The sequence below is a fragment of the Streptomyces sp. NPDC096105 genome (assembly GCF_044763335.1).
Classification (GTDB): domain Bacteria; phylum Actinomycetota; class Actinomycetes; order Streptomycetales; family Streptomycetaceae; genus Streptomyces.
The window spans coordinates 163,681-268,203 of record NZ_JBIWGC010000010.1 but is presented as its reverse complement, the minus strand read 5'-3'; the positions used below and the strand labels follow the sequence as shown (position 1 = coordinate 268,203).

Genomic DNA, 104,523 nt, shown 5'->3' with positions numbered 1-104,523 from the left:
CCACCCGTCGTTCGTGATGTCCAACTCCTTCGCGGACCAGACCCTGGCCCAGATCGAGCTCTTCACCAAGCCCGACGAGTACCCCACCGGCGTCTGCGTGCTGCCCAAGCACCTCGACGAGAAGGTCGCCCGCCTCCACCTCGACGCCCTCGGCGTCAAGCTCACCACGCTCCGCCCGGACCAGGCCGAGTACATCGGCGTGAAGGTCGAGGGCCCGTTCAAGCCCGACCACTACCGCTACTGAACCGACCGGGAGGACGCGTGTACCAGGAGAAGGAACACGAACGGCACTACGGCAGCGCTCCGCAGCCACCCGTCCTCCTGCTCGCCGGCGTGGACGACGATCCCGCGGAGTCCCACATCGTCCGGGGCATCGACTGACGGCGGTGGGCGGCGCCCCGACGGCGCCGCCCACCCGCTCAGTCGCCGACCGCCCGGTCGAGCTGCTCCCGGTACCAGGGGGAGCAGGCCGTGAACCGTTCCTGGAAGCCCGGCCCCGGATCGATTCCGGTGTCCCGCCATATCGCGGCCGTGTCGTACCAGTGGTCCTGCGTCAGCAGGGCGTACTGGTGATCGGTGAAGCCCGGCAAGGACCGCCGGACCAGCTCACGATGGTCGGCGGCGGACACGCGGCGCGGCGCCGGCAGCCGGAGGACGGATCGAACCTCCGCGAGTAGTCGTTCCATGGGCAGCGGCCTGGGATCGGCGACGTGATAGGTCCTGCCACCGTCAGGCACCCAGGGGCTGTGGACCAGTGCGGCGACGACCCGCGCGAGGTCGCCCACCTCGATGACCGAGCTGCGCGCGCCTTCTCCGGCCGGCCAGGCCGGGACCAGGCGGAGCAGCCGCGCAACGACGGGCACCAGCCAGCGGTCCCCCTCGCCGTAGACCAGATGCGGCCGCAGGACCGTTCCGCCCTCTGCCCGTACTTCTTCCTCGGCGCACAGCCGCGAGGCACTGGCGGGTGAGGCGGGCGCCGGTCCCACCTGCCCCTCGCCCGGGCCGCGGTGCGGTCCCGTGCCGTAGACCGAGGCGGTGCTGACGTAGAGGAAACGCCGTACCCCGGCACGGCGTGCCTCGTCGAGCAGCGCCCGCGTTCCCTCACCGTTGACGGCCTCGCACCGCTGGGGATCACGGCCCACGTAACTGGCCGTGTGGACGACGGTGTCGATGCCGGAGCACACACCGCGCAGCGACCGTCGGTCGGTGAGATCACCCGTCACATGGCGCACTCCGGGGATTCCGGCCGCGGCGCACGCACGGCGAGACAGGGCGTGCAGCCGGGGCATGCGGTCCCGGTCGACGCCGTCCGTCCGGCTCAGCGCCCTCAGAACGGCGTTCCCGATGAATCCGGTGCCGCCGACGACGAGGATCGCGCGGGCGGCGGCCAGCTCACCGCTGGGCACCGTCATGTACCGCTACCCTGCAGGTCGCCGCGACGCTTCCGCCCTGGTGGAAGTCGACGACGAGTTCGCGGATACCGGGCGCGCGCAGCAGGGCCTCGCCCGAAGGCGACACCATGCAGGGCGAATCGAACTCCACGTACTTGCGGAACACGGCGTCGCATCCGACGAGCAGCCCGCCGGGAAGCCGCAGCGCGGCGAGTGCCGCCTGCCTTGCCGCCTCCATCAGCACCATGCCGGGCTGGTGATCGACGGGGTGGTCGAAGAGAACGGGGTGGTCGGCCTCGGCGCGCAGCCGACGCGCGCCGTTCACGCACTCGGCGCCCAGCACGACGTCGAAGTCGCGGGTCCGGCCCACCACTTCGGGGATGATTCCGTCCGGTACCACACGCGGCGCGGTCGCTCCCGCCCGATCGCCCCGCAGCTTGCGGTACACGGCTGGACTGACGCAGTTCGCCGTCAGCCGCCCGGACCCGATCCGTCTGCCGTCGCGATGGGCGACGACGTCGTACGCGTACGACGAGACGACGTTTCTCCGGCGTACCACGTCGTGGAGGGTCACCTCCAGGACCACGTCGGCGGGCCCGCGTCCCAGCCGGGCGCCCTCCTCAGTGATCTCGAAGGACATCGTCTCGGTGAGGAAGCTGAACCCCAGGGGTATCTTCAGCGCCTCGTGGGCGAGCAACAGCCCAGCCTGTCGAATGGTTTCGGCAAACAGCATGGGATCGTGCCAGCGGCCGGCGACCGCCCCGTAGTAGCTGTGTCCGCGCGACCACTGGGCACCGATGCGGTAGACGTCCTCACGACACTGGCTGACTCCGGTCAGCAGCACTTCAGAGATCGCGGCCCGGTGCACGAGCGCCCGGGGCACGGTGCGTTCGAAGAGTTCGGGCTCGGCCGTCACGATCTGAGAAAAATCCGATCGGTCGGCTTGGAGCAGCGCGGTCATCCTAACCTCCTGACATGTGCCTTCGGCGCAGCAACAAGGGGGTTGAGCAGGAAAACAGCAGAGAAGCAGACGACGAACGCCTGATCGGCGACCACAAGAATACTAGGCGACTGGTATTTTTTGGCAAGTGGGTGGAAGATTGACCCCAGTGGAAGCCGCGGTGATCACCGGAAGGATGGAAGACCACCATCCGTACCGCGGCAGTCAGGAGGCGGTTGTGGCGCGAGCACGGCAAGAACGAGCGGAAGTCACGCGGGAGGCGATCCTCGACGGCGCGGCGAGGGCCTTCGACGCGGCGGGCTTCGGCAACACCAGCCTGACGGACATCTCCCGGGAAGCCGGCGTGACCAAGGGCGCCCTGTACTTCCACTTCCAGTCCAAGGAAGCTCTGGCCCACGAGCTGATGACCAATCAGTTCGACGTCGCGACCGCACTGGAGAAGTCCGAGCGGCCGGGTGTGCAGACCGCCATCGACATCACCCACCAGATGGCCCACGAGCTGCGTACCAGTGTGCGTGTGCGGGCAGGGATCCGGCTGGTGATAGAGCTGGGGTCGTTCACGGATCCGAACCCCACGGTCTACAACAAGTGGATCGAGACGCTCCGGGACTGCCTCGCCCCTGCGCAAGGGCGGGGAGACGTGAGGCCGGAGGCCAACATCACCGGCATCGCCGTCTTCGTCGTCGGCGCCTTCGCCGGGGTGCAGATCATGTCCCAGGTCCGCAGCGGACGCGAGGATCTGCACGACCGCGTCGCCGACATGTGGTCGCTGCTGCTGCCGGGCATCGTCCCGCCTCGCAGGGTGGCGAGGTTCGAGCCCGCGGGTTCACCGGAGTTGCGCGCCTCACTCGCCCTGCCCGCCCTCGCGCAGGCCGCGGTCGCGGTGGGCTGACCCCTGGCAGCCAGGGCGGACCGAGCATCCCAGGGTGCTCGGCCCGCCCGTGCGACGCGTCAGAGACGTGATCCGCCGCTGGCGTCGATGCACTGCCCGGTGACCCAGCGCGAGGCGTCGGACGCCAGAAAGGCGACGATGTCCGCGACGTCTGCCGGCTGACCGAGGCGCCCGAAAGCGGACCAACCGGCCAGCTCGGCAGCCACCTCCGGGGACGACCGCTTGCCCGCGTTCATGTCCGTCTCCACGAACCCCGGATTCACGGCGTTCACCGTGATGCCGCGGTCACCCACCCCTTTGGCCAGGGCGAGGGTGAAGGTGTCCATCGCTCCCTTGGTCATGGAGTACACGATGGACTCGGGATATGCGATCCGGGTGGCGGCGGAGGAGATATTGATGATGCGCCCCCCGTCACGCAGGCGCTTGAGCGCTTTCTGCACAAGGAACACCAGTGCCTTGGAGTTGACGGCGAAGAGCCGGTCGAACAGTTCCGGCGTCACTTCTTCGATCGTCGCGGACCCGCTGACTCCGGCGTTGTTGACGAGTATGTCGAACTCGGGTCCTCGCCCCTCTCGTGCCAGCCTCGCTTCGAACCGGGCGTAGAGCGTCTCGACATCTCCGGATACGCCCAGTTCGGCGCGTACGGGAAAAGCCCGGCCGCCATCGCGGTGAACCAGGTCGAGGGTCTCTCTCGCCGCCTCCTCGTTGCTGCCGTAGTGGACGGCGACCAGTGCCCCCTCCGCCGCGAGCTTGCGGGCGACTTGCCTCCCGATACCCCTGCTGGCACCGGTGACCAGTGCAGTCTTGCCTGTGAGCGTACCCATGCCCCAACTCCCCCTTACCGCTGTGGCTACGGCCGATGAACAAGCGATCGACTTTCAACGTCCCGTTTCGAGCTGCGGGACAGCTTCGCACGGAGCCGCGGTGCGGACCGTCTGCTCGGCGCCCTCCACCCTAAGGAGAGGCAGGACCAGGGCCCACAAGTCGATCAGCCACTTCTCCGTCTCCGTCCGGGACACCTGCATCCAGGTCAGTGTCTCCACCCCGGACACGGCCGCCGTCACCATCGTGCGGGCCGAGGCGTCGGCCACGGACCGGCCGAGCTCTCCCTTGAGGCGTGCCTCGTCGAGCAGCTTCCACAACCGACCGAGCCAGAGCGAATAGAAGTCGAGCGGGGCGGGACGGCCGCTCATCCGCTCACGGGTGATGCGCACGCTGGCTCTGACGAACGCGTTGTCACGCAGGAGTCGGTTGAGGGCGTGTGTCACGTCCACCACGACTTGGAGCGATGCCGGCTCCGCGTCGCTCAACTCCTCCACCATCGTGTCGAGCACATCCTGGGCGCGGGTCAGCACGGCGTCGGCAAGCTCGTCCTTGGTCGAGAAGTGGAAGAAGAGAGCGCCCTTCGTCACGCCCGCCGAGCGGCTCACATCGGCCAGTGACGCTTTGACGAAGCCCTGAGCGGCGAACTGATCGGCAGCCGCCACCACAAGCCGCTCCATCGTGCGTTCGGACCGCTCCTGTCTCGCCATCGTCAGCCTCGCAAAAATTCCGGTCAGAAGGTTTTGAATAACCCCGAGCACCTTCTCAGGCAACTCTGGAGACGGCCCTCACCGGGCTCGCCGGAAACGGCGCATCACGGACGGCGAGGCGCCGCACCGGAAGCAGATAGGCCGCGTCGGCCAGGTCCGCGAGCACCTGCGTGACCCCTCCTCGGCGCAGCCTTGCAGCGACCCCCTGAAGCTCCCGCCACACCCCTCCCCGCACCCCACCCACGAAGACCGGGCGGGTGACGGCTCCGGCGGTCACCAGGTCCTCCAGCCCCGAAAGCTGCCGCACGACTGCTCGCGCACTGTCGCCACAGATCAGCAGCAATGCCTCGACTTCTCGACGACACGCCAGCTCCGCCGCCGCCCGGTCCAGGGTGACGCCCGCACCGAGGTTCACGACCCTCACGCCTCGGCAGCTCAGCCGCATGGACACCAGAAAGCTGTCGACCGGGGACGCCGACTCGCCGATCGCGCCGATGATGACCGTCCGCGCCCCAACACCGTGCTCCAGCTCCACCACCGTCTCCCCCACCAGCCACCTCGGCACGAGCGGCCCGTCGGCCGCCTCGGTTTCATCCGACACTCCCACTCTAAAAACCGGTCGAATGGTATGTCAACGAAAGTCGGTCGAACGGCTTGTTTCAGCGTGATGGGCGGCCAGAAGGGATTTTTTCTCCGACACATTCACCCTGCTCCTCTCGGTCCACCGGGCTGCCACGAACGGGGGCCGCGCCCACCGGGCGACGATGCCGCTCCGCAGCGTCGATCGCAGGGCCTGACGCTTGGCCGACAGCGCGGGGTCCCGATGCCGAGATGGGCCGCAGGAGCCGCAGGAAAGGTCAACACGTGGTGCGGAGCGCAACCGAACTGCGCGGATCAGTGTTCACCGCGCATCCGGCACGAACGGTGGTGATGGCGTTGGGGCTCGCCGTCCTCGGCGGGACCGTGCTGTTGATGCTGCCGGTCGCCGCCGCGGACGGGCACGGGACCGACCTCGTCAACGCGCTGTTCACGGCCACCTCTCACCGAGGAGTTACCTCCCGCACAAACGCTGCCTCTGCCGACCGAGTTCGGGAGGAGAGTCAGCGGTGACCGGGCATGATCGGATCGGTGGGCTCGACGGCCATGTATGTCTCGGCCGTCCTTGCCTCCAGCACCCCGCCTCTGGCTTCGGGCCCTTCCACCACGAGGGGAGCACCGCGCAAAAGTCCGGCCGGCACCTCTTGGGTCCTGTATGCGTTGGCCATCTCCCGCCTGACCGCCACCAGTCGCTCATCCTCGCGCTCGTAGAAGGTGCGCCGCGCTTTGCGGCTCATCTCCTCACGTTCCTCGTCCGCCCCGCGCCGCACGAGGAACGGAGCCGCAGGGAACAGGGGCTCCTCCGCTGGGATCTCCGTCTGCATCTGGTGCAGACGGGCGCAGGCCGCGTACAAGCCACGCGACAGGCCAAGGTGGAGGCCGATACCGGGGATACGCCCGACCACGAACTCCTTCACGGTGGAGTGCTGTTCCTGTCGAAACCGTTCGTAAGGCACCCCTTCGGCCGGCACACGCCCGCGTAGATCGCGGGTCCCGGCATCTAGTTCAAGCGGCCTCATGGCGCTCTCCCGCCTGGATGGTCCGCCAGGTCCCGGCCCCGTTTCCGCAAGCGGGACGACCCGCAGGTCCTGGACTGCCCCGAACGCCAAGGCTCTGAAGACGAGAAGTTGGTCCCGCGCGACACTGAGCAGATCGTCCGGAGTCTCGTCCAGTGAGGGTTCGCCTCCGTCACTCGGGGGGTCCGGTACGGAGTGGACGCCGCCGACCGGGGACGGGCCCACGAGAGTGGTGTGCACCATCATGACGAGGTGGTCGTCCTCCCAGCGGCCGGGCTCCGGCAGTACCGTTCCGCAGAGCACCTGCCGGTGCGCGACGGCGATCTCCGCCGTCGCCTGGTCCAGCTGCCACTGTCCGTCGCGCATGTCGCCGACTCCCAGTGACTTGCGCGCCTTGGCTTCGATCAGCCACGGCAGCGCCTCGACCGCGTGATCGCCGTAGAGATCTGGGAGCTTCTTCGTCGGATCCACCAGCTCGGGTATGCCGCAAGCCTCCAGGTGCACGGTGGCCGGCAGCCCCGCCATACCGACCGTCAGCCACTGGGCCATCGTCATGCCCAGGTGGTATCCAAAGGCGGCATGGGCGCTGCGTTCTGTGCCGTGGCGGTAGACGGCGTTCACGAACAGCCGCCGCTCCGCCGCTCCAGCAGGCGCCTTGAAATCCTTGAGTGTGAGATACGCCTGCAGTGGGGCAACGCGGGCGATGAGTTCGTTGACGGCGAATGCCGGCGTCTTCCGCAGCCAGGGTGCCAGGTCGCGGCCCGCGCTGGTCGCCGCCGTCACGAGGTGCCGCCAAGTGGTGGTGGCCAGGTACTCACCGTCTGCCGGGAGCGCGTCGGTCACCGGCCATGGCTGCGCGGCCTTCGGCGCCTGGCGGCGGTCCCACTTGGCCAGGTCTCCGTCGGAGCGCACGCGGACAGGTATGTCGAGAGCGTCGGCCAGCGTGAAGGTGAAGTCCGAAGCCTCGGGAGGAGGGGTGAACGCCATGAGGGGAGCCTGCCAGAGCGCGCGACTCCACCTCCATCAGTGACCGGAATGGACGGTCCGCGTTCAGCACCACATCGGCCAGTTCGAAGAGCGCGTCCGCACGTCTGGTCAGGAGAACTCGTCCCGAAGGAGTGACCTGGTCGGCGTGGTGGCTCTCGTAGAGGTGACTGCGGTGTTCGGCGGTCAGGCCGAGCCAGGCGGTGACCTCGGCGTCGGCGTCCCATCCACGCATGGCCTTCCCTACGGCCTCGCAGACCTCTTGCCCGTAAGTGTCCACCAGCGACACGGGCAGCTCGCACAGCGCCAGGTAAGCGACGTCGTGGGCGTCGAGTCGCCGTTCGGCTCGGGAGCAAGGCCGGACCGGCTCGGACGACGGACGTTGCCCGGCCGCGGGCGGGGCCGACCGTTCGTCCAGGTGCTTGGCCATCGCGCTGACCTGGGACTTCGACAGCTGAGTGACGCCCAGGGACTCGGCGAGCTTCTCGACCCGGCGGGTGGAGACACCGAGCAGGTAGGCGGTGGCGACCACCGAGATCAGGGCCTGCTCGGCCCGGCGGCGGTGCTCCAGGAGCCAGTGCGGGAAGTAGCTGCCCTGCCGCAGTTTGGGAACGGCGAGCTCGAGGGTGCCGGCGCGGGTGTCCCACTCGCGCGGGCGGTAGCCGTTGCGGTGGTTGACCCTCTCGTCGCTGACCTGCCCGTACTCGGCATTGCAGAGGGCATCGGCCTCCGCCGACATGAGGGCGTCGGCGAACGTCTTGACCATCGCGCGCAGCAGGTCCGGACTCGCCGAGTCGAGATTGTCCTCAGCGAGGACGTGCAGGGGCAGACTGTCGGGTGCGGTCATCGTGCTGATCTCCTTCGAAGACTTGGTCGTCTTGAAAGATCAGCCGGTGGCCGTTCTCATATCCGGACCCTCACTCCGACGCCGGGCCAGACGCCCGGATCAGGCGGGAACCCGTACACCACTTCCCAGGACGCAACCCCGCCAGCACACGAAGTACCTCCTGGGACCAACGTGCACAGCGCCCTTGCCGGTGCCGACGGCGGCTGAGCGGCAAGGCCGGACTCGGTCTCTCAGTCCGGTCACCTGCCGCGCAACGACTCCGAGTCGGTCGATCCCAGATGCCCGAGTTCAACGGAGCGTAGTCAGCACCAAACCAGCACGGGAGTCAGCACGGCACCGTCGAATCACCCTGAACCACGCGTCCCGGGTGGCACTCGTTTCGACCACCGCCGGTCCCCTGAACCGCCTTTCCCTGAGCCGGCATGGTGGCCGCGCGCATAGCCGACCCCCGAACTATGTCGCCCCGCCACATGTGCGCCTGACCTGCGGATTCCTACGGTGTGGCAACACGCAAACGTCCCCGTCACACCCCAGGAAGTGGTGCCGATGTCGTCGCCCGCAACCGCTCCACCAGCTCCGGACAACCTCAAGCGCATCGTCGCCGCGTCCCTCATCGGCACCACCATCGAGTGGTACGACTTCTTCCTCTACGGGTCGGCCGCCGCGCTGGTCTTCAACCAGCTGTTCTTCCCGGACTCCGACCCGCTGGTCGGCACGCTGCTGTCGTTCCTGACGTATGCCGTCGGGTTCGCCGCGCGGCCGCTCGGCGCGCTGGTGTTCGGGCACTACGGGGACCGGCTCGGGCGCAAGAAGCTGCTGGTGCTGAGCCTGTTGATGATGGGCGGGGCGACGTTCGCCATCGGTCTGCTGCCCACACACGCCGTCATCGGCAGTGCCGCACCGGTCCTGCTGACCGTGCTCCGGCTGGTGCAGGGCTTCGCGCTCGGCGGTGAGTGGGGCGGCGCCGTGCTGCTGGTGTCGGAGCACGGTGACGCGCGCCGGCGCGGGTTCTGGGCGTCGTGGCCGCAGACCGGCGCCCCGGCCGGGCAGTTGCTGGCGACCGGTGTGCTGGCGCTGCTGACCGCCGTATTGTCGGAGTCGGCGTTCGGCTCCTGGGGCTGGCGGATCCCCTTCCTGCTCTCCGGAGTTCTGGTGATCGTCGGTCTGTGGATCCGGCTCTCCGTCGACGAGTCGCCGGTGTTCCGGCAGGCGCTGGAGCGTGCCGAGACGCGCGAGGCGGACGCCGCCGCCGAGCGCATGCCGCTCGTGGCGGTGCTCAAGCACCACTGGCGGGACGTGCTGGTGGCGATGGGCGCGCGGATGGCGGAGAACATCAGCTACTACGTGATCACCGCGTTCATCCTGGTGTACGCCACCACCTCGGCCGGGGTGTCCAAGCAGACCGCGCTCAACGCCGTGCTCATCGCCTCCGCGCTGCACTTCGCCGTGATCCCCGCCTGGGGCGCCCTGTCGGACCGGCTGGGGCGGCGACCGGTGTACCTGATCGGTGCGGTCGGCGTGGGGCTGTGGATGTTCCCCTTCTTCGCGCTCATCGACACCGGGGGCTTCGGCGCCCTGCTGCTCGCGGTGACCGTGGGTCTCGTCATGCACGGGGCGATGTACGCACCGCAGGCCGCCTTCTTCTCCGAGATGTTCGCGACCCGGATGCGCTACTCCGGCGCCTCCATCGGCGCCCAGTTCGCCTCGGTCGCGGCCGGCGCCCCCGCCCCGCTGATCGCCACCGCGCTGCTGTCGGACCACGGCACCTCCACCCCGATCGCGCTCTACGTCATCGCCGCGAGTCTCGTCACGGTCGTCGCGATCCTGGCGGCCGAGGAGACCCGGCACCGGGATCTCGCGGACGTGTCCCCGGCGGATGAGCCGGACGTGCCCGTCAGGACCGAGGCCGCGCAGGACGCCCGCGCCCTCTGATCCCGTTCCTCGGCCCCGGCCCCCGTGTCCGCCCCCCGGCGGACACGGGGGTCAGGGCTGTGCGGGCGGCGGCTGTGTGATGCCGGACAGGCGGTGCAGGCGCAGGGCGAGCTGGATCTCCAGGGCGCGCTGCGGGCTCTGCCAGTCGTCGCCGAGGAGCCGGCCGACACGGTCCAGCCGCTGCGCGACCGTGTTGACGTGGACGTGCAGTTCGTCCTTGGTGCGGGCCGGACTCGTCCCGCACGCGAAGTACGCGTCGAGCGTGCGCAGCAGCTCGGTGCCGCGCCGCTCGTCGTACGCCACGACCCGGCCGATCGTGCGGTCGACGAAACCCGCGACGTCCCGCTCCCCCGCCAGCAGCAGGCCCAGGAACCCGAAGTCCTCGGCGGCGGAACCGTCGCCCGCGCGGCCGAGCAGCCGCAGGGTGTCGAGGCAGCGGCGGGCCTCCGCGTACGCCGTGGCCACCGTGTCCGGGCGGGCGAGGAGCTGTCCGACCGGGGCGGAGGCGCCGACCGTGACCGGTTCGTGGACGGCCGTGCCCAGGTCGCGGGCCGTGCGGCGGGCCAGGCCGGTGGCGGTGTCACCGGGAGCGAGCGGCAGCACCAGGACCGTGCCGCCGTCGCGGGCGGCGGCGAGGCCGTGGCGGGTCGCCGCGAGGTGGGAGGCCGCGGCCCACAGGCGTCTGCGGGCGTCGGCCTCCTGGTCGGCGTCCGCGGTGCCGCTCTCCAGCCGGGCGGCGAGCACGGCGTGCGTGGCGTCGAGGTCGGCGCGCAGCCGGGTCGCCCGCTCGCGCAGCAGGCGCGGGTCGCGGTCGCGGGCGTCGAGCAGGTCGTCGAGCAGTTCGCCGCGGACGCGCTGCTCGGCCTCGGCTGCGGAGCGGCGGGCCAGCAGCAGCAGCGAGGTGACCATGGCGGCACGCTCGAGGGTGCGCTGGTCGACGGGGTCGAGGCCCGGGTGGCCGCGCAGGACGAGCGCGCCGAGGAGTTCGTCGCCGGCGGCGACGGCGGCGATCCAGTCGTCCCCGTGCCGCACGGCGTGCCCCTCGGCGCGTGAGGACTCCAGGGCCGTCGCGGGCGCCGCCACGGCTTCGGTGAACTCGACGGCGCCGTCCAGGACCTGGGAGACGGCGGCGGCCACGTCGTGCACCCCGCCGCCGCGCAGGACCAGCTCGGCGAGGCGGTCGTGGACGTCGGAGGCGCGCTCGATGACGCCGCTGCGGTCCTGGATGATCTCGTTGGCCCGCTCCAGGCCGGCCAGCGCCTCACGGGTCTCGGCGAGCAGGTTGGCCGTGTCGATGGCGGCCGCGGCGAGCGCGGCGAACGAGCCCAGCAGGGCGATCTGCTCCCGCTCGAACACCCGGGAGCGGCGGTCCGCGGCGAACAGCACCCCGATGACGTGGTCCCCCAGCGTCAGGGGCACGCCGACGATGGCGACGAGTCCTTCGTCGCGCACCCCGCTGTCGATGGAGCGGGTGTGCTGGAAGCGGTCGTCGCGGAAGTAGTCGTCGGTGACGTAGGGGCGGGCGGTCTGGGCGACGAGGCCGCCGAGCCCCTCGCCCATGCCGAGACGCAGCTGCTGGAAGCGGGCCGCCACCGAGCCTTCGGTGACCCGCATGTAGGTGTCGCCCCGCTCCGGGTCGTTCAGGCTGAGGTAGGCGACGTCGGTGCCGAGCAGGGAACGGGCGCGCTGCACGATCGCGCGCAGCACGGCGTCCAGGTCGCGCAGTCCGGCGAGGTCGTGGGCGGTCTCGAACAGGGCGGACAGCTCGGCCTCACGGCGTCGGCGCCCCTCCATCTCGGAACGCACGCGCAGGGCGAGCAGCTTGGCCCGCTCCAGGGCCGCGACCCGCTCGGCGGGCAGGCCCTCGGCGCGGGCGAGCAGCACCGGCTGTTCGTAGGCCTCGGCGGGGGCGCCGCGGGCCAGCAGCTCCAGGAACGGCGCCTCGGCGCTGTCGGCGACGGGCCGGCCGGCGTCGGGGCGGGACCGGCCCGGCGGGCCGGTGGCGGAGGCGGACCGCTCGGCGGAGCGGAGGTGATCGCGGGGCATGGGTCTCAGGATTCCTCATCCGGCGGCCGCCCCGTCAGGCCTGTGGAAAACCTCGCGGGCCGACGGCCGGCCGCGGTCGGCGTCAGGGGCTCAGTGCGCGGTCCAGCCGCCGTCCAGGACCAGCGAGGCGCCGGTGACGAAGGAGGCCCGCGGGCCGCACAGGTAGGCCACCGCCTCGGCGACCTCCTCCGGTTCGATCAGGCGCTTGACCGCGCTGTCCTGCAGCAGCACCTCGGACACCACGCGCTCCTCGGGGATGCCGTGGGTGCGGGCCTGGTCGGCGATCTGCCTCTCGACCAGTGCGGTGCGCACATAGGCGGGGTTCACACAGTTCGAGGTGACACCGTGGGCGGCGCCTTCCAGGGCGGTGGTCTTGGACAGCCCTTCCAGGCCGTGCTTGGCGGCCACGTAGGCGGACTTGTAGGCCGAGGCGCGCAGGCCGTGCACGGAGGAGATGTTCACGACGCGCCCCCAGCCCTGTCCGTACATGTGCGGCAGGGCGCCCCGGATGAGACGGAAGGGGGCCTCCAGCATCACGGTGAGCACCGTGTGGAAGACGTCCGGCGGGAACTGCTCGATGGGGCGTACCAGCTGGAGTCCGGCGTTGTTGACCAGGACGTCCGTCCCGGCGGCGGCGGACTCGGCGGCGTCCAGGTCGGTGAGGTCCAGGACGTGCGGTTCGACGGCGCCGCCCAGGTCCGCGGCCGCGGCGGCGAGCGCCTCCAGCCCCTCGGCGTCCCGGTCGACGGCTCTGACCTTGGCGCCGGCGACCGCGAGCCGCAGCGCGCAGGCGCGGCCGATGCCGCCGGCGGCCCCGGTGACGAGCGCGGTGCGGCCGCCGAGGTCGAGGAGGGTGTCATGGGGGGCCGGGAGGGCACTGGGCGCGGTCATGGGGTTGACCCTAGGCAGCACGCCCCGGTCGACCCATGTGGGCGCGCACCACAGTTCAGCCGTTTCCAGTGGGGTCGAGCCATGTGGGTGCGGGCTCGAACCAGGTGGGTGCGTCGGCAAGGGCCTGCTTGATGCGGAAGCTCGCGAAGTCGTTCAGCTCGGGGAGCGCGTCCACGGCGAACCAGCCGACGTCCAGGGACTCGTCGTCGTTGACCCGCGCCTCGCCGCCGACGGCGCGGCAGCGGAAGGTGATGTCCATGTACTGGCAGATGTCGCCGTTGCCGTACGTCACCGGCTCCAGGGCCTGGACCAGCACGATCCGCTCGACCGCGCAGCGTACGGCGGTCTCCTCCTCGACCTCCCGCACCGCGCAGACGGCGGGCTGCTCCCCCGGGTCGGGGATGCCGCCGATGACCGACCACTTACGGGTGTCCGCCCGGCGGTTGAGCAGCACGCGGTCCTCGTCGTCGAAGACGAGGGCCGTGACGCCGGGCAGCCACAGCAGCTGGTGGCCGGCGGATGCGCGCAGGGTGCGGATGAAGTCAGGAGTAGCCATGCCCCCGACCTTAACGGGCACCCGGGAGCGCGCCCGGGCACGTCAGGCGGCGTGCGGTGTCCCCTCACCGGTCGCCGGTGCGCCGGGCGCGCACCCGCACGGCGACGCCCCGGCCGAGACCGCCCGCGGCGAGAAGGACGAGGGCCGCCTCCGGGAGGGCGCCGAGCCGGGTGGCGGGTGTCTGCGAGGTGCGCAGCGGCACCTCCTGCACCAGCGAGTCGGCGACGAACATGCCGGTCCTCTGAGTGATCCTTCCGTCCGGCATGATGACGGCGCTGACGCCGCTGGTCACCGGCACGGTGACGGCGCGGCTGTGCTCGACGGCGCGGACCCGGGACATGGCGAGCTGCTGGTAGGTCATCTCGCTGCGGCCGAAGGTGGCGTTGTTGCTGGGCACGGAGATCATCTTGGCGCCGTCGGTGACGGTGTCGCGCACGGCCCAGTCGAAGGCGGCCTCGTAGCAGGTGACCAGGCCGACGGCGGCGCCGTCCCGGTCGAACACGCCCGGCTCGGAGCCGCGGCTGAAGTCCTGGCGGACCATCGAGGTCCACTCCTCGTTGATCGCGCCGACCAGGGAGCGCAGCGGGAGGTACTCGCCGAACGGCTGGATCTGCCGCTTGTCGTAGGTGTCGACCGGGCCCTCCACCGGGTCCCAGAGGACCTGCTCGTTGAGCAGCTTCCCGTCCCGGGAGACCACCGCGCCGACCGAGACCGGCGCGCCGACGGCCTTCGCGGCGCGGTCGACGACCTGGCGGGCGTCCTCGTTGGCGAAGGGGTCGATGTCGGAGGAGTTCTCCGGCCACAGCACGATGTCCGGCCGCTCGGCACGGCCGGCGGCGACCTCGGCGGCCAGTCGCTCCGTCTCGCGCGCGTGGTAGTCGAGGACGGCCCGTCGCTGGGCGTTGAAGTCGAGCCCGAGACGGGGCACGTTGCCCTGGACGACGGCGACGGTGACCGTGCCGCTCTCGGCCCTGTCGCTGACCAGCGTGCGCGCCGCGAACGCCCCGGCCACCGGCACGGCGACGCTCAGCACGCCGACGACCGCGGCGGCCCGGTGCGGGACGCCGGCGCGCCGCGTCTTCACGGCGAGCCGCACCAGCTCGTACAGGCCGAATCCGCAGAGCACCACGGCGAAACCGAGGACCGGGGTGCCGCCGAGCGCGGCGAGCGGCAGGAACACGCCGTCGGCCTGGCCGAACGCGATCTTGCCCCAGGGGAAGCCGCTGAACGGCACGCGCGCGCGTGCCGCCTCGCCGGCGATCCACAGCGCCGCCGCCCACACCGGCCACCCGGGCAGACGCGACACCACGGTGATCCCCGCGCCGGCCAGCGCCACGTACACCGCCTCGATCACCACGAGCGCGAGCCACGGGCCGGGGCCGACCTCCACGCCGGTCCACACCAGCAGCGGCAGCAGGAACCCGAGGCCGAAGAGGTAGCCGAGGCCGAGGCCCGCCTTCCAGCTCCGGCCGCGCAGCACCCAGCCGAAGGCGGCGAAGGCGGGCAGGGCCAGCCACCACAGGGCGCGCGGCGGGAAGCTGACGTAGAGGAGGAGGCCCGCGAGCGCGGCGGCGACGGGCGGGAGGAGGCGCGCGCGCCACTTCTGCCAGGCCGAGGGCGTGGTCTGCGGCGGCATGGGGTCCGACGCGCCGACGGAGGTTGCGGTGACGGTCACTCGGGGAGTCTACGGCGCGTGACCTGGGGCGGGACAGCACGGTCGTACGGCGCCGGGACGGCCGGACGGTGCGCGGTCCCGGTGCCCGGCACCGTTTCCGCGCGGGTCGTCACTGGGCGTCCCCGAAGGGGCCACCAGCCGTTACCGTGTGCCGGTGCCTTGTCCGCGTGGCCCGTCGGGGCCCGCGGGCGGGGGCCGTCACAGCTCGGGGGCACGACGTGGGGCGGAGCGCGGGGTGGGTTCCACAGGTTCGGCGGACGGGACGTCCGCCGGTGCGGACGCGGACGGCGAGAGACGGGCCGGGCCGGACGCGGCGGGTGTGGTGGTGCTGGGCGCGTGCGCGGCCTGGCCGCTGATCACGGCGGCGGCCCGTGACGGCCGGCCGGAGGGGGTGCTGCTGGCGGTGCTGGCCGTGGCCGCGGGGTACGCGGCGGGCCGCATCGGCGGCGCGCCGCTGCCATCGGCCTGCCCCGTGACGGGCGCAGCCCACGACCGTCCGAGCGGCGCCGGCCCGGCGCCGGGCGGGGCCGCGGGGGTTCTCACGGAAGCACCGTGGCCGGGCACGACCCCTCCGACGACCGCCCCGTCCCGTCGCACCGGCGGACAGCACCACCGGGCGGTCACGCTTCTCCGTGACCGCGCCACGTCCGGGGAGAGCCGCACCGGCCGCCCCGCTTTGCGGCCGGCGCGGGCCACATGGTCCGGCGGCACGGCGCCCGGACCCGCGCATCACGTCGTCCACGAAGCGCCCACCGGTCGGGGGCGACGCGCGCCCGCCCCGCCGGCGAGGCGCCGTGCGCCGGGAGCCCGTCCCCTCACAGCTTCGTCCCCGGCCGCCTCAGCCGCAGCCGGTCGCGGATGACGCGGACCGCCGCCTCCGCGTCGTCCACCGTCACGGTGAACGTGTGGCCGTCCGCGAGCCGGAGGACCACGCCCTCGCCGCGGCGGACGACGACCGCCGTCCCCTTCTCGGGGCGCCAGCGATAGCCCCAGCCACCCCAGTGGCGGGGCGTGACGTGCGGGGCGAACTCGGCACCCGCGACATGGGACAGCGGGATGCGGCGGCGCGGCACGCCGATGTGGCCGCAGCGCACCTCGAGGTGGTCCTCGTCGACGCGCAGGGCCACGTGCACGAAGGCGAGGGTGCCGAACAGCACCAGGAGGCCGGCCGCGATGCAGCCGACGACGGCCATGGCGAGCGGCGCGCCACCGGACGTCCACGCGGAGTCGACGGCCAGGGCGATGCCGAGCGCCATGCACGCGACGCCGATCAGCGCCAGAAGCCACTGGAAGCGGGCGGTGGCGCGACCGGTCCAGACCTCGGAGTACAGGCCGTGCTCGCCGGAGCGGTGGTCCCTCATGCCTCGAGGCTACTCAGGATCCGCCCCGTCGGTACTTCGTCGCGGGCCGTTACTGAGCCGTCCGGGCGGGGACGGCCGCCTGGAGCAGCCCGCCCTCCGGATAGGTGAGGGCGGCCTCGGGCAGCGGGCCCGGGCGCCCGCTGAGCAGCACGGTCAGCGTGCCGGTGGCGGGGGCGTCGGGGACGGGCTGCTCGCCGAGCCGCCGCAGGGCCTGGGCGGCCACCGCGCCGGCGGAGCCGTGCAGGGCGAGCGGCCGCGGTCCGGGGCGCTGCACGGCGGCGCGGATGCGGTCGGCGACCAGCTCGTAGTGGGTGCAGCCGAGGACGACGGTGGTCACGTCGTCCGGGGTGAGTTCGGCGGCCGCGGCGACCGCGGCGTCGATCGCCGTGTCGTCGGCGCGCTCCACGGCCTCGGCCAGTCCCCAGCAGGGCACCTCGGTGACGGTCACGCCCGCGGCGAACCTCTTGATCAGGTCGCGCTGGTAGGGGCTGCCCGTGGTGGCGGGCGTGGCCCAGATGGCGAGCGGGCCGCCGCCGGCCGCGGCCGGCTTGATGGCGGGGACGGTGCCGACGACCGGCAGGTCGGGCTCGTGGCGGGCGCGCAGGGCGGTGAGGGCGTGCACGGTGGCCGTGTTGCAGCCGACGATCAGCGCGTCGGGCCGGTGCACGGCGGCCGCCTCGGCGACGGCCAGGGCGCGCTCGGTGAGGTCGGCGGGCGTCCTGGGTCCCCACGGCATGCCGTCGGGGTCGAGGGAGAGCACCAGATCGGCGTCGGGGCGCAGTCGCCGTACCGCGGCGGTGGCCGCCAGCAGTCCGATTCCGGAGTCCATGAGCGCGATCTTCACCCGGCCACGATAGACGATGAGCCGCTGCGGGGCCGTGCCGTGGGGCAGACTGCGCACGTGAGCGCCGTCGTGTGGAGTGCCGCCGTGTCCCTCGCCGCCTGGCTGTGGCTGCTGCTGTTCCAGGGGTGGTTCTGGCGCACGGACGTACGGCTTCCGGCGTCGCGCGACCCGGACGCGTGGCCGGACGTGGGCGTGGTGGTCCCCGCGCGGGACGAGGCGGCGGTGCTGCCCGCGAGCCTGCCGTCGCTGCTCGCCCAGGACTACCCCGGCCGGGCGGCGGTGTTCCTCGTCGACGACGGCAGCACGGACGGCACCGGGGACCTCGCCCGGGAGCTGGCCCGGCGGCAGGGCGGTCTGCCGCTCACCGTGGTCTCCCCCGGGGAGCCGCCGGCCGGGTGGACCGGCAAACTGTGGGCGGTGCGGCACGGCATGGAGCTGGCCCGCGCCGGGAACCCCGAGTACCTGCTGCTGACGGACGCCGACATCGCGCACGCCCCGGACAGCCTGCGGCGGCTGGTGGCGGCGGCCCGGACCGGCGGGTTCGACCTCCTGTCGCAGATGGCTCGGCTGCGGGTGGAGAGCCTGTGGGAGCGCCTGGTCGTGCCGGCGTTCGTGTACTTCTTCGCGCAGCTCTACCCGTTCCGCCGGATCGCCCGCCCGGGGTCGCGGACGGCCGCGGCGGCCGGGGGCTGCGTGCTGCTGCGCGCCGACGCCGCTGCCCGGGCGCGGATCCCGGACGCCGTGCGGCACGCCGTGATCGACGACGTGGCCGTGGCCCGTGCGGTCAAGCGGAGCGGCGGGCGCGTGTGGCTGGGCCTGGCGGACGCCGTGGACAGCGTGCGCCCCTATCCGCGGCTGCGTGACCTGTGGCGCATGGTGTCGAGGAGCGCGTACGCGCAGCTGCGGCACAGCCCGGTGCTGCTGGCGGGCACGGTGGCCGGTCTGGCGCTGGTGTACCTGGTGCCGCCGGTCGCGGTGGCCGTGGGCGCGGCGGCGGGGAGCCCGCCGTGCGCGCTGCTGGGTGCGGCGGCCTGGCTGGTGATGGCGGGGACGTACGTCCCGATGCTGCGGTACTGCCGGCAGCCGCTGTGGCTCGCCCCGCTGCTGCCGGTGACCGCGTTCCTCTACCTGCTGATGACGGTGGACTCGGCGGTGCAGCACCGCCGCGGGCGCGGTGCCGCCTGGAAGGGCCGCACCTACGCCCGCCCGGAGACCGCCGCCGAGGAGGTCTGACGGGGCGTCACTTGCGGCCGGGCGTCCAGTTCATGCCCCAGCCGTACGCGTGGTCGACGGTGCGCTGCGGGCTGACGCCGCGCTCGGGGACGAGGTAGCGGGCCTCGCGCTGGACGACCAGGTCGCCGCTGCCGTTGTTGCTGATGAGTGCGAGCGCGCACACCGTGGAGGGAACGGTGCACTCGTCGAGGGAGAAGTCGATGGGGGCGCCGTGCTGCGGGCGCAGGGTGACCGTCGCGTGCAGGTCGGCGAAGGAGCGGGCGCCCTCGTAGACTGTGACGAAGACGAGGATGCGCCGGATGAGGTGCCTGTGATCGAGGTTGACGGTGAGGTTCTCGCCGCTCGACGAGGCGCCGGTGCGGTCGTCGCCGTCGAGGTGGATGAAGGGCGGCTGGTGCAGCGAGCCGAAGGCGTTGCCGAGGGCCTGGACCACGCCCTTCCTGCCGTCGGTGAGCTCCCACAGGGCGCACAGGTCGAGGTCGGCGTGCATGGCGACCGGCCGGCCCAGTTTGGCGGCCCAGCCGGAGAACTGCTTGCGCACCTCCCAGTTGAGGTTGACGTGCAGGGAGCCCGAGGTGCCGCCCTGCTTGGACAGCGACACGGACGGCGCCGCCTTGGTGAGCGTCACCTTCGTCAGCCGGACCGGCGCCGGGGGCGCGGCCGGCGGAGGCGGGGGCTGCGGCACGGTGACCGTCGGGGTGACCGGCGGGGCCGGGGGCGCGACGGGTGCGGCGGGCGGGGCGGCGTGCTGCGGCTCGTCCACGGTGATGCCGTAGTCGGTGGCCAGTCCCTCGAGCCCGCTGCTGTAACCCTGGCCGACGGCGCGGAACTTCCAGACGCCCTGGCGCCGGTAGAACTCGCCGAGCACGAACGCCGTCTCGGTGGTGGCGCCGGCGCTGTCGAAGCGGGCGGCCACGGTGCCGTCCGCCGCGTCCTTCACCTCGATGGAGAGGTCCGGGACCTGCCCGAAGGCGCCGCCGTCGCTGGAGGCGGCCAGGACGACGGACTCGACGCCGGGTTCGACGCGGGCGAGGTCGACGAGCAGGGTGTCGGTCACCCGGCCCCCGGCCTGCCGCTTGCCCTCGTGGCGTACGGCGCCGGAGGCGTGGGCGGGCTGGTTGTAGAAGACGAAGTCGCCGTCGGAGCGGACCTTGCCGCCGGCCAGCAGCAGCGCCGAGGCGTCCGCGTCGGGGACGCCGGGGCCCGAGCTCCAGCCCACGTCCACCCGCAGTGCCGTGGCCGGCACCTGTGTGTTCGATCCCTTCGGCATTGACATGTCCCGCCCCCATCACAGGTCGCCGCGCCAGGCCGGTTCCCGGCATCCGTCGGTGTGCGTCCGTCCAACCTATTCCCCCGCGCGTCGGACGCCCACGGCGGCCGACGACATCGCGCTGATCGCGGCCCGCCCGCTCCCCCGCGCGGGGGCCGCCCACGCCCCACGGACGCGGACACTCCGTGCGACCGCCGGTAACACCCTGGGAGCTCGGCCTTTACACGAAAATCACGCGGCAGAAAGCCTGTTTTCCTCACATTCGCTCGCATTGGGGACCGGGAGTCACCCAGGGAGCGGAAAACAACCCTCTTATCGGTCTCCCCAACCGGCACATCGTGGGCTTAACTTATGTGCCATGACCTCCCCCCGCTCCATGTATGGCGGCGGCTACTCCTCCGCTGCCTTCCCGGACACCCCGATCTACGACTCGCTCGTGGCCGAGCGGGGCACCCCGCAGATCGCCCCGATCCGGGTCCCCGCCGCGTACGAGGCGCCGGGCAGTCACCTGCCCGCGCTTCCCTCGGCGTTGCCGGCCCTCCCGGCGGCACCGTCCCAGCCGTCCTACGGCTACGGCTACCCCCAGCCCGCGGCGCCGCAGCCCGCCCCTCTCCAGCAGGCGCACACGCCGTACATCCCGCAGCAGGCCACCGCGCCGCGCGGCTACCCCGGCCCCCAGCCGCAGCCGCCGCGCCCGCCCCAGCCCGCCGGGTACGAGGCGATGCGCCCCGCCGCCCCGCGGCCGGCGCCCGCGCCGTACCAGGACCCGTACAACAACCAGCAGTACCGGGGGTACTGAGCGGACCGGGGGCCGTCGTCCCGTGATGGCACGATGGCCCCATGCGGAACGCTCGTGTGCGCTCGATCCACGTTCATCCGGTCAAGGCCTTCCGGAGCCTGCCGCTCCGGGAGGTCGTCGTGGAGCGCTGGGGTCCGGCCGGTGACCGGCGCTGGATGCTGATCGACGACGGGGGAAAGGTCGTCACCCAGCGCCGCCACCCGCGTCTGGCCCTCGCCGCCGCCGAGCCGCTGCCCGGCGGCGGCGTCGTGCTGTCCGCACCCGGCCGGGACCCGGTCACGGTGCCCGTGCCGGCGCCCAGCGCGACCGTCCCGGCGGAACTCTTCGGCGACAAGGTGGAGGTCGTCCCCGCCGAGGACGCGGCCGTGCACGCCTGGTGCAGCGGCTTCCTGGGCACTCCGGTACGGCTCGTGCACCTCGACGACCCGGCCGTGCGACGGCCGGTGGACCCCGCGTACGCGCTGCCCGGCGAGACGGTCACCCTCGCCGACGGCTACCCGCTGCTGCTCACCACGACCGCCTCCCTGGACCGGCTCAACTCCCTGATCGCACAGGGCGCGCACGCGGACGAGGGTCCGCTGCCGATGAGCCGCTTCCGGCCCAACGTGGTCATCGAGGGGACGGAGGCGTGGGCGGAGGACCGCTGGACCCGCGTCACGATCGGCGCGGTCCCGTTCCGGGTCGCCAAGCCGTGCGGACGGTGCGTGGTCACCACCACCGACCAGGACAGTGCCCTGCGCGGACGCGAGCCGCTGCACACCCTGGGCCGGCACCGGTCCGTCGACGGCCGGCTCGTCTTCGGCCAGAACCTGGTGCCCCTCTCCCCCGGCACCCTCCGGGCCGGCGATCCGCTGGAGGTCGTGGCCTGACGCACGACCGGGCGGATCCGCGCGGCGCGGGAACCCGGGCCCGCTCCGGCGCGTTGGGCTGCGTGAGGGGTCGGTGAGAGACCGGGCAGGGGGTGCGTGCCGTGCGGGCGGTCGGCGGACTGTGGCGCTGGCGGCGCAACCCGCTGCGCCGCGCCACCGACCTCGCGGAGGCCTGGCTGGCGCTCACCGCGCTCCTGCTGGTCACCCTCGCCGCACCGCTGGCCGGCGTCCTCGTCGGCAGCGCCGCGCACGCGTCGCTGCAGCGTTCGGCCCTCGCCCAGCAGCAGTCCCGTCACCTGGTGACGGCCACGGTGGTGCGCGAGCTCGAGCCCTCCCTGCCGGACACGGACCCGGAGCTGGCGGGCGGGGCCCCGGGCAGTCGCGTCCTGGCCCGCTGGACCGCCCCGGACGGCACCGACCGGCGGGAGCCCGTGCGGGCGCGCCTGCCGGACCCCCGGCCGGGCGGCACCTTCCGCATATGGACCGACGGCAGCGGGGACCGGGTCGCGCGCCCGCTGGACGCGGGCACGGCGACGGCGTACGCGGTGCTGGCGGGCGCGGGGGCCGGGCTGCTGGCCGCCGGGCTGTTCGAGGGCGGGCGGCGCCTGGTGCTGCGGCGCATGCTCGGCGACCGGTACGCCCGCTGGGACCGGGAGTGGGGCCGCGCGGGTCCGGACTGGGGCAGGGCGGGAGCCGACAGCTGACGGCGTTCCGGCTCCGGTCAACTCGCCGCCCCCGCGCACGCTACGGTGGTCCGGCCGAACCGATCGGCAGCGACTCGGGCGGGAACGGTCCACAGGTACGACGAGGTGGGGGCACGGCAACACCATGGCACAGGGCACGGTCCAGGTGACGCACACCGGCACATCGCGGTGGCGACGCCGCACGGGTGAGTACCCATCGCTCGCCGCCGCCCTGGAGGCCGCGGCCGAGGGCGACGTCCTCACCGTCGCTCCCGGCACCTACCGGGAGAACCTCGTCGTGCGGCGGGCGGTGACCCTGCGCGGGCCCGAGGGGGCGCCAGGATCGGTGCGCATCGCGCCGCCGGACGGGGTACCGCTCACCGTGCGCGCCTCCGCCGTGGTGCAGGACCTGCACGTGGAGGGGCAGGACGCCACCGCCCCGGCCGTGCTGCTGGAGGACGGCACCCCGGAGCTGCGGGACATCCGCGTGGTCAGCCGGTCCGCGGCCGGCATCGAGGTGCGCGGCGCCGCACGGCCCACGGTGCGCCGCTGCGCGGTCGACAACCCGGCGGGCGCCGGCATCGCCGTCCTGGACGGCGGGGGCGGGGTGTTCGAGGAGTGCGAGGTGGTCGCCGCCGGCCAGGCGGGCGTCGCCGTGCGCGGCGGAGGCCACCCCCGGCTGGAGCGCTGCCGGGTGCACCACGCTTCCGGTTCCGGGCTGACCGTGACCGGGGAGAACTCGGCGCTGGAGGCCGTCGGGTGCGAGGTGTACGAGGTGCGCGGCAGCGGGGTGCAGGTGACCGGCCGCGCCACCGCCCACCTCACCGACTGCGACGTGCACCGCACCACCGGGGACGGCGTCACGCTCGACACGGACGCCGTGCTGACGCTGGCCGACTGCCGCATCCACGACATCCCGGAGAACGCGGTCGACCTGCGCTCCCGTTCGGTGCTCACCCTGACCCGCACCACGGTGCGGCAGTTCGGCCGCAACGGCCTGTCGGTGTGGGACCCGGGCACGCGGGTCGACGCCAACCAGTGCGAGATCTTCGACAGCACCGGCGACTACCCGGCGGTGTGGGTGAGCGACGGCGCCACGGCCGTCCTGGAGTCCTGCCGGGTGCACGACGTGCCGGACGCCCTGTTCGTGCTCGACCGCGGCTCGCGCGCGGACGTCGTCGACAGCGACCTCTCGCAGGTGCGCAACACGGCGGTCTCGGTGAGCGACGGCGCGACCGCCCAGCTCGACGACTGCCGGATCCGGGAGGCGGCGACGGGCGCCTGGTTCCGTGACCACGGCAGCGGCGGCATCCTCAACAACTGCTCCCTGGACGGCACCCGGACCGGCGTCATCGTCACCAAGGGCGCCGACCCGGCCGTCGAGCGCTGCACGGTCGACTCCCCCGCCGAGGCGGGCGTGTACGTCTCCGCGGGCGGCCGCGGCACCTTCGAGCACTGCCGGGTCACGGGCAGCGGCGGCTACGGCTTCCACGTCATCGACGGCAGCCGTACGACGCTGCGCAAGTGCCGTACCGAGCGCTGCGCGCGCGGGGGTTACGAGTTCGCCGAGGGCGCCGACGGGACGTCCGGCTCGGGCGGACCGGTCGTCGAGGACTGCACGAGCGACGAGTCCGGCAGCCTGCGCGCCGAGCCGCCCGCGCCGGAGCCCGCGGTGCAGACGACGGGCCGCACCACGGGACTGCTGGGCACGGTCCCCGCCCCGGCCTCCGAGACCCCGGCCCCGCCCGCACCCGTGCCGGAAGCGCGGCGCCCGGCGCGCACCTCGAAGGACGTCCTCGGTGAACTCGACGCCCTGGTCGGCCTGGAGAGCGTCAAGCGCGAGGTGCGGGCCCTCACCGACATGATCGAGGTGGGCCGGCGCCGGCAGCAGGCCGGGCTGAAGGCGGCGTCCGTCAAGCGGCACCTGGTGTTCACCGGCTCCCCCGGCACCGGCAAGACCACCGTGGCGCGCCTGTACGGCGAGATCCTCGCCTCGCTCGGGGTGCTGGAGCAGGGCCACCTGGTCGAGGTGTCCCGCGTGGACCTGGTCGGCGAGCACATCGGCTCGACGGCGATCCGCACCCAGGAGGCGTTCGAGAAGGCGCGCGGCGGGGTGCTGTTCATCGACGAGGCGTACGCGCTCTCGCCGGAGGACGCGGGCCGGGACTTCGGCAAGGAGGCCATCGACACGCTGGTGAAGCTGATGGAGGACCAGCGGGACGCGGTGGTGGTCATCGTGGCCGGCTACACGGCCGAGATGGAGCGCTTCCTGTCGGTCAACCCCGGTGTGGCGTCCCGTTTCTCGCGGACGATCACGTTCGGCGACTACGGTCCCGGGGAACTGCTGCGGATCGTGGAACAGCAGGCCGAGGAGCACGAGTACCGGCTGGCGCCGGGCGCGGCCGAGGCGCTGCTGGCGTACTTCACCGACATCCCCAAGGGCCCCGCGTTCGGCAACGGGCGCACGGCGCGGCAGACGTTCGAGGCGATGGTGGAGCGGCACGCGAGCCGTGTCGCCCAGCTCGACGAGCCCACCACCGACGACCTGACGCTGCTGTACGCGGAGGACCTGCCCGCGCTGCCCTGAGCGCGGGCCGTCACGCCGCCGGGCCGGGTTCCCCGGTGTGGCGCGGGGCGGGCACCTCGGGCCGCAGCCGGGCGAGCAGGCGCCGGCGTTCCTCCGCGAACGCCGGGTCGGCCTGGTAGTCGGAGTGGCCGAGGATCGGCGCGGGCAGCGGATGGTCCGCGGTGCGGCCGTAGGCGAGAGGGTCCTTCAGCGGCGGGCGGTCCACGTCGGGTCCGCCGTCCCCGGGCAGCCGCACGGGGCCGCCGATGGGGTCGGTGCGCCGGTACAGGTTGCGCCAGCAGTCGACCTCCCGGTGCAGGGAGCCGAGCGCGTCCGGGCCGAAGTGCGCGGGGAACCAGCGGCCGTACAGCCGCTCCAGCGGGGAGCCGTAGGTGAGCAGGGCGACGCGCCGGCGGGCGGACGGCGGGAGCTGCCAGGCCGCCGCGGCGGCGAGCACGCTGCCCTGGGAGTGCCCGGAGAGCACCAGCCGTCCGCCGGTGGCGCGGGTCCAGGTGGCGATCCGCCAGGTCAGGTCGGGCACCGCGCGCTCGGCGTAGCAGGGCGGCGCGAAGGGGTGCGCGGCGCGCGGCCAGAAGGTGCCGACGTCCCACAGGATCCCTATGGTGCGGCGGGCGGAGGCGTCCTTGTAGGCGCGGCGGCCCCAGGTGACGAGGAGGACGAAGCCGAGGCCGATCAGCCAGGAGCCGAGGGCCTGCGCGGTCTGCGCGGCGCCGTGCACCACGGGGTGGGCGCCGCGCGCCGCCTCGCCGGGCGTCCTCCCGGTGGCCATCGCGCCGGCGAGGGCTCCGGCGCCCAGCAGCAGGGTGGCGGCGGAGGTGACGGCGAGGATGCGCGGTCCGCGGTCGGTGAGGGCGGCCATGGCGCGCACCGACGCGATGCGGCGGGTGCGGCCGGGGTCGGCCGTCTCGGCCGGGTACTCGTCCTCCACGACGGCACGCTCGGCCCGTGCGAGGTGCCAGGCGCGGCGGGCGAGCCAGCCGCACATGACGAGGAGCAGCACGAGCAGCGGGGGGATGACGGACGCCTGCCAGGTGAGCAGGACCGGCGGGCCGGGGAGGGAGGCGCGGGTGCCGTCCAGCCAGTCGGACACCCGTTGCGAGACGCCGCCGGACATCACCCCGCCGAGGGCGCAGGCGAGCATGGCGACCGCCGGTCCGGCCAGCCCGCGCAGCGCGGTGCGCCGGTCGGGGTCGGTGCGGTGCAGGGTGTGGGCGACGCCGGCGAGGACGATCACCAGCAGGCCCTGCGCGAGGGTGAGGGCGCCGAAGGTGACGTCGCCCGGCAGCCGGTCCGTGGACTGCCAGCCGGGGCGTTCCCATCCGGCGTACAGCGCGCTGAGGACGAGCAGGGCGAGGGCGGCGAGGGGCAGTGCGCGCACCAGCGGGCGGTCCGCCTCGTCGTCGAGGCGGCGTTCGCTGCGGCCGCGGCGGCAGACCACCCACACCACCGCGCAGGCCCCGGCGGCCAGCGCCGCCTCCAGCGTCACGCCCAGGACGGCGAGGGCGGCGGGACCGCCCGGTTCGCGGTCGTACCGGGCGGCGGCGGAGCCGACGGCGGCGGCGACCGTCAGCAGCGCGGCGGCGGTGTGCGCGGCGCGCAGCCGGGCGCCCAGCCGGCGGCCGTACCAGAAGCCGGGCCGGTTGAGCGCGGACGGGCCGGTGTCCTCCTCCGGCGCGGACGCGTCGGCCATCGGCTGCTGCGACTCGTACGCGCTCCAGGTGCGCAGGGACAGGAACCACAGCAGACCGGTGAGGGCGGCGGGCACCAGGGCGGCGAGGGCGAGCCGGCGGCCCGGGGCGCTCCACCAGCCGCCGTCGGCCGACATGAAGCCGAGCCAGGAGTGCCGGTCCGCGCAGGCGGGCGTGCCCGCGCACTGCCAGGCGGTCAGGTCGAGGGCGACCTCGCAGGCGGCGGCGACGAGCAGCACGGTGAGGCTGAGGCCGGTCAGCCGCACCAGCAGCCCGTACAGCCGGACCGTGCGGCGGCGGCCGTGGGCGCTGGGGCGCATCCAGTGGGCGAGGTTGACCACCATGAAGGGCAGGAGCAGCAGCCACAGGGCGCGGGTGCCGTTGCCGGAGGTGAGGTTGCACCAGACGTACGCCTCGGGGACCGGTCCGTCGCGGCGGACGGCGGGGTCCCGCTCGGCGTCGGCGTCGGCGGCGCGGCGGAACACGGCGGCGACGTCGTCGCCGGTGACGCGGACCGTGCGCGGGTCGTCGAGCATCCGCTCCGGGGTGGTGCCGCCCACCCCGTGCACCAGGAGCTCCAGGGCGGTCCCGGGCCCGGCGGGCCCCCCGGCGGCCGGCGCTCCGCCGTCCTCCGCCGGTCTGTGCTGCTGTGCGTTCCCCACCACGTCGCCTCCCCCGTGACGCCCCGTCGGCCCCGTCCGTGCGGGACAGGATCTCCCGTATCCGGACGGTGCGCATTCGTCGTCACATGACTTCCCCGGTCCGTGTGACGCGCACGCATCACAGGGGTGACCAGAAGCATCATGTACGCGACGAGCCACCGGTGACGCCGCCCGGGGTCCGGCATGGGAGGATGGGAGGTCCGCGCACCGGTGCCGGGAGGATGCCGCCCGACGCCGTGGACGTGCGGGCGGGTGTCGGACGGCTGTGCGGCGAAAGGACCGGAGCGTACGTGAGCGAGAATCAGAACCTGCTCGCCGAGCAGCGGCGCGCCCTGATCCTCGACGAGGTCCGGCGGCGGGGCGGGGTCCGGGTCAACGAGCTGACCCGGAGGCTCGGCGTGTCGGACATGACGGTCCGCCGCGACCTCGACGCGCTGGCCCGGCAGGGCGTTCTGGAGAAGGTGCACGGCGGCGCGGTCCCGGTGGTCGAGGCGAGCACGCACGAGCCGGGGTTCGAGGCCAAGTCCGGTCTGGAGCCGACCGCCAAGGAGGACATCGCGCGCGCGGCGGCCGAGCTGGTGCCGCCGGGCGCGGCGGTCGCGCTGTCCGGCGGCACGACGACGTTCGCGCTGGCTCACCGGCTGACCGAGGTCCCCGATCTCACGGTGGTCACCAACTCGGTGCGGGTGGCCGACGTCTTCCACGCGGCGCAGCGCTCCTCGGGCAGCCGGAAGGGAGCGGCCACGGTCGTCCTGACCGGCGGGGTGCGCACCCCGTCCGACTCTCTGGTGGGCCCGGTGGCCGACCAGGCGATCGCGGCGCTCCACTTCGACCTGCTGTTCCTCGGCGTGCACGGGATATCGGCCGAGGCGGGGCTCTCGACGCCGAACCTCGCGGAGGCGGAGACCAACCGGCGGCTGGTGCAGTCCGCCCGGCGGGTCGTCGTGGTCGCCGACCACACCAAGTGGGGCACCGTCGGCCTGAGTTCGTTCGCCTCGCTGGAGCAGGTGGACACGCTGGTCACGGACTCCGGACTGTCCGCCGAGGCCCGCGCGGAGGTGTCCGAGCATCTGCGGCGGCTGGTGGTGGCCGGCGAGTCCGAGGAACACCCGGACGAGCCGGCGGAGGCCGGCGACGCCTGACCGGGCGCCGCTCCGTCCGCCGTCCGTGTGCCGCACGTCGCGTGATCCTTCAGGGAGTTGAGTCGATGGCCCGCCGTCTGCGCCCCGTGGGGCAGGAGTTCGCCTCGGTCGCGCCCGTGCGCCTGGTCTTCGAGCGGGAGATCACCGCGGCTCCCCCGGCGGTGTACGCCGCGCTCGCGCGGGACGTCACCGGCTGGCCCGCGTGGTTCCGCCCGGTCACCCTGGCCCGTCCGCTGGACGGCGGCGCGGGCCGGGAGATCCGGCTCGCGGGCGGTGCCCGGTTCCGCGAGACGGTCCTCGCGGCCGAGGGCCCCGAGGTGTACGCCTACCGCGTCGACGTGACCAATGTGCCGGGCGCCCGCGCGCTGGCCGAGGAGTGGCGGCTGCGGCCGGCCGGGACGGGCACGCGGGTGCGCTGGACGATGGCGGCCGACGGCGTCACGCCGTTCCGGCTGGCGCTGAAGGCGGCCCGCCCGGGTCTCGCGGCGGGCTTCCGCGACGCCATGACCTCACTGGACCGCCGGCTCGCGGGATAGCCCCTCGGGCCACACGCCGGTGCGCAGCAGGGAGTCGATCGCCGCCGCGTACGGCGTCACGTCCAGGCCCTGCTCGGCCAGCCAGGCGTCGGAGTAGTACTTGTCCAGGTAGCGGTCGCCCGGGTCGCACAGCAGCGTGACCACGCTGCCCCGCCTGCCCTCCGCGGCCATCTCCGCCACGATCTTCAGCGCGCTCCACAGCCCGGTGCCGGTGGAGCCGCCCGCCTTGCGGCCGATGACGCGCTCCAGGGCCCGCACGGCGGCGACGGCGGCCGCGTCGGGCACCTTCATCATCCGGTCGACGGCGCCGGGCACGAAGCTCGGCTCCATGCGGGGGCGGCCGATGCCCTCGATGCGGGAGGCCCTGTCGCAGGAGACGTCCGGGTCGCCGGTCGTCCAGCCCTGGAAGAAACAGGAGTTCTCCGGGTCGGCGACGCAGATGCGGGTGTCGTACTGCATGTAGTGGACGTAGCGGGCGAGGGTCGCGGAGGTGCCGCCGGTGCCGGCGGTGGCGACGATCCACTCCGGTTGCGGGAACCGCTCCATCCGCAGCTGACGGAAGATCGACTCGGCGATGTTGTTGTTGCCGCGCCAGTCCGTGGCCCGTTCCGCGTAGGTGAACTGGTCCATGTAATGGCCGCCGGTCTCCGCCGCCAGGGCGGCGGACGCCTCGTACATCGTGCGGGGGTCGTCCACGAAGTGGCACCGGCCGCCGTGGAACTCGATCAGGCGGCACTTCTCGGCGCTCGTCGTGCGTGGCATGACCGCGATGAAGGGAACGCCGATCAGCTTCGCGAAGTACGCCTCCGACACGGCCGTGGAACCGCTGGACGCCTCGATGACCGGGCGGTCCGGCCGGATCCAGCCGTTGCACAGGCCGTACAGGAACAGGGAGCGGGCCAGCCGGTGCTTGAGGCTGCCGGTGGGGTGGGTGGACTCGTCCTTCAGGTAGAGGTCGATGCCCCACCGCTCGGGCAGCGGGAAGAGCAGCAGATGGGTGTCGGCCGAACGGTTGGCGTCGGCCTGCACCCGGCGCACGGCCTCTTTCAGCCAGGCCCGGTAGGCGGGGTCGCTGTGGTCGACGTCGAGGGTGGCGCCGGTCAGGGTCTGTTGGGGAGTGCTCACGAGTGGGCTCCTTACACTGAGCGCCGACGGCGTCCAGCGCGGCCGACACTCCGATCATAAGCATCCCTCACACTGCCTCTCACCTGCATAAACACATCTTTGACGGCCTGAAAGGCAGGGCTGGGGACCCGGGGGCGCGCGGGTGGGGGCGCATTGGCGCGAGTGCCCCCCGCGCCCCCGGACGGCGGGGTTCGGGCTCTGGTGCTCGGCGGCGCGTGCGGGCAGACTGCACCGGCGGGAGCAGGGGCACACTGGTTCCGGACAGCGGCCGGTTCGCGCGGCGCGGTCCGGACCACCGACGCGCACAGAGGGGGCGGGTGGCAATGGCGGAGCCAGAGTTCGAGGCCACGGGCGTGCGGATCGGCCGGCGGCTGCGGTCGCTCACCCGGGCCGGACGGGTCCGGATCAGCGACGGGCGGCTGGAGTTGCTCACCAGCTACGGCACCGAGATAGACAGCGCGCCGGTGCAGGCCGTACGGGCCACCCGGCCGTGGTTCGCGCCCGACGGCCGGGCGTTGGCCGACCTCAACGGCCACCGGTATCTGCTGACCCTCGGGGACCACGACCCGGCGCCCGGGGAGCCGGGCCCGCCGGCGGCCCGGCGTTTCGTCGAGGCCGTCCGCCGGGCGGCGGGGCGCGACGCCTGAGATGTCCGCGAGTTGCGCCGCCTCATCCGCTGGGTCACGCTGTTCTCACGTCACTCTGGGTTTACCGGCGATAACGCTGCGAACCAGCCCGCCGGCCACGACAGCAGGCGGCAGCGTCACGCAGGCGCCCTGCTGGATCCGTACTCCGTGTTCTTCCGGACCTCACGTCGGGGAGTCGCAGCCGTGATCAGTCATCCGAGCAGGCACTGCACGGTGGAGCTCCAAGCCCTGCCGTCGCGGATCGGCCAGGTCCGCAGAATCGTATCTGCGCAGTTGCGCTACTGGCATATGGACCCTCTGATAGACCGGGCCTCGCTCGGTGTGACGGAGCTGTTGTCCAACGTCCACCGGCACGCGCAGCCCGACAAGACGTGCACCGTGGAGATGGAACTGCTCCTCGACCGGCTCAAGGTGTCGGTGCACGACCACGATCCGCGGCTGCCGGCCGTCGCGGACGCCGGACCGCTCGCCACCTGCGGCCGCGGCCTGGCGATGGTGGCCGCCATGAGCGAGAGCTGGGGCGTGCTGCCGGACGGCGAGTCGGGCAAGGCCGTGTGGTTCACCCTGCCGACGCCCGCGGCCGCCGGACCGGCGGCCTGGGACCGGCGTCCGGACCTCACGGCCGCCGCACCGGACCGGCCACGGTTCACGGAGGTCGCACTCGTCGACCACGTGTCCGAGGCCCACCGGCCCGAACCCGCTCCCGCCCGGTCCGCCGTCCCCGGCTGACCGGGCGGTGACACGACGGGCGCCGCCGAGGGCAGCGGTGTCCGGCGGACCTCCCGCCCGCCGGACACCGCTGCCGCGGACCGCCGGCGGACGCGGACGAGGCCGTCCGTGGTGACGGCGGGCCGGCCGCCGGCGCCGGCCACCGCGGTCCTCACGGTGTGCCGGGCGCTCGCCGCCCGGCTCTTCGTCCGGATCGCCTGCCGGTGGCTCGTGGCCGCCCCCAGTCCACCGTGGCGGCCTTGACGCGGTCGACGTACACATACCGCCTGCACATGTACGCCCGGCCCGAACTCGACGCCCGGGAGACCGCCCGGGAGGCCGGGCGGCCGGTGAACGTCCACGTCGGGCTCGCGCCCTTGGAAGCGCTGGAGTACGACGTGCCGCCGAGGCAGCTGGCGGAGCCGCGCGCTCCAGCTGCCGGACCGGACCGCCGCGCTCTCCCGGAGGATCACCGGGGTGCGGGCGGCCGCCGTCCCGTCGCCCCTCGGCGACACGTCGAGACCCGCCCCGGGAGGGGCTCCGGCCGTCGCGCGGCCGGCGGCGGCCGGCGTACCGCCCGGGGAGTACGCGGGCGGTGCGCCGCTTCCGCCGTGGCCCCCGACGCGTACGGCGCGTCCAGGGGCCCCTCGGTCAGCCGGACTGGTCGCTGTCCTTCATCGCGCCCCAGCCGTGCCACCGCTCGACCTCGACCCAGGCGCTGACCCGGCGGCGCTCGCGGTCGGGGTACTCGGAGCCGCCGTAGTGGCGGGAGAGGCGGTCGATGTCGGCGAGGCCCTCGTCGTCGTACATCTCGGCGACGCGGCCGAGAAGGGTGACGTGGGTGTACCAGTCGTCCGCGGCGAGGACGGTGAGGGTGACGCGCGGGTCGCGGCGGAGGTGGCCCAGGCGGACCCGGCCCTCGTCGAAGTTGATCAGCGCACGGCCGTTCTCCCAGAGGTACCAGGTGGGGGTGGAGACGGGCGCGCCGTCGGAGCGCAGGGTGGCCATCACGCACGGGTTGGGCTTGCGCAGCAGCGCCTCGGCCTCCGGCGGCAGTGGGGGCTTGGACACGTGAACTCCTCGGTGAGTGAAGGGAATCGTGGGGGGGATGGTCATGCGGTGGTCGCCGGTCCGTCGCCGAAGCTGGCGTAGTACGCGGCTGCCATGTCCTCGTCGCCGTGACCCTGGTCCGCGGCCCGCTCCAGGCGGCGGGCGCTCGCGGCGGCGACGTCGAGGCGGACGCCGCCGCGCTCGCCGGCCCGCACGATGAGTGCGGCGTCCTTGGCGGCGGTCCTCACCGCGAACTGAGCCGGGGAGAGCCGCTCCTCGAGGATCAGCTGTGCCTTGGCGTGCAGATAGCCCATGTCGAGCGGTCCGCCGGCGATGAGGTCGAAGAAGGCGTCCGGTGCGACGTCGAGGGCGCGGGCCAGCGCCAGGGTCTCGCCGGCGGCGGCGGTGGCCGCGAGCACCCAGCTGTTGGCGACCAGCTTCAGCCGGGTGGCGCCCGCCTCCGCGCCGTCCTCGCCGGTCCACACGGTGCGGGCGCCCACCGCGTCGAACACCGGCGTCACCGCGTCGCGTCCCTCGACGGGACCGGCGGCGAGCACGGTGAGCCGTCCGTCCTCGGCGGGGCCCCGGGTGCCGAGGACCGGGGAGTCGTAGAAGCGCAGGCCGTGGTCGCGGGCGAAGGCGGCCATCCCGGCGACGTCCTCGATGCCGCTGGTGGTGCACTGTGCCCAGGCGGCTCCACGCGGGAGGGCCGGGGCGGCGGCGCGCATGGTCCCCAGGGCGACGGGGCCGTCGTACAGCATGGTGAGGACCACGTCGGCGGACTCCACCGCCTCCTCGGGGGTGCCGGCGACATGGGCGCCGTCGGCGGCCAGCGGGGCGGCCTTCGCGCGGGTGCGGTTCCAGGCGCGGACGGTGTGCCCGGCCCGGAGGAGGTTGCGGGCCATCGCCGCGCCCATGATGCCGGTGCCCAGGACGCTGACGGTGAGCTTGTCGGTCATGCGGTCGGCCTTCCGTCGGGCGGTCGTCGTCCTTACGCCAGTGCGCCCAGAGGATCGTCCAGCACCGGCTGCCAGGCCAGCTCCGCCGCGCCGACCAGACTGTTGTGGTCCAGCGTGCAGGGGAGGATCGGTACTCCGCCACTTCGGCCCCACAGGCTGCGGTCGGCGACGACGGCGCGGAGCCGGTCGGGGTCGGCCTCCAGCAGGGTGCGGTGCAGGCCGCCGAGGATGATCCGGTCGGGGTTGAGGATGTTGACCAGCCCGGCCAGTCCGAGGCCGAGCCGGTCGATGAGCTGTTCGGTGGCGGTGCGCACCTCCGGGTCGTCGTACTGCCCGCGGATCAGGTCGTCGGCCTGCTTCAGCAGGGACATCTCGGGGCCCGGGTCGCGGCCGGCCGCGGTGAGCAGGGCCAGCGGGTCCGCCTCGACGTCGAGACAGCCGCGGCCGCCGCAGTGGCAGGGGCGGCCGCCGGGGTTGACCGCGAGGTGGCCGACCTCCAGGGCGAGACCCGAACTGCCCGTGTGCAGACGGCCGTCGAGGACCAGCGCACCGCCGACGCCGCGGTGGCCGGTGGCCACGCACAGCAGGTCGCGCGAGCCCCGCCCGGCGCCGTGCCGGTGTTCGGCGAGCGCGACGAGGTTGACGTCGTTGGCGGCGAAGGCGGGCCCGTCGAGGCCGGCGGCGCGCACCTGCTCGGCGAAGATCTCCCGTACCGGGGCGCCGACGGGCCAGGCCAGGTGCAGCGGGTTCAGGGCCAGCCCCTCCGGTTCGGCGACCGCCGACGGCACGGCGAGCCCTGCGCCCACGCACCGCCGTCCGGTCTCCCGCAACAGCTCGGCGCCGGCCGCGACGACGGAACCGAGGACCTTCGCCGGGTCGGCGTCGACGACCTCGCAGCCGGGCGCGGTGGCGACGATCCGCCCGCCGAGCCCGACCAGGGCGGCACGGAAACCGTCGGCGTGGATCTGCGCGGCGAGCGCCACGGGGCCGTCCTCGGCGACGGACAGCCGGTGCGAGGGGCGCCCCTGGGAGCCGGCGCCGGCGCCGGGCCGGGCGTCCACGCGGATCAGTCCGAGCGCCTCCAGTTCGGCGGCCACCGCACCGGCCGTGGCGCGGGTGACGCCGAGCTCCGCGGTGAGCACGGCGCGGGTCGGGGCGCGCCCGGTGTGCACCAGCTCCAGCGCGGGTCCGAGCGCCCCGCGCCCCCGGTCCAGCCGCGTCCTCGAGGTGGTCCCTTCCCCCGCCGGCCGGGGGTCCGCCTTCCCGCTCATGGGGGCGAGTCTCCCATGATCCGCAACGCTCGCGGACGACAGGCCGCGTGTCCGCGGGACACCCGTGGGGCGTGCGCGGCGTGCGCCCCGGCGGCTCCGCCCGTCCGCCGCGCCGGGCCGGACCGGGGCTCGGTTAGCCTGGCGGCACGATGAACGACCGTATGACGACTCCCTGGGGCGAGCCGGAGCTGGCCCGCTTCCCCGAGGACCCGCGGAACAGGCTGCGCGCCTGGGACGCCTCCGACGCGTATCTCCTCAGGCATCTCGCCGGCCGGCAGCCGCCGCCGTCCGGCACGGTCGTGGTCGTCGGCGACCGGTGGGGCGCGCTGGTCACGGCGCTCGCCGCGCACCGGCCGACGCAGATCACCGACTCCTGGCTCGGCCAGGAGGCCACCCGTGCCAACCTCGCCCGCAACGGTGTCGAGCCCGGCACGGTCCGGCTGCTGACCACGCAGGACGCCCCGCCGGAGCGGATCGACGTACTGCTGGTGCGGGTGCCCAAGAGCCTGGCGCTGCTGGAGGACCAGTTGCTGCGGCTGGCGCCGTCGGTGCACGCGGACACGGTCGTGGTCGGCACGGGCATGGCGAAGGAGATCCACACCTCGACGCTGAAGCTGTTCGAGCGGATCCTCGGCCCGACCCGCACCTCCCTGGCGGAGAAGAAGGCGCGGCTGATCTTCTGCACGCCGGACCCCTCGCTGGTCCGCCCGCCGAACCCGTGGCCGTACCGCTACACGCTCCCCGAGGACGTCGGGCCGGTGTCGGGCCGGACGGTCGTCAACCACGCCGGGGTCTTCTGCGCGGACCGGCTCGACATCGGCACCCGTTTCTTCCTGCGCCACCTGCCCGCCGGGCGGGGCGGCGGCCGGGTGGTGGACCTGGGCTGCGGCAACGGTGTCGTGGGGACGGCGATGGCGCTGGCCGACCCGAAGGCCGAGGTCCTGTTCGTGGACGAGTCCTTCCAGGCGGTCGCGTCGGCGCAGGACACCTACCGGGCGAACGACGTGAGCGGGCAGGCCGAGTTCCGGGTCGGCGACGGCCTGACGGGCGTCCCGGCGGGCAGCGTCGACCTGGTGCTGAACAACCCGCCCTTCCACTCCCACCAGGCCACCACCGACGCCACGGCCTGGCGCATGTTCACCGGCGCCCGCCGCACCCTGCGCCCGGGCGGCGAGCTGTGGGTGGTCGGCAACCGGCACCTCGGCTACCACGTGAAGCTGCGCCGCCTGTTCGGCAACAGCGAGGTGGTGGCCTCGGACCCGAAGTTCGTGATCCTCAGAGCCGTACGACGGTAGGCCCCGGCCGGTGCGCCGCTCGTCGGAAGGCCGGTCCCGCTCCCCCTGCCTAAGCTGGCAGGGGGAGCACGCGCGCCGGCCGAGGAGGCTGCGATGGACGGGACGACGGACCGGCCGGGCGACGGCTCCGGCGCCCGGCGGTGCATGCCCATCGCCGATCACGGGCTGATCGGCGATCTGCGCAGCGTGGCGCTGGTGGCGACGGACGGCACCATCGACTGGTACTGCGCGCCGCGCTTCGACGCGCCGAGCGTGTTCGCCGCGCTGCTGGACGCCGGCCGGGGCGGCTGCTTCGAGCTGGCGGCGGCCGTGCCGGCCCGCACCAGGCAGTTCTACTTCCCCGACACGAACGTGCTGATCACCCGCTACTTCACCGAGGACGGCGTCGGCGAGGTGCAGGACTTCATGCCCGTGTCGGGCGAGTCCGCGGAGGAGGACCGGCACCGGCTGATCCGGCGGGTGCTGTGCGTGCGCGGTTCGCTGCCGTTCCGCGCGCTGGTGGCGCCGCGGTTCGGCTACGCGGCGCTGCCGCACACGCTGCGCGTCACCGGGGACGTGGCCGTCTTCGCGTCCGAGGCGCTGGATCTGGCGCTCACCGCCACCGTCCCGCTGGAGCAGGACGGACTCGACGTACGGGCGGACTTCAAGCTGGCCGAGGGTGAGACGGCCGTGTTCGCGCTGGACCGGGTCGGCGGTGGGCTGGCGCCGCGCGGGTGCGCCCACGCGGAGGCCGAGCGGGAGTTCGCCGCGACGGTGCGCTACTGGCGGGACTGGTTGTCCGCCTCCCACTACCGGGGCCGCTGGCGGGAGATGGTGCACCGCTCGGCCCTCACCCTGAAGCTGCTGACGTACGCGCCCACCGGGGCGATCGTCGCCGCGCCGACGACGAGCCTGCCGGAGGAGTTCGGCGGCGAACGCAACTGGGACTACCGGTACATGTGGGTGCGCGACGCGGCGTTCTGCGTCTACGCCATGCTGCGGCTGGGCTTCACGGAGGAGGCGGAGGCGTTCATGGCGTTCGTCTCCCGGCACATCAGCCCCGGCGACGGCAAGCCCTCGGGCCCGCTCCAGATCATGTACGGCATCGACGGCCGCACCGACCTGTCCGAGCAGACCCTCGACCACCTGGAGGGCCACCGCGGCTCACGGCCGGTCCGGGTCGGCAACGCGGCGGCCGACCAGCTCCAACTGGACGTCTACGGCGCCCTGATCGACTCGATCTACCTCTACGACAAGTGGGCCGAGCCGATCTCCAGCGAGCAGTGGGACCATGTGACGGCGCTGGTCGACTGGGTGTGCGGCAACTGGGACCAGCCCGACGAGGGCATCTGGGAGACGCGCGGCGGCCGGAAGGACTTCCTGTACTCACGGCTGATGTGCTGGGTGGCGATCGAGCGCGGCGTCCGCATGGCCCGCCGCCGCGGCCTGCCCGCCGACCTGCCGCGCTGGACGGAGTGCCGGGACGCGATCTACCGGCGGATCATGACCGCCTGCTGGTCGAAGGAGCTGCGGGCGTTCGTCCAGCACGAGGGCGGTGAGGTGCTGGACGCCGCGCTGCTGATGATGCCGATGGCGAAGTTCATCGCGCCGAAGGACCCCAAGTGGCTGTCCACGCTGGACTGTCTGACCCGTGAGCTGGTGTCCGACTCGCTGGTCTACCGCTACGACCCGCACGTGAGCCCCGACGGCCTGCACGGCGAGGAGGGCACCTTCTCCATCTGCTCGTTCTGGTACGTCGAGGCCCTCACCCGCGCCGGCCGCCTCGACGAAGCCCGTCTGGCCTTCGAGAAGATGCTCACCTACGGCAACCACCTCGGCCTCTACGCCGAGGAGATCGGCCACACCGGGACCCAACAGGGCAACTTCCCGCAGGCCTTCACCCATCTCGCCCTGATCAGCGCGGCGTACAACCTGGACCGGGCGCTGGGCTGACCCTCAGTGGCCGTGACCGTCGGAGTGCTCGGACTGCTCCGCGTGTCCGGGTGAGGTGGCGGGACGGGGCTCCTCGGAGGGGACCTCGCCGGCCTCGACGGTGAAGGCGGCGGTGCGGACGGCTCCGTCGTGCTTGAAGTCCAGGAAGAGGCGGTAGCTGCCGCTGCTGGGCGCCGTGGCGGTGAAGGAGACGTGCGGTCCGGGCTCGGTGGTGCCGTCGCCCGGTTCGCCCTCGGGGTGGACGTGCAGGTAGGCGAGGTCTCCGGCGCGCAGGGCGACCAGGTGACCGTAGGCGCCCAGGTAGGGCTGGAGGTCGGTGACCGGCTTGCCGGCGCGGGTGACGGTCAGGCGCAGCTCGCTCGCCCGGCCGGGCGTCAGCGTCCCGGTCAGCTTCACGTCGTAGCCGTCGACGCGGGCCGTGGTGGAGGGCCGCGGCAGCTCGCGGGGACTGTAGGGGCCGGAGGCGGCCAGGTCCGCACCGAGGGTGAGGTTCTCCGCGCCCGGCCGGTCGGGGGTGAAGTCGGCGAACACCCGGTAGCCGCCGGCGCGGGGCAGGTCGACGGGGGTGCTCCAGATGCCGTCGGCGGCGCGCTCGGGGTGGAGGTGGCGGTAGGTCACCAGGTCGCGGGAGGCCACGATGAGGTGCAGTTCCTTGTCGTGCTCCCGTCGGTACTCGGTGACGGGCTCACCGTCGGCGTCCCGCACGGTGAGGCGCAGTTCGGCCCGCTCGCCGGCCGTCACGGCCGGGGTGTCCAGGTCGAGGGTGTAGCCGCCCTCGGAGATCTGCAGCCCGCCGGGCGCGTGGGCGGCCCCGCCGTGCTCGCCCTCCCCCGGCGGATGCTTCTCCCCGTGCGCCTGGGGACGGTCCGCGACGACCGGGTCGAAGGTCTGGCCGACCCCGTAGGCGGTGCCGAAGGCGGCCGCCAGTGCGGCGGTGAACGCGGTGATCCTCAGTCCGGTCTTCATGGCCGTCTCTCCCGTGGAACCAGCGGCCCGCACCCCGTCACGAGCCGATCGATACAGCTCACGATACCCCTAGGGGGTACTGAGTCAAGTCGGTGGGCGCCGGGCATGGCGTACCCGGCGGGGTACGCGGCCGGCCCTCTCGCGCGAGCCCCGTCCCGTGTCCGCGAGGGACCGGAGACGACCGTCCGGGCGACCAGGCCGACACCGCGGTTCGCGGCGGCCGGCTCGCGCGAAGCGACGACCGCGGGCGCGGCCATGGCGTTCCCCTCGGTGTTCGCGATGGGCGGCTCCCTGCGGCTGCGGGCGTTCCAGGCGGCCTGGACCGCCCACGGGCGGGGCGGGCGATCCCGTCGCACGGACCATGCGTACCGTGGGCACCCCGTGCATCCCGCCTCACGGTGCGGGTACACCACCAGACGATGTCACCGCGGGAGAGAAAGATGAGCGAGCCGCCCACCACCGACCGGAACGACGCCCGTCCGCCCACCGGACCCGTGCCGCCCGCCGACGGACTGCGCAGGGTCGCCTCCGCCGTGCTGAGCGATCTCAGAGCGGTGGACGGTGCGCTGTACGCGGCGGTCGCCGCGACCCCGACGCCGACGCTCGACCGCGCGCTGCGCCGGCTCTCCCACACGGCCGACCACTCCAAGATCTCCTTCGCCATCGCCGGCGCGCTGGCCCTGGCCGGCTCCCGCCCGCGCCGGGCGGCGCTCGCCGGGGTCGGCGCCGTGGCCGTGGCGTCCGCGTCGGCGAACCTGCTGGGCAAGCGGCTGGTCCGGCGGAACCGCCCGGACCGGGAGGCGGCGCGGGTGACGGTGGACCGGCATGTGCCGATGCCGACGTCGGCGTCGTTCCCCTCCGGGCACACGGCGTCGGCGGTCGCCTTCGCGACGGCGGTGGGGACGGTGTTGCCCGCCGCGTCGGTGCCGTTGGGGGCGCTGGCGGGGGCGGTGGGGTATTCCCGCATCCATACGGGGGTGCACTATCCGGGGGATGTGGCGGCGGGGGCGGTGCTGGGGGTCGCGTCCGCGGCCACCGCGTTGGCGGTCGCCTCGGCCCGGTTCCCGGCGTCCTACCCTCGGTGGCCGCGGCGCGGCTGACACCTCGGAGGCATCGGGCGCCCTCGGGCGGGCGCTCAGCGGCCGTGTCCTCGGCGCGGGGCGCGTCGGGTGGGCCGCACGGCGGGGTTCATCCGCACCCGGCGCGGGGCGGGCCGGGGGTGGCCGGCCTCCCGGCGTGCCCCACGCGCACCCCCACGGCGTCCCGGTGCGCGTGCGCCACCCGCAGCGTCACGCCCTCCCCGCCCCGCTCCACGCCACCCCGAGCCCTCCGTGCATCGCTTCGTAGAACGGATCACCGGGACCGATCTCGCCGGCCCGCACGGCCCGCCCCGTGAACGCCGCCTTGTACAGCGCCGCGGCGAACTCCAGCGTGTCCCGCGCCTCCCGCCCGCTCCCGGGCGGCCGTGCCCCGGCGTCCAGCGCATCCAGCACGAACCCCATCTGCGCCGTATGCGAACTGGGCACGTCCTCCCCCACATCACGCCACGCGGCGGCCCGCTCCTCCGCCACGTGCGGCGCGGGCGTATACACCCAGTCCCCGTTCGCATGCCCGTACAGATGCGTGAGCTCGACCGTCGCATCCGCGCAGTCGACCCGCACCCGGCTCACCTCGTCCGGCGACAGCACGCTGTTGACGACGGTCGCCAACGCCCCGCTGCGGAAACGCGTCAACGCCGTCGAGACGTCCTCGCTCTCGGTGGCGTGCACCAGCCTCGCCGCCATCGCCTGCACCTCCTCCCACTCTCCGAGCAGATGCAGCAGCAGGTCGTACTGATGGATCCCGTGCCCCACGGTCGGCCCGCCGCCCTCGGTGGCCCACCGCCCGCGCCAGGGCGCGGAGTAGTACGCGGCCTCCCGGTGCCAGGTGGTCTGACAATGCGCGACCAACGGGGCGCCCAGCTCCCCACCCCGTATCAGCTCCCGTGCGTGCACAGCGCCGCTGCCGTACCGGTGCTGGAGGATCACAGACGCGTAGGCCCCGGACGCGGCCTCCGCAGCCGCGATCTCGTCGTACTCGGCGAGCGACAGACACAACGGCTTCTCGCACAGCACCCAGGCCCCCGCCTTCAGCGCGGCCACGGTCTGTTCGCGGTGCAGCGACGGCGGCGTGCCGATGAGCACGAGATCCGGCCGTACGGCGTCCAGCATCGCCTCCGTCGAGGTGAACCCGGCGACCCGCTCCCCGGCCTCCGCGCGGAAGGCGCCGAGCCGGCCGGGGTCGACGTCGACGGCGGCGACGAGTTCGACGCGGTCGGCGTGGGCCTCCAGCGCGGGAAGATGTCCGCCGCTGACGACGGCACCGGTGCCGACGACGGCCACCCGGCGGCGGACGGAGGACGAGGTCATACGGCGCTCCTCAGCGGGAAGGGCACGCGACAGCGCGGGAAGGAAGAGGGAGAAAGCGCTTTCCAACGCCCGACCCTAGGCCCCGCTCCCCCGGGAGACAACCCCGCGCCGCCCGGCGGCCACCCCGCTCGTCCCAGAGGCGACTCCACGCCCTCCGGAGTCGGCCTCGCCCCCCGCCCCCACGAACCGGTACCGCCGCTCAGGCCGCCCGGTCGCCCCGTACCGCAACGACACCTCGGCCGCGCCCACCGCGTGGAAGTGCTCCAGATACCGCCGCGCGCTGACCCGGGACACCCCCGTGAGCCTCGCGCACTCGCTCGCCGACAGGCTCCCCTCCGCCTCCCTCAACGTCCGTTCGACCAGCCCGGCGGTCTCCGCGCTCATCCCCTTGGGCAGCGCGGACGCGACGGGCATCGCCGCCCCCGCCAGCACCCGGTCGACGTCCGCCTGCCCGCGCACCACCGTGTCGCGCAGCAGCCCCCGCTGCACCGCGTACCGCTCCAGCCGCCCCCGCAGGTCCTCGAAGTCGAAGGGCTTGAGGAGGTAGTCGACGACGCCGTGCCGCACCGCGCCGCGCACCGCGTCCGTCTCGCGCGCGGCGCTGACGACCATGACGTCGCAGTCGTGCCCGGCGGTCCGCAGCCGCGGGATGACATCGAGCCCGAACACGTCGGGCAGATACAGATCGAGCAGGACCAGATCGGGACGCAGCTCCTCGACAGCACGCAGAGCCTGCTCCCCGCTGCCGGCGACACCCACCACCCGGAAGGCGTCGACGCGCTCGACGTACGCCCGGTGCACCCGCGCCACCCGGAAGTCGTCGTCCACCACGAGCACCCCGACGGTGTCGGCCGCTCCCTCCCCGTCTCGCATACCGCCATCATGACCCCCGTCCCCGACCAGGCAAAGAGCGCTGCGGAAGACCTGCGGGAGACCTGCACGACCACGCCCGTCCCGCTGACACAACGACCACAACCTCCATTGCTTCCGTAACCGCGACAGTCCGCCCCCGCCCAGGCACCATGTGGCCCGCGTCACCCTCCCCCTCCCCGGGTCACGCGCCTTTGGACAACACACGTCAGAATCCGACCGACAGGTGGTGGCATTCGTGCGTCTGCGCACACCCCTCGCCCTGCTCGGCGCCGCCCTGCTCGTCCTCGTGGGCCCACCGCTGCTCACGACCGGCAGCGGCGCCGAGAGCGGCACGCACATCCCGGGCCTGCGCCTCATGGTTCCCAACACGCCCGGCGGCGGTTACGACATCACCGCCCGCACGGCCGCGAGGAACGCGGAGGACGCCGGACTCACCGGCTCCGTCGAGGTGTTCAACCTGCCCGGCGCCGGCGGCACGGTCGGTCTCACCCACCTGGTGAACGAGCGCGGCAACGGCAAGCTGGCCATGTCGATGGGCCTGGGTGTGGTCGGCGCCGTCCGCTCCAACCACGCGCCGCGCACCCTCGCGGACACCACCCCCATCGCCCGGCTCACCGAGGAGCAGGACGTGGTGGTGGTCGCGAAGGACTCCCCGTACCGGACCATCGGCGATCTCGTCGAAGCCTGGAGGGCCGCTCCCGGCCGGCTCCCCGTGGGCGGCGGTTCGTCCCCCGGCGGCCCGGACCACCTCGCGCCGATGCTGATGGCGCAGGCCGCCGGGATCGCCCCGAAGGACGTCAACTACATCCCCTTCGACGGCGGAGGCGAACTGCTCGCCTCGATCCTCGGGCGCAAGGTCGCCTTCGGCGTCTCCGGGGTCGGCGAGTACCGCGACCAGATCGAGGCGGGCGAGCTGCGCCTGCTCGCGGTGACCGGTCCGGAGCGGGTGCCGGGCCTCGACGCGCCCACGCTCAAGGAGTCGGGCTACGACGTGGAGTTCACCAACTGGCGGGGCGTCGTCGCCCCGCCCGGCCTCACCGACGCCGAACGCGGCAAGCTCGTCCGGCTGTTGGAGGCCCTGCACGACTCGGAGGAGTGGCAGGAGTCCATGAAGCGCAACGGCTGGGACGACGCGTTCCTGACCGGCGACGAGTTCGGCGCCTTCCTGGCCGCCGAGGACGAACGCGTGGTCTCCGTACTGAAGGAGCTCGGCCTGTGACCACCGACGGCACCACACCGGCACCCACGCCTGCACCCACGCCTGCACCCACGCCTGCACCCACGCCGAAGCCTGAGCCGACGCCGAGCACGACTGCCCGCTCCTGGCTCCGCGACCACTCCGAACTGGGCGTCAGCGCCCTGCTCCTCGCCCTCGGCGGGCTCGTCCTCACCGACGCCCTCACCATGGACGTCGACCTCACCCAGCGCGGCCCGGTCGGGCCGAAGACGGTTCCCGTCGTCGTCGGCGCCGCCCTGCTCCTCGTCGCCGCCCTCCTCGCCGTGGACGTACTGCGCGGCGGCCGGGGCCAGGCGGAGACGGGCGAGGACGTCGACCTGACCGAACCGGCCGACTGGCGCACGGTCCTGCTGCTCTCCGGCGTGTTCCTCGGCTCCGCCGTCCTCATCGAACCGCTCGGCTTCCCCGCCGCGGGGGCCCTGCTGTTCTGGGGCGCCGCCTACGCGCTCGGCAGCCGCAGGGCGGACCGCGACCCGCTGATCGCGGCGGTGCTCTCGCTGGTCGCTTACGCCCTGTTCGACAAGCTGCTCGGAGTGCCGCTGCCCGGCGGTCCGCTGATGGGAGTGCTGTGACATGAACACCCTCAACTCCCTGCTGGACGGCTTCGGCACGGCCCTCACGCCGCTCAACCTGCTGTGGGCCGCGGTGGGCGTGCTGCTCGGCACGGCGATCGGCGTGCTGCCGGGCATCGGCCCGGCGATGGCGGTGGCCCTGCTGCTGCCGGTGACGTACGGGCTCGACCCGACCGGCGCGTTCATCATGTTCGCCGGCATCTACTACGGCGCGATGTTCGGCGGTTCGACGACCTCGATCCTGCTGAACACGCCCGGGGAGAGCGCCGCCGTGGTCGCCGCGATGGAGGGCAACCCGATGGCGAAGTCGGGGCGGGGCGCCCAGGCCCTCGCGGCCGCCGCCGTCGGCCACTTCGCGGGCGGCATGGTGGGCACGCTGCTGCTGGTCGCGCTCGCGCCGACGGTCGCCGCCCTGGCGGTGGACATCGGCGCACCGGACTACTTCGCCATCATGGTGCTGGCGTTCATCGCCGTGACGTCGGTCCTCGGCGCGTCGCGCATCCGGGGCCTGGCCTCGCTCCTGATCGGTCTGACGATCGGCCTGGTGGGCCTGGACCGGATGACCGGGCAGCAGCGGCTGACCTTCGATTCGCTGCACCTCGCCGACGGCGTGGACGTGGTGATCGTCGCGGTGGGGCTGTTCGCGATCGGCGAAGCGCTGTGGGTGGCCGCCCATCTGCGGCGCCGGCCGCCGGACCCGATCCCGGTGGGCCGGCCGTGGCTGGGCCGCGCGGATCTGCGGCGCACCTGGAAGTCCTGGGCGCGCGGCCCGTTCATCGGCTTCCCGTTCGGCGCGATCCCGGCGGGCGGCGCGGAGATCCCGACGTTCCTGTCGTACGTGACGGAGAAGCGGCTGTCGAAGCACAAGGACGAGTGGGGCAAGGGCGCCATCGAGGGCGTGGCAGGACCGGAGTCGGCGGCGTCCGCCTCGGCGGCGGGCACGCTGGTGTCGATGCTGACGCTGGGCCTGCCGACCACGGCGGTGGCGGCGGTGATGCTGGCAGCCTTCCAGCAGTACGGCATCCAGCCGGGCCCGCTGCTCTTCGAGCGTGAACCCGACCTGGTGTGGGGCCTGATCGCCTCGCTGTTCGTCGGCATGGTGCTGCTGCTGGCCCTCAACCTGCCGCTCGCACCGCTGTGGGCGAAGCTGCTGCGGATCCCGCGGCCGTACCTGTACGCCGGCATCATGTTCTTCGCGGCGGTGGGCGCGTACGCGGTCGGCGGCGAGGTGGTCGACCTGGTGCTGCTGCTGGTCATCGGCCTGATCGGGTTCGGCATGCGGCGCTACGGGCTGCCGGTGCTGCCCGCCGTCATCGGCGTCATCCTCGGCCCGGCCGCCGAGCAGCAGCTGCGCCGAGCCCTGCAGATCAGCGACGGCAGCGTCACCGGTCTGGTGAACACGCCGTTCTCCGTGACCGTCTACGCGGTCGTGGTGCTCCTGCTCGCCTGGCCGTTGATCCGCAGGGCGCTGCCCCACCGCCGTACGACGGCACCTGACCGAAGCGCCTGAGCCGTCGAACGGCGGTCGAACTCGCCGGTGTCGGGCCGGGGCTCCCATGGCGTCCCGGCCCGACGCCCCGTCTCCCCCGCAGGTCACGCGCCGGATCCGCGCCGCACCTCTTGACGCGTAACCGACAACGGTGGCTTCATGGCCCGCATGGGAGCGCTCCCACCTCCACTCCGGGAAGGGGACACCATGCGCGACACCCGCCTCCTGCGCTTATCACGCTCATCCACACGGTCACTGCTCGGCCTGCTGGCCGCCCTGCTCCTCCCGCTCGGCCTGCTCGCTCCGGCCGCGGCGGCCGCCTCCCCCTCGGGCGGGAGCCGAGCCGCCGCCCCGGTGCGGATCATGCCGCTCGGCGACTCCATCACCGGCTCACCGGGGTGCTGGCGCGCCCTGCTGTGGAACCGGCTCCAGGACGCCGGCCACACCGGCATCGACTTCGTCGGCACCCTGCCCCCGCAGGGCTGCGGGGTCGCGCACGACGGCGACAACGAGGGCCACGGCGGGGAACTGGTCACCCATGTCGCCGACCGGGGCCTGCTGCCGGCCCGGCTGGCAGCCACCCGGCCGGACATCGTTGTCATGCACTTCGGCACGAACGACGTCTGGAGCGGCGTCGCCCCCGGCCGCATCCTCGCCGCCTACACCACGCTGCTGGCGCAGATGCGGGAGTCCAACCCGGACATGCGCGTCCTGGTCGCCCAGCTGATCCCCATGAACCCCGCCACGTGCGCCGCCTGCGCGCAGCGGGTGGTCGACCTGAACGCCCGTATCCCCGCCTGGGCCGCCGCCGCGAGCACCAGCCGCTCGCCGGTGGTCGTGGTGGACCAGTGGACGGGCTTCGACACGGCCACCGACACCTACGACGGCGTGCACCCCGACGCGGCCGGGGACGAGAAGATCGCCGCCCGCTGGTTCCCCGCCCTCGCCGCGCAGTTGGACGGCGTCCCCGGCGGCCCCGAGGACCCGGACGACCCCGGTGACCCGGATGATCCCGCCCTCACCTGCACGGCGTCGTTCCGGTCCGTCTCCGTCTGGCAGGGCGGCTACCAGGCCGAGGTGACCGTACGGAACACCTCCGCCGCACCCGTCCGGGGCTGGACGGTGACGCTGCGGCCGGCCGACGGCGCCCGGGTCACCCAGGTCTGGAACGGCGCCCTGACGACGACCGCCGACGGCACGGCCACCGTCGCCGACGCGGGCTGGAACGGCGCTCTGGCCCCCGGCGCGAGCACGGCGTTCGGGATCATCGCCACCACCACGGCGGCATCGGCCGCCCCCGCCGCCACCGCCGACTGCGCGGCCTCGCCCGCCAGCTGACTCCGGCTCACCGCCGACGCGGAAACCCCCCTCACCCACCTCTCCCCTGGAGCCGCCATGAGAACCACCGACCGCACCGTCCCCCGGGCCGCCGCGCTCCTCGCGGCGCTCGCGGGGCTGCTCCTGACGCTGCTCGTCCCGACCACCCCGGCCCACGCGGCGCCCACCGGGTTCCGGGTGGAGAACGGACGGCTTCTCGAGGCGTCCGGCAACGACTTCGTGATGCGCGGCGTCAACCACGCCCACACCTGGTACGCCGACCGGCTCGACGCGCTGGACCACATCAAGGCCAAGGGCGCCAACACCGTGCGCGTGGTGCTGTCCAGCGGCGACCGGTGGACCCGGAACGACACCGCCGACGTGGCGAACGTCGTCGCGCAGTGCAAGCGGAACCGGCTGATCTGTGTCCTGGAGGTGCACGACACCACCGGATACGGCGAGCAGAGCGGAGCGGTGACGCTGTCCCGCGCCGCCGACTACTGGATCGAGGTCCGGGACGCGCTCGTCGGCCAGGAGGACCACGTCATCGTCAACATCGGCAACGAGCCGCACGGCAACACCGATTACACGCGCTGGACCGCCGACACCAAGGCGGCGGTCCAGAAGCTGCGGGCGGCCGGGTTCGACCACACGCTGATGGTCGACGCCCCCAACTGGGGCCAGGACTGGGCGTTCACCATGCGCGACAACGCCGCCTCGGTGCTCGCCGCCGACCCGGACGCCAACACGGTGTTCTCCATCCACATGTACGGCGTCTTCGACACCGCCGCCGAGGTGAGCGACTACCTGGGCCGCTTCGTCGCCGCGAGACTGCCCATCGTGGTGGGTGAGTTCGGACACGACCACTCCGACGGCAACCCGGACGAGGACGCCATCCTGTCGGTCACCCGGCAGCTCGGCATCGGCTACCTGGGCTGGTCGTGGAGCGGCAACGGCGGCGGGGTCGAGTACCTGGACATGGTCGAGAACTTCGACCCGGACCGGATGACCGGCTGGGGACAGCGCCTCTTCGACGGCCCGGACGGCATCGCGGCCACGTCCGAGGAGGCCGCGGTCTACCGGGGCGGCCCGGGCAAGGACACCACGGCGCCGACCGCCCCGGGCGCGCCCGCGGCCTCGGCGGTGAGCTCCTCCTCCGTGACCCTCACCTGGGGCGCCGCCACCGACGCGGTCGGGGTGACCGGTTACGACGTCGTGCGGGTCACCGGTGGCCAGGAGACCGTGGTCGCCTCGGCGACCGGCACCACGGCCACCGTCACCGGTCTCGCGCCGGACACGGCGTACACCTTCGCCGTCTACGCCCGGGACGCGGCCGGCAACCGCTCGGCGCGCTCCGCGGCGGTGACCGTCACCACCACGTCCGGTCCGGCGACGGGCTCCTGCGCGGTCGCGTACCGGGTGACGGGCGAGTGGCCCGGCGGTTTCCAGGGCGAGGTCACCGTGCGCAACACCGGGAGCACGGCGGTCGAGGGGTGGACGCTGCGCTGGACCTTCCCGGCCGGCCAGCGGATCACCAACCTGTGGGGCGGGACGGTGACGCAGAGCGGTGCGGAGGTGAGCGTCGCGGCGGCCCCGTACACCGCGACGATCCCGCCGTCGGCTTCGGTCTCCCTGGGCTTCACCGGCACACGGTCCGGGACGAACACGAACCCCACGGCGTTCCTGCTGAACGGCGCGGAGTGCTCCGCGGCGTGACAGAGCCGGCTGCCCGGAAGGTCCCTCCCCTTCCGGGCAGCCGTTCTTCGTGCGGGGCCGCCGTGCTCGGGTGCGTCGTCCTCACATGAGGCGGGCGAAGACCACCAGGTTCTCGGTGTAGTCCTTGGCGGCGCGGTCGTAGGCGCCGGCACAGGTGATGAGCCGGACCTGTGCGTCGGGGGTGTCGGCGTAGACCCGCTCGTCGGGGAAGGCGTCCTTGTCGAAGGACTCCGCCTCGTCGACGACGAACGTGGCCCTGGTGCCGTCGGCGCGCTGCACCCGGAAGCGGTCGCCCTTCTCCAGCTCGCTGAGCCGTGCGAAGACGGCGGCGGAGGTCTTGGTGTCCACGTGCCCGGCGATGATCGCGGTGCCCGGTTCGCCCGGGGAGACGCCCTTGGCGTACCAGCCGACGAGGTTGGTGTCGTCCGCGGGGGGCGGTTCGAGCTGTCCCTTGCTGTCGAGGTCGAGCGCGGTGAAGGGAGCGTCGACGCCGATGGAGGGGATGACCAGCCGGGTCGGCGCGGAGCGCGGCAGGTGCTTGGCGGCGGACTGCTCACCGGGCGACGCCGGCGTGGTGGCGGCCCCGCCCTCGGCCGGCCCGGCGGACGTGCCGGCCGAGGGCGCCGTGGAGACCGCGCGGGTGGTGTGCGGTCCGTGGGCGTCGTCGGACGGGTCCTCGCCGCCGCCCATCAGCGTGGTGGCCAGCAGCAGGCCGGCCCCGCCCCAGAAGACCGCGGTCATGACGGAGCGCACCCTGCGCCTCGTCAGGGACGCCTGGTCGGGTTCTACGGGAGTGGGGGGACTGGCCGGCATCGGGGGGACCACCTCATTCGGGCGCGGCGGGGGGCTTCAGGGAGGATTCGGGTGGGAGCGGGCGGGGCCGTCGTGACGCGCGGGGCGCCGGGGACGGCCCCGGCCGCTATGACCCCGGGCATGGCTCAGGCCATGTCCCCGGAGACCTTCTTACGGCGCAGCGCGTAGGCGCCGGTGCCGAGGACCGCGAGCGCGGCCAGGCCGCCCGCCGTGACACCGGGCTCCGAGGCGAGACCGCCGCCGCCGGTGTGCACGCCGCCGCGCGGCTTCTCGTGCTTCCCCTCCTTGTCCTGCTTGCCGCTCCAGGAGTCCTCGCCCTGCGAGTCCTCCTTCTTGTCCTTGTAGGTCTCGGGGTCGTACTTCGGGTCCTTGGCGGTGCCCCAGTCGTCCGCGTTCACCGCGGACAGGGCGCCGCCGCCCGTGTGGACGCCACCGCGCGGCTTGTCGTGCTTGCCGCCCTTGTCGTACTTGCCGCCCTCGTCGTGCTTGCTCTCCTCGTCGTACTTGCCGCCCTCGTCGTGCTTGCCCTCCTCGTCGTACTTGCCGCCCTCGTCGTGCTTGCCCTCCTCGTCGTACTTGCCGCCCTCGTCCTGCTTGCTCTCCTCGTCGTACTTGCCGCCCTCGTCCTGCTTGCTCTCCTCGTCCTGCTTGCTTTCCTCGTCGTGCTCCTTGCTGTAGGAAGACTTGTCGTGGCCGCCGTCGTCACCGTGGTCGGCGTAGGCCGCGGGCGCGGCGATGGCGAGAGCCGCCGTGGCCGTCGCGGCGGCGAGCACCATGCGGGCAGAGCGCATCTGAAGAGTCCTTCCACTGGAGGCCGGGCAGCTGACTCCACGCCAGCACGGATCTCCCGGGCTCCGGCGTGATCCACGCTCAGTCATGTCGCGCGCCCCCACCATCCGGGACCATCACACGGGTTAACTCCCCCACCCCTCCGGCCGTGCGCCGGCTCACTTCCGCCGTACGCGGCGGCATCTTGCCGCCGCACCGTGACGCCGCCTAGCCTGCTTTTGTGCCGCTGATAAACAAAACCCGTTCGCACAGTGCCGTGCCGGGTACCGACCTCGTCCGACTCCGATTCGCCCTGACCGCCTTCTTCGCCCTGGACGGTTTCGTCTTCGCCGGCTGGGTCGTGCGCATCCCCGCCCTCAAGGAGCAGACCGGGGCGTCCGCGAGCGCCCTCGGACTCGCGCTGCTCGGCGTGTCCGCGGGGGCCGTGATCACCATGACGCTGACCGGCCGGCTGTGCCGCCGGTACGGCAGCCACCTGGTCACCGTGGTCTGCGCGGTGCTGCTGAGCATCAGCGTGGCCCTGCCGCCGCTGACCCACTCCGCGGTCGCGCTCGGCGCCGTGCTGCTGGTGTTCGGCGCGGCCTACGGCGGGATCAACGTCGCCTTCAACAGCGCGGCCGTCGACCTGGTGGCCGCGCTGCGGCGGCCCGTCATGCCCAGCTTCCACGCCGCGTTCAGCCTGGGCGGCATGATCGGCGCGGGGCTGGGTGCCCTGGTCGCCGGTTCCCTGTCACCGGCCCGGCACCTCACCGGGCTCGCCGTGGTCGCGCTGCTGGCGACGGCGGTCGCGGGGCGGGCGCTGATGCGGTGCGAGCCGCTGACCCCGGCGGACGGGGGGCGGCCCGCCGAGGGCGCCGCGCCCCGGCGGGACCGGCGCACCAGGGCCCTGGTGGTCGTCTTCGGGCTCATCGCGCTGTGCACCGCCTACGGCGAGGGGGCGCTGGCCGACTGGGGTGCGCTCCATCTCGAACAGGACCTCGACGCCTCACCGGGTGCGGCGGCCGTCGGCTACCTGTGTTTCGCGCTCGCCATGACGATCGGCCGGCTGAGCGGCACCACGCTGCTGGAGCGGCTGGGCCGGACCCGCACGATCCTGGTGGGCGGCTCCACCGCGGCGGCCGGCATGCTGCTCGGCGCGCTCGCCCCGTCCCTGTGGGCCGCGCTGCTGGGGTACGCCGTCACCGGGCTGGGTCTCGCCAACCTCTTCCCCGTGGCCGTGGAGCGGGCCGGTGCGCTGGCGGGTCCGAGCGGGGTGGCGACCGCCTCCACGCTGGGCTACGGCGGGATGCTGCTCGGTCCGCCCGCGATCGGCTTCATGGCCGACTGGTACAGCCTCCCGGCCGCCCTCACCAGCGTGGCGGTGCTGGCGGCGGTGGCCACCACCATCGGGTTCGTGACCCGGAACGTCCGGACGGACTGAGCGTCCGGCGTGGATCGCCGGGCGGTCTCGGGGTACCCGGTCGTCGGCGTCCGCCGGTCCTCCGCCCGGTGGACGCCGCAAGTGACCACCGTGCGGACCCGGGAGAGAACGTGAGCGAACAGCAGAACCCCGTCGACCAGCACCCCACCCCCGACTTCCCCGCCCAGGACCAGCCGCACCCGGGCTGGACCGGTCCCATGGACCCGCCGCCGGACCACGGTGAGGACTCCTACCGGGGCAGCGGACGGCTGACCGGCCGCACGGCCGTGATCACGGGCGGGGACTCCGGCATCGGCCGCGCGGTCGCCCTGGCGTTCGCCCGCGAGGGGGCCGACGTGCTCTTCACCCACCTGGACAGCGAGAAGGACGAGGCGGCCGAGACCGCGCGGTGGGTGGAGGAGGCTGGCCGGCGTGCCGTGGCCGTCTCCTGCGACATCCGGGAGGAGGAGAACTGCCGGGCGCTGATCGACCGGGCGGTCTCCGAGTTCGGCGGCATCGACATCCTGGTGAACAACGCCGCGTACCAGATGTCCCAGCCGGACGGCATCGAGGCGATCACCACCGAGCAGTTCGACCGGGTGGTGCGGACCAACCTCTACGGCATGTTCTGGCTGTGCAAGATGGCCGTGCCGCACATGCGGGAGGGCGGCTGCATCATCAACTCGGCCTCCGTGCAGGCGTACAAGCCGAGTCCGCATCTGCTGGACTACGCGACCACCAAGGGCGCCATCGTCACGTTCACCCAGGGGCTGGCGCAGATGCTGATCGAGCGGGGCATCCGGGTCAACGCCGTGGCGCCGGGCCCGGTGTGGACGCCGTTGATCCCGGCCACGCTGCCGGACACCGCGGAGTTCGGCAAGCAGGCCCCGATCGGACGTCCGGCCCAGCCGGCGGAGATGGCCCCGGCGTACGTGTTCCTCGCCTCGCAGGAGGCGTCGTACATCACCGCCGAGATCGTGAACGCGACGGGCGGGACCCCGCTGCCGTAGGGCCCGGCGGAAAGCACGCATGGCGCCGGCCCTCCGTGGGGCAGACTCCCGGCCATGGAGACTGCCTGGTACCTGGGAATCCTGGAGGACGAGGGCCGGCTGCTGGCCCGGGCCGCGGAGCAGGCGGGGACGGACTCCCCCGTCCCCGCCTGCCCTGACTGGCGGCTGCGGGACCTGTTGCGGCACACCGGCGCGGTGCACCGGTGGGCGGCGGCCTTCGTCGCGGACGCGTGCGCGACGCCTCGCCCGATCGGGGATCACCCGGACCTGGACGGCGCCGAGCTGGTCGCCTGGTACCGCGCCTGCCACCGCACCCTGCTCGACACCCTCCGCTCGGCGAAGCCGGACGTGGAGTGCTTCACCTTCCTGCCCGGCGCGGAATCCGCGCTCGGCTTCTGGGCGCGCCGCCAGGCCCACGAGACGGCCGTGCACCGCTACGACGCGGAGGCGGCGCGCGGCGGCGACCCGGCGCCGGTCGCCACGGACTTCGCGGTGGACGGCGTCGACGAACTGCTGCGCGGCTTCCACGCCCGCCCCAGGAGCCGGGTCCGCACCCCGGAGCCGCGCGTGCTGCGGGTACGCGCCACCGACACGGACGCGGTGTGGACCGTACGGCTGTCCCCGGAGCCGCCCGTGACCACGCGGGACGCGGCCGGGGACGCCGAGTGCGAGGTGTCCGGGCCCGCCGCCGAGCTGTATCTCGCCCTGTGGAACCGGCTGCCGCTGCCGTCGGTGGCGGGCGACGCGTCGCTCGCGGCGCTGTGGCGGGAGACGTCCGCCGTCGTCTGAGGGGCCGCGACGTCCCCGCTCGTGGGCGCTTGTCCACCGGCCGCACGCCTGTTTGACTTCCGGCATGCGTGACAACGGGGGACGTACGGCGGGCGGGGGCGGCCGCCGCGGCCAGGCCGAGCGGGACGCGATCACCGTCGAGATCGGGTACGCGCTGTGCAGTGCGGCGTTCGCGGCGGCCGTGGTCTTCGGCGCGATGGCGGGTCCGGCCCTGCTGTTCGCGCTGCCGGGAACGGCGGAGAGCGTGCTGGTGCGCGGGGGCGCCGTGGTCGCGGGGGCGCTGTTCGCCGTCCGTACCGTGTCCGTCCTGGTGCGCTTCCGGCAGACGGTCCGGACCGGCCGCACCGGCTCGTAGGCCGGGGCGGCCGGCCGGGGCGGTCGCGGGCGCCCGGCTCGGCCGTGGTGCGGCTGACGTGGGCCGTGGCGGTGAGCGGGCTCACCGCCGGGCGCCGGGGCGGTCTCCTCGTCGGCCGGGCCGCGTCCTCCTCGGTCCAGGAACCCGCGCCGCCGTCGGAAGGGGGCAGCCCGCGGCAGGGGACGCGGGCGATCAGCAGGTACCCGGCCCACAGCGTCCCCGCCGCCCGGGCCGCGCGTACCGCCGCTCCGGGAGGGCGGCGGCGGAACAGGCCACGGCGACGGTCAGGAACACGGGCCCGTACGGCTCTCCGGCCCCGAGGCACACCAGGAGGGATTCGGCCGGACGGCGTGATGACTCGTACCGCCGGGGAAGTACGCCCGGCCGGGACGCGGAGGCAGCCTAAGGGGCGTCGGCGGGCCGCAGTCCCACCGTGCGGGCGAGACCGCCGACCGTGTGGCGGAAGAACGCGTCCCGTTCCTCCACGACCCCGGTGAACTGGCCGAACACCTCGAAGCCGATCAGACCGAGCAGTTGTGCCCAGACGGCCACACAGGCCGGCGCCGCCGCGGGAGGCAGGCCGGGGACGAAGTCCGACACCATGCGCGCGGCCTCTGCCTCCAGGTCCGCCGGGAGGGCCCGGACGTCGAGCTCCCCGGCCCGGTGGGCGTCGCGGACGACGCCGATGAGGGCGAAGCCGACGCGGGAGGCGGCCGGGACGGTGGTGGCCGGCGCGGCGTAGCCGGGCACGGGCGAGCCGTAGATCAACGCGTACTCGTGCGGATGCGCCAGCGCCCAGCCGCGGACGGCCTCGCACACGGCGGTCCAGCGCTCCCCCGGGGCGGCGTCCGCGGAGGCCTCGGCGGCCGTTTCGGCAGCCTCGCCCAGGGAGTCGTAGGCGTCGACGATGAGCGCGGTCAGCAGGTCGTCACGGCTGGGGAAGTAGCGGTAGATCGCGGAGGACGCCATGCCGAGGGTCCTGGCCACGGCCCGCAGGGACAGCTCGGCGGCGCCCTGCCCGGCGAGGCGTCGGCGCGCCTCCTCCTTGATGGCGGCGGTGATCTCGGTCCTGGCCCGCGCGCGGGCGCCGTGTGCGGTGCTCGTCATGCCTTCAGTGTTCCATGAGAACAGAGCGTTGCACACAAACGAGAGCACCGCTCTTGCGGCGGCGCGCGGAGCCGGGCACACTGAAGTCGAACGAGAGCAGTGCTCACAAAAAAGAGCGGTGCTCTCACCCTCGTTTCCCGGAGGTCCCGATGCCGTCGTCCACGCCGTACTACTTCACCGCCGGTCCCGTCGCCGCCCGGTTCAACCGGATCGTCGGCTGGCTCGCCCGGCACGGCGTCAGCCTCGCCGGCACCGCGGAGCTGTCCGTCCGCGGCCGCAGGAGCGGGCAGATGCAGCGCGTCCCGGTCAACCCGCACAGCCACACGGGGCAGCAGTACCTGGTCTCGGCGCGCGGACACTCCCAGTGGGTGCGCAACATGCGGGTCGCCGGCGGGGGTGAACTGCGCGTGGGCCGCAAGGTACGCACGTTCACGGCGGTGGAGGTCCCCGACGAGGAGAAGCCGCCGGTGCTGCGCACCTACCTGGAGAAGTGGGGCTGGGAGGTCAACCAGTACTTCAAGGGGGTCACCGCCAGGTCCTCCGACGAGGAGATCCTGGCGGCGGCCCCCGACCACCCGGTCTTCCGGATCACTGTCCGGGGCTGACGTCGCCGCCGTCCGCGGAACGCCGGTCCAGCGCCAGCAGGGCGCGGTGGGCCATCGGGTGGCTGCGGACCAGTTCGCCGAGTGTCGTCGAACCCCGCGTGATGTCCTTGAACGCCTTCCAGGCCGGGCGGAAGCCGGTCAGGACCGCGTGGAAGACGCCCGGCCGCTGCTCGAACGCCGCCAGCATCCGCTTGCCGACGCTCATCTCCACGCCGAGCCCGGCCTTCACGGCGAACGCGTAGTTGAGGGCCTGCCGGCGCGCGTCCACGGCGTCGTGCGCCTCGGCGACCCGCACCGCCCACTCCCCCGCCAGCCGGCCGGAGCGCAGCGCGAAGGAGATGCCCTCACGGGTCCACGGCTCCAGCATCCCGGCCGCGTCCCCGCAGACCAGCACCCGGCCGCGGGACAGCGGGGAGTCGTCGGCCCGGCAGCGCGTCAGATGCCCGGAGGAGATCGCCGGTTCGAAGCCCGCGAGGCCGAGCCGGGCGATGAAGTCCTCCAAGTAGCGCTTGGTGGCGGCGCCTTCACCGCGCCGCGAGATGACGCCCACGGTCAGGGTGTCGCCCTTGGGGAAGACCCAGCCGTAACTGCCGGGCAGGGGGCCCCAGTCGATGAGCACCCGGCCCTTCCAGTCCTCGGCGACCGTCTCCGGCACCGGGATCTCCGCCTCCAGGCCCAGGTCGACCTGGTCCAGCTTGACCCCGACATGCGCCCCTATCCGGCCGGCGCTGCCGTCGGCGCCGACCACGGCCCGCGCGAGGACCGTCTCGCCGCCCTGGAGGAAGACGGCGACCGTGCGCCGGTCCGGCACGGCCGAGCCGTGCTGCTCCACGCGCTGCACGGCGACGCCGGTGCGCAGTTCGGCGCCGGCCTTCTGCGCGTGCTCGACGAGCTGCTGGTCGAACTCGGGCCGGTTGACGAGCCCGAAGAGCATCTGCCGGGAGCGGCGGGTGCGGGCGAAGCGGCCGTTGCTGGAGAACGTCACGGCGTGCACCCGGTCCTTGAGCGGCAGCTCGAAACCGGGCGGCAGCGCGTCGCGCGACGGGCCGATGATGCCGCCGCCGCAGGTTTTGTAGCGGGGCAGCTCCGCCTTCTCCAGCAGCAGCACGCGCCGCCCCGCGACCGCCGCCGCGTAGGCCGCCGACGCCCCCGCGGGTCCCGCGCCCACCACGACGACGTCCCATACCTGCCGCACGTCGTCCGCCGAAGAGTTCTCGCTGCTCACGATGGTCCGCTGCTCCGATCACGCCGCCTGCCGCTGCTGTCCTCCCGCATCCTACGGCGGCGGCCGTCACGGTCCGCTGTGGGAGGATCGGCGACGTGAGTGTCCCTTACATGGGTCACTCACGCACACCACACGATCATCGCGTACCGCGAAGTACGCACGTGCACAACGTCGCACCTACAAGGAGCGTGCCCATGTCGTCGAATCCGGTCGCCGCGACCGTCGCCTCACTGATGCCCAGGGCGAAGGAGGAGCTCACCGAGCTGGTGGCCTTCAAGTCGGTGGCGGACTTCGACCAGTTCCCGCGCGAGGAGAGCGAGGGCGCCGCCCGCTGGATCGCCGGCGCGCTCACCGCCGAGGGCTTCCAGGACGTCGCCCTGCTCGACACCCCGGACGGCACCCAGTCGGTCTACGGCTGCCTGCCCGGCCCGGAGGGCGCGAAGACCGTACTGCTGTACGCGCACTACGACGTGCAGCCGCCGCTGGACGAGGCCGGCTGGGCCACCCCGCCGTTCGAGCTGACCGAGCGCGACGGCCGCTGGTACGGGCGCGGCGCCGCCGACTGCAAGGGCGGGGTCATCATGCACCTGCTGGCGCTGCGCGCCCTGAAGGCGAACGGCGGCGTGCCGGTCCACGTCAAGATCATCGTGGAGGGTTCGGAGGAGCAGGGCACCGGCGGTCTCGAGCGGTACGCCGAGGAGCACCCGGACCTGCTCACCGCGGACGCCATCGTCATCGGCGACGCCGGCAACTTCCGCGCCGGTCTGCCGACCGTCACCACCACGCTGCGCGGCATGACGCTGGTGCGGGTGCGGATCGACACCCTCGCGGGCAACCTGCACTCCGGTCAGTTCGGCGGGGCCGCGCCCGACGCGCTGGCCGCGCTGGTGCGGGTGCTGGACTCGCTGCGCGCCGAGGACGGCAGCACGACCGTGGACGGGCTGACCGGCGACAGCGCCTGGCAGGGCATCCAGTACGAGGAGGAGCAGTTCCGTGAGGACGCCAAGGTGCTGGACGGGGTGGAGCTGATCGGCTCCGGCACGGTCGCCGACCGCATCTGGGCCCGCCCCGCGGTCACCGTGCTCGGCATCGACTGCCCGCCGGTGGTGGGCGCCACGCCGTCCGTGCAGGCGAGCGCGCGGGCGCTGGTCAGCCTGCGGGTGCCGCCGGGCGTGGACGCGGCGAAGGCGACCGAACTGCTGCGCGCGCACGTGGAGTCGCACACGCCGTGGGGCGCGCGGGTGACCACCGAGCGGATCGGCCAGGGGCAGGCGTTCCGCGCCGACCCGGCCAGCCCGGCCTACCAGGCCATGGCGGACGCGATGGCGGTCGCGTACCCCGGCCAGGAGATGCAGTACGCCGGCCAGGGCGGCTCGATCCCGTTGTGCAACACGCTCGCCGCCCTCTACCCGAAGGCGGAGATCCTGCTGATCGGGCTGAGCGAGCCGGAGGCGCAGATCCACGCGGTGAACGAGAGCGTGTCGCCGGACGAGCTGGAGCGGCTGTCGGTCGCCGAGGCGCTGTTCCTGCGCAACTACGCGTCCGACGCCGACTGACCGGCGCCCTGCGCCGACGCAGAGCCTCCGTCCCCGGACGGGGGCTCTGCCCTGCGGTGGACGTCATCTCACCCGCCTTGTGACGCTTCGACATCTCGCCCGCCTTGTGACGCTTCGGCCGTGACGACCCGGTGCGGACGGACGCGGCAGGCAGGCCACGGGCGACGCCGGACGCGCCCCGGCGGGCCGCCGGCCACCGCAGCCGCCCGCGCGGGCGCCCGTCGCCCCGGTGACGGACTCGGCGCCGTCGGTCGCGCCGCCCCGCCCCAGCCACGAGCAGCCGCCCCGCCTCGCGGGAACCATCGCCCCCATGCGGCCCGCACCGCGCCGAGGACAACAGACGCGGCACAGCGCCACGCCGACGCCGGCCACCGGGGCCGCCCACGTGGCCGCCCGCGCCGCGGGCGGACCGCACGGCACGCGAGCCGCGGGCCGTGCACAGCGGGGAACCTACGGCCCCGAGGCCGTAAGTCCCCTCATCCCACCGGCACTCCGCCCTCCAGATACATCGCCCGCCCGCGCTCGCGCGCCCGCAGCGCCCGGCGCAGGCGCTCGTAGCGGACCGGAGGCAGCAGATGCGCCGCCTCGGCCTCGGAGGCGAAGCGCCAGGCGCGCAGTTCGGGGCCGGGCAGCAGCATGCGTCCGGCGTCCGCGGAGTCGAGGCGGCCGCCGTCGAACAGCAGCCGCAGTCCGCCGAAGGCCGGGGGCGCGGGCGGCTCCCAGTCGACGACCAGGAGGGCCGGCACGTCGTCGAGACGTATGCCGGTCTCCTCGGCGACCTCCCGCATGCCGGCCCGCGCCGGAGCCTCCCCGCGTTCGACGATCCCGCCGGGGAACTCCCAGCCGGCCTTGTAGGTCGGGTCGACGAGCAGCACGCGGTCCTGCTCGTCGAAGAGCAGCACGCCCGCCGCGACGGTCTCCGCCGTGGGCTCGGGCGTCTGCACGATGTCGCAGGCGGGCACCTCTCCGCTGCCGACCGCCTCGGCGATGCGGCGGGCGGTGTCGCGCGGGGTGAGGCAGCCGCTGTCGATCGGGTAGGCGTCGGCGGTCAGCCAGGCGGCGAGCGCCGCCTTGAACGGCTCGATGCGGTCGTACGACCACTGCCGGACGCGTATCTCCCCGTCGGGGAGGTCCTCCGGGACCTCCCGGCCGGCTATCCGCTCCCGCAGGATCGTTTCGGCCGGGGCGAGCAGGACGTGCCGGACCGGTATGCGGCGGGCGGCGAGGCCGCCGAAGATCTCGTCACGGTACTCCTGGCGCAGCAGGGTCATGGGGACCACCAGGGTCCCGCCGAGCTCGGCGAGCATCGCGGCCGCGGTGTCGATCACGAGGCGTCGCCAGATCGGGAGGTCCTGGAAGTCGCCGACCCCGGCGAGGTGCTTGGGCGGGAGCAGTCGGTCCAGCGCTCCGCCGATGACCTCGGGGTCGAAGAGCGTGCTGTTCGGGATCAGCTCGATCAGTTCGCGCGCGGTGGAGGTCTTCCCCGCACCGTACGCCCCGTTGATCCAGACGATCACGGTTCCCCCTCTTCTGTTGGCCCCCTGAGGCTTGCCCGCTCCACCCTGCCACGGAAACCAGATCGCGTTGGGAACACGCGACGGCGGCGCCGGCACCCGTCGTGGAGGGGTGCCGGCGCCGCCGCCGGCGCTTCGGTGGGCCCGTCAGGCCTTGCCGTCCCGGTCGACGTCCAGCTCCAGCGTGTTGTTCTCCGCGACCGTGCGGTCGAGGGTGCCGAGCGTGTCCTCGACGCCGAGCGCGCCGAGGGCGGTGTCGGTGAGCGCGTGCGACGGGGTGACGGCCGCGACGACGAAACCGGTGGCGAGGGAGGCGATGGCGAGCATGCTGCGCTTCTTCATGCCCGGCTCAACTGCGGAACCGGCCGTCTGGTCACGCCCCGGTCCGGACGAGTCGCCGGACGGGCCCCTCACACCCCCGCGACCGCCGGGTCCGTGCGGCTGAACAGCGCCGCCGCGGCCGCCCCCACCAGGCCGGCGTCGACGCCCGTCTGCGCCGGGGTCACCGCGAGACGCCGCACGAAGGACAGCGTGGCGTACTCGGCGAGCGCCCTCCGCAGCGGCGCGAACAGCACCTCGCCGGCCTTGCCCACGCCACCGCCGATCACCGCGATGTCGATCTCGACGAGCGTCGCGGTGGCCGCGATGCCCGCGGCGAGGGCCCGGGCCGCCCGCTCGAAGGAGGCCACGGCGACCGGGTCGCCGGCACGGGCGGCGGCGGCCACCGCGGCGGCGGAGGTGTCGCCGTCCGGACCGGGCCGCCAGCCGTTCTCCAGGGCTCGCCGGGCGATGTTGGGGCCGCTCGCGATCCGCTCCACGCACCCGCGCGCGCCGCACGGGCACGGGTCGCCGTCGAGGTCGACGCTGATGTGGCCGATGTGACCGGCGTTGCCGGTGGGCCCGGGGTGCAGCCGCCCGCCGAGCACCAGGCCGCCGCCGACGCCGGTGGAGACGACCATGCACAGCGCGTTGTCGTGGCCGCGGGCGGCGCCCTGCCAGTGTTCGGCGGCCGTGACGGCGACCCCGTCGCCGATCAGCTCGACGGGCAGTCCGCCGGCCGCGTCCCGCACCTTGGCGACAAGCGGATAGTCGCGCCAGCCGGGCACGTTGACCGGGCTCACCGTGCCGGCGGAGGCGTCGACGGGGCCCGCGCTGCCGATGCCGACCGCGTCCGCGCGCTCCCAGAGGGGGGACGCGGTGAGGTCGCCGATCACCGCCTCGACGGCTGCCATGACGGTGTCCCCGGCCTCCTGGGCGGGGGTCGGCCGCTGCGCGCGGGCCAGGATCCGGCCCTCACGGTCCACCAGCGCGCCGGCGATCTTGGTGCCGCCGATGTCGAGCGCAGCCACGAGGTCGGTGTGCATCAGAGTCGGATCTCCCCGTCAACCATCGGAAACCATCAGAAAACACGCTGGGAACGGCCATGCGCGACCAGGAGGCAACACATGGAGCACGGGCAACGGCCCGGTCGAACGGCGGGGTGCGGGCCGGAGCGTGCGTCGGACAGTGTCCCCCGAGCCTGACAACGTTGTCCAGGCTCTATGCTCGACGCCACATCCTCATACAAGCCCATGGAGCCACGCATCCCCGTGGCCGACAGGACAGGACACCGCATCGTGCCGGAGACGACCCGCCGCACCGACCGCTTCCCAGGGACCCGATACGGCAACCGTCCGACGATGAAGGACGTGGCCGCCCGTGCCGGGGTCGGCCTCAAGACGGTCTCCCGCGTGGTGAACGGCGAGCCGGGCGTGACGCCGGAGACCGAGCGCCGGGTGCAGGAGGCGATCGAGGCGCTCGGCTTCCGCCGCAACGACAGCGCCCGGGTGCTGCGCAAAGGGCGCACCGCCAGCATCGGTCTGGTCCTGGAGGACCTCGCGGACCCGTTCTACGGCCCGCTGAGCCGGGCGGTGGAGGAGGTGGCCCGCGCGCACGGCGCGCTGCTGATCAACGGGTCGAGCGCGGAGGACGCCGACCGTGAACAGGAGCTGGTCCTGGCCCTGTGCGCCCGCCGGGTGGACGGCCTGGTGGTGATCCCGGCCGGCGACGACCACCGCTACCTGGAGCCGGAGATCAAGGCGGGTGTCGCCACCGTGTTCGTGGACCGTCCGGCCGGGCACATCGACGCGGACGTGGTGGTGTCGGACAACTTCGGCGGCGCCCGCGACGGCGTGCGCCACCTGATCGCGCACGGGCACCGCAGGATCGGCTTCATCGGCGACATGCCGCGCATCCACACGGCGGCCGAGCGGCTGCGCGGCTACCGCACCGCCATGGAGGACGCGGGGATACCGGTGGCGGACGCGTGGATGTCGCTCGGCGTCACGGACCCCGAGCGGGTGCGCCGGGCGGCGGAGGAGATGCTCACCGGCCCGGAGCCGGTCACCGCGATCTTCACCGGGAACAACCGGGTGACGGTCACGGTGATCCGGGTGCTGGCCGGGCACGCCCGTCCGGTCGCCCTGGTCGGTTTCGACGACATCGAGCTGGCCGATCTGCTGCAGCCCGGCGTCACGGTCGTCGCGCAGGACGCCGCCGCCCTCGGCCGGACCGCCGCCGAGCGGCTCTTCCGCCAGCTGGACGGCACCCTGATCGCCCCGGAGCGCATCGAGCTGCCGACCCGGCTGATCACCCGCGGCTCCGGCGAGCTGCCCCCGGCCGACCGAGCGGGGCGGTGACGGCGGAGGACCGTACGCCGCGGGCCCTGAGGAGGGCCGCGAGCCGGGGCCGCGTGTGACCGGCCGGGGCGCGGTCGGCGGGTCCCGCGCGTCACCGTCCCGTAGCCTCGGCACCGGCGGGGCCGAGGCGCTGCACCGGGTTCGCCGCCGGCTCCGCCGGCGCGTGGTCGGGTTCGTAGCGCAGCAGGTCGCCCGGCTGGCAGTCGAGCACCTCGCACAGTGCGGCGAGGGTGGTGAAGCGGACCGCCTTCGCGCGGCCGTTCTTCAGGACGGCCAGGTTCGCCGGGGTGATGCCGACGCGTTCGGCGAGTTCGCCCACGGACATCTTGCGCCGGGCGAGCATCACGTCGATGTCGACGGCGATCGGCATCAGATCACCTCGGCCAGTTCGGCCCGCATCCGCGACGCCTCCAGCTCCCGGGCCACGGCCTGGGCCAGCAGCATCCGCAGGACGAGGACGACGAGCGCGATGCCCACGATCGCCAGGCCGACCCCGCCCACCAGGAGCACGATGCCGGGCGCGACGGCCTCCCCCGGCGCGAGCAGCGCGCCGAGCGCGAAGACCAGCAGGGCCGCGGCGACGAACGCGCCGATGACGATGTGGACGTAGCGGAAGGCCGCGTGGGAGAAGACGGTGCCGCGCCGCGCCATGGTCACCAGCCGCCAGACGCAGATCAGCACGGTCTGGGCGGCCAGCACGGTGAGGACCACGATCACCAGGAGCGGGGTCCGCAGAAAGGCGTACCGCTCGTCCAGCCCGTCCAGGTCGCTCGCCAGCAGCGGCACCATCACCGTCTGCACCGCCAGGGAGCCCGCCAGCAGCACCGCGATCACCGCGCGCAGCGCGAGCACGGTCACGTGTCCCATCGCCCCTCCTTCACTCGAAGCACGATGGGAATCTATCGATTTTCGATAGGCAACGCAATCGTGGGCGGTGCCCGGCGCCTATCTGTCACAGGGCGGGGACGGTCAGCCCTCCGCGCCGGGGCGAGGCGAGGACCTCCGGCTCCGCGCGGGCCGGACCGCTCGCGCGGGCCGCCGCGGCGTCGTCCAGGGCGCCGCGGTCAGGCCGCGCAGCAGGTACCCGGCGAGGACCCGGCCGCCCCGGCCGCGGACGGTGCCGGCGGTGAACCGGTCGCCGGGGACGTAGACGGTGGGGATGGACCGGCGGGTGCCGGGGTCGCCGGGGTGCAGACGCTCCGGTTCGGCGTCGACCGGCGCGAGGGAGGCGCCGGTCCCCTCGGCGACGGCGCCCGCGAGACTCGTCGGCACTCGCTCCTGCCGCCCCTGGCCCATGCCGCCCTCCCGGACGACCGCGCCCCGGATCCCGTCGCCATGTCCCCGAGATGCGAGATCAACAATTTGTTGAATGACGGCCTCCGGCGGCCTCCGCGCCGGCCGACACCGCCCTACGGGCCGGCCCGCCCTGCCGCCGGGCCCGGCGGAACACGGCGAGGCCCCCACGACCGGAGTGCGGTCGCGGGGGCCTCGGACGGTCCGGGGGTGATCAGCCCTTGCGGGCCTTGATCTCCTCGGTGAGCTGCGGGACGACGTCGAACAGGTCGCCGACGACGCCGTAGTCGACCAGCTCGAAGATCGGGGCCTCGGCGTCCTTGTTGACGGCCACGATGGTCTTCGAGGTCTGCATGCCCGCGCGGTGCTGGATCGCGCCGGAGATGCCGTTGGCAATGTACAGCTGCGGCGAGACCGACTTGCCGGTCTGGCCGACCTGGTTGGTGTGCGGGTACCAGCCGGCGTCCACGGCGGCGCGCGAGGCGCCGACGGCCGCGCCGAGCGAGTCGGCGAGCGCCTCGATGATCGAGAAGTTCTCCGCGCCGTTGACGCCGCGGCCGCCGGAGACGACGATCGCGGCCTCGGTCAGCTCCGGACGGCCGGTCGACTCACGCGGCGTGCGGCCGGTGACCTTGGTGCCGGTGGCCTGCTCGGAGAAGGTGACGCTCAGGGACTCGACCGCGCCGGCGGCCGGGGCGGCCTCCACGGCGGCCGAGTTCGGCTTGACCGTGATGACCGGGGTGCCCTTGGAGACACGGGACTTGGTGGTGTAGCCGGCGGCGAAGACCGACTGGGTGGCCACTGGGCCCTCGTCGCCGGCCTCGAGGTCGACGGCGTCGGTGATGACGCCGGAACCGATGCGCAGCGCCAGGCGGGCAGCGATCTCCTTGCCCTCGGCGGAGGACGGGACCAGCACGGCGGCCGGGGAGACGGCCTCGTGGGCGGCCTGGAGGGCGTCCACCTTCGGCACGACCAGGTAGTCGGCGTACTCGGCGGCCTCGTGGGTGAGGACCTTGACCGCGCCGTGCTCGGCGAGCGTGGCGACGGTGTCGCCGGCGCCGCCTCCCAGCGCGACGGCGACCGGCTCGCTGATGCGGCGGGCGAGGGTCAGCAGCTCCAGGGTCGGCTTGCGGACGGCGCCGTCCACGTGGTCGACGTAGACGAGAACTTCAGCCATGGGACTTCTTCTCTCCTGCTTGCGAAGTGTGAGGGGCGGGAAGCGAGCCGTGCCGTGCGGCTCAGATGAACTTCTGGCTCGCGAGGAACTCGGCGAGCTGCTTGCCGCCCTCGCCCTCGTCCTTGACGATCGTGCCCGCGGTACGGGCCGGACGCTCGGACGCCGACTCCACCGTGGTGTAGGCGTTCTCCAGGCCGACCTCGTCCGCGTCGATGTCGAGGTCGGAGAGGTCCCAGGACTCCACCGGCTTCTTCTTGGCCGCCATGATGCCCTTGAAGGACGGGTAACGGGCCTCGCCCGACTGGTCGGTGACCGACACGACCGCGGGGAGGGACGCCTCGAGCTGCTCGGAGGCCGCGTCGCCGTCACGGCGGCCCGTGACCTTGCCGTCCTCGACGGACACCTCGGACAGGAGCGTCACCTGCGGCACGCCGAGGCGCTCCGCGAGCAGCGCCGGGACGACGCCCATGACGCCGTCGGTGGAGGCCATGCCGGAGACGACCAGGTCGTAACCCGCCTTCTCGACGGCCTTGGCCAGCACCAGGGAGGTGCCGATGGCGTCCGTGCCGTGCAGGTCGTCGTCCTCGACGTGGATGGCCTTGTCGGCGCCCATGGACAGCGCCTTGCGCAGCGCGTCCTTGGCGTCCTCGGGACCCATGGTCAGGACGGTGACCTCCACGTCGTCGTCCGAGTTCTCCGCGATCTGCAGTGCCTGCTCGACCGCGTACTCGTCCAGCTCGGAGAGCAGACCGTCTACGTCGTCACGGTCGACGGTCAGGTCATCGGCGAAGTGCCGGTCGCCAGTGGCGTCGGGCACGTACTTCACAGTGACAACGATCCTCAAGCTCACGCCGGCTCTCCTACTGCATCGTCATTTCTGGCTGCCTGCCTGCAGGCAGCATAGGCGCCTCAAGCGGGCGGTCCCGGTCGGGGCGACCCACGCTCCGATCGAAATATTACTCGTCAGTACACTCAGTTCCTGCCCGCTAAGCAAGCGCTTTGAACTGTGACCTTCGCAACGCAGCGTAACCGGAACTCCTCCGGTCCGCGACGCGATCGAGGCCCCGCGTCTCAGTCGGGCAGTCCGCTGAATCGTCCCTGGTGGTAGACGAGGGGACGGCCGTGGCCCGTGGGGTCGCCGACCAGCACCTCGGCGACCACGATCCGGTGGTCGCCCGCGGGCACCCGCGCCGTCACCCGGCACACCATCCAGGCGGGTACGCCGTGCAGCACCGGCACCCCTTCCGGCCCCTCCCGCCAGTCCGTGCCCGGTCCGAAGCGGTCGGCGCCCCGGCGGGCGAAGGTGGCCGCGAGGTCCTGCTGGTGCTCGCCCAGCAGGTGCACGCCGACGTGGTCGCTCGCCGCGATCGCGGGCCAGCTGGAACCGCCCGTGGAGACGCCGAAGGACAGCATCGGCGGCTCCGCGGACACGGAGGCGAGGGAGGTGGCGGTGAAGCCGACCGGACCGGAACGGCCGCGCGCCGTGACCACCGCGACCCCCGCCGGATGCCGGCGGAAGACGGAGCGCAGCAGGTCGGGCGAGGCGGGCCGGGCGGCACCGAGGTCGGGCATTGCCGTCATGGAACAGTCCTTCTGGGAGGGGTCACGAGCGGGTTCGCGGCTGCTCACCGGCCCGGTCGACGCACACGCGGGAAGCGGGCGCCGGCCGGGAGGGGGCCGGGTACCCGACGGCGGCGAAGGAGTCCCGACGACATGGGGTCAGGCTGACGACGAGCACCGCGCAGCGTCAAGCCGGCCGCCGTGGACGGGAGATGTCCCACCATGATCGCGGCAGCCGTCACAGCGCCGCGCCCAGGGCGGCGATCACGTCGGCCTTGCGCGGCTGTCCGGCCGCGCACCGTACCACCCGGCCGTCCGCGTCGAGCACCAGCACCGTCGGGGTGCGCTCGATCCCCAGCCGCCGTACGAGGTCGAGGCGGGCCTCGGCGTCGATCTCGACGTGGGTCACGCCCGGCACCATGCCCGCGACCTCGCCCAGCACCCGGCGGGTGGCCCGGCAGGGCGCGCAGAAGGCGCTGGAGAACTGCACGAGCGTGGCGCGCTCGCCCAGCCCCACGCCGAACTCGGCCGCGAGACCGGTCCGCACCGCGCCGTCGCCGCCGGCCCGTCCCGTGTCGTCACTGCCTCGCACTCGCCGCTCCCGCCCTGGATGTCGCTTCCCGACCGCCTCCAGCGTCCCAGGATCCGCGAACATTCCCGTCCTGGCGGCACAGCCCCGGGCGGATCACGGGAACGTGACGAGAATCTCCGCCCCGGAGCGGCGCCGGGGCTGGTTCACCGGCCGTTTCTGGGGCAGCATCAGCGACAGGCCGTAAACCTACGGCTGCGTAACTTCGACTGGGAGACCTCCGCCCAGGAAGAGAAGGAAGGGTTCCGACCCGCCCATGGCAGAACTTGTCTACCGGCCCGTGATCGGCTGCGCCCGCACCCTGTTCAAGGTGTGGGACCTCAAGATCGATTGTCAGGGGTCGGAGAACATCCCGCGCTCGGGCGGCGCCGTGCTGGTGAGCAACCACATCAGCTATCTCGACTTCGTGTTCAACGGACTGGCGGCGCTCCCGCAGAAGCGGCTGGTCCGCTTCATGGCCAAGGAGTCGGTGTTCCGGCACCGCGTCTCGGGCCCGCTGATGCGCGGCATGAAGCACATCCCGGTGGACCGCAAGCAGGGTGAGGCCGCGTACCAGCACGCGCTGCGCTCGCTGCGGTCCGGTGAGATCGTGGGCGTCTTCCCCGAGGCGACGATCTCGCAGTCGTTCACGCTGAAGAGCTTCAAGTCCGGTGCCGCACGCATGGCGCAGGAGGCGGGCGTCCCGCTGATCCCGGTGGCGGTGTGGGGGACGCAGCGGCTGTGGACCAAGGGCCACCCGCGCAACTTCAAGCGCAGCCACATCCCCATCACCATCCGCGTGGGCGAGGCGATCGAGGCGTCCAGGGACAAGTACGCGGGCGCGATCACCCGGCAGCTGCGCGAGCGGGTGCAGGAGCTGCTGGAGGCGGCTCAGCGAGCGTACCCGGTACGGCCGAAGGACCCGGACGACACCTGGTGGATGCCGGCCCACCTCGGCGGCACGGCTCCCACCCCGGAGCAGGTCCGCGAGGCCGAGGCCCACTGAGGTCCCCTCCCAGGTCCCGGACCCGTGCTTGCACGGGTCCGGGACCTGCTGCGTTCGCACGGCGCGACACGTGGGGTCCTGACCGTGCGTCGGCCTTCCCGGCGGCGGCCTCGTGTGCCGCCGTGGACACAGCGGGGCGCCCTGGCCGGCATGCCCGTCCTCACTCGTGAAGGCCCGCACGTGACCCCGCACCAGCAGCTGTCCTACGACGCGTTCGTCGCGCTCGCCACCGCCGATCCGGCGGTCGTCGGGCTCGTCCTCAAGGGCTCCGGGCCCATGACGGCATGACCACCCTCCACTCCGACCACGACCTGTACGCGGTCCTCGCCGACGGCGCCGCCACCGGCCTCACCCGCTTCGCGGGCCACCGCGGCGCCGGCCCGGACCTCGTCGTCCTCACGCTCGGCGCGTTCCGCGCGGGTCGAGGCGGCGGCACGGGAGGCCGGGCTCGGCGCGGTGCCGGACGCGTGGGGCGAGGATCTCGCCCTCATGCGGCCGGGTGGACGGTGATCCTCGCTCCGGGGCTGAACTTCTCCAGCAGCGCCGCGAGTTCGGCGGCGGCCTCCTCGACCTCGGACACGGGCATCGGGGGGAGGCTCTCCAGCAGGAAGAAGCCCGAGGTGGTCCCCTCCGTGAGCCGGGTGCGGGGGCCCTGACGCCAGTTCCAGCGGCGGCAGGTGACGCCGAGGTCGTCGCGCCACACCACCTCGCCGGGGTCGGGGCGCTCGACGGTCTCCTCGCCGCCGGCGACGGTCACGAAGTCCTCGTCGCCCCTGGCCCGCACCAGGCGCATGGCGCCCCGGACCCGGTCGGCGTCCTCGCCGCCCACCGGGACGAGCCGGGCGACGCTCACGGCGTTGTAGACGTCGACGAGGAGGTTGATCCGGGGCAGGCCGGCGCCCGACAGGGCCCGCTTCGCGAGGGCCTCCGCGGAGTTGCGGGTGCGGGAGGGCTTGGAGCCGAAGGCGCTGTAGGCCGCGCGCCAGGCCGCCATGTGCGGGTCCTCGTGCGGGGCGCGCCCGTCCAGGCGGGCGGCGAGCCGGCGTGCGGCCTCGTCGAGCAGGGCGGAACTCTCCTCGGTGCTGGGCCCGTTGACCAGGTCGTGCGCTTCGACGGCGACGTGGGTGAAGCCGGGCACGAGGGCCCGTACCTCGTCGGACACGATCGGGGCGAAGGTCATGGGTGCGCCTTGCTGCTCAGAGTGCGGTGGGGAGCGTCCGCCACAGGTGCGGCCGGTCGGTGGCGTTCCGAAGGGCGCGCAGGACGACGGGGTGCGGTGCAGCATACAGGACCGGGTGGTCCATCTCGTTGGACGAGGGGTCGGGCGTGAAGGCCAGCCGCTCGCCGTCGAGGGAGAACCGGGCGTCCACTCCGGGCTTGTTGCCGCGCGGGTCCTGCCGGTGCCAGGCGCCGTGGAACCGCACCGCGACCAGGCCGTGCACCACGCCGAGGTACTGGTAGCAGAGCGCGGCCGGGATGTCCTCGGCGCGCAGCAGCGCGGCCAGGGCGTGGGCCTTGGCGTGACAGATGCCGGTGCCCTGCTCCAGCACGTCGGAGGCGCGCCAGGTCACGCGGGGGTCCCCGGCGTCCTGCGAGTGCGTGATGCGGTCGCGCACGTACTCGAAGGCCGCCTGCGCATACTCATACGAGTCACGGACGTCGGCGGCCAAGCGGGCGGACACCTCCCGGACCAGCGGATGGTGATGGTCGATGACCTCGTCGGCGGCCAAGTAGACGGAGAGGTCCGGGTTTTCCTGGATCAGCTGCATGACCTCGGAGCATAGGTATACGCCCGGCCGAGAGTCAATGCATTTTCAGCCGAGCGCATACCTATGCATGCCGTGTCAGCGGGCCATCTCCTCCTTCAGGGCGGCCACGAACCGGTCCACGTCGTCCTCGGTGGTGTCGAAGGCGCACATCCAGCGGACGTCGCCCGCGGCCTCGTCCCAGAAGTAGAAGCGGAACCGCTTCTGCAGGCGCTCGCTCACGTCGTGCGGCAGCCGCGCGAACACCGCGTTGGCCTGCACCGGGTAGAGGATCTCCACGCCGTGCACCGCGCGCACGCCCTCCGCGAGGCGCTGGGCCATCTCATTGGCGTGCCGGGCGTTGCGCAGCCACAGGTCCTTGGCGAGCAGCGCCTCCAACTGGACCGACACGAAGCGCATCTTGGAGGCGAGCTGCATGGACAGCTTGCGCAGGTGCTTCATGTGCTTGACCCCGTCCGGGTCCAGCACCACGACCGCCTCGCCGAAGAGCGCGCCGTTCTTGGTGCCGCCCAGCGAGAGCAGGTCGACGCCCACCGCGTTGGTGAAGGTGCGCAGCGGCACGTCCAGCGCGGCGGCGGCGTTGGCCAGTCGCGAGCCGTCGACGTGCACCTTCATGCCGTGCGCGTGGGCGTGCTCGCAGATGGCACGGATCTCGTCCGGGGTGTACACCGTGCCCAGCTCGGTGGCCTGGGCCAGGGAGACGACCTGCGGCATGGCCCGGTGCTCGTCGTCCCAGCCGTACGCCTGCCGGTCGATGAGCTCCGGGGTGAGCTTGCCGTCCGGGGTGGGCACGGTGAGCAGCTTGATGCCGCCGACCCGCTCCGGCGCGCCGCCCTCGTCCACGTTGATGTGGGCGCTCTCCGCGCAGATCACCGCGCCCCAGCGGTCGGTGACCGCCTGGAGCGCCACGACGTTGGCCCCGGTTCCGTTGAAGACCGGGAAGGCCTCGGCGGTGGGCCCGAAGTGGCTGCGGATCACCTGCTGGAGGTTCTCGGTGTACGCGTCCTCGCCGTAGGCGACCTGGTGCCCGCCGTTGGCCAGGGCCAGGGCGGCGAGCACCTCCGGGTGGGCGCCGGCGTAGTTGTCGCTGGCGAAACCGCGGACCTCCGGGTCGTGATGACGACGCGCGTCGGTCCGCGGCGGGTTCACGGCTTCTCGGTCAGCCACAGACGTTTTCCGTTCACTTCCGCGGCGGGCTGGTCCCAGACGCCGACGACGGCCTCGGCCAGGTCCTTGACGTCCGTGAAGCCCGCGAACTTCGCGTTGGGGCGCTCGGCGCGCATCGCGTCGTGCACCAACGCCTTCACCACCAGGATGGCAGCAGCCGACGTCGGCCCCTGCTCGCCCCCGGCCTTGCGGAAGTAGTCGGCCATGGCCAGCGTCCACGCCTCGGCGGCGGCCTTGCCGGCCGCGTACGCGGCGTTGCCGGCCGTCGGCTTCGTCGCGCCGGCCGCGCTGATCAGGACGTACCGTCCGCGGTCGCTGCGCTGGAGCGCCTCGTGGAAGGCGAGGCTGGTGTGCTGCACGGTGCGCACCAGCAGCATTTCCAGGAAGTCCCAGTCGTCGAGGCTGGTCTTGGTGAACGTCTCGCTGCCGCGCCAGCCGCCGACGAGGTGGACCAGGCCGTCGACGCGGCCGAACTCCTTCTCGGTGCGGGTGGCCCAGTCCCGGGTGGACTCCAGGTCGAGCAGGTCGACCGTCTCGCCGGTGACGGTGGCGCCGCCGTGCGCGTACCGCGCGGCGTCGACGGCCGCCGCCAGCCGCTCCGGGTCGTTGTCCGAACCGACGACGGTGGCCCCCGCCTCGGCGAGCCTGAGCAGCGCCGCGCGTCCCGCGGGCCCGCCCGCGCCGGCCACCGCGATCACCGCACCCTCGAGCGCCCCGTTCCCCATGGTTCTCGCCTCCTGAGCAGTGTTGTGGACGAGATCGCTCACGCGGCGACCCGCTCGGCGCCGTCCGCCGTGATGCCCTTGGTCGAGGCGATCACGTTCTTCAGCTTCTTGGACAGCGCCTCATAGAACATGCTCAGCGGAAACTCGTCCGGAAGCACGTCATCGACGAGTTTCCGCGGCGGCAGCGACAGGTCGAGGGCCTCGGGACCCTTGGCCCACGTGGAGCCCGGGTGCGGGGAGAGGTAGCGGGAGACCAGCTCGTAGCCGGCGAACCAGTGGACGAGCTTGGGGCGGTCGATGCCGTCGCGGTACAGCTTCTCGATCTCCGCGCACAGCTCGTTGGTGACCCGCGGGGCGCGCTCCCAGTCGATGGAGAGCTTGTTGTCGGTCCAGCGGACGACGTCGTGCTTGTGCAGGTAGGCGAAGAGCAGCTGGCCGCCGAGACCGTCGTAGTTGCGCACCCGCTCGCCGGTCACCGGGAAGCGGAACATGCGGTCGAAGATGACCGCGACCTGCACGTCACGGGCCTGCGGCACGCCCTCGCCGGCGAGCTTCACGGCCTCCTTGAAGGCGGTGAGGTCGCAGCGCAGCTCCTCCAGGCCGTACATCCAGAACGGCTGGCGCTGCTTGATCATGAACGGGTCGAACGGCAGGTCGCCGTGGCTGTGGGTGCGGTCGTGGATCATGTCCCACAGCACGAAGGCCTCCTCGCAGCGCTTCTGGTCGTGGACCATGGCGGCGACGTCCTCGGGCAGCTCCAGGCCCAGGATGTCCACGGCGGCCTCGGTGACCCGGCGGAAGCGGGCGGCCTCGCGGTCGCAGAAGATGGCACCCCAGGTGAAGCGCTCGGGGGCCTCGCGCACGGCGATGGTCTCGGGGAAGAGCACCGCGGAGTTGGTGTCGTACCCGGACGTGAAGTCCTCGAAGGTGATGCCGCAGAACAGCGGGTTGTCGTAGCGGGTGCGCTCCAGCTCGGCCAGCCAGTCGGGCCAGACCATGCGGAACACGACCGCCTCGAGGTTGCGGTCCGGGTTGCCGTTCTGCGTGTACATCGGGAAGACGACCAGGTGCTGCAGGCCGTCCTCGCGGCGCGCGGCCGGCTGGAAGGCCGTCAGCGAGTCGAGGAAGTCGGGCGCCTCGAAGCCGCCCTCGGCCCAGCAGGCCAGGTCCTCGCCCACGGCCTCGTGGTACGCACGGTCGTGCGGGAGCAGCGGGGACAGTTCGCCGACCGCGCCGATCACGGTGCGCACGGCGTGCTCCGCGTCGGCACGCGACGGAGCGCCCTCGGCCGCGAAGTCGATCGAGCCGTCCTTGGACTGCCAGGGCCGGATCCGCTCCACGGCATCCTTGAGCACGGGCCATGCCGGGTGCTCCACCACCCTGGTCATCGAAGGAATCCGCTCCCCCGAACCCTGCTGCACAAGAATTTCCGTCATGTCCCATCCTCCACAGGAGAACCTTGCGTACGCCTGACCGTACACACAGGGCGTTTCTCCCATCAAGGGGTGCCTCAGGAAATTATCCTGCCTTACCCGGGGAGCCACCGCATTTTTTCCTGTCGGCTACCCGGTCCGGCGGCGCTCCATGCGTTCTGGGTTCGGCCTCTGGACGCCGTGGGCAGAGGCGATACGGTCCCAGAGGGCCGTAGGGACGCGGTCCCCCGCCGCCGTCGACGGAAGCGAGTCGGATCTTGAACTTCCTCACCATCGGTCACCGCGGAGTCATGGGCGTCGAACCCGAGAACACCCTCCGGTCCTTCGTCGCCGCCCAGGAGGCCGGGCTCGACGTCATCGAACTGGATCTGCATCTCAGCAGGGACGGCGCGCTCGTGGTGATGCACGACGCGCGCGTGGACCGCACCACGGACGGCACCGGCGCCATCGCCGACAAGACCCTCGGCGAACTGCGCGCGCTGGACGCCGGGCGCGGCGAGCGCGTCCCCCTCTTCGAGGAGGTCCTGGACGCGGTCCGGACGCCGCTGCAGGCGGAGATCAAGGACGTCCGGGCGGCCCGGGCGCTGGCCGAGGTGATGAACGACCGGGGGCTCGCCGGCCGGGTCGAGGTCGCGTCGTTCCACGACGAGGCGATCGCCGAGATCGCACGGCTGGTGCCCGGGGTGCGCACGGCCCTGGTGTCCGGCCTCCCCCACTCCCGGACGGCCTCGAGCGGGGGGACCCCCGCCGGCACCGACGTGGTGGACCGGGCGGTGGCCGTCGGCGCCTCGAGACTGTGCCTGAACATCCGCCGGATCACCCTGGAGATCGTGGAGCACGCCCGCAAGGCGGACCTGTCGGTGGTCGGCTGGGTGGTCAACACGCAGGACCATCTGCGGCTGGTGCGGGCGCTGGGGCTGGACGGGGCGACCACCGACTACCCGGAGATCAAGCGCACCGGCCGCTTCACCGCGTGAGCGGCCGGCCGCCGGACGACGGTCAGGCCAGCTCCTTGACCAGCAGCTCGAACTCCAGGTCGTCACGGAGCGGGATGCCGAAGCGCTCGTCGCCGTACGGGAACGGCGTGGTCCTTCCCGTACGGCGGTAGCCGCGTCGCTCGTACCAGGCGATCAGGTCCTCGCGCACGGAGATCACCGTCATGTGCATCCCGGTCACGCCCCAGTCCTCGCGGGCCTGGCGCTCCGCCTCCGCGATGACGGCCCGGCCGAGGCCGGCGCCCTGGAGGGCGGGGCTGACCGCGAACATCCCGAAGTAGGCGTGGTCCCCGCGGTGCTCGAGCTGGCAGCAGGCCACGATCCGGCCGTCGCGCTCCACGGTGAGCAGCCGGCTGTCCGGTGCCCTCACGACCTCCAGGACGCCCTCGGGGTCGGTCCGCTGCCCGTGCAGGATGTCCGCCTCGGTGGTCCACCCCGCGCGGCTGGACTCCCCCCGGTAGGCCGACTCGATCAGCTCGACGAGGGCGTCCACGTCGGCGTCGGTGGCACGGCGGAAGGTCGGTGCGGCGTCGGCGGCGGTTCCCATGGCGCGGTTCCTCGATTCGTGTGCGTCTCTTTCGACGTGGCCGGGACGGGCCGAGATTAACGCGCCGCCGCCGGGCGCCGGAGGGGCCGTCCACCCTCCGGACGGCGGGTCGGTGACGGCGCGCGGGCCCTCGCCCTAGGCTCGGCCGCATGGTGCATGTACTCAGCAGCCGTGTCCTGCTCCGTCCCTCCGACCCCGAGCGCTCCCGCGACTTCTACGGCCGCCGGCTCGGACTCGCCGTCCACCGCGAGTTCGGCACCGGCCCGGAGCGCGGCACCGTCTACTTCCTCGGCGGCGGCTTCCTGGAGCTCTCGGGCCGCGCGGACGCGGCTCCGGCGGGCTCCCCCGATGTGCGGCTGTGGCTGCAGGTGGAGGACGTGGAGGCGGCGCGGGAGGAGCTGACCGCGCGGGGCGTGGAGATCGTCCGCCCTCCGGTCGAGGAGCCGTGGGGTCTGATCGAGATGTGGATCGAGGACCCGGACGGCACGCCGATCGTCCTCGTCGAGGTCCCGGCCGAACACCCGCTGCGGTACCGGCCGGGGATCTAGACCTCGTGCTGCCCGCCCTGCGGGACCGGGACACGCCGGCTTGCGTCCCGGCCCGTCCGGCGCTCGCGGACGAGGCCCGTCAGGGCCGGAGCGGGGGTCCGGGGCGCGGCCCCCGGGTACGGTCGCCCCCTACGCGCGCAACGCACCCAACCGCCCCTCCAGCTGGGACAGCAGTCCCCCCAGCAGGGAGGCGAGATCACCCAGCTCCGCGTGGTCGAGACCGGACAGCACCGCGGTCTCGTAGGACAGCTGCGCCGGCAGGATGCCGTCCACCAGCTCGCGGCCCGCGTCGGTGAGACGTACGTGCGCGACCCTGCGGTCCCGGGTGTCACCACGGCGTTCCACCAGGCCCCGCTCGGTGAGCTGCTTCAGCCGCTTGGTGACGGCGGCGCCGGAGGAGAACGTCTCGCGGGCCAGCTCGCCGGGGGTCAGCTCATGGCCCGTGCGGCGCAGCGCGCCGAGCAGGTCGAACTCCGGGCGGGTGAGTCCGGCCCGCCGCAGCGGGGCGTCCTCGGCCTGCTGGAGGAGCGCCGCGCAGCGGTTGATGCGGCCGATGACCTCCATCGGGCCGGTGTCGAGGCCGGGGTGGACCGCCCGCCACTGCCGGACGACCTCGGCGACGGTGTCGCGCCCGGGGGCGGACGGGTCCGCGGTGCTCGAGGTGTCCGGCGTGCCGGTGGCACCGTCGCCGGCCGTTGGCCCGTGGGGCGCCGTCATGGCGATGCGTCCTCCGTGTGCGTGTGCGTGCTGGTGCCGGGGTCCGGGAGGAGTCCCTGGCGTCGTACCGTCGCCGCGAGCGTACGGTGTGCCGCCTGCTCGGCGAGCACCACCCGCTCCTGGGGCAGTGCGCGCTGCCACCATTCTCCGGCCGCGGCGTCGGCGGCGGCGCGCAGGTCGACCACGGCGGCGGCGAGCCCGCGACGGGCGGCTTCCAGGGCCGCGGGCGCGGACTCCGGGCCGGCCGCCAGGCGAGCGGCGTGCTCGCGGGCCCGGCCGACGGCGGCGAGCGCCCGCTCGACACGCCGGCCTGCCCGCCGGTCGGTGACGGCGACGGCGGCGGCGAAGCCGGCCAGGGCGCCGACCAGCGTGTCCACCACCCGGTCGGCGACCAGCTCGCCGGTCGGCTGGTAACCGGGCAGCTCGGTGACGAGCAGCGCCAGGGGCGTCACGCAGACGCTGCCGAGCCAGTAGTTGCGGCCGATGAGCGCCTCGGCGCCGAAGTTGCAGGCCAGGATGGACAGGACGAGGGCGAGCGGGCCGAGCTGGGCGACCGGGGCGACGGCCGCGAAGAGCAGCACGCCGACGAGGCTGCCGACCACGCGCTGCACGGTTCTGCTCCAGGTGAGCGTGATGTTGGCCTGGTAGAGGGAGGCCGCGGTGACCAGGGCCCAGTAGGGGCGGTCGGCGCCGAGGGCGAGGGAGGCACAGCCGGCGAGGGCGCAGCCGAGCGCGGTGCGGACGGCGACCGGGGCCAGGGGGCCGAGCCGGGTCCGCAGCGGGCCGGGCGCGGTGGCGCGCCCGGCGGCCACGCCCAGGAGCTCGTCCCGCTCGCCGAGCGGGCCGTCGTCCTCCCGGCGCAGGTCGCCGGCGCGCGGGACGCGGCCCGTGCCGCGCACCGCGCGGGCCCAGGCGCGGAGGCGGGCGGGGTCGGCGTCGGCCGGTGCGGCGAGGGCGACCTCGGCGCGGACGACGAGCCGTTCGAGGGCGCGGCGGGTGGCGGAGGGGCGGTTCCCGGCCGCGAGCAGGGTCTGCCAGGCCGCGTGCACGGCGGCGTAGGCGGCGGAACGGGCGCCCGGGCTCCCGTCACCACCGTGCGCGGTCTCGGCGTACGCGGCGGCCGCGTCGAGGACCCGGGCGGTGGCCCGCCGCTCGGGGCCGTGCGGCCGGAGCGGGGCGGGGGCCATGCCCACCAGCCAGGCCCACGCGCCGGCCGCCGCCGCGAGCGCGAGGTGGCCGGGGACCTGTCCGAGGGTCTGCGGCACGAACAGCGAGGCGGAGCTGACGAAGGTGAGGACGACGTGCGCGGGCGGTCCGACGCGGGTGGCGTCGCACACCGCCTTCTGGACGGCGGCCAGCAAGGCCCCGACGGTGACCAGCACGACGGCGTTCCGGGTGAGGGAGGCGGCGACCAGGGCCACGGCGAGGCCGCCGAGCATGCCGAGGACCACCCACGCCAGCACCTTCGCGCGGGCGGCGTACGGGCGGTTGTGCGCGTACAGGGCGCACAGGGACCCGGCCATGGTGTACGCGGCGAGGTCGAGCCGGCCGAGCGCCACCAGGAGCAGGCTGGGCGGGGCGACGGCGGCGACCACGCTGAGAGCGGGCTTGAACCAGATGTCGGAGGGGCGCCCGAGGCGCAGCGGGCCGGCGACCGGGAGACGCCGGACGCGCGAGGGGGTGGGGGCGGAACTGCTCATGACCAGCAAGGTTAACAGGTGTTTTACCTGTAAAGATTTCACCGGGGAGTCCGCCCGCGCCCCCGGAAGCCCCCCGCGCACCCCCTCACGCTCGCGTACACGCCGTCGGGCCCGGGCATCCCCTGACCGTCCGGTGAAGCGGTTCGAGGGGGGTTCGCGTGCACGGACCGGGATCGTCCGGCTGGCTGCTGGTGGCGCTCTGCGTGGCGACCGGCGCCTACTGCCTGCTGCGGATGCGCAGCCGCGTCGAGAAGCAGCGCCGGGCGGCCGGCGGCGAGGCGCTGATGGGGTTCGGCATGGCGGCGATGGCGGTGCCGGCGGCGGCGTTCACCCCGCCCGCGTGGGCCTGGCCGTTGTGGGCGGCGGTGTTCGGGGCGGCGGGGCTGCACGCCCTGTGGGCGGCCCGCGCGTCCGCGCGCCATCTTCACCATGTGGTGGGCGCCGGCGCGATGGTCTACATGGCGGTGGCCATGGCCGCCGCCCCGCAGGGGGCGCACCACGGCGGCGCGGGCATACCCGCGCTGACCGCCGCCCTGCTGCTGTACTTCACGGCGTACGTGCTGGTGACGGGCGTGCGGCTGGTGCCGGTGGCCGCCGTGGCGGGCGGGCCGGGCACCGGGTGGGGCGACCGGCCGGAGCTGGCGCGGGCCTGCCGGCTGTCGATGGGCATCGCGATGGTGGCGATGCTGCTGCTGATGTGAGGGCGGCGATGCTGCTGATGTGAAGGGCGCGCAAGGGGCCGTCCGGCCGTCGGTGCGGGACCGTTGTCTGCGTCACTTCGGACCGCGGGCCCGTTTCCAGGGAGGCGTCCGCGCTTCTAGGCTGCTCCCATGATCCTCCCCGCGGTCCTGCTGCTGCTCGGTGTGCTGACCGCCGTCGTGGGTCCCCGGCTGCTCGCGCGGGCCGACTGGCCGGACCGGGAGCCGGTGGTGGCCCTGTGGGCCTGGCAGTGCGTGATCGCGGCGGTGCTGCTGTGCTGCGCCCTGTCGATGACGTTCAGCGCGGCGGCGGCCTGGCGGGCGGTGGGCGGCCATGTGTTCACGGGTGCGCCGGGCGCGGTGACGGAGGCGTACACCCTGGGCACGGCGGGTCTCTGGGCGCATGTCACCGCCGTGGTGCTGGCGTGCGGCGGGCTGTGGAGCGGGGCCATGCTGCTCCGGGAGATCGCGCGGGCCCGCGCCCGGCGCCGGGCGCGCCGCGCGGAACTGCGGCGGCGGGCGCCCCTGCTGCCCGGCGAGGAGCCGGGTTCCGACCGGCTCGTGGTGCTGGAGGGCGACCGTCCCGACGCCTGGTGCCTGCCCGGTTCCCCGCCCCAACTGGTCGTCACCACGGCCGCGTTGCAGCGTCTGAAGGGGCGGCAGCTGGACGCCGTGCTGGCGCACGAGCGCGGTCACGCGCGGGCCCGCCACGACTGGCTGCTGCACTGCTCGTCGGCGCTGGCGGAGGGCTTTCCCCAGGTGCCGGTGTTCTCCGCGTTCCGGGACGAGATGCACCGGCTGGTCGAACTCGCCGCGGACGACACGGCGTCCCGCCGGTTCGGCCGGCTGACCACCGCCCTGGCCCTGGTGGAACTCAACGAGGACCGCGGCGTGTTCGGCCCCTGCCCCACCACGCAGGCGCACGTCCCGGCGCGGGTGCACCGGCTGCTGGGCCCGGGCGACCGGCTGACCGCGGGACGGCGGCTGCGGCTGACGGCGGTCGCGTCGCTGGTGCCGGCGGTCCCCGTCCTCGTGGCGTTCCTGCCGGGATTGCGGGCACTGGGGTAGACGACGGCCCCGACGCGGCCGGACCGTCCCGGCCCCGGGCCGGTCCGCGCCCCCTGAGGACCGGGCGTGCCGGGTTCCTGGCCCGGGCGCCTCCGGTCGGCGAGGATCATCCCATGCGCATCCCCCACGCCCCCGCACCGCCCACGCCCCCCGGATCCCGTGCACCGGCCCGGTCGGCGGCGGCGCCGGCCGCCGTGCTCGCGGCCGCCTCCGCGCTGCTGCTGGCGCTGGTCGCCGCCGAGTGGCGGCCCCTGCTCGACCTGGACGGCGGCATCTCCCGCACCACGCACCGCTGGGCGGTGGCGGAGGACGGACTGACCCGGGCGGCCCGCGTCCTGACGGACTGGGTGTGGGACCCGTGGACGATGCGTCTGCTGTGCGCGGTGGTGGTGGTCCTGCTGCTCCGGCGGCCGGCCACCCGGTGGACCGCGGGGTGGCTGGTCGTGGTGGTGGCCCTCGGCACGGCCGTGCAGCAGGGGCTGAAGGCCGCGCTCGGCCGGGAACGCCCGGTGTGGTCCGACCCGGTGGACACGGCGCAGTACGCCGCCTTCCCGTCGGGGCACGCCATGACCGCGACGGTCGTCCTGGGACTGCTGCTGTGGGTGCTGCGCCGTCGGAGGCCGGGACCCGCGCTGTGGCGCACGGCGCTCGTGGTGGCGGTCGTCTCGGTGGCCGGCGTCGGTCTCACCCGGATCTGGCTCGGCGTGCACTGGCCGACGGACGTCCTCGGCGGCTGGCTGCTCGGCGCCCTGATGGTGGTCGGGGCGGTCGCGGTGCACCGGCGGCTGCGTCCCGCCGCCCCTGACGCGGCGCCGGGCCCCTCGGCCGGTGCGCGCCCGTCGTCCACCCCCGAACCGTCCACCTCGGACGATCCCCCGTGTCGCCCGAGGTGAACGGCAGCCCGAAGAGGGCCCGCCAGGGCCCTTCCAGGTGCGTTGAGTATAGTTGGCTGGCAGCCAGTCAACGCAGGAGTCCAGCATGTCCCCGCGCAGCGCCCTGGTCAATGAAGAGTTGCGTCGGCGTTCCAAGGAGCGGCTGCTGCACGCGGCCGTCGAGCTGGTCGACGAGCGCGGGTACGAGGCGACCACGCTGAGCGACATCGCCGACCGGGCGGGCTCCGCGCGGGGTCTGGTGTCGTACTACTTCCCGGGGAAACGCCAGCTCGTGCAGTCCGCGGTGCACCGGCTGATGCACCGCACCCTGGAGGAAGCGCTGGAGCGCGAGCCGCGCGCCGAGGACGGCGGGGAGCGGATGGCCCGGGCCATCGACGCGATCCTGGGCCTGGCCCGGGACCGGCCGGTGCTGATGCGCCAGCACATGGCGGGGCTGCTGCAGGCGGAAGGCTTCCTGCCCTGTCCCGAGCAGCGGCGGCTGGCCGAGCTGCTGAGCGACACCGTCGCCCGGCACGGCTCGCAGGACGTCGGGGCCGACTACCCGATGCTGCGGGCGCTGCTGATGGGCGCCGTGTACGCGGCGGTGATGCCGGGGGCGCCGATGGCGCTGCCGGTGCTGCGCGCCGAACTGTTCAAGCGCTACCGGCTGGACTGGGAGATGGGTGTCCCGCCGGACCCCGAGGGGGCCGGCGGGACGGAGGAGAGGGACCGGACGGACATGGCCCGGTTCTTCGCGACGGACCCGGAGACTCAGTCGAAGTAGTCCGGCTGCGTCTGCACGTTGAGCTCCTGCATGCGGACCCAGCGGGCCGCGTCCGTGCGCCTGTCGTCGATCTTCAGGACGTCGAAGCCCTTGGCCATGTCGTTGGAGTAGATGTAGCCGTTGTAGTAGTACGCCGACCACGAACCGCCGGTGACGAGCTGGTCGGTGGAGAGCGGCCCGCGCTCGAAGTAGGCGATCTCCCTCGGCTTGGACGAGTCGGTGAAGTCCCACACCGAGACGCCGCCCTGGTACCAGGCCTGGACCATCAGGTCACGGCCGCGGACCGGGATCAGCGAGCCGTTGTGGGCCACGCAGTTCTCGGTGTCCGCCTGGTGGCGGGGGATCTTGAAGTAGCTGCGGAAGACCAGCTTGCTGCGGTCGCCCTTGCCGACGATGTCGTAGATGCCGTCCGCGCCGCGGTCGGGGCCGATCTCCGCGTTGCAGGTGGCCGCGCCGCCGCCGCCCAGCTCGTCGGTGAAGACGACCTTGTCGGCTCTCTGGTTGAAGGTCGCCGAGTGCCAGAACGCGAAGTTCACGTTGTCCTGGACCCGGTCGATCACCCTCGGACGCTCGGGGTTCTTGATGGAGAACAGGATGCCGTCGCCCATGCACGCGCCGGCGGCCAGGTCCTTCGAGGGCAGCACGGTGATGTCGTGGCAGCCGGTGGTCTTGGAGACGCCCGGGTTGGTGGGCGCGCCCGGGTTGCCGCCGCCGTCCGGGCCCTCACCCGGGAACAGCACGGGGAATCCGACCACGGCGGCCTTGTGCGGGGCCTTGCGCGGGACCTTGATCACGGAGATGCCGTCGTGCGGCGGCTGGCAGTCCGGGTAGGCCGCGTTCGGCGAGTAGGAGGAGACGTAGACGTAGACGTCCTTGCGCTCGGGCACCAGCGTGTGGGTGTGCGAGCCGCAGGCGGTCTCGACGGCGGCGACGTAGCGCGGGTTGCGCTTGTCGCTGATGTCGAAGACCTTCATGCCCTCCCAGGAGGACTTCTCGGTGGCCGGCTGCGTGGTGCTGTTGCAGCTGCTGTCGCTGCGCGAGGAGTCCGTGGACAGGAACAGCAGGTCGCCGGAGACGGAGATGTCGTTCTGCGATCCGGGACACAGCACCTGAGCCACCGTCTTGGGCTTCTTGGGGTTGCTGATGTCGAAGATGCGGAAACCGTCGTAGTTGCCGGCGAAGGCGTACTTCCCCTGGAAGGCGAGGTCCGAGTTGGTGCCGGACAGCACGTCCTTGGGGATGTTGGCCACGTGCTTGATGTTGGCGGAGTGGACGATCTCGTCCTGGCCGGGTATCTCACCGCTCTTGATGGCCGCCCGGGCCTCGGACTGGTCGCTGCGGGACACGTCCTTCGGGGCGGCGGGCGAGTCCCCCGGGTCCGGGATCGCGGCGGCGGGCGCGGCGGTGAGCAGCGCGGCCAGCAGGCCGCCTGCCGCCGCGGCAACTCCCAGCCGTCTCCGCCGGGTTCGGGAAACGCTCAACAGGATCACTGTTTTCCTCCCTGGTTCCGTTCACATCGGAACGGTGTGGCATCGGCAGTATCGTCTTCGGCATGCACATACCAACAGAGGACCAGCGTCATCGCACCAAAGTTTTCTGATCGGAGTCGCGCGGAAGCGTGCTAGGACGGTCATCGACACTCACGAGGTGTCCCGCACCACTGCAGAGCGGGAATACCGCCAGTCACAGGAGGTCCATGTGCACTACCGCAGCGTGCCACGCCTGTCCGCCGTCGCCGCCGGGCTGACCGCGCTGGCCGTCCTCGGGCTCGTGGGCTGCGACTCCGGCGACGACGCCGCCGAGTCGGCCCCCGCGGGCGGGCCTTCGGTGATCGCGCCCGGCGCGCCCGGTGAGGAGAACCGCACCCTGTCGGCCGAGGAGGCCGAGCGGCAGCGCAAGGAGGACGACTCCCCCAACTCCGCGGACGTGTCGTACGCGCGGATGATGATCCAGCACCACGCACAGGCGCTGGAGATGACCGAACTGGTGCCGGGGCGCGCCGAGTCGCCGAAGGTGGTCGGGCTGGCCGAGCGCATCGCCGCCGCGCAGAAGCCGGAGATCGACGCGATGAGGGGGTGGCTGCGCACCCACGGCAGGACGGAGGAGGACGCCGGTCACGGGCACGACCACGCGACGATGCCCGGCATGGCCACCGAGACGCAGCTCAGGCAGTTGCGGGCGGCCGAGGGCGCGGCGTTCGACCAGCTGTTCCTCACACTGATGATCACGCACCACCAGGGCGCGATCACCATGGCCACGGAAGTGAAGGGCGAGGGGAACAACATCCGGATCGAGGAGATGGCGGACGACGTGGTCGCGCAGCAGACCAGCGAGATCAACCGGATGCGCGACCTGCTGTGACGGTCCGCCGGGGCGGCGGGCCGGTCAGCGGCGGGCGCGGCGCGGGGAGAGCAGCCCCGCGTCGCGCGTCCGGCCGATGAGGCGGAGCGCGCCGCGCCGGCTGTAGCCGGTCTGCTCCATCACGGCGAGCACCGGGTCGGCGCCCCGCTCCTGCGCCGCCCGGTACGCCCGGGCCACGAGCGGCCACTCGGCCCGCCCGCCCGCCGGGTCCTCCCGGTGCGCGCCGCCGACGTCCTCCCCGGGCTCCGCCTCCGGTTCGGGCTCGGCGCCGCAGGCCCGCGCCAGCGGTCCCTCGATCCAGTCGGCGAACACGGCCAGGTCCTCCAGCGCGAGCGCGGGGCGGGCCTGGACGTCCTCCACGCAGACCCAGCCCTCGCCCACGGACGCCAGCGCCTCGATCACGGCCCCGTCGGGAAAGGCCAGCCGCACGTGGAGCCACCGGGTGGAACGCTCGCCCTCCCGCACCTCCCACGCGGGCCACACGGACACCGCACCCTCCGCCGGAGAGCGATCGGAAAGTTGAAGAAAAGATGCCTCGAGCACACAGGCAACGTAACGGTGTGATCAGTTTCCCTCCGTAGGAACACGCACCCCGGACGGTGGACGGCACCCTGTCAGCGGAGTGAGGGGGATGCCATGCTGGAGGCACCGGGGGACTCCCGCCGGTCCCCCCGGGGTGAGGAGTTCCCCGTGCTGCGTGTCGCCGTCGTCGGAAGCGGGCCCAGCGGGTGCTACACGGCCCAGGGCCTCGTCCAGCTCGATCCCGAGGTGCGGGTGGACGTCCTGGACCGCCTGCCCTGCCCGTACGGCCTGGTCCGCTACGGCGTGGCCCCGGACCACGAGAAGATCAAGTCCCTGCAGAACAGCCTGCGCACGGTGCTGGAGCACGAGCGGGTGCGCTTCCTCGGCGCGGTGCCGGTCGGCCCGGACGGGGTGCCGGCGGCCCGGCTGCGGGAGCTGTACCACGCGGTGGTGTACTGCGTGGGCGCCGCCGCGGACCGGCACCTGGGCGTGCCGGGCGAAGCCCTTCCGGGCAGCTGGTCGGCGACCGAGTTCGTGTCCTGGTACAGCGCGCACCCGGACGCCGCCGACGCCGGGTTCCTGCACGGGGTGCGGTCGGCGGTGGTCGTCGGCGTGGGGAACGTCGCCGTGGACGTCACCCGCATGCTGGCGCGCGGTGCGGGCGAGCTGCGCCCGACCGACATGCCGCACGCGGCGCTGACCGCCCTCGCGGCGAGCGAGGTCACGGAGATCCACATGGTCGGCCGGCGCGGACCCTCGCAGGCCCGCTTCACCACCAAGGAACTGCGCGAACTGGGCACGCTGCCGGACACCGCCGTCCAGGTCGACGCGGCCGAGGCGGCGCTCGACCCGGCGTTCGCCGACCCGGCCGGCCTGCCGCCGACCCGGCGCCGCAACGTCGAGGTGCTGCGCGGCTGGACCGCGCCGGCGCGACCGGACGCCCGGCGTCTGATCCGGCTGCGCTTCTTCCTCCGCCCGGTCGAACTGCTCGCCCGCGACGGCCGGGTGAGCGCCGTGCGCTTCGAGCGGACGGCGCCGGACGGCCGGGGCGGGATCACGGGGACGGGCCGCTTCGAGGACGTCGAGGGGCAGCTGGTGCTGCGGTCGGTCGGCTACCGGGGCGTGCCGCTGGAAGGGCTGCCGTTCGACGCGGCGACGGGCACGGTGCCGCATCGCGCCGGGCGGGTGCTGCGCGGGGGCGCCGTCGCCCCGGGCGAGTACGTGGCGGGCTGGATCAAGCGGGGCCCGACGGGTGTCATCGGCACCAACCGCTCCTGCGCGAAGGAGACGGTGACGTCCCTGCTGGAGGACGCCCCGTCCCTCAGCGGCCGCGCCCTTCCCGGCGACCCGCTGCCGGCCCTGCGCGCGGAGGGCGTCGACCCGGTCGCCTGGCAGGGCTGGCAGGCCATCGAACGCGCCGAGTCCCGCCTGGGCGCCTCCCTCGGCCGGGGCGTCGTCAAGCTCCCCGACTGGGAGTCGCTGCTGACGGCGGCGCGGGGCGAGGACGGCGCGGCCGCCCGGCAGCCGTAGCCCCGCCTGCCGGGCGGCCGGCCATGCGCGAGCGGACGGACCACGGGAGCAGGCGCCGCCGGACCGTCGTCAGCGCGCCGCCGGCCGCCCTGACGAGGAGCAGGCTGCGCGGCTCCGCAGGCCTGTCCGCCTCGTCACGGAGGCGGCCGCGAGCGGCCCGGACGGCGGGGACGCCTCCCCGGCCGGCGCGGCGCGCGAGACCCGTACGCTGCTCGCACGCACCGACGGCCTCCCCCGTCACGTCCTCATCGGCCACCTGACGGCGAGGGAGGCCGAGAACCTGCTGCGCACACCTGTCAGGGTCTTGGGAGCGCCTGGGCGCCGCCGCCTCCGGGAAGACCGGCCGACCGCGCGCGGCCGGCGCGTCAGGACCGCGCGTCGCGCGTCGCCTGGTGGCTCGCCGCGGTGAGGAGGGCGTCGAGGAGGCCCGGGAACAGGGCGTCCAGGTCCTCGCGGCGCAGGCCGTTCATCTTGGCGGTGCCCTCGTAGACCTGCTGGATCACACCGCTCTCGCGCAGCACGCGGAAGTGGTGCGTGGTGGTCGACTTGGTGACCGGGAGGTCGAAGTGGGAGCAGGACAACGCGGCCTCGGCGTCCGCGAGTTCGCTGACGATGCGCATCCGGACGGGATCGGACAGCGCGTGCAGCACCGAGTCCAGCCGGATCTCGTCCCGCGCGGGGTGGGGCAGGACGCGGCGGCTGGGAAGGACGGTCGTCACGGCGGCTCCATGGTGCTCCGGGAGCCCTCATTGTACGAGAACCTTCGTAGTTTGACATTCGCCGTACTACGACGGCTATCGTACGAGCCGCACACCCGCCGTCTCCGCCGAATGGAGCCCATCGTGAGCACGCTCTTCGAGCCGTACACCCTGCGCGCCCTGACGATCCCCAACCGCGTGTGGATGGCGCCGATGTGCCAGTACTCGGCCGCGCCGGACGGCCCGGAGGCCGGTGCGCCGAACGACTGGCACTTCGCGCACTACGCCGCCCGCGCCACCGGCGGCACCGGGCTGATCGTCGTCGAGGCCACGGCGGTGTCGCCGGAGGGCCGCATCTCCCCGTACGACCTCGGGCTCTGGAACGACACGCAGGTCGAGGCGTTCCGCCGGATCACCCGCTTCCTCACCCAGCAGGGCACCGTGCCGGCCGTCCAGCTCGCGCACGCCGGACGCAAGGCGGCGACCGACCGGCCCTGGAAGGGCGGGGCGCCGCTCGGACCGGCGGACCGTGCCTGGCGGCCGGTCGCGCCCAGCGCGGTGGCCTTCAGCGAGCGCCACCAGGTGCCGGACGAACTGAGCACGGAGCGGATACGAGAGATCGTGGACCAGTTCCGTGCGGCCGCCCGCCGGGCCCTCGCCGCCGGTTTCGAGATCGCCGAGATCCACGGCGCGCACGGCTACCTGATCAACGAGTTCCTCTCCCCGCACTCCAACCACCGCACCGACGCCTACGGCGGTTCGTACGAGAACCGGACGCGGTTCGCGTTCGAGGTGGTGGACGCCGTGCGTGAGGAGTGGCCGGACGACAAGCCGCTGTTCTTCCGCGTCTCCGCCACGGACTGGCTGGACGCGGCCGGCTGGACCCCGGACGACACCGTGCGCCTCGCCGCCGGCCTGCACCAGCGGGGCGTCGACCTGCTCGACGTCTCCACCGGCGGCAACTCCCCCGGCGTCCGCATCCCCACGGGCCCCGGCTACCAGGTGCCGTTCGCCGCGCGGGTGCGCCGGGAGACGCCGATGCCGGTCGCCGCCGTGGGTCTGATCACGGACGCCGGGCAGGCGGAGAAGATCCTCGCGGGAGGCGAGGCGGACGCCGTACTGCTGGGCCGTGAGCTGCTGCGCGACCCCTCCTGGGCCCGCCGGGCCGCCCGCGAGCTGGGCGCCGAGGTCCGCGTGCCGGACCAGTACCACCTCTCCGTCTGACCTGTTCCCCACCCGCCGTGCCGCGCCGGCGGCCCGGAAACCCCTCGCGGGCTTCCGGGCCGTCGGCGTCTGTCGTCCCTGGCCGAACAGGAACCACGCGAGGCGTTGACCAGAAAGCGCTTTCCCTCTACGTTCCGTTCATCGGCGTGACCGTGCCGCGACCGCTGGGCGGAAGCGGCCCGCGCGTCGTGCACCTCCGTGAACGTCGTTCACCCACAGGGCGCCACCTGGCCCTGCACCCCCACACCACGACAGAAGGAACGGCATGACATCCGCGACACGACCGCGCGCCCGCGGGCGCGCACTGACCGGCACGCTCGCCGCCCTCGGCCTTTCGGTTGGCATGATCCTGACCACCGCGGCTCCGTCCGCGCAGGCCGCGTCCTGGCCGGCCCCCAACGGCAGCCAGGGCGTCTCCTCCACCATCTCCGTGTCCGGCACCAAGGACTACGGGATGAAACGCCTGTACGGCACCGGCGACCTGGGCTCCGGCGGCCAGGACGAGGACCAGGGTCCGATCCTGAAGCTGGCCGACGGCGCGGTCCTCAAGAACGTGATCCTCGGCGCCCCCGCCGCCGACGGCATCCACTGCGAGGGCTCCTGCACGCTGCAGAACGTCTGGTGGGAGGACGTCGGCGAGGACGCGGCCACCTTCAAGGGCAAGTCGTCCGGCGCGGTCTACACCGTCAGCGGCGGCGGCGCCAAGGAGGCCGGCGACAAGGTCTTCCAGTTCAACGGCGCGGGCACGCTGAACGTGTCCGGCTTCGCCGTCCAGAACTTCGGCACCTTCGTCCGCTCCTGCGGCAACTGCTCCACGCAGTACAAGCGGACGATCAACCTCAACTCCATCGAGGTGACCTGGAAGGGCGGCCGCATCGCCGGCATCAACACCAACTACGGCGACAGCGCGACCCTGCGGAACATCACGATCGTCGGCGACAGCGGCAAGAAGATCGTGCCGTGCCAGAAGTACATCGGCAACAACACCGGCAAGGAGCCGAGCGGCAACGGCTCCGGCCCCGACGGCACGCACTGCAAGTACAGCTCGTCCGACATCACCTACCGGTAGCCCCCCACGGGCAGCGGCCGTAGGGGGCGTCCCGCGTGGCGCCCCCTACGGCCGCCGGCCTCCGCGCCTCCGCCCGCGCGCGGTCAGGACCCGTCCACCAGCGTGCGCACCTCGCCTTCCAGCTCTCGCCGGTAGTCCGCGTACGCGGCCCGCAGTGCGTCGCCCGGCCAGTCCGGTGGCAGCAGAGGCGCGGGCAGCACGGGGTCGGCCAGCAGGTGGCGCACCACGGCCGCGAACAGGGTCAGCCGCTCGGCCGGACGCCCAGTGTGCCCGACGTGCCCGAGCAGCGCGCGGGCCTCGTCCGACCAGGCGTCCAACGGCCAGAGCCGTGCGGCGAGTTCGGCGGCGGGCCGCGCGGGGCGGGTCGTACCGCGTTCGGCCGCCTCGTCGAGCGCGGCGGGCAGCGGGCGGTCCAGGTTGGCCGGGCGCAGCCACACCCCCTCGCGCAGCTCGGCGAGGCGCAGGCCGGCCAGCCGTGTGCGCAGCTCCGCCCGGTCGGCCGGGCCGCGCCCGCTCGCGGTGACGACCACCAGCTCCCAGTCCCCGTCCCACGCGCGGGTGCGCGGCCGCACGGACTCGTCCTGGCGGCACTGGCGGTCCAGCAGCCGGTCGCTGAGGCGGTAGCCGGTGCCCGTACGGCGCAGGTCCCCGGCGGCGACCATCCGGCTGAGCGCCGCCCGCAGCGTCGATCCGCCGACGTCGAAGCCCTCCAGCAGCCGCCCGAGCTCCCGCGCCGGCAGCTCCGGCGGGTGCGTGCCCAGCAGCAGGCTGAGGACGACCGACCTCGCGGAGAGGGGGCGCAGCCGCGGTTCTTCCGGTGCCGGCTCCGCCGGGTCGTCGCCGCTCATGGGGTCGTACTTTAGGCCCTCGCTCCTGAGGCCCGCCCGAGAGCGACGCCCCTGCGCGTTGCACTATTGATGCGACCGCAGGAATAGTGCAACACTCAGTCATGACCCTCACGCGCACGGACGAGTCGCGGCGGACCCCGTACGGACTCGGCGTCGCCGGCGGCGCCACGCACGACGTCACCAACCAGCCCCCTCCCCCGGCCCCGTACGACGCCTCCGACGACGTCGCCCTGCTCGAAGGGGCGCGGCGGGAGGGCGCCGGCTGGGCGGAGGAGGATTTGCGCCGACTGGGACGGGCGGCGGGCAGCGAGGAGGCGCAGGAGTGGGCCGAGCAGGCCAACCGCCACGAGCCCGAGCTGCGTACCCACGACCGGTACGGGCACCGCGTCGACGAGGTCGACTTCCACCCGAGCTGGCACCACCTGATGCGCACGGCCGTCGCCGAGGGGCTGGCCGGCGCGCCCTGGGCCGACGACCGGCCCGGCGCGCACGTGGCGCGCACGGCCGGCGGACTGGTGTGGGGCCACACCGACGCCGGGCACGGCTGCCCGACGTCCATGACGTACGCGGCGATTCCCGTCCTGCGCAAGCAGCCCGAGCTGGCGAGGATCTACGAGCCGCTGCTGACCAGCCGCGAGTACGACCCCGGGCTGCGCGTGCCGGCCGAGAAGCGCGGACTGCTGGCCGGCATGGGGATGACGGAGAAACAGGGCGGCTCCGACGTCCGCACGAACACCACGTCCGCCACGCCGACCGCCGAGCCGGGTGTGTACACCCTGCGCGGCCACAAGTGGTTCACCTCGGCGCCGATGTGCGACGTCTTCCTGGTGCTGGCCCGGGCGCCGGGCGGGCTGTCCTGCTTCCTCGTGCCGCGGGTGCTGCCCGACGGCACCCGCAACACTTTCCGCATCCAGCGCCTCAAGGACAAGCTGGGCAACCGCTCCAACGCCTCCTCCGAGCCGGAGTTCGACGGGACGGTGGCCTGGCTGGTCGGGCCCGAGGGGCAGGGCGTGAAGACCATCATCGAGATGGTCAACTGCACGCGTCTGGACTGCGTGATGATGTCGGCGGCCCTGATGCGCAAGACGCTCGTCGAGGCGGGCCACCACGCGCGGCACCGCAGCGCCTTCGGGGCGCGTCTGGTGGACCAGCCGCTCATGCGCAACGTACTGGCCGACCTCGCGCTGGAGTCCGAGGCCGCCACGACGCTCACCCTGCGGCTGGCCGGTGCGGCGGACCGCGCGGTGCGCGGGGACGCCGGGGAGGCCGCGTTCCGGCGCATCGCGACGGCGGCCGGCAAGTACTGGGTCACCAAGCGGGGCCCGGCCTTCACCGCCGAGGCGCTGGAGTGCCTGGGCGGCAACGGGTACGTCGAGGACTCGGGCATGCCCCGGCACTACCGGGAGGCGCCGCTGCTGTCGATCTGGGAGGGCTCGGGCAACGTCAACGCCCTTGACGTGCTGCGGGCCCTCGGCCGGGACCCGGCGACCGCGCAGGCGCTGTTCGACGAACTGTCCCTGACCCGTGGCGCGGACGCCCGGCTGGACGCGGCCGTGGCCGGGCTGAAGGACCAGCTGGCCGAGGGGTCGCCGGTGACGGCCCGCCGCCCGGTGGAGCGGATGGCGCTGACGCTGCAGGCGTCGCTGCTCGTGCGACACGCCCCGGCCGCGGTCGCCGACGCCTTCTGCGCGACGCGGCTCGGCGGCGACTGGGGGCACGCCTTCGGCACGCTGCCGGCGGGGGCCGGTCTGGACGCGATCCTGGAGCGGGCGCTGCCGGGGCGGGAGTGAGGCGGGGGCGTCCTCCGCGCGCCCTGTCGAGCGGGCGGAGGACGCCAGGTCTCCCGCCGTGGGGCTCCGTGAGGTCCGCCGCACCGCCGTGACCTGCGGTCATGCCGCGCCCGACGGTGACTGTCAGTGGTGGGGTGCACACTGGCCGGTGTCCTGATCGAGGACGTCGAAGACGATGTCACGGAGGTGATCGGCATGACCGAGGTACTGCTCGCCGTGGGCACCCGCAAGGGCCTGTTCATCGGGCGCCGGCGAGGCGGCTCCTGGGAGTTCGACGAAGAGCCCTGCTTCAAGGCGCAGGCCGTGTACTCGGTCGCGATCGACACCCGGGGGCCGAGCCCCCGGCTGCTGGCCGGCGGGGACAGCGCGCACTGGGGCCCGTCGGTGTTCCACTCCGACGACCTGGGCCGCACCTGGACCGAACCGGCCCGCCCGGCCGTCAAGTTCCCACCGGACACCGGAGCGTCGCTGGAGCGGGTGTGGCAGCTGCACCCGGCCGCCGCCGAACCGGACGTGGTGTACGCGGGCACGGAGCCGGCCGCGCTGTACCGCTCGGAGGACCGCGGCGAGTCCTTCGAGCTGGTCAGGCCGCTGTGGGAGCATCCCACGCGCTCGAAGTGGATGCCGGGCGGCGGCGGTGAGGGCCTGCACACCGTGCTGACCGACGCGCGCGACCCGCGGGCGGTCACGGTGGCCGTCTCCACGGCGGGCGTGTTCCGCACCCTGGACGGCGGCGCGAGCTGGGCGCCGTCCAACTCCGGGGTGTCCGCGGTGTTCCTGCCGGATCCCGACCCGGAGTTCGGGCAGTGCGTGCACAAGATCGCCCGAGACGCGGCGGACCCGGACCGGCTGTTCCTGCAGAACCACTGGGGGGTCTACCGCAGTGACGACACCGGCGCCCACTGGACGGACATCGGCGAGGGACTCCCCTCGACGTTCGGGTTCACCATGGTGACGCACCCCCACCGCGGCGACACGGCCTACGTGTTCCCGATCAACGCCGACTCCGACCGGGTCCCGGCCGGCCGGCGCTGTCGTGTCTACCGGACCGGGGACGCGGGACGGAGCTGGGAGCCGCTGTCGGCGGGGCTGCCGCGGGAGGACCACTACGGCACGGTGCTGCGCGACGCGATGTGCAGCGACGACGCCGACCCTGCGGGCGTCTACTTCGGCAACCGCAACGGCGAGGTGTACGCGTCCGCGGACGACGGCGACAGCTGGGAGCAGCTGGCCGCCCACCTGCCGGACGTGCTGTGCGTGCGGGCGGCGGTCGTCGGATGAGGTCCGGGCGGATCCCGCCGGGTCCGGGCCACGGGTTGATAGCCGCTGTCGACACGGCAGTAGGGTGACGCCCGTGGCACCACGACCCTTGAACGAAATCGTCGAAGCGGGCTGGGCGAAGGCCCTCGAACCGGTGGCGGGGCGGATCGCCGCGATGGGGGACTTCCTCCGCGCGGAGATCGCCGCGGGACGCACCTACCTCCCGGCGGGGGCGAACGTCCTGCGGGCCTTCCAGCAGCCCTTCGACGAGGTACGCGTCCTGATCGTCGGGCAGGACCCCTACCCCACCCCGGGGCACGCGGTGGGCCTGAGCTTCTCCGTCGCCCCGGACGTACGTCCCCTCCCCGGCAGCCTGATCAACATCTTCCGCGAGCTGAACAGCGACCTCGGCCTGCCCCAGCCGTCGAACGGCGACCTCACCCCGTGGACCGAGCAGGGCGTGCTGCTGCTCAACAGGGCGCTGACGACGGCCCCGCGCAAGCCGGCCGCCCACCGGGGCAAGGGCTGGGAGGAGGTCACCGAGCAGGCGATACGCGCGCTGGCCGCACGCGGCAAGCCGCTGGTCTCCATCCTGTGGGGACGCGACGCCCGCAACTGCCGCCCGATGCTGGGTGATCTGCCGGCCGTGGAATCGGCACACCCGTCGCCGATGTCCGCCGACCGCGGGTTCTTCGGCTCCCGCCCGTTCAGCCGGGCCAACGACCTGTTGATCCGTCAGGGCGGGCAGCCGGTGGACTGGCGCCTGCCGTGACCGGAGCCGGCTACCTCGCCGTGGACTCCGGAGGCTCCGGGCTGCGGGCCGTCGTCGGGGCGTCCGGGCGCGGCCCGCTGGCCCGGGCCTCCTCGGACGTGCCGGTGCGCACCGGCGAGCGGGGACTCGACCCGGGTCACCTCATGGAGCAACTGGTGCCGATGGCGCGGGCGTTGTGCGCCGAGGCGGGGCTGGAGCGGCTGGACACGGCCGCGATCGGCGCGGCGGGGATGGCCAGTCTGGGGGACGCGCTGCGCGCGGAGCTGCCGGGCGGGCTCGCCCGCGAACTGGGCGTCACACGGGCGGCGCTGGCGGCCGACGCGGTCACGGCGTACGTGGGCGCGCTCGGGCCGCGGCCCGGAGCGGTGATCGCGGCGGGCACGGGGCTGATCGCGATCGGCACCGATCTGGCCGGCTGGCGGCGGGCGGACGGCTGGGGCCACCTGCTCGGCGACTGCGGCGGCGGGGCGTGGATCGGCCGGGCGGGCCTGGAGGCGGCACTGCGCGCGCACGACGGGCGGCACGGTGGTTCGGCGCGGCTGCTGGCGGACGCGGAGGAGATGTTCGGCCCGGTGACCGGACTGCCGGGGCAGGTGTACCCGCGCGCCGACCGGGCGGCGGTGCTCGCCTCGTTCGCCCCGCGCGTGGGCGCGTGCGCGGCGGGCGGGGACCCGGTGGCCGTGGACATCGTGCGGACGGCGGCCCGGCACATGGCCGACTCGGCGGCAGCGGTGTGCCCGGCGGACGGCGCGCCCGTGGTGGGCTGCACCGGCGGTCTGTTCGGGCTGGGCGAGGTGGTGCTGGCGCCGCTGGACGAGCGGCTGGCGGAGCTGCTGCCCCGCGCGCGGCGGGTCCCCGCCGAGGGCGATCCGCTGCACGGGGCGGTGCGGATCGCCGAGGACCTTTCCGCTGGTCCTCTCGCTCTTCCGGGTGACGAGAGGATGCTGTGCGTGACGAGCACGAGGGGAACGGACGTCACCCTCACGACCGACACCCGTACGTAACTCATCCGACAAAACCGGACGGATACCGCTCACCCGCCCCCTCCCCGAACAGGAGACCACCGGAAGCCACTAACATGCCGCAGCATGAGCACCCCCACTGGGCCCGCGTCCGGCCTGCCCGTACGAATGCCGCGCCCCCGCCAGCCCGGACGGCACCGCCGTCCCGAACCCCTGGTGGCTCCCGAGGGCGCGCCCGCGCTCGTCCTCGCCGTGCCGGGTACGCCCAGTAGTGCCGCCCGCTCGCTCGCCGACGAGGTCGTGAGCATCGCACGCTCCGAGCTGCCCGGTCTCGACGCCCGGATCGGTTACCTCGACGGGAGCGACGAGGATTCCCCCTCGCTGGCCTCCGTCCTCGCGCACGCGGCCGAGGAGCGCACGGCCCGCTACCAGCAGGCGCGTGCCACCGGTTCCGACGTCAAGGAGCCCGACGGCCCGGTCGCCGTCGTCGTGCCGCTGCTCGCCGGCCCGGACAGCGCGCTGCTGCGCCAGATCCGCCAGGCCGTCATGGACAGCCGCGTCGCCACCGAGCTGACCGACGTCCTCGGCCCGCACCCGCTGCTCGCCGAGGCGCTGCACGTGCGGCTCTCCGAGGCGGGTCTGGCCCGCGCCGACCGCGCCCGCCTGTTCACCGTGGCCACCGCCGCGGACGGCATCATCCTGGCCTCCGTGGGCGGCGACGAGGCGGTGCAGGCGGCCGGTATCACCGGCATGCTGCTCGCCGCGCGCCTCGCCGTGCCGGTGATGGCCGCCGCCCTCGACCAGGAGGGCTCCATCGCCTCCGTGGCCGAGCAGCTGCGCAACGCCGGTTCGCAGCAGCTGGCGCTGGCGCCGTACCTGATCGGCCCGGAGATCGACGCCTCGCTCGTCGAAGAGGCCGCGAAGGAAGCGGAGTGCCCCGCGTCCGAGCCGCTCGGCCCCTACCCGGCCATCGGCAAACTGGCCCTGGCCAGGTACACGACCGCCCTGGGCATCGCCCCGCAGCAGCCCCAGAGCGCCCCGGCCCGCTGACGCGGGCGACCCTCTCGCAGGACGCCTGAAGGGCCCGCTCCGGTCATCCGGAGCGGGCCCTTTGGCGTACGGGGAGCGGCGGCCGGGCTGTGACCGGGCGGAGAGAGCGGGTTGGCGGCTCACCCGGGGCCGCCGGGACCGGACGGCACGCCGTGACCAGTCCACCCGGCGGCGCGGCCAGCGCGCCTCCCCGGATGCGCTGACCAGCGGATGCCCCCTGCGCCTGCCCGGGCGGGTGGCCCGCCCGCAGGCCTTGCCGCGCCCGTGCGTCAGGTCAGCCGGCAGCCCTTCCCGTGCTCACGCGCCCACCAGTGGTGAGCCCGACGGCGTCCGGAGGGGCGTCGAGAGTTCCGCGAGGGTGCGTTCCAGGGTGTGGAGGTGGACCAGGGCCGGTTCCGTCGCGGAGGGCACGGTGCGCAGCTCTATGTCGCGGCCCGCCGTGAGGGCCTCCACCGCTGCCTCGACGCGCCAGCAGGCCGCCGCCAGGCGGGCGTCGTGCGAGGCCTCCGGGTCGGCGGCCACGGCGACCAGGCCGCGGATCTCGCGTGCGCAGTCGTCGAGCAGCGCCAGCACCCGGCGGGCCCGCCGCTTGCGGCCGAGCATCGGGTTCAGCGGGTGCACGAGGGGCGCCACCGACAGGCGTACCCGGGCGAGGAGCTGTTCCAGTTCCGCCACCGAGGGCGCCGGGTCCGCGTCCGGGTCGCCGGCCAGCCGCGCGGCCGTCTGCGCCGTGCAGGCGTGCACGCAGCGCAGCGCCCGCTGGATCCACGCGTCGGTGACGCTGTGCGTGGACACGGGCAGGACGAAGACCACCGCCAGCGCCGCGCCGAGCGCGCCCACGCCGGTCTCCGCCATGCGCAGGGCCAGCAGGGACGGGGTGAGCACGCCCAGCAGGCCGTAGAGCATGGCGGCGAGGACCGTCACCCAGAGCATCATCCAGGTGTACGAGAGGGCCGCCGTGTAGAAGATGCCGAAGACGGAGACGGCGACGACGAGGGCGGTGACCGCGCCGTCGCCGTGCGCGGGGACGGCGACCGACAGGGCGAGCCCGGCGCCGATGACCGTGCCGAGCACGCGGCGGAAGCCGCGCACCAGGGTCTCGCCGCGCGAGGTGGTGTTGACGAACGCCCACCAGGTGGCGCCGACGGCCCAGTACCACCGCTCTGCGGACACCAGCTGGCCCACGAGCAGGGCGAAGCCCGCGCCGGCCGTCGCCTGGACCGCCTGGCGGGTGGTGATGCGGGCCAGCCCGGTGCCGCCGGGCGGGGCGGGCACGACCGCCGGGGGCAGCCGCCGCTCGTAGCACCACAGCCCGAAGCGCACCGCGCCCGCGGTCGCCACGGACAGCAGCACGGAGGCGGACAGCTCGGCGAGCTGACCGACCCTCGCGTGCAGGAACTGCGCCGCGAAGAAGGTCATGAAGGCGAAGATGCCGAGGCTGTGCCCGCGTGGCCCCCAGCGCCTGGCGTACACGCCGAGCCCGACCACGGCGAGGAAGACGATGTCCCGGGCCACCGCATGGTCCTGGAGCGCCGCGGCGACGGCCAGCACGGGCAGGCCGGCGGCGGGCAGGAGGGCCGTGGTGACGGCCTGCCCGCGGACGGTGGCGTCGGTGACGGTGAACAGGGCGAGGAGCGCGGCGAGCCCGCCGGTGATCGTGCCGGTGAGCGAGTGCCCGGCGAGCCCGCAGGCGACGACGGCCAGCCCGATGCCGAGCACGGCCCGCGTCGCGAACCGCAGCCGGATCCGTCCCGGATCCGGAGCCATGAACACCTTCTTCAGCACCTACCGCCCCCTGGCATCTCGTACGACATGTGTCGTGGCATGAAAAAGGCGCCGCGGGTCCGCAGCGCCATCGACGCACCCATATCAGCACCTCCCCCGCCAGTGGCTCAACTGGCATCCGGTTGAATGGGCCATTGGTACAGTGTTTTCGGCATTCCTTCGGCCATCTCCATGCCAATGGCCGACTCCGGAGCGACGACCCCGTGGCCGTGGACGAACTCGACACCCACATCCTGCGGCTGCTGCTGGAGCAGCCGCGCACGAGCGTGCGTGAGTACGCGCGGATCCTCGGCGTGGCGCGCGGCACGCTCCAGGCGCGGCTCGACCGCATGGAGCGCGACGGCGTGATCACCGGCACCGCCCCCGCCCTCTCCCCCGCCGCGCTGGGCCACCCCGTGCTGGCGTTCGTGCACATCGAGGTCACCCAGGGGCACCTCGACGAGGTGGGGGACGCGCTGGCCGCGGTGCCGGAGATCGTGGAGGCGTTCTCCATCACGGGCGGCGGCGACCTGCTGACCCGGGTGGTGGCCCGTGACAACGCCCATCTGGAGGACGTCATCCAGAAGCTGATCGGACTGCCCGGCGTGGTCCGCACCCGTACCGAGGTGGCACTGCGGGAGCGGGTGCCGCACCGTCTGCTGCCGCTGGTGGAGTCGATCGGCCGGTCGGCGCGCGCCTAGGCCCTGCCATGCTGGACGCATGAGCTCACTCGGCACCCTCTCGGTCGTCTTCGATCTCGACGGAACACTCGTGGACAGCGAGCCGAACTATTACGAGGCGGGACGCCGCACGCTCGAGGAGTACGGCGTCCCGGACTTCACGTGGGAGGAGCACGAGCGCTACGTCGGCATCAGCACCCGCGAGACGATCGCCGACTGGCGTCGCCGCTACGTCCTGTCCGCGTCGGTGGACGAGCTGGCCGCGGTCAAGAACCGCCACTACCTGGAGCTGGCCCGGACGAAGACGACGGTGTTCCCCGAGATGCGCGCGTTCGTGGAGCGGCTGGCGGGCGAGGGCGTCCCGATGGCCGTGGCGTCGGGTTCCTCGGCCGAGGCGATCGGCACGATCCTCGCCGGCACCGGGCTGGACGCGTATCTGCGGACCGTCGTGTCGGCCGACGAGGTCGCCCGTGGCAAGCCGGCCCCCGACGTGTTCCTGGAGGCGGCGCGGCGGCTCGGCGCGGACCCGGCGGACTGCGTGGTGGTCGAGGACGCGGCACCGGGCGCTGCCGCCGCGCACGCGGCCGGGATGCGCTGCGTCGCCGTCCCCTACGTGGCCGCGCAGGCCGGCGCACCGGAGTTCGCCACGGCGGACCTGCTGCTGCGCGGCGGCCAGGCGGAGTTCACGGCGCGGGCGGCCTGGGACTGGCTGGCCGCCGCCCGCCGGAGGACCTGACCGGTGCCGGCCCGGAGCCGTGGAGAGCCGTACCGAGGCCCCGCTGTCCGAAGCGGCCGGAAATTCTTTCCCGGAGGGTGATTGTTACGCGCTCCCCGTCCGTACTTCCTGGTGTTGGGCCGTTCTCAACCCAGGAGGCACGATGCGCTTCTCGCGCAGCACGGCAGGAACCGCGTTCGTGGGCGGAGCCATGATCCTGACCCTCACCGCGCTCGCCTATCCCACCATGCTGGGCGTACAGACCACATCCACCAAGCAGGACCGGGTGGTGGCCAACACGAACTACGGCCCCCTGACGGAGGAGGACCGCGACTTCGTGGTGAAGGTGCGCGCGGCCGGACTGTGGGAGCACCCCCTGGGACTGCTGGCGATGGAGCGCGGTACGACGCCGGAGATGAAGGAGGCGGGCGAGCACCTGGTGGTCGGGCACGGCCGGCTGGACGCCAGCTGCCGCAGGATCGCGCTGGAGCTCGGCATCACGCTGCCGAACCAGGCGTCGCCGCAGCAGCAGGGGTTCGTGGAGACGGTGAAGGCCACCAACGGCAAGGAGTTCGACTCCACGGCCGTGAACATCATGCGGGTGACGCACGGGCAGATCTTCCCCGTGATCGCCAAGATCCGGGCGAACACCCGCAACACGCTGGTCCGGCAGCTCGCCGACCAGGCCAACGACACCGTGCTGGACCACATCACGGTGCTGGAGAGGACCGGCCTGGTCAATCACGAGCAGGTCAACTTCCAGCAGACCAGCCCGCCGAAGCTGCCGCGCGAGCAGGTGACGCCGCCGGCGCCGCAGGCGGGCGCGCCGGTGCTCGCCCTGCCGATCCCGAAGGAGCTGGAGGACCTCAACACGGCCTCCCCGGCACCGTCGCCCTCGGGGACGGTGCGCTGACGCCTTCGCGGCCCGCGGTTCAGGACCTGCGGCGGGGCTTGCCCCGCCGCGGGTTCTTCGCCGTTCCGCCGCCGGTTCCCCGCCGGCCGCGGGCGGCGTTGCGCGCGGCGGGCCCGTCCTTCTTCCTCTCCTGTTTCCTGTCCGGCTTCTTCTCCTGCGCGGGCTGCGGCCGGCGGCCGCGGGTGCTGTTGACGGTCCGGCCGCGCACGATGCCGATGAAGTCCTCGACCAGGTCCGTGGTCGCCGCCTCGGGCCAGGCCAGCGCCACGCTCGAGGCGGGCGCGTCCTCCAGCGGGCGGTGGGTGAGGTCCTTGCGGTGGTGCAGCCGGGCCAGCGACAGGGGCGCCACGAGCACGCCGATCCCGGCGGCGACCAGCTCGATCGCGTCGGCGGTGGTGGCCGGGCGTTCCAGGGCGGGGCGGCCCGGCAGGGTCTCCCAGCCGAGCACGTCGTCGAGGGGGTGCAGCACGATGTCGTCCGCGAGGTCCTCGACGGTGACCGAGTCGGCGGCGGTGACCAGGTGGTCCTTGGGGACCACGACGACCGTCCGCTCGGTGTAGAGGGGGATGGCGCTGAGCACCGTCCGGTCGACGGGGAGCCGGACGAGCCCCGCGTCGGCCTCGCCGTCCCTCAGCATCCCGTGCGCCGGTCCCGCGGGCACCTGGGTGAGGGTCAGCGGGACGTCGGGCTGCCGCTCGTTCCAGACCCGCACCCATTTGTCGGGCATCACGCCGGGGACGTACACGAGGCGGAACGAGGGGGACACTTCCGGGCCGGTCACCTGGCCAGGTTACCGGCCGTGGTCGGCGGCCGTGCACACGCTCGATACCCTGGACGCCATGACGCAGCACCAGAGCACCCAGACGATGAAGCCCGCGACCGCGGCGAAGAAGCTGGGTGTGTACCTCGAGGCCACTCCCGCCGAGTTCCGGGAGGGCGTGGTCTCGCGCGCGGAACTGAACGCGCTCCAGGCCGATCCCCCGCAGTGGCTGCGGGACCTGCGGCGCGACGGCCCGCACCCCCGCCCGGTGGTCGCGGCCAAGCTGGGCGTCTCGATCTCCGGCCTGGCCCGCGCCGGGGTGACCGAGCCGCTCACCACCGAGCAGATCGAGGCGCTGAAGCAGGAGCGCCCCGAGTGGCTGGAGCGGGAGCGCGCCACCCAGGCCGAGGTCCGCAAGGAGGCGGCCCGGCTGAAGAAGCGTGAGGGCGAGAGCGCCGAGAGCGGCGACTGAGACCCGCTCCCCAGGCACAGGACACCCCCGGCCGGGTCCCCGGTTCCCGGGGGTGTCCGGGTTCCGTTCCCCGTTCGCCGGGAACCGGCACCGTCCCACCCCTTCCGGAGAACAGATATATGCACCACCATGTGGCGCTATCGCACGCGCCCCTGGCGGCGCGCCGACCGTGCCCGGGGTGGGACATGCACGACACCAGATGGAGACAGGCCGTCGAATGGCTGGCCGCGGCGGCCACGGATCCGCAGGAGTGCAAGCGCCGGTGGGACCGCGCCCCGGGGACGGCCCTGCTCGCGGCGGGCCGGTACTGGGACGTGCTGAGCGTTCCCGACCGTCTGGGGCTGCTGGCCCTGGACCTGCTCTGGAGCGATCCGCTCGAGATGCCGGGACCCACGCTGGTGGACGTCACGGCACGCCGCGTGGGCTTCTTCCTGCCGCCCGACCCGGACAGCGAGTGGGTGGGATTCGGGGTGCGGCACGTGGGGCGCGGCTCCTGGGTGGCCGTGCCGCCGCCGTACCGGCCCTCCGGGCGGCTGGAGTGGCTGGTCCCGCCGGACGGCACCGGGGCGCTGCACGCGGCGGAGCCGCTCGAGCGGGCGCTGCGCCGGGCGGCCGGTACGCTCGCGGTGCTCGCACCGGTCAGCGCGGATCCGTCGCGTCCGGACTGCTGGTGACGTCCGGCTCCGGCGCCTCCTCGGACGTCTTCTCCTCGTCGGACGTCCCGGGAGCCGGCAGGAGGGCCGGGACGCGGAACGGCACGGCGGGCGCCGGGCCGCGGTCGCTCGCGGTCGCGGCGGCGAAGGACGCCCACAGTCCGTCCCGGTGCGCCGGGACCGTGTGCCCCTTCGCCCGCCACTCCGCGACGAGTTCCGCGTAGATCGGTGTGTTCGCCGGGTGGCCCCCGGTCAGTCGCGCGTACGGCCGGCTCACGGCGTCGTGCCCGAGAAGGCGCCGCGCCGTCTCAGTGCTGTCCATGCCGGAGCAACGCGCCGCCGTGCGCCGGTGGTACGCCGTGGGCTTCGCCTCCGCCCCCGCGGGTGAAGCCGTCACCCGCTCGGCCGTACGCGTCGCGGGGGCGGGGTTTGACCCTCGACCTTGTCGAGGCGGCAGGGTCCGAGGTGTGGAGAGCGAGATGCGCAGCATTGGTGAGACGGCCCGCGAGAGCGGGCTGGGCGTCAGCGCCCTGCGGTTCTACGACCGTGCCGGGGTCCTGGTTCCCGACCAGGTCGACCCGGTCACCGGCTACCGCTGGTACGCGCCGGAGCAGCTGGACGAGGCCCGGGTGCTGGCCCGGCTCCGCCACGCCGGGATGCCGCTGGCGGACGTCCGGCTGGTCCTGGCCGGCTGGGCGGCCGCCGACACCGATCTCGTGCGCCGGCTCCTCGAGGCGCATCTGCGCCGGCTGGAGGAGGGGCTGTCGGCCGCCCGCGCCGAGTTCTCCGCGCTCCGCGCCCTACTCGACGACAGGGAGAACCCCATGACCTCACCCCGCACCGCCGCCCGGCTGTCCGTGTCCGGCCCCGGTCTGGCCGCCGCACTGGACGCGGTCCGTTTCGCGGCCGGCACCGACCCGGAGCTGCCGGTGCTCGCCGGCGTCCACCTCGACGTCGAGGGCGACGCGCTGCACGTGGTGGCGACCGACCGCTACCGGATGGCCGTGGCACGCACCGCCGTCGGCGGGCACGACGGCGGCCGGGTGCAGGCGACCGTGCCGCTGCCCCTCGCCGACGCGATGCGGGCGCTGCTGGACGGCGAGGACGAGGTGCGCCTCGCCGTGGACGGCGGCCGCGTGACCCTGGAGGCCGGTGACCGGCAGACCGGCGGCCGGTGTCTGGAACAGGACTTCCCCGACTACCGGCGCCTGGTGCGGCTGCCCGCCGGGCGGCGTGCCGAGGTGGACGTGCCGGCGTTCACGGAGGCCGTGCGTTCGGGTCCGGTCCGGCCGTACGAGGACGGCGGGGACGCGCGGTGCGAGCTGACGGTGCTGGCGGTCTCGGGCGACGGCGAGGTCGCCCCGGCCCCGGAGGGCGCCGACGCGCCGGACCTCGTGGCGGTGAACCGGGCGTTCCTGCTGGACGCGCTCGCCGCGGCGGCCGGTGACCGGCTCGTCCTGGAGTTCGGCGCCCCCACGGCCCCGCTCGCGATCCGCCGCCCCGAGGACGAGCACACGTTCTCGCTGCTGATGCCGGTGCGGCCGGCCGACTGAGGCACCGCCCCCCGACGCACGACGGCCCGGACAGCTCCCTCGCGGGCTGTCCGGGCCGAACGCGCAGACGGGCTCAGCGGTCGCGGCCGCTGTCCTCCATCGGCTCCAGCGTCTCCGCGGCGGGCGTGCCGTGCTGGGCCGGCAGGGTGTCGGGCGCGGGCGTGCGACGCCCGGCCAGGCGCATCGCGATCGGCTCGGTGTAGCGGGCGGTGAGCGGGCCGAGCACCACCAGGACCAGGACGTACGCGGTGGCCAGCGGGCCGAGCTGGGGCTCGATGCCGGCGGTGACCGCGAGTCCCGCGATGACGATGGAGAACTCGCCGCGCGCCACCAGGGCGCCGCCCGCGCGCCAGCGGCCCTTGGGCGAGATGCCGGCCCGGCGGGCCGCCCACCAGCCGGTGGCGATCTTCGTCAGCGCGGTGACGACGGCCAGGCCGAACGCCGGCAGGATGACCGGCGGGATGGACTGCGGGTCGGTGTGCAGGCCGAAGAAGACGAAGAACACCGCGGCGAACAGGTCGCGCAGCGGCGCCAGCAGGTTGTGCGCGCCCTCCGCGACCTCGCCGGACAGGGCGATGCCGACGAGGAAGGCGCCCACGGCGGCCGACACCTGGAGCTCCTGGGCGATGCCGGCGACCAGCAGGGTCAGGCCGAGCACGACGAGCAGCAGCTTCTCCGGGTCGTCGCTGGAGACGAAGCGGGAGATCACGCGTCCGTAGCGGACGGCGACGAAGAGCACGAGCCCGGCGACACCCAGCGCGATGGCGAGGGTGACGCTGCCCGCGGCGAGGCTGACGCCGGCCAGCAGGGCGGTGATGATCGGCAGGTAGACGGCCATCGCCAGGTCCTCGAGCACGAGGATGCTGAGGATGACCGGGGTCTCTCTGTTGCCGAGCCGGCCGAGGTCGCCGAGGACCTTGGCGATGACACCGGAGGAGGAGATCCAGGTGACGCCCGCGAGCACCACGGCGGCGACCGGGCCCCAGCCCATGAGCAGGGCGAGGGCGGCGCCGGGCAGGGCGTTGAGCGTCATGTCGACGAGACCGGCGGGGTACTGCGTCTTGAGGTTGGAGACGAGGTCGCTGGCCGTGTACTCGAGGCCGAGCATCAGCAGCAGGAGGATCACGCCGATCTCGGCGCCGATCGCGACGAACTCCTCGCTGGCGCCGAGCGGCAGCAGGCCGCCCTCTCCGAACGCGAGGCCGGCCAGCAGGTAGAGGGGGATGGGCGAGAACTGGAGGCGTCCGGCGAGGCGACCGAGCAGGCCGAGACCGAGGATGATCGCGCCGAACTCGATGAGGAAGACCGCGGAAGAGTGCACGCGCTCACTCCCGCCCGAGGAGCTCGGCGGCGGCGTCGATGCCCTCGCGGGTGCCGATGACGATCAGTGTGTCCCCGCCGGCGAGCCGGAAGTCCGGCGCGGGCGACGGGATCGCCTCCGCGCGGCGCAGCACGGCCACGATCGACGCTCCCGTGTCGGTACGCATCCGGGTCTCGCCCAGCAGCCGTCCGTTCCAGTGGGACACCGAGGACAGTTCGATGCGCTCGGCCACCAGCCCCAGGTCGGTGGTGTGCAGCAGGTTCGGGCTGTGGTGGGCCGGCATCAGCGCGTCGATGAGCGCGGCCGACTCGGCGACGCTCAGCCGCATCGAACGGGCACAGGCGTCCGGGTCGTCGGAGCTGTAGACGTTGACCGTCCGGGCACCGTCGCGGTGCGCGATGACGGACAGGTGCTCGTGCTCACGCGTGGTGAGGTCGTATTTCACACCGATGCCCGGCAGCGGTGTCGCGCTCATCCGTGGAGCAGGCACAGCCCGTCCCCTTCCCGTTCTTCTGAAGTCGTCCGATGGGCGGGGCCGGACGGGCCGTCCCACGGCACCGGGTGGCGCCCCCCACCGGCGTAA

100 protein-coding genes and 3 pseudogenes are annotated in these 104,523 nt (G+C 73.7%); 50 read left to right on the top strand and 53 right to left on the bottom strand.

From position 1 onward, the window contains the following. Positions 1-244 (top strand): adenosylhomocysteinase (locus ACIQ8B_RS18850; RefSeq protein ID WP_403548080.1); only part of this gene is annotated, 244 nt, incomplete at its 5' end. Positions 245-419: 175 nt separating this feature from the next. Here ACIQ8B_RS18850 and ACIQ8B_RS18845 read toward each other — a convergent pair. Then, a complete protein-coding gene (locus tag ACIQ8B_RS18845) occupies positions 420-1,412 on the bottom strand; it encodes an NAD-dependent epimerase/dehydratase family protein (RefSeq protein ID WP_403548078.1) in 993 nt (330 codons plus the stop codon). Beyond that, entirely contained in the window at positions 1,393-2,352 is a 960-nt protein-coding gene (locus ACIQ8B_RS18840) for a ScbA/BarX family gamma-butyrolactone biosynthesis protein (RefSeq protein WP_403548076.1), read from the bottom strand. The genes ACIQ8B_RS18845 and ACIQ8B_RS18840 overlap by 20 nt, the downstream gene beginning before the upstream one ends. Positions 2,353-2,569: 217 nt before the next feature. Between ACIQ8B_RS18840 and ACIQ8B_RS18835 the strand changes: the two genes are divergently transcribed. Continuing rightward, the gene (locus ACIQ8B_RS18835; protein ID WP_403548074.1) at positions 2,570-3,244 is read left to right on the top strand and encodes a ScbR family autoregulator-binding transcription factor; all 675 of its coding nucleotides are present in this window, start codon (positions 2,570-2,572) and stop codon (positions 3,242-3,244) included. Positions 3,245-3,303: 59 nt separating this feature from the next. Here ACIQ8B_RS18835 and ACIQ8B_RS18830 read toward each other — a convergent pair whose 3' ends face one another. From ACIQ8B_RS18830 to ACIQ8B_RS18810, 5 genes and pseudogenes are all read right to left on the bottom strand, one after another. Further along, on the bottom strand, positions 3,304-4,068 hold the full coding sequence (locus tag ACIQ8B_RS18830; RefSeq protein ID WP_290008915.1) for an SDR family oxidoreductase: 765 nt from the start codon (positions 4,066-4,068) through the stop codon (positions 3,304-3,306). 54 nt (positions 4,069-4,122) lie between these two features. Further along, the gene (locus ACIQ8B_RS18825; protein WP_403548072.1) at positions 4,123-4,839 is read right to left on the bottom strand and encodes a ScbR family autoregulator-binding transcription factor; all 717 of its coding nucleotides are present in this window, start codon (positions 4,837-4,839) and stop codon (positions 4,123-4,125) included. Continuing rightward, the gene (locus ACIQ8B_RS18820) at positions 4,832-5,377 is read right to left on the bottom strand and encodes a hypothetical protein (protein WP_403548070.1); all 546 of its coding nucleotides are present in this window, start codon (positions 5,375-5,377) and stop codon (positions 4,832-4,834) included. Before ACIQ8B_RS18820 ends, ACIQ8B_RS18825 begins: the two co-directional genes overlap by 8 nt. Before the next feature lie 499 nt (positions 5,378-5,876). Next, a complete protein-coding gene (locus ACIQ8B_RS18815; RefSeq protein WP_403548068.1) occupies positions 5,877-7,376 on the bottom strand; it encodes a hypothetical protein in 1,500 nt (499 codons plus the stop codon). Between the two features lie 403 nt (positions 7,377-7,779). Beyond that, positions 7,780-8,220, bottom strand: a pseudogene (locus tag ACIQ8B_RS18810) (transposase); the annotation flags it as partial. A gap of 546 nt (positions 8,221-8,766) precedes the next feature. Between ACIQ8B_RS18810 and ACIQ8B_RS18805 the strand changes: the two are divergent. Further along, positions 8,767-10,152, top strand: coding sequence for an MFS transporter (locus tag ACIQ8B_RS18805; RefSeq protein ID WP_403548066.1), 1,386 nt, complete (start codon positions 8,767-8,769; stop codon positions 10,150-10,152). A gap of 51 nt (positions 10,153-10,203) precedes the next feature. Here ACIQ8B_RS18805 and ACIQ8B_RS18800 read toward each other — a convergent pair whose 3' ends face one another. From ACIQ8B_RS18800 to ACIQ8B_RS18775, 6 genes are all read right to left on the bottom strand, one after another. Then, positions 10,204-12,198, bottom strand: coding sequence for a helix-turn-helix domain-containing protein (locus ACIQ8B_RS18800; RefSeq protein ID WP_403548064.1), 1,995 nt, complete (start codon positions 12,196-12,198; stop codon positions 10,204-10,206). Between the two features lie 90 nt (positions 12,199-12,288). Further along, entirely contained in the window at positions 12,289-13,089 is an 801-nt protein-coding gene (locus tag ACIQ8B_RS18795) for a 3-hydroxybutyrate dehydrogenase (RefSeq protein ID WP_403548062.1), read from the bottom strand. A gap of 55 nt (positions 13,090-13,144) precedes the next feature. Continuing rightward, complete coding sequence (locus ACIQ8B_RS18790) at positions 13,145-13,645, bottom strand: NUDIX domain-containing protein (protein WP_106415433.1); 501 nt, start codon at positions 13,643-13,645, stop codon at positions 13,145-13,147. A gap of 64 nt (positions 13,646-13,709) precedes the next feature. Beyond that, positions 13,710-15,320, bottom strand: a complete 1,611-nt coding sequence (gene lnt, locus ACIQ8B_RS18785; RefSeq protein WP_403548060.1) for an apolipoprotein N-acyltransferase — start codon at positions 15,318-15,320, stop codon at positions 13,710-13,712. An 815-nt stretch (positions 15,321-16,135) separates the two neighbouring features. Beyond that, positions 16,136-16,681: a hypothetical protein gene (locus tag ACIQ8B_RS18780; protein WP_290008844.1), complete on the bottom strand. Its 546-nt coding sequence runs from the start codon at positions 16,679-16,681 to the stop codon at positions 16,136-16,138. Between the two features lie 49 nt (positions 16,682-16,730). Continuing rightward, positions 16,731-17,525, bottom strand: a complete 795-nt coding sequence (locus ACIQ8B_RS18775) for a glutamate racemase (RefSeq protein ID WP_198602759.1) — start codon at positions 17,523-17,525, stop codon at positions 16,731-16,733. Between the two features lie 39 nt (positions 17,526-17,564). Here ACIQ8B_RS18775 and ACIQ8B_RS18770 point away from each other — a divergent pair, with 39 nt between their 5' ends. After that, entirely contained in the window at positions 17,565-18,758 is a 1,194-nt protein-coding gene (locus tag ACIQ8B_RS18770) for a glycosyltransferase (protein ID WP_403548058.1), read from the top strand. Positions 18,759-18,765: 7 nt separating this feature from the next. Here ACIQ8B_RS18770 and ACIQ8B_RS18765 read toward each other — a convergent pair whose 3' ends face one another. Further along, a complete protein-coding gene (locus ACIQ8B_RS18765) occupies positions 18,766-20,028 on the bottom strand; it encodes a TerD family protein (protein ID WP_403548055.1) in 1,263 nt (420 codons plus the stop codon). A 358-nt stretch (positions 20,029-20,386) separates the two neighbouring features. Between ACIQ8B_RS18765 and ACIQ8B_RS18760 the strand changes: the two genes are divergently transcribed. The 4 genes from ACIQ8B_RS18760 (at position 20,387) to ACIQ8B_RS18745 (ending at position 24,966) form a co-directional block, all read left to right on the top strand. Further along, on the top strand, positions 20,387-20,827 hold the full coding sequence (locus tag ACIQ8B_RS18760; protein ID WP_106415428.1) for a DUF6643 family protein: 441 nt from the start codon (positions 20,387-20,389) through the stop codon (positions 20,825-20,827). Between the two features lie 41 nt (positions 20,828-20,868). After that, complete coding sequence (locus tag ACIQ8B_RS18755) at positions 20,869-21,696, top strand: MOSC domain-containing protein (RefSeq protein ID WP_403548053.1); 828 nt, start codon at positions 20,869-20,871, stop codon at positions 21,694-21,696. 101 nt (positions 21,697-21,797) lie between these two features. Continuing rightward, positions 21,798-22,400, top strand: coding sequence for a hypothetical protein (locus ACIQ8B_RS18750; RefSeq protein ID WP_403548051.1), 603 nt, complete (start codon positions 21,798-21,800; stop codon positions 22,398-22,400). A 124-nt stretch (positions 22,401-22,524) separates the two neighbouring features. Further along, positions 22,525-24,966, top strand: a complete 2,442-nt coding sequence (locus tag ACIQ8B_RS18745; protein ID WP_403548049.1) for a right-handed parallel beta-helix repeat-containing protein — start codon at positions 22,525-22,527, stop codon at positions 24,964-24,966. 10 nt (positions 24,967-24,976) lie between these two features. Here ACIQ8B_RS18745 and ACIQ8B_RS18740 read toward each other — a convergent pair whose 3' ends face one another. After that, on the bottom strand, positions 24,977-27,316 hold the full coding sequence (locus ACIQ8B_RS18740; protein WP_403548093.1) for a hypothetical protein: 2,340 nt from the start codon (positions 27,314-27,316) through the stop codon (positions 24,977-24,979). 290 nt (positions 27,317-27,606) lie between these two features. On the opposite strand from ACIQ8B_RS18740, the gene ACIQ8B_RS18735 reads away from it, so the two are divergent. Both ACIQ8B_RS18735 and ACIQ8B_RS18730 read left to right on the top strand, forming a co-directional pair. After that, positions 27,607-28,458, top strand: a complete 852-nt coding sequence (locus tag ACIQ8B_RS18735; RefSeq protein ID WP_403548047.1) for a DeoR/GlpR family DNA-binding transcription regulator — start codon at positions 27,607-27,609, stop codon at positions 28,456-28,458. Between the two features lie 65 nt (positions 28,459-28,523). Continuing rightward, on the top strand, positions 28,524-28,994 hold the full coding sequence (locus tag ACIQ8B_RS18730) for an SRPBCC family protein (RefSeq protein WP_290008827.1): 471 nt from the start codon (positions 28,524-28,526) through the stop codon (positions 28,992-28,994). Here ACIQ8B_RS18730 and ACIQ8B_RS18725 read toward each other — a convergent pair. Continuing rightward, positions 28,968-30,119, bottom strand: a complete 1,152-nt coding sequence (locus ACIQ8B_RS18725; protein WP_403548045.1) for a PLP-dependent cysteine synthase family protein — start codon at positions 30,117-30,119, stop codon at positions 28,968-28,970. The two genes, ACIQ8B_RS18730 and ACIQ8B_RS18725, sit on opposite strands and share 27 nt — an antisense overlap. Positions 30,120-30,442: 323 nt before the next feature. Here ACIQ8B_RS18725 and ACIQ8B_RS18720 point away from each other — a divergent pair, with 323 nt between their 5' ends. Further along, on the top strand, positions 30,443-30,766 hold the full coding sequence (locus tag ACIQ8B_RS18720; protein WP_290008823.1) for a hypothetical protein: 324 nt from the start codon (positions 30,443-30,445) through the stop codon (positions 30,764-30,766). Between the two features lie 183 nt (positions 30,767-30,949). Continuing rightward, positions 30,950-31,495, top strand: coding sequence for an ATP-binding protein (locus ACIQ8B_RS18715; protein ID WP_403548043.1), 546 nt, complete (start codon positions 30,950-30,952; stop codon positions 31,493-31,495). A gap of 630 nt (positions 31,496-32,125) precedes the next feature. Here the strand turns inward: ACIQ8B_RS18715 and ACIQ8B_RS18710 are convergent. Genes ACIQ8B_RS18710 through ACIQ8B_RS18700 form a run of 3 tightly spaced genes read right to left on the bottom strand, consistent with a single transcriptional unit; the run spans position 32,126 to position 34,754 of the window. Next, positions 32,126-32,545, bottom strand: coding sequence for a PPOX class F420-dependent oxidoreductase (locus ACIQ8B_RS18710; protein ID WP_198602621.1), 420 nt, complete (start codon positions 32,543-32,545; stop codon positions 32,126-32,128). A gap of 41 nt (positions 32,546-32,586) precedes the next feature. After that, positions 32,587-33,483, bottom strand: a complete 897-nt coding sequence (locus ACIQ8B_RS18705; RefSeq protein ID WP_403548041.1) for an NAD(P)-dependent oxidoreductase — start codon at positions 33,481-33,483, stop codon at positions 32,587-32,589. A 32-nt stretch (positions 33,484-33,515) separates the two neighbouring features. After that, a complete protein-coding gene (locus ACIQ8B_RS18700) occupies positions 33,516-34,754 on the bottom strand; it encodes an ROK family protein (protein ID WP_403548039.1) in 1,239 nt (412 codons plus the stop codon). Positions 34,755-34,915: 161 nt separating this feature from the next. On the opposite strand from ACIQ8B_RS18700, the gene ACIQ8B_RS18695 reads away from it, so the two are divergent. Together ACIQ8B_RS18695 and ACIQ8B_RS18690 are read left to right on the top strand one after the other, a co-directional pair. Continuing rightward, positions 34,916-36,049: a methyltransferase gene (locus tag ACIQ8B_RS18695; RefSeq protein ID WP_403548091.1), complete on the top strand. Its 1,134-nt coding sequence runs from the start codon at positions 34,916-34,918 to the stop codon at positions 36,047-36,049. 93 nt (positions 36,050-36,142) lie between these two features. Beyond that, positions 36,143-37,981, top strand: a complete 1,839-nt coding sequence (locus ACIQ8B_RS18690; protein ID WP_403548037.1) for a glycoside hydrolase family 15 protein — start codon at positions 36,143-36,145, stop codon at positions 37,979-37,981. A gap of 3 nt (positions 37,982-37,984) precedes the next feature. Here ACIQ8B_RS18690 and ACIQ8B_RS18685 read toward each other — a convergent pair whose 3' ends face one another. Beyond that, complete coding sequence (locus tag ACIQ8B_RS18685; RefSeq protein ID WP_403548035.1) at positions 37,985-38,947, bottom strand: hypothetical protein; 963 nt, start codon at positions 38,945-38,947, stop codon at positions 37,985-37,987. 440 nt (positions 38,948-39,387) lie between these two features. Between ACIQ8B_RS18685 and ACIQ8B_RS18680 the strand changes: the two genes are divergently transcribed. Beyond that, on the top strand, positions 39,388-40,047 hold the full coding sequence (locus ACIQ8B_RS18680; RefSeq protein WP_290008809.1) for a phosphatase PAP2 family protein: 660 nt from the start codon (positions 39,388-39,390) through the stop codon (positions 40,045-40,047). 189 nt (positions 40,048-40,236) lie between these two features. Here the strand turns inward: ACIQ8B_RS18680 and ACIQ8B_RS18675 are convergent, their stop codons facing one another. Both ACIQ8B_RS18675 and ACIQ8B_RS18670 read right to left on the bottom strand, forming a co-directional pair. Further along, a complete protein-coding gene (locus ACIQ8B_RS18675) occupies positions 40,237-41,355 on the bottom strand; it encodes a Gfo/Idh/MocA family protein (protein WP_403548033.1) in 1,119 nt (372 codons plus the stop codon). Positions 41,356-41,430: 75 nt separating this feature from the next. Continuing rightward, complete coding sequence (locus ACIQ8B_RS18670; protein WP_403548031.1) at positions 41,431-42,228, bottom strand: response regulator; 798 nt, start codon at positions 42,226-42,228, stop codon at positions 41,431-41,433. Between the two features lie 235 nt (positions 42,229-42,463). Between ACIQ8B_RS18670 and ACIQ8B_RS18665 the strand changes: the two genes are divergently transcribed. The 5 genes from ACIQ8B_RS18665 (at position 42,464) to ACIQ8B_RS18645 (ending at position 48,559) form a co-directional block, all read left to right on the top strand. After that, positions 42,464-43,447: a tripartite tricarboxylate transporter substrate binding protein gene (locus tag ACIQ8B_RS18665; protein WP_290008924.1), complete on the top strand. Its 984-nt coding sequence runs from the start codon at positions 42,464-42,466 to the stop codon at positions 43,445-43,447. Then, positions 43,444-44,037 (top strand): tripartite tricarboxylate transporter TctB family protein, encoded by a 594-nt coding sequence (locus ACIQ8B_RS18660; RefSeq protein ID WP_403548029.1) that lies wholly within the window; start codon positions 43,444-43,446, stop codon positions 44,035-44,037. The genes ACIQ8B_RS18665 and ACIQ8B_RS18660 overlap by 4 nt, the downstream gene beginning before the upstream one ends. 1 nt (position 44,038) lies before the next feature. Then, positions 44,039-45,547 carry a tripartite tricarboxylate transporter permease gene (locus ACIQ8B_RS18655; RefSeq protein ID WP_403548027.1) on the top strand — a complete coding sequence of 503 codons (1,509 nt, stop codon included), beginning with the start codon at positions 44,039-44,041 and terminating at the stop codon, positions 45,545-45,547. 186 nt (positions 45,548-45,733) lie between these two features. Next, entirely contained in the window at positions 45,734-46,864 is a 1,131-nt protein-coding gene (locus ACIQ8B_RS18650; protein ID WP_403548025.1) for a GDSL-type esterase/lipase family protein, read from the top strand. A 57-nt stretch (positions 46,865-46,921) separates the two neighbouring features. Then, complete coding sequence (locus tag ACIQ8B_RS18645) at positions 46,922-48,559, top strand: cellulase family glycosylhydrolase (RefSeq protein ID WP_290008798.1); 1,638 nt, start codon at positions 46,922-46,924, stop codon at positions 48,557-48,559. Between the two features lie 81 nt (positions 48,560-48,640). Here the strand turns inward: ACIQ8B_RS18645 and ACIQ8B_RS18640 are convergent, their stop codons facing one another. Both ACIQ8B_RS18640 and ACIQ8B_RS18635 read right to left on the bottom strand, forming a co-directional pair. Then, positions 48,641-49,300 carry a class F sortase gene (locus ACIQ8B_RS18640; RefSeq protein ID WP_403548022.1) on the bottom strand — a complete coding sequence of 220 codons (660 nt, stop codon included), beginning with the start codon at positions 49,298-49,300 and terminating at the stop codon, positions 48,641-48,643. Positions 49,301-49,497: 197 nt separating this feature from the next. Then, the gene (locus ACIQ8B_RS18635) at positions 49,498-50,163 is read right to left on the bottom strand and encodes a hypothetical protein (protein WP_403548020.1); all 666 of its coding nucleotides are present in this window, start codon (positions 50,161-50,163) and stop codon (positions 49,498-49,500) included. Positions 50,164-50,417: 254 nt separating this feature from the next. On the opposite strand from ACIQ8B_RS18635, the gene ACIQ8B_RS18630 reads away from it, so the two are divergent. The 4 genes from ACIQ8B_RS18630 (at position 50,418) to ACIQ8B_RS18615 (ending at position 53,714) form a co-directional block, all read left to right on the top strand. Further along, positions 50,418-51,581 (top strand): MFS transporter, encoded by a 1,164-nt coding sequence (locus tag ACIQ8B_RS18630; protein ID WP_403548018.1) that lies wholly within the window; start codon positions 50,418-50,420, stop codon positions 51,579-51,581. A gap of 110 nt (positions 51,582-51,691) precedes the next feature. Next, on the top strand, positions 51,692-52,570 hold the full coding sequence (locus ACIQ8B_RS18625; protein ID WP_106415408.1) for an SDR family oxidoreductase: 879 nt from the start codon (positions 51,692-51,694) through the stop codon (positions 52,568-52,570). A 54-nt stretch (positions 52,571-52,624) separates the two neighbouring features. After that, a complete protein-coding gene (locus ACIQ8B_RS18620; protein ID WP_403548016.1) occupies positions 52,625-53,359 on the top strand; it encodes a maleylpyruvate isomerase family mycothiol-dependent enzyme in 735 nt (244 codons plus the stop codon). A 64-nt stretch (positions 53,360-53,423) separates the two neighbouring features. Beyond that, positions 53,424-53,714, top strand: coding sequence for a DUF6332 family protein (locus tag ACIQ8B_RS18615; protein ID WP_290008787.1), 291 nt, complete (start codon positions 53,424-53,426; stop codon positions 53,712-53,714). A gap of 402 nt (positions 53,715-54,116) precedes the next feature. Here ACIQ8B_RS18615 and ACIQ8B_RS18610 read toward each other — a convergent pair whose 3' ends face one another. Further along, a complete protein-coding gene (locus ACIQ8B_RS18610; protein WP_403548014.1) occupies positions 54,117-54,821 on the bottom strand; it encodes a TetR/AcrR family transcriptional regulator in 705 nt (234 codons plus the stop codon). A 149-nt stretch (positions 54,822-54,970) separates the two neighbouring features. Between ACIQ8B_RS18610 and ACIQ8B_RS18605 the strand changes: the two genes are divergently transcribed. Continuing rightward, complete coding sequence (locus tag ACIQ8B_RS18605; RefSeq protein ID WP_403548012.1) at positions 54,971-55,426, top strand: nitroreductase family deazaflavin-dependent oxidoreductase; 456 nt, start codon at positions 54,971-54,973, stop codon at positions 55,424-55,426. Here the strand turns inward: ACIQ8B_RS18605 and ACIQ8B_RS18600 are convergent. Next, complete coding sequence (locus ACIQ8B_RS18600; RefSeq protein WP_403548010.1) at positions 55,410-56,651, bottom strand: geranylgeranyl reductase family protein; 1,242 nt, start codon at positions 56,649-56,651, stop codon at positions 55,410-55,412. The two genes, ACIQ8B_RS18605 and ACIQ8B_RS18600, sit on opposite strands and share 17 nt — an antisense overlap. A 194-nt stretch (positions 56,652-56,845) precedes the next feature. Here ACIQ8B_RS18600 and ACIQ8B_RS18595 point away from each other — a divergent pair, with 194 nt between their 5' ends. Further along, on the top strand, positions 56,846-58,207 hold the full coding sequence (locus ACIQ8B_RS18595; protein WP_290008780.1) for a dipeptidase: 1,362 nt from the start codon (positions 56,846-56,848) through the stop codon (positions 58,205-58,207). Between the two features lie 476 nt (positions 58,208-58,683). Here the strand turns inward: ACIQ8B_RS18595 and ACIQ8B_RS18590 are convergent, their stop codons facing one another. The 3 genes from ACIQ8B_RS18590 to ACIQ8B_RS18580 all read right to left on the bottom strand — a co-directional run bounded on the left by ACIQ8B_RS18590 (position 58,684) and on the right by ACIQ8B_RS18580 (position 61,085). After that, positions 58,684-59,724, bottom strand: coding sequence for an NUDIX hydrolase (locus ACIQ8B_RS18590; RefSeq protein WP_106415401.1), 1,041 nt, complete (start codon positions 59,722-59,724; stop codon positions 58,684-58,686). Between the two features lie 144 nt (positions 59,725-59,868). Next, positions 59,869-60,063: a hypothetical protein gene (locus ACIQ8B_RS18585; RefSeq protein ID WP_403548007.1), complete on the bottom strand. Its 195-nt coding sequence runs from the start codon at positions 60,061-60,063 to the stop codon at positions 59,869-59,871. A 68-nt stretch (positions 60,064-60,131) separates the two neighbouring features. Then, complete coding sequence (locus tag ACIQ8B_RS18580) at positions 60,132-61,085, bottom strand: ROK family protein (protein WP_403548005.1); 954 nt, start codon at positions 61,083-61,085, stop codon at positions 60,132-60,134. A gap of 207 nt (positions 61,086-61,292) precedes the next feature. Between ACIQ8B_RS18580 and ACIQ8B_RS18575 the strand changes: the two genes are divergently transcribed. Continuing rightward, positions 61,293-62,399: a LacI family DNA-binding transcriptional regulator gene (locus ACIQ8B_RS18575; RefSeq protein ID WP_290008772.1), complete on the top strand. Its 1,107-nt coding sequence runs from the start codon at positions 61,293-61,295 to the stop codon at positions 62,397-62,399. Positions 62,400-62,490: 91 nt separating this feature from the next. On the opposite strand, the gene ACIQ8B_RS18570 is transcribed toward ACIQ8B_RS18575, so the two are convergent. From ACIQ8B_RS18570 to ACIQ8B_RS18540, 7 genes and pseudogenes are all read right to left on the bottom strand, one after another. After that, complete coding sequence (locus tag ACIQ8B_RS18570) at positions 62,491-62,769, bottom strand: helix-turn-helix domain-containing protein (protein ID WP_403548003.1); 279 nt, start codon at positions 62,767-62,769, stop codon at positions 62,491-62,493. After that, positions 62,769-63,266: a DUF2975 domain-containing protein gene (locus tag ACIQ8B_RS18565; RefSeq protein ID WP_290008767.1), complete on the bottom strand. Its 498-nt coding sequence runs from the start codon at positions 63,264-63,266 to the stop codon at positions 62,769-62,771. Before ACIQ8B_RS18565 ends, ACIQ8B_RS18570 begins: the two co-directional genes overlap by 1 nt. Before the next feature lie 219 nt (positions 63,267-63,485). Next, positions 63,486-63,695 (bottom strand): annotated as a pseudogene (locus ACIQ8B_RS18560) (aldolase); the annotation flags it as partial. Positions 63,696-63,906: 211 nt separating this feature from the next. Further along, positions 63,907-64,869, bottom strand: coding sequence for an electron transfer flavoprotein subunit alpha/FixB family protein (locus ACIQ8B_RS18555; protein WP_403548001.1), 963 nt, complete (start codon positions 64,867-64,869; stop codon positions 63,907-63,909). Positions 64,870-64,930: 61 nt separating this feature from the next. Beyond that, positions 64,931-65,719 (bottom strand): electron transfer flavoprotein subunit beta/FixA family protein, encoded by a 789-nt coding sequence (locus tag ACIQ8B_RS18550; RefSeq protein WP_290008765.1) that lies wholly within the window; start codon positions 65,717-65,719, stop codon positions 64,931-64,933. A 221-nt stretch (positions 65,720-65,940) separates the two neighbouring features. Further along, positions 65,941-66,450 carry a flavin reductase family protein gene (locus ACIQ8B_RS18545; RefSeq protein WP_290008763.1) on the bottom strand — a complete coding sequence of 170 codons (510 nt, stop codon included), beginning with the start codon at positions 66,448-66,450 and terminating at the stop codon, positions 65,941-65,943. A gap of 217 nt (positions 66,451-66,667) precedes the next feature. Next, the gene (locus ACIQ8B_RS18540) at positions 66,668-67,021 is read right to left on the bottom strand and encodes a TlpA family protein disulfide reductase (RefSeq protein ID WP_403547999.1); all 354 of its coding nucleotides are present in this window, start codon (positions 67,019-67,021) and stop codon (positions 66,668-66,670) included. A gap of 253 nt (positions 67,022-67,274) precedes the next feature. On the opposite strand from ACIQ8B_RS18540, the gene ACIQ8B_RS18535 reads away from it, so the two are divergent. Then, complete coding sequence (locus tag ACIQ8B_RS18535; protein ID WP_403547997.1) at positions 67,275-68,003, top strand: lysophospholipid acyltransferase family protein; 729 nt, start codon at positions 67,275-67,277, stop codon at positions 68,001-68,003. A gap of 180 nt (positions 68,004-68,183) precedes the next feature. Next, positions 68,184-68,422 (top strand): annotated as a pseudogene (locus ACIQ8B_RS18530) (hypothetical protein); the annotation flags it as partial. A 68-nt stretch (positions 68,423-68,490) separates the two neighbouring features. Here ACIQ8B_RS18530 and ACIQ8B_RS18525 read toward each other — a convergent pair. The 5 genes from ACIQ8B_RS18525 to ACIQ8B_RS18505 all read right to left on the bottom strand — a co-directional run bounded on the left by ACIQ8B_RS18525 (position 68,491) and on the right by ACIQ8B_RS18505 (position 73,097). After that, a complete protein-coding gene (locus tag ACIQ8B_RS18525) occupies positions 68,491-69,183 on the bottom strand; it encodes a B3/4 domain-containing protein (RefSeq protein WP_403547995.1) in 693 nt (230 codons plus the stop codon). 16 nt (positions 69,184-69,199) lie between these two features. Next, positions 69,200-69,772, bottom strand: a complete 573-nt coding sequence (locus tag ACIQ8B_RS18520) for a transglutaminase domain-containing protein (protein WP_403547993.1) — start codon at positions 69,770-69,772, stop codon at positions 69,200-69,202. A gap of 75 nt (positions 69,773-69,847) precedes the next feature. Next, positions 69,848-70,918 carry a low specificity L-threonine aldolase gene (locus ACIQ8B_RS18515; RefSeq protein ID WP_106415388.1) on the bottom strand — a complete coding sequence of 357 codons (1,071 nt, stop codon included), beginning with the start codon at positions 70,916-70,918 and terminating at the stop codon, positions 69,848-69,850. Beyond that, a complete protein-coding gene (locus tag ACIQ8B_RS18510) occupies positions 70,915-71,661 on the bottom strand; it encodes an SDR family NAD(P)-dependent oxidoreductase (protein WP_290008756.1) in 747 nt (248 codons plus the stop codon). Before ACIQ8B_RS18510 ends, ACIQ8B_RS18515 begins: the two co-directional genes overlap by 4 nt. A 38-nt stretch (positions 71,662-71,699) precedes the next feature. After that, the gene (locus tag ACIQ8B_RS18505) at positions 71,700-73,097 is read right to left on the bottom strand and encodes a DUF6421 family protein (protein ID WP_403547991.1); all 1,398 of its coding nucleotides are present in this window, start codon (positions 73,095-73,097) and stop codon (positions 71,700-71,702) included. 254 nt (positions 73,098-73,351) lie between these two features. On the opposite strand from ACIQ8B_RS18505, the gene ACIQ8B_RS18500 reads away from it, so the two are divergent. Then, positions 73,352-74,071, top strand: coding sequence for a glycerophosphodiester phosphodiesterase (locus ACIQ8B_RS18500; protein ID WP_403547989.1), 720 nt, complete (start codon positions 73,352-73,354; stop codon positions 74,069-74,071). A 22-nt stretch (positions 74,072-74,093) separates the two neighbouring features. Here the strand turns inward: ACIQ8B_RS18500 and ACIQ8B_RS18495 are convergent, their stop codons facing one another. After that, entirely contained in the window at positions 74,094-74,636 is a 543-nt protein-coding gene (locus ACIQ8B_RS18495) for a GNAT family N-acetyltransferase (RefSeq protein WP_403547987.1), read from the bottom strand. 149 nt (positions 74,637-74,785) lie between these two features. On the opposite strand from ACIQ8B_RS18495, the gene ACIQ8B_RS18490 reads away from it, so the two are divergent. Beyond that, a complete protein-coding gene (locus ACIQ8B_RS18490) occupies positions 74,786-75,184 on the top strand; it encodes a VOC family protein (protein WP_106415383.1) in 399 nt (132 codons plus the stop codon). A 129-nt stretch (positions 75,185-75,313) separates the two neighbouring features. Here the strand turns inward: ACIQ8B_RS18490 and ACIQ8B_RS18485 are convergent, their stop codons facing one another. Both ACIQ8B_RS18485 and ACIQ8B_RS18480 read right to left on the bottom strand, forming a co-directional pair. Next, positions 75,314-75,901, bottom strand: a complete 588-nt coding sequence (locus ACIQ8B_RS18485; protein WP_290011589.1) for a MarR family winged helix-turn-helix transcriptional regulator — start codon at positions 75,899-75,901, stop codon at positions 75,314-75,316. After that, positions 75,898-77,601, bottom strand: a complete 1,704-nt coding sequence (locus ACIQ8B_RS18480; RefSeq protein WP_403547984.1) for an FUSC family protein — start codon at positions 77,599-77,601, stop codon at positions 75,898-75,900. The genes ACIQ8B_RS18485 and ACIQ8B_RS18480 overlap by 4 nt, the downstream gene beginning before the upstream one ends. A 158-nt stretch (positions 77,602-77,759) precedes the next feature. Here ACIQ8B_RS18480 and ACIQ8B_RS18475 point away from each other — a divergent pair, with 158 nt between their 5' ends. From ACIQ8B_RS18475 to ACIQ8B_RS18460, 4 genes are all read left to right on the top strand, one after another. Further along, positions 77,760-78,302, top strand: coding sequence for a DUF5134 domain-containing protein (locus ACIQ8B_RS18475; protein WP_403547982.1), 543 nt, complete (start codon positions 77,760-77,762; stop codon positions 78,300-78,302). A 129-nt stretch (positions 78,303-78,431) separates the two neighbouring features. Continuing rightward, a complete protein-coding gene (locus ACIQ8B_RS18470) occupies positions 78,432-79,367 on the top strand; it encodes a M56 family metallopeptidase (protein ID WP_403547980.1) in 936 nt (311 codons plus the stop codon). 113 nt (positions 79,368-79,480) lie between these two features. Next, positions 79,481-80,260, top strand: coding sequence for a phosphatase PAP2 family protein (locus ACIQ8B_RS18465; protein ID WP_403547978.1), 780 nt, complete (start codon positions 79,481-79,483; stop codon positions 80,258-80,260). 85 nt (positions 80,261-80,345) lie between these two features. Continuing rightward, on the top strand, positions 80,346-81,023 hold the full coding sequence (locus tag ACIQ8B_RS18460; RefSeq protein WP_290011583.1) for a TetR/AcrR family transcriptional regulator: 678 nt from the start codon (positions 80,346-80,348) through the stop codon (positions 81,021-81,023). Here the strand turns inward: ACIQ8B_RS18460 and ACIQ8B_RS18455 are convergent. Further along, complete coding sequence (locus ACIQ8B_RS18455; RefSeq protein ID WP_290011582.1) at positions 81,011-82,513, bottom strand: LVIVD repeat-containing protein; 1,503 nt, start codon at positions 82,511-82,513, stop codon at positions 81,011-81,013. The genes ACIQ8B_RS18460 and ACIQ8B_RS18455 overlap by 13 nt on opposite strands. A 208-nt stretch (positions 82,514-82,721) precedes the next feature. Here ACIQ8B_RS18455 and ACIQ8B_RS18450 point away from each other — a divergent pair, with 208 nt between their 5' ends. Next, a complete protein-coding gene (locus tag ACIQ8B_RS18450; protein ID WP_403548088.1) occupies positions 82,722-83,384 on the top strand; it encodes a DUF305 domain-containing protein in 663 nt (220 codons plus the stop codon). Between the two features lie 24 nt (positions 83,385-83,408). Here ACIQ8B_RS18450 and ACIQ8B_RS18445 read toward each other — a convergent pair whose 3' ends face one another. After that, a complete protein-coding gene (locus tag ACIQ8B_RS18445) occupies positions 83,409-83,873 on the bottom strand; it encodes a DUF6214 family protein (RefSeq protein WP_403547975.1) in 465 nt (154 codons plus the stop codon). Between the two features lie 201 nt (positions 83,874-84,074). Between ACIQ8B_RS18445 and ACIQ8B_RS18440 the strand changes: the two genes are divergently transcribed. Then, a complete protein-coding gene (locus ACIQ8B_RS18440) occupies positions 84,075-85,436 on the top strand; it encodes an FAD-dependent oxidoreductase (protein WP_403547973.1) in 1,362 nt (453 codons plus the stop codon). Between the two features lie 365 nt (positions 85,437-85,801). Here ACIQ8B_RS18440 and ACIQ8B_RS18435 read toward each other — a convergent pair whose 3' ends face one another. Continuing rightward, the gene (locus tag ACIQ8B_RS18435) at positions 85,802-86,155 is read right to left on the bottom strand and encodes an ArsR/SmtB family transcription factor (RefSeq protein WP_403547971.1); all 354 of its coding nucleotides are present in this window, start codon (positions 86,153-86,155) and stop codon (positions 85,802-85,804) included. Positions 86,156-86,278: 123 nt separating this feature from the next. Here ACIQ8B_RS18435 and ACIQ8B_RS18430 point away from each other — a divergent pair, with 123 nt between their 5' ends. Both ACIQ8B_RS18430 and ACIQ8B_RS18425 read left to right on the top strand, forming a co-directional pair. Then, entirely contained in the window at positions 86,279-87,358 is a 1,080-nt protein-coding gene (locus tag ACIQ8B_RS18430; RefSeq protein ID WP_403547969.1) for an NADH:flavin oxidoreductase/NADH oxidase, read from the top strand. Between the two features lie 265 nt (positions 87,359-87,623). Next, positions 87,624-88,427, top strand: a complete 804-nt coding sequence (locus tag ACIQ8B_RS18425) for a pectate lyase (RefSeq protein ID WP_403547967.1) — start codon at positions 87,624-87,626, stop codon at positions 88,425-88,427. Between the two features lie 83 nt (positions 88,428-88,510). Here the strand turns inward: ACIQ8B_RS18425 and ACIQ8B_RS18420 are convergent, their stop codons facing one another. Further along, positions 88,511-89,275 (bottom strand): PaaX family transcriptional regulator C-terminal domain-containing protein, encoded by a 765-nt coding sequence (locus ACIQ8B_RS18420; protein WP_403547965.1) that lies wholly within the window; start codon positions 89,273-89,275, stop codon positions 88,511-88,513. 101 nt (positions 89,276-89,376) lie between these two features. Between ACIQ8B_RS18420 and ACIQ8B_RS18415 the strand changes: the two genes are divergently transcribed. The 5 genes from ACIQ8B_RS18415 (at position 89,377) to ACIQ8B_RS18395 (ending at position 95,109) form a co-directional block, all read left to right on the top strand. After that, entirely contained in the window at positions 89,377-91,065 is a 1,689-nt protein-coding gene (locus ACIQ8B_RS18415; protein ID WP_403547963.1) for a DNA alkylation response protein, read from the top strand. A gap of 126 nt (positions 91,066-91,191) precedes the next feature. Continuing rightward, positions 91,192-92,346, top strand: a complete 1,155-nt coding sequence (locus ACIQ8B_RS18410; protein WP_403547961.1) for a WD40/YVTN/BNR-like repeat-containing protein — start codon at positions 91,192-91,194, stop codon at positions 92,344-92,346. 73 nt (positions 92,347-92,419) lie between these two features. Then, positions 92,420-93,097 carry a uracil-DNA glycosylase gene (locus ACIQ8B_RS18405; protein ID WP_106415369.1) on the top strand — a complete coding sequence of 226 codons (678 nt, stop codon included), beginning with the start codon at positions 92,420-92,422 and terminating at the stop codon, positions 93,095-93,097. Then, on the top strand, positions 93,094-94,101 hold the full coding sequence (locus ACIQ8B_RS18400) for an N-acetylglucosamine kinase (protein WP_403547959.1): 1,008 nt from the start codon (positions 93,094-93,096) through the stop codon (positions 94,099-94,101). Before ACIQ8B_RS18405 ends, ACIQ8B_RS18400 begins: the two co-directional genes overlap by 4 nt. An 84-nt stretch (positions 94,102-94,185) precedes the next feature. Next, positions 94,186-95,109, top strand: coding sequence for a sirohydrochlorin chelatase (locus tag ACIQ8B_RS18395; protein ID WP_403547957.1), 924 nt, complete (start codon positions 94,186-94,188; stop codon positions 95,107-95,109). A 297-nt stretch (positions 95,110-95,406) separates the two neighbouring features. Here the strand turns inward: ACIQ8B_RS18395 and ACIQ8B_RS18390 are convergent, their stop codons facing one another. Next, positions 95,407-96,894, bottom strand: a complete 1,488-nt coding sequence (locus tag ACIQ8B_RS18390; RefSeq protein ID WP_403547955.1) for an FUSC family protein — start codon at positions 96,892-96,894, stop codon at positions 95,407-95,409. Positions 96,895-97,097: 203 nt separating this feature from the next. Between ACIQ8B_RS18390 and ACIQ8B_RS18385 the strand changes: the two genes are divergently transcribed. The 3 genes from ACIQ8B_RS18385 to ACIQ8B_RS18375 all read left to right on the top strand — a co-directional run bounded on the left by ACIQ8B_RS18385 (position 97,098) and on the right by ACIQ8B_RS18375 (position 99,181). Next, positions 97,098-97,574: an Lrp/AsnC family transcriptional regulator gene (locus ACIQ8B_RS18385; RefSeq protein WP_403547953.1), complete on the top strand. Its 477-nt coding sequence runs from the start codon at positions 97,098-97,100 to the stop codon at positions 97,572-97,574. Positions 97,575-97,593: 19 nt separating this feature from the next. After that, positions 97,594-98,289, top strand: coding sequence for an HAD family hydrolase (locus ACIQ8B_RS18380; RefSeq protein ID WP_403547951.1), 696 nt, complete (start codon positions 97,594-97,596; stop codon positions 98,287-98,289). A gap of 142 nt (positions 98,290-98,431) precedes the next feature. Continuing rightward, positions 98,432-99,181, top strand: coding sequence for a DUF4142 domain-containing protein (locus ACIQ8B_RS18375; RefSeq protein WP_106415363.1), 750 nt, complete (start codon positions 98,432-98,434; stop codon positions 99,179-99,181). A gap of 19 nt (positions 99,182-99,200) precedes the next feature. On the opposite strand, the gene ACIQ8B_RS18370 is transcribed toward ACIQ8B_RS18375, so the two are convergent. Next, on the bottom strand, positions 99,201-99,962 hold the full coding sequence (locus tag ACIQ8B_RS18370; protein ID WP_403547949.1) for a LysR family substrate-binding domain-containing protein: 762 nt from the start codon (positions 99,960-99,962) through the stop codon (positions 99,201-99,203). Positions 99,963-100,020: 58 nt separating this feature from the next. Here ACIQ8B_RS18370 and ACIQ8B_RS18365 point away from each other — a divergent pair, with 58 nt between their 5' ends. Both ACIQ8B_RS18365 and ACIQ8B_RS18360 read left to right on the top strand, forming a co-directional pair. Next, positions 100,021-100,413, top strand: coding sequence for a DUF5997 family protein (locus ACIQ8B_RS18365; protein WP_106415361.1), 393 nt, complete (start codon positions 100,021-100,023; stop codon positions 100,411-100,413). A gap of 185 nt (positions 100,414-100,598) precedes the next feature. Then, positions 100,599-101,087 carry a bifunctional DNA primase/polymerase gene (locus ACIQ8B_RS18360; RefSeq protein WP_290009273.1) on the top strand — a complete coding sequence of 163 codons (489 nt, stop codon included), beginning with the start codon at positions 100,599-100,601 and terminating at the stop codon, positions 101,085-101,087. On the opposite strand, the gene ACIQ8B_RS18355 is transcribed toward ACIQ8B_RS18360, so the two are convergent. Then, positions 101,053-101,388: a hypothetical protein gene (locus ACIQ8B_RS18355; RefSeq protein WP_290009272.1), complete on the bottom strand. Its 336-nt coding sequence runs from the start codon at positions 101,386-101,388 to the stop codon at positions 101,053-101,055. The two genes, ACIQ8B_RS18360 and ACIQ8B_RS18355, sit on opposite strands and share 35 nt — an antisense overlap. Before the next feature lie 157 nt (positions 101,389-101,545). Between ACIQ8B_RS18355 and ACIQ8B_RS18350 the strand changes: the two genes are divergently transcribed. After that, complete coding sequence (locus tag ACIQ8B_RS18350) at positions 101,546-102,619, top strand: MerR family transcriptional regulator (protein ID WP_403547946.1); 1,074 nt, start codon at positions 101,546-101,548, stop codon at positions 102,617-102,619. 73 nt (positions 102,620-102,692) lie between these two features. Here ACIQ8B_RS18350 and ACIQ8B_RS18345 read toward each other — a convergent pair whose 3' ends face one another. Both ACIQ8B_RS18345 and ACIQ8B_RS18340 read right to left on the bottom strand, forming a co-directional pair. Further along, a complete protein-coding gene (locus ACIQ8B_RS18345) occupies positions 102,693-103,940 on the bottom strand; it encodes a cation:proton antiporter (RefSeq protein WP_403547944.1) in 1,248 nt (415 codons plus the stop codon). A 4-nt stretch (positions 103,941-103,944) separates the two neighbouring features. After that, positions 103,945-104,415: a cation:proton antiporter regulatory subunit gene (locus ACIQ8B_RS18340; protein WP_198602616.1), complete on the bottom strand. Its 471-nt coding sequence runs from the start codon at positions 104,413-104,415 to the stop codon at positions 103,945-103,947. Between the last annotated feature and the right edge of the window lie 108 nt (positions 104,416-104,523).

Bases quoted from the DNA above. Each gene is read 5' to 3' on its own strand.
- ACIQ8B_RS18805 (WP_403548066.1), top strand. From the start codon at position 8,767: ATGTCGTCGCCCGCAACCGCTCCACCAGCTCCGGACAACCTCAAGCGC.
- ACIQ8B_RS18535 (WP_403547997.1), top strand. From the start codon at position 67,275: ATGGCAGAACTTGTCTACCGGCCCGTGATCGGCTGCGCCCGCACCCTG.
- ACIQ8B_RS18545 (WP_290008763.1), bottom strand. From the start codon at position 66,450: ATGACGGCAATGCCCGACCTCGGTGCCGCCCGGCCCGCCTCGCCCGAC.
- ACIQ8B_RS18800 (WP_403548064.1), bottom strand. From the start codon at position 12,198: ATGCCCCGCGATCACCTCCGCTCCGCCGAGCGGTCCGCCTCCGCCACC.
- ACIQ8B_RS18380 (WP_403547951.1), top strand. From the start codon at position 97,594: ATGAGCTCACTCGGCACCCTCTCGGTCGTCTTCGATCTCGACGGAACA.
- ACIQ8B_RS18645 (WP_290008798.1), top strand. From the start codon at position 46,922: ATGAGAACCACCGACCGCACCGTCCCCCGGGCCGCCGCGCTCCTCGCG.
- ACIQ8B_RS18765 (WP_403548055.1), bottom strand. From the start codon at position 20,028: ATGCCGAAGGGATCGAACACACAGGTGCCGGCCACGGCACTGCGGGTG.
- ACIQ8B_RS18760 (WP_106415428.1), top strand. From the start codon at position 20,387: ATGACCTCCCCCCGCTCCATGTATGGCGGCGGCTACTCCTCCGCTGCC.
- ACIQ8B_RS18585 (WP_403548007.1), bottom strand. From the start codon at position 60,063: ATGAAGAAGCGCAGCATGCTCGCCATCGCCTCCCTCGCCACCGGTTTC.
- ACIQ8B_RS18595 (WP_290008780.1), top strand. From the start codon at position 56,846: ATGTCGTCGAATCCGGTCGCCGCGACCGTCGCCTCACTGATGCCCAGG.
- ACIQ8B_RS18640 (WP_403548022.1), bottom strand. From the start codon at position 49,300: ATGACCGCGGTCTTCTGGGGCGGGGCCGGCCTGCTGCTGGCCACCACG.
- ACIQ8B_RS18565 (WP_290008767.1), bottom strand. From the start codon at position 63,266: ATGGGACACGTGACCGTGCTCGCGCTGCGCGCGGTGATCGCGGTGCTG.
- ACIQ8B_RS18525 (WP_403547995.1), bottom strand. From the start codon at position 69,183: ATGACCTTCGCCCCGATCGTGTCCGACGAGGTACGGGCCCTCGTGCCC.
- ACIQ8B_RS18510 (WP_290008756.1), bottom strand. From the start codon at position 71,661: ATGGGGAACGGGGCGCTCGAGGGTGCGGTGATCGCGGTGGCCGGCGCG.
- ACIQ8B_RS18365 (WP_106415361.1), top strand. From the start codon at position 100,021: ATGACGCAGCACCAGAGCACCCAGACGATGAAGCCCGCGACCGCGGCG.
- ACIQ8B_RS18745 (WP_403548049.1), top strand. From the start codon at position 22,525: ATGGCACAGGGCACGGTCCAGGTGACGCACACCGGCACATCGCGGTGG.
- ACIQ8B_RS18395 (WP_403547957.1), top strand. From the start codon at position 94,186: ATGAGCACCCCCACTGGGCCCGCGTCCGGCCTGCCCGTACGAATGCCG.
- ACIQ8B_RS18350 (WP_403547946.1), top strand. From the start codon at position 101,546: ATGCGCAGCATTGGTGAGACGGCCCGCGAGAGCGGGCTGGGCGTCAGC.
- ACIQ8B_RS18555 (WP_403548001.1), bottom strand. From the start codon at position 64,869: ATGGCTGAAGTTCTCGTCTACGTCGACCACGTGGACGGCGCCGTCCGC.
- ACIQ8B_RS18490 (WP_106415383.1), top strand. From the start codon at position 74,786: ATGGTGCATGTACTCAGCAGCCGTGTCCTGCTCCGTCCCTCCGACCCC.
- ACIQ8B_RS18420 (WP_403547965.1), bottom strand. From the start codon at position 89,275: ATGAGCGGCGACGACCCGGCGGAGCCGGCACCGGAAGAACCGCGGCTG.
- ACIQ8B_RS18670 (WP_403548031.1), bottom strand. From the start codon at position 42,228: ATGCGAGACGGGGAGGGAGCGGCCGACACCGTCGGGGTGCTCGTGGTG.
- ACIQ8B_RS18675 (WP_403548033.1), bottom strand. From the start codon at position 41,355: ATGACCTCGTCCTCCGTCCGCCGCCGGGTGGCCGTCGTCGGCACCGGT.
- ACIQ8B_RS18360 (WP_290009273.1), top strand. From the start codon at position 100,599: ATGCACGACACCAGATGGAGACAGGCCGTCGAATGGCTGGCCGCGGCG.
- ACIQ8B_RS18340 (WP_198602616.1), bottom strand. From the start codon at position 104,415: ATGAGCGCGACACCGCTGCCGGGCATCGGTGTGAAATACGACCTCACC.
- ACIQ8B_RS18480 (WP_403547984.1), bottom strand. From the start codon at position 77,601: ATGAGCAGTTCCGCCCCCACCCCCTCGCGCGTCCGGCGTCTCCCGGTC.
- ACIQ8B_RS18425 (WP_403547967.1), top strand. From the start codon at position 87,624: ATGACATCCGCGACACGACCGCGCGCCCGCGGGCGCGCACTGACCGGC.
- ACIQ8B_RS18690 (WP_403548037.1), top strand. From the start codon at position 36,143: ATGGACGGGACGACGGACCGGCCGGGCGACGGCTCCGGCGCCCGGCGG.
- ACIQ8B_RS18485 (WP_290011589.1), bottom strand. From the start codon at position 75,901: ATGACGGCGCCCCACGGGCCAACGGCCGGCGACGGTGCCACCGGCACG.
- ACIQ8B_RS18755 (WP_403548053.1), top strand. From the start codon at position 20,869: ATGCGGAACGCTCGTGTGCGCTCGATCCACGTTCATCCGGTCAAGGCC.
- ACIQ8B_RS18680 (WP_290008809.1), top strand. From the start codon at position 39,388: ATGAGCGAGCCGCCCACCACCGACCGGAACGACGCCCGTCCGCCCACC.
- ACIQ8B_RS18700 (WP_403548039.1), bottom strand. From the start codon at position 34,754: ATGAGCGGGAAGGCGGACCCCCGGCCGGCGGGGGAAGGGACCACCTCG.
- ACIQ8B_RS18795 (WP_403548062.1), bottom strand. From the start codon at position 13,089: ATGACCGCGCCCAGTGCCCTCCCGGCCCCCCATGACACCCTCCTCGAC.
- ACIQ8B_RS18655 (WP_403548027.1), top strand. From the start codon at position 44,039: ATGAACACCCTCAACTCCCTGCTGGACGGCTTCGGCACGGCCCTCACG.
- ACIQ8B_RS18620 (WP_403548016.1), top strand. From the start codon at position 52,625: ATGGAGACTGCCTGGTACCTGGGAATCCTGGAGGACGAGGGCCGGCTG.
- ACIQ8B_RS18415 (WP_403547963.1), top strand. From the start codon at position 89,377: ATGACCCTCACGCGCACGGACGAGTCGCGGCGGACCCCGTACGGACTC.
- ACIQ8B_RS18840 (WP_403548076.1), bottom strand. From the start codon at position 2,352: ATGACCGCGCTGCTCCAAGCCGACCGATCGGATTTTTCTCAGATCGTG.
- ACIQ8B_RS18845 (WP_403548078.1), bottom strand. From the start codon at position 1,412: ATGACGGTGCCCAGCGGTGAGCTGGCCGCCGCCCGCGCGATCCTCGTC.
- ACIQ8B_RS18730 (WP_290008827.1), top strand. From the start codon at position 28,524: ATGGCCCGCCGTCTGCGCCCCGTGGGGCAGGAGTTCGCCTCGGTCGCG.
- ACIQ8B_RS18505 (WP_403547991.1), bottom strand. From the start codon at position 73,097: ATGACGGAAATTCTTGTGCAGCAGGGTTCGGGGGAGCGGATTCCTTCG.
- ACIQ8B_RS18720 (WP_290008823.1), top strand. From the start codon at position 30,443: ATGGCGGAGCCAGAGTTCGAGGCCACGGGCGTGCGGATCGGCCGGCGG.
- ACIQ8B_RS18495 (WP_403547987.1), bottom strand. From the start codon at position 74,636: ATGGGAACCGCCGCCGACGCCGCACCGACCTTCCGCCGTGCCACCGAC.
- ACIQ8B_RS18465 (WP_403547978.1), top strand. From the start codon at position 79,481: ATGCGCATCCCCCACGCCCCCGCACCGCCCACGCCCCCCGGATCCCGT.
- ACIQ8B_RS18705 (WP_403548041.1), bottom strand. From the start codon at position 33,483: ATGACCGACAAGCTCACCGTCAGCGTCCTGGGCACCGGCATCATGGGC.
- ACIQ8B_RS18790 (WP_106415433.1), bottom strand. From the start codon at position 13,645: ATGGCTACTCCTGACTTCATCCGCACCCTGCGCGCATCCGCCGGCCAC.
- ACIQ8B_RS18580 (WP_403548005.1), bottom strand. From the start codon at position 61,085: ATGCACACCGACCTCGTGGCTGCGCTCGACATCGGCGGCACCAAGATC.
- ACIQ8B_RS18695 (WP_403548091.1), top strand. From the start codon at position 34,916: ATGACGACTCCCTGGGGCGAGCCGGAGCTGGCCCGCTTCCCCGAGGAC.
- ACIQ8B_RS18815 (WP_403548068.1), bottom strand. From the start codon at position 7,376: ATGGCGTTCACCCCTCCTCCCGAGGCTTCGGACTTCACCTTCACGCTG.
- ACIQ8B_RS18615 (WP_290008787.1), top strand. From the start codon at position 53,424: ATGCGTGACAACGGGGGACGTACGGCGGGCGGGGGCGGCCGCCGCGGC.
- ACIQ8B_RS18650 (WP_403548025.1), top strand. From the start codon at position 45,734: ATGCGCGACACCCGCCTCCTGCGCTTATCACGCTCATCCACACGGTCA.
- ACIQ8B_RS18685 (WP_403548035.1), bottom strand. From the start codon at position 38,947: ATGAAGACCGGACTGAGGATCACCGCGTTCACCGCCGCACTGGCGGCC.
- ACIQ8B_RS18375 (WP_106415363.1), top strand. From the start codon at position 98,432: ATGCGCTTCTCGCGCAGCACGGCAGGAACCGCGTTCGTGGGCGGAGCC.
- ACIQ8B_RS18605 (WP_403548012.1), top strand. From the start codon at position 54,971: ATGCCGTCGTCCACGCCGTACTACTTCACCGCCGGTCCCGTCGCCGCC.
- ACIQ8B_RS18520 (WP_403547993.1), bottom strand. From the start codon at position 69,772: ATGCAGCTGATCCAGGAAAACCCGGACCTCTCCGTCTACTTGGCCGCC.
- ACIQ8B_RS18470 (WP_403547980.1), top strand. From the start codon at position 78,432: ATGATCCTCCCCGCGGTCCTGCTGCTGCTCGGTGTGCTGACCGCCGTC.
- ACIQ8B_RS18610 (WP_403548014.1), bottom strand. From the start codon at position 54,821: ATGACGAGCACCGCACACGGCGCCCGCGCGCGGGCCAGGACCGAGATC.
- ACIQ8B_RS18570 (WP_403548003.1), bottom strand. From the start codon at position 62,769: ATGCCGATCGCCGTCGACATCGACGTGATGCTCGCCCGGCGCAAGATG.
- ACIQ8B_RS18635 (WP_403548020.1), bottom strand. From the start codon at position 50,163: ATGCGCTCTGCCCGCATGGTGCTCGCCGCCGCGACGGCCACGGCGGCT.
- ACIQ8B_RS18355 (WP_290009272.1), bottom strand. From the start codon at position 101,388: ATGGACAGCACTGAGACGGCGCGGCGCCTTCTCGGGCACGACGCCGTG.
- ACIQ8B_RS18830 (WP_290008915.1), bottom strand. From the start codon at position 4,068: ATGGGTACGCTCACAGGCAAGACTGCACTGGTCACCGGTGCCAGCAGG.
- ACIQ8B_RS18780 (WP_290008844.1), bottom strand. From the start codon at position 16,681: ATGAGGGACCACCGCTCCGGCGAGCACGGCCTGTACTCCGAGGTCTGG.
- ACIQ8B_RS18460 (WP_290011583.1), top strand. From the start codon at position 80,346: ATGTCCCCGCGCAGCGCCCTGGTCAATGAAGAGTTGCGTCGGCGTTCC.
- ACIQ8B_RS18575 (WP_290008772.1), top strand. From the start codon at position 61,293: ATGGAGCCACGCATCCCCGTGGCCGACAGGACAGGACACCGCATCGTG.